Genomic DNA, 115,343 nt, shown 5'->3' on the forward strand with positions numbered 1-115,343 from the left:
GCATCCCCAAGGTGCGCCCGCTCGAGGACAAGGTCCTCGTCTCGTGCCACAACCCGGTTCGCGTCTACGACCACAAGGTCTGCGGCCCGGTCGGTTACAGCGCCCGCGTCGGCGATGTTCGGCACAACTTCATGTACTACTGGCCCTACGCTTCACGGGCGCCGTGGGGTGGTATCGCCAACTGGAACGCGGATCCGACCAGCGGCATGATCATCGGCGCTGCCGCCACGACGATGGGCCGCTCCGCGACCTACGCCGCGGCGATGGTGCGCGACATCATCATGGTCGCCAACGGCGAGCTGAGCTTCAAGGACATCACGGACGGCACGCCGGCCACGCTCTACGAGCGCCGGCTTCAGAATGGCTACCAGCCGTCCCAGGCCCTGAGCGCCGACGAGCTGAAACAACGCTTCGAGGCCATCGACGCCAAACACGCGGCCGAGATGATCGCCCCGAAGGACTTCGTCGGGAAGACCGTCAAGGACAAGCTCGGGACGATGATGAGCCTGATCCCGAAGACGGTCGCCGGCATCGGTCCGGCGTCGACCTCGGCGCTCCAGTACGAAGCCATCGCCCAGAAGGTGCGCGGCACGGAGTTCGAAGCGCAGCTGGTCGACCAGAACTGGCTCGTCGACGCGGCCGGCATGGGACCCAACACGACCATCAAGGACGTGATGGACTACGTGTCACCGCTGCGGGGCATGGATGAAGGTCGCATGGGCGGCATTCGCCAGATGATCGACCTGAAGATGCAGTCTCGAGGCATCTGTTTCCCTGACATCTTCGCGGGCAATGTCGGCAACCTCGACGTTCAGGGCGTCGCCAAGTTCTTCGCGAACAAGTACAACAACGAGCTCATCAAGCAGAACTACCAGGAGTACGCCAACGCGGACGAGGGCACGCTCTCGAAGAAGCGCGCCGAGCTCATCTACAACGAGCTCTGGAAGGAGACCTTCAAGGGCATCGCGCTCCATGAGGTCGGCCACTCCCTCGGCATGCTCCACCAGTTCGCGTCCTCGTTCGACTCGGCGAACTTCAACCCGCAGTACTGGCAGCTCCGCACCCAAGAGGGCAAAGCGACCGCCAACTGCAATGGCAAGGCGCGCACGGGTGACACCTGGGCCGCGGGCGCCGACAGCTGCATGGGTCCGCGCTACCTCGATCCCGAGACGGACGACGAGATGGGCCAGGCCGGCGAGTCCCGCCCGGGCATCGCGTACTACGGCCACACCTCCACGATGGAGTACCAGAACGAGCGTTTCTTCGAGACGGTCGGGCTGGGCCAGTACGATCTGCACACCATGGGCCTCTTGTACGGCCGCGTGCTGCAGACGTTCGACGCGGACGTGATTCCGCAGGCCGAGCAGGACGACTACTCGTTCCGTAACTGGACCCAGCTGACCGAGCAGAACTACGTCAACTGGGACAACCCCGATACCGCGAGCATCCTGGGCGGCAAGGCGCTCCAGCCAATGCACTACACGGAGCAAGCGCGCCGCTTCAAGGTGTTCGATCCCAACTCCTGCCGTGACGCGACCCAGGAAGAGCGTGACCATGCCCAGTGGCGCATCGTGCACGGCAAGGTGTGCGAGATCCCGCGCAAGGACTACGCCGCATGGGCCGACTTCGAGGATGGTCTCCCGAACGATCATCCGTCGTGGATGGCGCCGGAGACGGACTCGCTGCTCAAGTTCCGAGTCAACCCGAACTCCAAGTCCGCAGGCGGCAACGTCCGCTGGCCGTACCGCTGGGGTGTGGGCTCGAACTCGTACCCACACACCAACCCGAGCGACGCGGGCGCGGACATCTACGAGGTCGTGCAGGAGACGATCCGGAAGTTCAAGTACGGCTATCCGTTCTCGTACTTCCGTCGTCAGAACCGCGACTGGTACTACCGAACCCTGCCGTCGCGCGTGATCGGCAACTTCTACGAGCGTCTGCGCGCTTTCCACTGGAGTATGGCCAACAACAACGCCCGCTTCGTGACCTTCGGTTCGTCGGCCTTTGCGACGATCGCCGGCGCGGATGACTGGTGGAGGCCGTACGTGGTGGCCGAGAAGGACATGTTCGACAACATCGCCTTGGCGCTCCTGCAGCCGCAGATCGGCTCCTACAAGCTGGCAGTCAAGCCGGTCGACAGCGTCGAGACGCTGTACGATCCGGAAGGCAACAGCTCGATCCCGGCAGAGTTCGAGGTCGACGCATCCACCGGTCGCTTCATCGATCCGGACTTCGACTCCACGTCGAACGGCGGCGGCTCCTGGGCCTACCAGGAGTGGGTGAACCACACCGGCTTCACGGTCGAAAAATCCGAGGCGGCGCGCGCCCTGACCGACGGTCGCGCGGTGTTCTCCACCATCAGCCGCGAGAACTACCTCGATGGCCGCAACGTCAACATCAACTTCCGGAGTGACATGCCGGATCAGATGGACCGCCTCCTGGGCGGCATGTTGTCGGGCGACTTCGAGACCATCGCGCCGTACGTGCTCGCGAGCGACACGGACGACCCGGACAACAATGGCCTACCGAACCCCGAGGTTCGAGCCTTCGACCTCGGCGGTGCTTCACCGAAGCGGCCAGCGGGTGCGAAGCTCTTGTTCCCGAACGTCGGGTACAAACAGACCCTCGGCACGCTGGTGAACGCCCACATCTTCGCTCGTCTGAACGGAGACCTTCAGCTCTCCAACAAGATGCGCGTGTGGGTGGACGGCCTGGCCGGCGAGCTCAAGATCGCCGACAGCTTGCAAATTCGCTTCACCAACCCGGAGAGCGGCTACACCTACGTTGCCAAGAAGTACGGTCCTCAGACCATCGACGGCAAGACCGTGGACAAGGGCATCGGCTCGCGCATGATCGCGCGAGGCAACGCCCTGCTCATGCAGGCGTTCGAGACCTCGGGCGTGGACTCCTTCGGGTCCCCGATCGTCGTCGTCGATGCCAACGGCGAGCCCGTCAAGAAGATCGGCGCGTCCGAGGCCGCGATCATCGAGTTCCGTGAGTGGGTCGGTACGCTGGACGCCACGGTGCAGATCGCGAACATGGTCGGGTACGGTCCGTTCTACGGCTGGTACGGCCTGGACTACGAGTGAGCTCTGGTCCTGAACACGGTGGGCGTTGACTGACGCCCACCCACGAGGCCCGGCGCGTGATGCGTCGGGCCTTCGTGTTTTGTCAGTGTGCCGCGGCAGCGCACAACCCGAGCTGAACGCGGGCTCGATGAAGGGAGCACGTGTGCGTTCGCCTCGCCGAAAGTCTACGGGATGTCGGCGAGGTAGCCGCGTTTGATCAGCGACTTCAGGACCTCAGCGGTCTCGAGATCCGTCACCGACGTACGGTCGAAGAGCGCGGCGATCGAGGAAGAATTCAGAGCCAGCTGCAAGACGTCCAAGTGAGTGGGCTCGAGCTCGTGAAGGGGTGCTTCGAGCGGAGTACGCAGCTGGAGCCGGTGCTCGAGCGGCGGCAGATCGTCGAGCAGACGATTGAGATCGTCTTGCTGCCGGAAGCCCTCCATCAACAAGCTCTGCACGCTGACGTTCCAGGGATTCTCGGGTTCCTCGGCGGCCGGCGGGTCGAGCTCGAACACACCGCTCTGCCACGCGAGCATGCGATACGCCGCCTTCGCCGCGGAGAGCTGGGGCATGCCCTCGATCATCGCGTGCGAGACGAGTCCCGTGCTCAGGAAGATGCGCCCGGTGAGCGTCTCGGTCCGAATGACGAGCACACCGTTCTTCTTCGAGGTTCCGAACAGCTGCAACAGGTCGGGCAGCGGGATCTCCTCGATATTGCCGGTCATGCGCGGCGCCTCACCCACCATGGTGCGCTGCTGCATCGTGGGAGCGGGTCGGCGGGCGGCGCCGGAACCCTCGCTCCGTACATCCTCGAGCGGGACGGACACGACCTTCAGAATGCTGGTTCCGACCAGCACGCGATCCCCTTCACGCAGTGTGGCTCGCTGGATCTTTTCACCGTTGACGAAGGTTCCGTTCGTCGAGCCCAGATCCTCGATGCTGATCACGCCGCCGTTCATGTTGATCTGCGCGTGCCTGCGCGAGACCATCTCTTCGACCAGGACCATGTCGAGATCACTCGAACGACCGATCACGATCTGACGGCCCTCTTCGAGCGGATATTCCCCTCCCTGGTACTTGCCAGAAATGAACCGTAGCGCGAGGCGGGTTTGGCCACCGGCGGGGGGATTCGCGAGTCTGTCGGGCATCACGGTTAGGGGCCCTCGGACACGACACCCGAACGGGAGTCGCGCCCGTGATGAGCGTAGCGGTCACAAAAAGATAGGGCCTGGCTGAAGATAGGGTCAAGCAAGACGCTAAGAATCCTAGCGGTTTGCGGTCTTCTTGGGGGGAGCGGCCTGGGCGCCGGCCGGGGCTGGTCACGGCCGGGCCCCATCCGAGGTCAGGCAGGCTCGGCTTCCGGGCCCGCGCTGGGCAGCCGCTCCTCGGCGCCCGAGGGCCGCGGGGTGGGGCTGAGCTCAATTCCGGCTGGGAGTACTACTGAAAAAGTCGAGCCCGACCCAGGCTGGGACTGCACCTCGATGCGCCCGCCCCACTCTTCGACCAGGCGCTGGCTGATGGCGAGGCCGAGGCCTGTTCCCTTTTCCTTGGTCGTGAAGAAGGGAACAAACAGGCTCTTGAGCACCTGGGGCGAGATCCCGGTGCCGTGGTCTCGCACGGAGATCTCGACGGACTCGGTCTTCGCCCGACCCGCGGGCCTCAAACGGGTCGACACGGTAACCCCGCTGCCCTTGCCCCCCGTGGCGTAGAGCGCGTTCTGAACCAGGTTCATCAGCACCTGCCTCAGTTGCTCGGCGTCGGCGCGCACCAGGGGAAGCTCCGCGGCGAGCTCCGTCGAGACCGCCTCGTCCCCGGACTGCCCGGATGAGAGCACCTGCAGCGTCCGACGAATGACCGCGTTCACGTCGACCGCGCCGGGGTTGCCCTTGGATGGCCGGGCGTAGTCGAGCACCGACCCCACCACCCGGTCGAGCCGATCGACCTCCTCCAAGATGATACCCAGGAACTCACGCGCATTGGGATCCGCATCACCACCACCTTCGGGCTCGTTGAGCAGCTGGGCGGCACCTTTGATCGCGCCCAGCGGGTTCTTTACTTCGTGCGCCAAGCCGGCCGCCATCTGTCCGAGTGCTGCCAGGCGATCACGCTCCTGCATACGCCGATATTGTTGCGAGTTCTCGATCACGACGGCCATCTGCACACACAGAGTCTCCAGCAGGGCGACGTCCTCGCTGCTGAACGCGTCGGAGACTCGATCATCGGCGATCAGCATGATGGCCACGATCGCCTGACCCTCGCCCCGCACGGCCAGACAAACCCCGTCCTTGTAGGGTCCAAGCACCTCCGCAGTGGCCAGCAGACGCTCGTCCGCCTCGAGCGCGGGCGTGCGGTCGCCGCGGCGCCGTTCGACCACGTCGTGGCGCAAGAGCTCGAGCGGGACCGACGGCGCCGCCGCCAGTCGGTCGAGCAGCGGGCGGGCGGTCGCGGAATCGATACGCGGGGGCGGAAGTGGGCCGAAGGCCTGCCCCAGCTCGAAGTCGGGACCCGTGGGATCTCGGAGGTAGAGTGCGGCGGCGGTGACCCGTCGCGAGGCCTCCAGCGCCGAGAGGACCACCTGCATCATCTCGCGACCTTCGAGCACGTGCGCCAGTTTCTGCCGTGCCTTCAGCAGCGCTCGGTCCAGGTCGACACGCTCGCGGAAGAAGGCGAAGTGGATGTAATGCTCGACCTTGTCGCGCAACGGATCGAACAGCACCAGGATCACGATGGCCGCGAGGATCGCGTTCAAATACATGGTGGAGAAACCGCCCACCAAAACCACGAACACGTAGAAGATCCCGGCCAGCGTGAAGGCCAGCGCCGTCGACACCACCAAGCGCCCGAGGATGTCGTAGAGATCGACGAGGCGCTCGCGGATCATCGATTCCGCCAGAATGAACAAGAAGACGATGCTGAGGACCGCACCCACTGGCGGCAAAGGCGCCCCGATGAACCAGAGAAAGTCCGCCAGGGTAAAGGCTGCGGCGAGCGCCCCGACGACCACCAGAAATCTCACACGCTGCTGAGTGGCGCGCGAACGGCTGCGTTCACCCCGCAGCGCCAGCGACCAGAGTCCGGCGGCGATCAGCCCGAAGACGTAGAGCATCACCGCGCCGCGCACCAAGCCGTGTTTGTGCAACGGTGACAGGACGAGCACCATCATCGGGACCATCAGCACGCCGGCTACCCGAACCAGAGTCGAACGGCGGTCGCGCCGAGGAACCAGCACCTCGAACAAGTGAACGGCGAACTGCGGCAGGAGCACGGCCAAGATGGCGGTGAAACGCACCCACACCTCGGAGTGAACGAAGTGGTAAAGCCACTGCGCGATGTACCAGAGGCCGATATCGGCGGCGAACGCCGCAAAGAACAGGTGAGCCCTGCCCCGCCTGCCGCGCAGCAGGATCGACACGGCGATCGCCAGCGCCAACGCGCCGCAGAACAGAGAGGTGCGCGTGCGAAGATCCACTTCGACTCGAGCGTACACCGAACTCTGCGCAAACGGCCGGTCTGCGCCCCGAGGCTCGCCGCGCTGTCGGGCCCAATTCGCGTGCTCGAGCCCTGTTATGCCGCTATCTTGTCGATCGCATGGCTGCCGGGCGGATCAAAGGCAACGCGTTCCGCGAGTTTCTCGTCTGGTACGCCGAGCACTCCGGCACGGAGGCGTTGCGGGCGGCCTTCGACGCCCTGCCGGAGCGGCTGCAAAGCGAAGTCGATCCGAGACGCCCGGGGTTGGGGGTGCTGCCATCGGTCTGGTACCCCATCGAGCTGGTGCACGCGCTGCTGGATACCGCGTGTGCAGGACTCTCCGACGAAGAGCTGGACGACTTCGCTCGGCAAGCGGCCAGGGCCACCATTTCGCGCATGATGAAGGGCCTGCAGCGGGCCGTGTTCTCATTGCTAGTTTCACCCCGCCGCTACCCGAAGGTGATCAACTCCCTGTGGGGGCTGAGCTACGACACCGGCAGGGTGCAGGTCATCGAGCTGTCGTCCACGTCGCACGAGGGCGTCATCACGGAGTGGCTCGGTCACCATCCGATGATTTGCAGGATGAACCACCTCTCGAAACTGCACATCTACGCCGCGATGGGCTGTCGTGACGTCAGCGTGGAGCTCACCCGCTGTGTGTCTCGAGGCGACCCCGATTGCCGCTCGGTCGTGCGCTGGGCTTGAAGCACGACCGACGCCGCTAGGACGAGCTCTTCTGCGCAGCGCCCGTCTGCCCGTGCGGCTGGGTTCCACCGCTGGGCTGGGTTCCGCCGCCCGGCTGGGCGTTGTCCTCTTGGTCCGGGTCATCACCCCAGGGATATGGCGTCGGCCCTCCGCTCGGGTCGTCGTCGGTATTCCAAGGGTATGGGGTTGGCCCGCTCGGGTCGTCCGATCCGGACACGATGAGGCCCCGAGGATTGCCGAGCTCGCCCACTCCAGGCTCCGGGCTCGGGTCTTCGCTTCCGAGCTCGGAGGCCACCTCGCCGGCGCCCTCCGACGACGGATCGTCCGCGCTCACTGCGCATCCCCCAAGGCCCAAGGCCAGGCCCACCAAACAGAAACCCACTAGCTGTTTCATGACGGATCCTCCGTCCCGTTGACCAGGAAGCCATACTGTTTGACTAGCTGGCTGAGCCGCGGACGCTTCATTCCCAGAAGCGTCGCCGCCCGTGTGATGTTCCCACCCGCGTCTTCCAGCGCGCGTTCGATGCACTCGCGCTCGATGTTGCGTTTCAAGTCGGACAGGCTCGTCGAGCCTTGCCGGATCTCTCGATAAGCGACCTCGGTCACCGGCACTCCGGCGCTGCTGGATGAGCCGCCGGGCGCAGCGGCCCTCAGAGCGGTCGAGTCGCGGCGAACCGACTGCGGCTCGAGCGCCAGTTTCCGCAGGGCTTCGACGTGCTCGACGAAGTCCTGAACATCGAGCACTTCACGCTCGGAAAGCACCGACACGGCGCGCAGCGCGTTCTCGAGCTCCCGCACGTTGCCGGGCCAACGGTGGCGCCCCAAGAGCTCGATGGCCTCTCGCGTCAGGCTCTTCGCGGCCTCGCCGCGCTCCCGCGCGATGCGCTCGAGAATCGCGTCGCACAAGAGTGGAAGGTCCGAGAGCCGCTCGCGCAGCGACGGCACTTCGAGATTGATTCCGCTCAGACGGTAGTAGAGATCCTCCCGGAACTGGCCACGCTCCACCAGGGTCCGAAGATCACGATGGGTCGCGCAGACGATCCTGACGTCCACGGCGATCGGGGCGCTCCCGCCCACTCGCTCGATGCGACGCTCCTCCAAGACACGCAGGAGCGCGACCTGGGTGCGCGGCGAAATGTCCCCGATCTCGTCGAGGAACAGCGTTCCACCGTTGGCCCGCTCGAAACGGCCGCGGCGCCTGGAGCTTGCCCCGGTGAAGGCTCCCTTCTCGTGCCCGAACAGTTCGCTGAGCAGCAAGGACTCGACGAGGGCCGCACAGTTCACGCGCACGAGGGGCCCCCGAGCACGCTGGCTGTGGCCATGAATGAGCTCGGAGATCAGCTCTTTGCCGGTCCCGCTCTCACCGTGGATCAAGACAGTCGCATCACTCGGTCCGACCCTTCCAAGAGAGTCGAGCAACGCGCGCACGCTGGGGTGTTTGCCGACGTAGACTATTTCGCCCGCTGCCTGGCGGGGCGCCTGACTCGGCAACCGCAGGGACACCGGCTCGCTCTCCGACTCCGGCGCATCGACCACGGCCCGTTCCAGCCGCGCGAGATGCATCAGCGCCGGACGGGCGAGATACGCCTCGCGTACGTGACCCGAGAGCGATCGCAGCACGTCGTCGACGAGCGCTCGCGCCGCCGCGAGGTGGGTCTGCGCCGCCAGGTCGTCCGCCTCGGAGAGAGCGATTTCGGCGCTGAGCACGTGGGCCTGCCGGGCCAGCTCCTCGTCGCCGGCCTCGTGGGTCGCGGCAACCGCGTGCTCCGCGGCGGCTCGGGCCGGTCGACCCTGGGCCCGGAGTGACAGGGCCTCGAGCAGAGCAACCTCCGCGTGATCGTAGGGTGTGGCGGCCAGGGCCCGCGCACGTCCGATCTCGACCTCGGCTCGCCCGACCGCCCCGTCGTCCAGAGCGACTCGGGCTGCAACACGGTGGCACTCACCCAACTTGTCACCGTCGCTGGACATCGCCGCCGAGCGGAGCGCACTGCGCACGTCGCGTTCGGCTTCCGGCGTCCGCCGGAGCGCCAGGTGAACCTGCGCCGAAGCCAGGGCAATTTCAGCGGCGCGGGAGCCGGGCGCGCCCGGCCCGAGGGCGTGCCGACCGAAGCGCAGCGCCTGCTCCGCCTGCTCCAGCAAGCCCAGGCGTAGGCGCAGCTCGACGATGTTGGAGATGTCTCGGGCGAAGTTCAGACGGTCACCGACCCGACGGTGCGCGGCAATCGTACGTTCGAGGAGCTCGAGTGCGTGTCCGTAGTCGTGACGCTCGATGGCGAGCACCGCGAGGTTGCTGAGCGCGAAGCCGACCGCGCGCCGCTCACCACGGGCCTGGGCATCGCTGAGCACCTGCGCGAGCATGGCGCGAGCGGGCTCGGATGCTCCGCGTGACAGCAGCGCAATCGCGCGATTCACCCGCGCCCGCAGCTCGGCGGTGGAGTCGCCGTTCCCGATCGCTTCACACTCGTCGGCAGCAAAATGCGCGTCCGCCGTCGCCCATTCGCCGCGGGCGAGGAGCAGCTTGCCGAGCAAGTTCCGCGCGGCCAGGCGCACCGACGCGGTCTGCGCCGAGCTCTGGACACACTGGGCGATCTCCGCAGCCTCCGTCAGCTCACCGGCGGCGTAGCGTACCTCGCCGATCTGGACACTCGCGGCCCACTTGGCCTCGTCATCGTCGGACAGGTCGCGAGCCCGCTCGAGGGCGGCGAAGGCCGAGACCAGATCACCCCGCGCCAGGGCGGCGCGGCCGAGCACGAATGCCGCGCGGGCCGGCTGCTCCGCGCATCCAATCCGTTGAGCCCACGCCAGCCCGACGTCGGCATCCCCGAGCTCCAGCGCCAACTCGGCGCCGCGCAGGCGCGCGTCGCTCGCAGCCGTTTCCGGCGCTGTGTCCAGGAGCGCGCCAAACCTGGCCCAGAGGCTGGCGCGGAACGCGCCATCGTCAACCGAGTTGAGCGCCGAATGCATGGCGCTCTCGGCAGGGCCGAGTTGACCCAATCCCGCCCAGAGCTCGGCGCTCCTGGCGAATCCCAGCGCGTCGCGGGGAAGCAGGCGCGCCATCGCCGCGGCGACCCGCTCAGCGAGCTCGCGCGGGGCGGCGGACGGGTTCGGGATGCGAGCGACGGAGATCAATTCGTCCCGCACCGAGACGAGTCCGCGTCGTATGAGGAGCTCGAGATCTGCTGCTGCTCCGAGCTCGGCAACTCCCGACACGGGCCAGGCCCGATGCGCGAGCGAGAGGCACGCAAACAACTCCCGCGCGGAAGCCGGGAGCTCCGCGAGCAACTCTTCGGGCTGGCGGCCTTCACCTCGCTCTGCGCCGTCCATCCAAGCGTTGAGGTCGGAGAGTTTCGAGTGCGCGGCCCGACTGCGCGCGGCCGCCACTGCTTCCCACCAACGAGCGAGGGCTGCGCCGTCGAGCTCCGCGGGGATGTCGAGCACGTCGAGTGTCGAACCCGGGAGAGCGCGCGGCATCAGGATGATGAACAGCGCACCCCCGCGTCGATCGGCTACGGCACTCGCGATTGCGTCGTCCCATGCACTCTCGCTGCCGAGCGCGACGAGCAAGACGGCGCTCACGCCGCTCGCGGCGCTGACCAAGAGATCAGCCGCGGCATCGACGTCGTGTGGCAAGTTCGCGAGACCCAGCCGCAGCGCTGCATCGCGCCACGGACTCTCCGCGTGCAGGTCGGCACGCACCACGCGCCGGCCGATTGCCTCGGCGCGGCGCTCGACGTGAGCCGAAATCGCCTCGAAGCCGGCCTCGGCGCTCGTGACTCGCAGCACGCCGTGGGCGTCCCGGGTTTGCACACGCTCGTCGAGCAGCATGAAGCCGGAGCAGGCCGCATTCGGCTGCGCCGACAGGCCCCCGTCCAGTCGTTCCGCAAGAAGTGCCAAGACCACCCAAACCTACCCGCGAACCGGCCGGTCGGCAACGCGAAGACAGCCGATTATTTCGGTAATTTTCAGGGATTTTCAGGCAACAGAGGAATCCGCTCGGGTCATACGCGGCGGCGGCCCGGAGCGGGCGGAGAGAGGGCCTGGCGGATGGCACGTTGCGCCGCGGGGGTGGCCTCGCCGATGGCCGCGGCCAGAGGCAGCTGAGCCAAGCCAAGGGCTCGGTATAATCCAGTTATTTCGCTACCTTGGCGCTCAAGCTGGCGCAGGTGTTTGGCCACCGTAGCGGCGTCGCCGCGGCGGATGGGCCCGGTGAGCGCGGTCGGAAGCCCGAGTTTGAGCAGATTCTCCGCCACCGTCCGCAGCAACACCCCAAGTGCCGGGGTCACCTCGCCCGCGGGAGCGCCCGCGGCGACCAGCTCGTGCGCAGCGGTGGCAGCGAGGGCGACCGCGCCGTTGGAGACCAGCGCCGCGAGGGCATGATAACGCTCCGCCGAAACGCTTGGCCAGCTCCTGGGCACACAGCCCAGCGCCCGCCCGAGGCGCCGCGCGCGGCTGACCGCCACGCGGTCGCCGGCGACCAGCAGCAGCGCGCCGTCGAAGTCGGGGAAGCGCTTCGTCGACGCAAAACTCACCAGCGGATGAGCGGATCCCACACCCGCCGAACGACCGCGAAGCGGCGCGAGCACGTCGGGACCGAGTGCTCCCGCGACGTGGACCACGGCAGCAGCCAGCGCTGGCTTCGCGTGCCGAGCCAGGCGCCGCGCGACGTTTGGCAAGGCGTCGTCGCGCACCGCCAGCACGATCAGCTCGACGTCACTGGCGACGCGCGGCCACTTACCCCGGGCAGCGTGCAGTCGTACGGTGTGCTGCCTGTGTTTCAGCTTGGCAAACAGCGCGCGACCGACCTTGCCGCGTCCAATGATGACGACGTTCATCGATACAGCCCACGCTCGTCGATGTACGCGAGCACGTCGCGCGGCACCAGCGCGCGCAGGCGGATGTCTCGAGCGGCGTTCGCGGTAGCTCCGAGCAGTCCGCGCACTTCGGTGGAAGAGACCTCGGGCAACAACGCCAGTGGCGCGGACGGGTGGGGAAACCCCGCGCGCCCGAGCACCAACGGTGGCGCGAGGCGCTCGATACGCTCGAACGCACGCCACTTGTCGCGTTCGTGGAGCACGTCCGATCCAATCACCAGTCTGAGCGCCCACTCGGGGTGCTCCTCGGCCAGTCGCTCGAGCGTCTGGAGCGTGAAGCTGGGCGTCGGAAGCTCCGCTTCGACCGCAGAGACCCGCACGCGGGGCAACCAGCCGAAGGCCAGGCGGCAGAGCTCCACGCGTTCGACGAAAGGCGCGAGATCCTTGCTGAATGCGTGCTCGAACACCGGCACCACGAGCAGCTCCTGAATGCCCCCGAACGCCAGCGTGTAGGTGACGGCGAGCACGTGCGCGACGTGCGGGGGATTGAAGCTGCCGCCGAAGATCGCGACCGGCGTGCGCGCCGTCATGGCTGGACCTTGAGCTTGCCGGACACACTCGCGACCAGGCGCTCGCTGCGGACCTCACGGCACTCTCCGTCATAAAGCGAGAGCTCCACTCCGTTCGGTCCGTCTTCGAGCAGCATGACCCCGAAATCTCCGAGCGGACCCGGCGAGAGAAACCAGCGGCTGCCGATCGACTTGATCATCGGCTCGGGGCTCTTGCCGAAGATCAGGTACGTCGCCGAGGCAATGTCGTCCTCGTCGAGCAACGCCTTGTCGTGGATCATCACCGCGACCTTGCCGTTCAGGAGCTCGACGAGGCGCGTGTCAGCGCCGGGCAATGCACCAAACACCATCAGCGCGAGCCGCTCGCGCTCGGCCTCGAGAAAGGCGTCAATCTCGGGGGGGCTAGCCGCCTCGCAGCGGGCCGCAGCCCGCTGCCAGAGTGCGCCGACACCCGGGTCGTCCCCCACCGCCTTCGACGCCAGCTCACCAACGACACGTTCGAGCGCCGAGTCGAAGCCGAGGTACACCGCCCGGTGCACCGCGCGCTCCTTGGACAAGAAGCGAACCGCTCGCTCGAGGAGGTCGTCCTGTTCGTCGGCAGGGCCAATCAGGCCAAGGCGCATGATCTTCGAACACGGTAGTTCAAGACGCGTCGAGTGAGACGGACATTCCTCGCTCGCAGCATCTCGGCTAGGCTCTCTGGTCGATGCCATCGCGGCTGAAATCCCTCGAAAACCCGGTGGAAATTAGCCACGACGGCGCCGTGGTTCCGGCCGAGCGCGGTGAGCCGCTGGCCGTCGCGTTGATCGCGGCCGATCGCCTGCCGCTGGCCCGCAGTCCCAAACTTCACCGACCCCGTGGGCCGTACTGTCTCCGAGGCGGCTGTGACGGTTGCCTGGCGCGTGTCGACGGAGTGCCGAACGTGATGACGTGTCTGCGTGCCACTCGCGGCGGCGAGGTGATCGAGACCCAGAACGTACTCGGCACACGGGAGCTCGATGCGCTGCGGGCCGCAGACTTCCTGTTCCCGAAGGGAATCGACCACCACCGCTTGTTCGCCGGCATCCGCGGCGTATCCGCGGTCGTGCAGAGCTTCGCGCGCCGGGTCGCGGGGCTCGGCACTCTTCCCGCCAACGTCGAACCCAGCCGACCGGCGACACGACGCGAGCTCGAAGTCTTGGTCATCGGCGGAGGCCTCGCGGGACTGTCGGCGCTCGCGGCGCTCGATGCCCGGGCCTGGCTCGTCGACGACGGACCCAGCATCGGCGGAGCTGCCCGCGCGCTCTCACCCGAGCGCCTGGGCGAGCTTTCGGCCCGAGCCACGGCCAATGGCGGAACGCTGGCAGCGCGTACCACGGCCATCGCACTCTACCGCGAGCCGGAGCGCCCGGACGGGCGGATGCACGTCATCGCGTTGGGCCCCGAAGGGGCCACGCTGTTCGTGCCGCGGGTCGTCATCCTGGCGACTGGCCGCCACGAGCCGGTGCCGGCGTTCGGTGAGAACGAGCTCCCCGGCGTATACTCTGCGCACGCGGCGCTCGCGCTGTGGCGGGCAGGCGTCACGCTCGGCAAACGCGTCGCCGTCGTCGGCGGCGGCGCGGCCGCAGACCGCTACGCCGAGTTGGTTGCGGAGCAGACTGCGATCGTGCGCTTCGAAGAAACCGAGGTGGTTCGCGCGCGAGGACGCTCGAAGGTGTCTGGGCTCGTGCTCACCGGGGAGAAGAGCGAACGGAACGAGCGGGTCGAGGCCATCGTGCTCGGGGGCCGTGGCTCACCGGCCCTGGAGCTGGCGATCCAGGCAGGCGCCTCGGCCGAATTCGACGCCCTCGAAGCATATCGGCTGCGCGTCGACGCCGACGGACTGGTCGCGCCTGGGGTGCTCGCAGCGGGCAGCTTGGTCGGAGACGACGATGCGGCCGTTGCCGGCGCCCGCGCTGCTTCCCGAGCAAAACAGCTGCTCGGAGCCGGCTGAGGGTCAGCCTTCGATCAGCGTCCCGAACAGCGCGAGCCCACCGCTCACGAACACGACGTCGAACACACCCATCAGTTTGAAATAGTCTCCGAGCTCCGAAATCGGCGCGCCGCCGAGCAGCTCTCGCGTGGCGGCCACCGACGCGAGCAGGGTCGGGGCGAGCAGCGGCAAGAGCACGATGGCGAGCAGCAGGTCCCGGGCGCGAGTCCGCACCGTCATCGAGCCGAACAGGGTCCCCGTGGCCGCGAGGCCCGGGGTCGAGAGCAAGCAGATGAGCAAGAGCCCCGGACCGACGACCGTCAGATCGATGGAGAAGAGCAGCGCGCTCAGCGGCAGCACGACCAGCTCGACCACACCCAAGAAAGCGACGAGCCCCATGGCCTTGCCGAGGAAGAGCGCGGCCCGCGACAGCGGCGCCACCAGCAGCCCCGCCAGCGCACCCTCCTCCCGTTCGCGTTGCCAGGCCCGCCCCAACGCCAGCACGGCGGCAAACGCGATCGACAGCCACATGGTGCCCGCGGCGACGAGGCGCTTGGAAGCGGGTCCGCCGTAGAACGAAAACGACGCGATGATCACGACGAGCAAGGCGAAGAACGCGCTCGTGGTCACGACCTCGCCGCTCTGAAGCTCGATCAGCAAGTCCTTCTTCAGGATCAAGAATGCCTGCGAGAAAAAACCCGGAGGCCGCGGTGGCGCCTGGGATCGCGTGGACGAGGCGGCGGCTACCGACATGTTCGGGCATCGTATAACCCTCCGCAGGGCGGGCTGGCCAGCCGTGGGTCGTCGTGACCCGACCGGCAGAAAACTCGCAGTAATGTCCGAGACATAGCGATCTCGCCGGGTCCTGGGCGGTCTCGTGACGCGAAAGCTCGAGCTCGTCACGAGCGGCGAAAACCGACCTGAACCACCGGCGAGGCCAGCGGATGCCGCCTGGCGCGGGAACGAGACGCGAAATTTCTGGCGGTCGCGCGTCACCGGGTGACCTCGAAGAAACCCTCTCGCATCGGTTTTTTCGCTGCGCGAAAGCGCACGAGTCGAGTCTAGGATGCGCGCATGGCCGACGTTCGTATCGAGCACGTTTACAACTGCAGCGAAGACACCTTCTGGGACAAGCTGTTCTTCGACGACGCCTACAACGACGATCTGTTCAAGAAAGCGTTGGAGTTCCCCGTCTACGAGAAGCTCAAGCAAGAAGACGACGACAAGGAGATCCGACGCAGTCTCAACGTCGTTCCGAAGCTCGCCCCCATGCCCGGACCGCTGAAGGCCGTCGTGGGCGAGGGACTGGGTTATCGAGAGGACGGCACGTTCGACAAGAAGTCCCGTCGTTATTCGATCGTCATCACGCCCAACAAACTCGCGGACAAGGTGACCATCAAGGGCTCGCTCTACACCAAGCCGCAGGGCGACAAGTGCGTCCGGGTGTTCGACTGCACGGTCATCGCGAAGATCTTCGGAGTCGGCGGGATGCTCGAGAAGCGCATCATCGGTGACATGGAAGAAAGCTACAAAAAAGGCGCCGACTTCAGCAACAAGTGGATCGCCGACAAGGGGCTCTGATTCGGGTTCGTCCGAAAGAGCGAAACACGACTCTCCGGCTGTTCCCGCTCCTCACACGAGCTCCGCGGAGGCTCCGCGGTGTCTTGCGTAGATGTCCTCGACCCAGTCGAAACCGGACCGGTCGGAGAGGCTCTGTTTCATGGCCACCAGCTCCTTCGGCCAGGGCTCGGGCAACGGATACGAGAACTGCTTGGGCCGAATGATGGCGGTCATCACGGCAGCGGCGGTCAGATCCGCGACACTGAACGAGTCGCCCACCAGGTAGCCGCTCTTGCCGATCTCGCTCTCGAGCCGGTCGAAGTGCGAGCTCAGGCGCCCGCGCGCTCTCTCCACGCCATCGGGATCGCCGCCCATGTTCTTGACGAACAGCGGGCGAATGACGGGAAAGATGCCGCGCCAGAACCAGCGCATCGACGCACTGAAACCGTCCGTCGCGAGGCGCGCACAGTCCGCCGGGTGGTCGAAGTAACAGGACCAGAAGAGCTTGCGCAGGTCCGGCGCCACCTCGTCGTCGAAGTGAGCCTGGAGCGCCAGCGCCCGCTCGCGCTCGGCGGGATCTGCGGGATAGAGCGGAGGCTCCGGGTAACGCCGCTCGAGCTCATCGATGATGGCGGCTGAACCCGGGAGCGCCTCGCCGTCGAGCACCAGCACCGGCACCTTGCTCTGGCCGGTCAGAAAGCGCACACGCGGGATGTGCAGCCCCGGCACCAGCGCCTCGCGCGTGTGGGCGACGCCTTTCAGATCGAGGGCCCAGCGCACCTTCTCGTTGTAATGAGAGACCCGGAAGTGGAGCAGGTGAGCGGGTGCCGACGGGCTCATGGAGCGGGGATGATACCCGACCAGCGTCGGCCGCGCCGTGCATCGCGTCGAGGTGAGCTCGGCGGCTCAGGCCCCGTAAGCTGGGACAGTTTGGGTAGGACGAGCTCAGGCCGATGCGGCCGCGGCCTTGGCCTTCTTGGCCGCCGGCTTCTTTTTGGCCGCCGCCGGAGCTGCCTTGGCCTTCGCCTCCGCACGCCGGGCTCGCCGAGCCGCGGCCGCGTGCAGATCGACCAGCTGCGGGAGCGGGTGCTGCTCGAGGCGCGACTTGTAGCCAGCGTCCTTGCTGCGCTTCTCGAGCGTGACGATCGCGTCGATGAGCTTGCCGCGGGAGCCGAAGTCCTTCTTCACACTCGTGAGAATGTCGTGCAAGCGGACCAGCTTGGCGTTCGAGACGCGGGCCAGGCCCTTGCCGCCGTTGACTCGGTCGATCCACAGGTCGCCGGTCGCGAGTTTCTGCACGGCCTCGACGAGCTTTTCTTTGCTCGTGAACCGGTCCTTCGCCACCTTCAAGGGAGTCTTATTCATGGGTCGTCTCCGAACGGCCTTCGGTCAGCCGTGAGGGCGGGCCTTTTAGCAGTGGGCCCCGGCCTAGGCAATGCCTGCCGTCCCTCCCCTCGCCCAGCGGCCGAAAACCATGCTAACGCGCCGAACCCATGGGACCCCGCGTTCGCTTCGCCCCGTCGCCGAGTGGCTACCTCCACATCGGCGGAGCCCGGACTGCCCTCTTCAACTGGCTCTGGGCCAAGAGCCAGGGCGGTGCGCTGATCTTGCGCATCGAGGACACCGACCAGGAGCGCAGCAGCCTGGACAGCGTGCGGGCGATCCTGGACGCGATGACCTGGCTCGGGCTCGACTGGCAGGAAGGTCCAGAGGTCGGAGGTCCCCACGGCTCGTACTTCCAGAGTGAGAGGAAGGCGCTGTATCGCGACGCGGTCGAGCAGCTGATCCGTGAACGCAAGGCCTACCGTTGCTACTGCACCAAGGAGATCCTCGACGCCCAGCGCGCAGCCTTGAAGGAGCGCGACCCCAAGGCGCAGTTCGTCTACCCCGGCACGTGTCGCGAGCGCAAAGACGAGCCGGCGCTCCCCCACGTCGTGCGCTTCAGCTCACCCAAACACGGCACGACCGATTTCATCGACAAGGTGTTCGGTGAGATCCGCACGCCGAACGAGGCGCAACAGGACTTCGTGATCGTCCGCACCGACGGCTTCCCTTTGTACAACCTGGCAGCGGTGGTCGACGACCACGCCATGGGCATCACCCTGGTGGCCCGCGGACGCGACCACATCGGCAACACGCCGCAACAGGTCCTGCTCTACCAGGCCTTTGGTTGGGAGGCGCCGGAGTTCGCCCATTTGCCGATGATGATGTCGGCCAAGGGTGAAAAGCTGAGCAAACGCCACGCATCGGTGGGAGTGCAGGACTACAAGGACCGCGGCTTCTCGCCGATGGGGGTCCTGAACTACCTCGTGCGCTTCGGCTGGTCGTCCGGCGATCAGGAGATCTTCACGCGCGACGAGCTGATCCGGCTCTTCGATTGGGCTCGCGTGAACAAGAGCGACGGCAAGTTCGACGAGAAGAAGTTCGCCGACGTCGCCTTCGAGCAGCTCAAACGCCCGGACCTGACCCCGCTCGACGAATACGCCGCGGGCGTGCGACCCTTTCTCGCGGCGCGCGGCCTGCCGGAAGTCCCGGCTGACACGCTCGGCGCCGCCATTAGCAGCATTCGCGAGCGGGCCCGAACCTGGGTCGAGGCCGCCCACGCCCTCGACTACTTCTTCCGCGAGCCGCCGGAGATGGACGCGGACGCCAGCGCCAAACACCTGGGCGCAGGCGCCGTGAACGTCCTCACCACGCTTCGGGAGATCTGCGCCGGCATCGAAACGTTCAGCGTGCCCGCCCTCGAGGAGGCCGTTCGAGTCTGGACCGAGCGCGAGCAGATCAAGATGAAGGACGTGGCCCAGCCAGCACGGGTCGCCCTCACGGGCCGCACGGCGAGCCCCGGCCTGTTCGACGTGATGGTCGTGCTCGGTCGAGAGCGCACCGTTCGACGCCTCGAGGCAGCGGCAAACCTGGCGAGCGAGCGCAGCTAGGCTGCCAAAGACCCATGATCGACGGCCTCGCCAATCTGGGACCCGAGCTGCCCGAGGGCTTCACCCTGCCGCTGGCTCACTTGCGCGAGCTCTCCTGGTGGGACGCGATCCTCGGATATCCGCCGCTCAAGGCGCTGCTCCCGATCCCGATCATGTGCCTGATGGCGCCGCTCATCTGGCGCTTCTTCCGCGACACCTGGCGTGCGCTCGACGCCGAGGCCGCCGAGTTCCGCGCCGAACAGGTCCGCGCCGGCAACCACGACCTCCGACCTGCTGTGTGTCTGGCCATCACGGCCATCGTGCTGACGCTGCAGGAATACTACGGCGGCCGTCAGGTCTACGATCAGATGATCCGGCCGTTCTTGTCCGAGCTCGAGCGAAACGGCAGCGCGTGGGTGAAGCTCGGCAAGTACGACGAGCTCTACGGTTACGCCTGGTGGGTCACGAGCCGCGTGGTTGGCTACGTGCTGATTCCGCTCCCGCTGTGGAAGCTGATGTTCCCCAAGGACAGCCTGCTGGACATGGGGTTTCGGGTGAAGGGTTTCTTCTCCCACGCCTGGATCTACGCCGCGTGTCTGGGCTTCGTACTGCCCGCGATGTTGCTGGTGGCTTCGCAGCCGGATTTTGGCGGGTACTACCCATTTTACAAACAGAGCTCGCGCAGCTGGTTCGATTTTCTCACCTGTGAGGCCATCTACTTCGTGCAGTTCCTCTCGCTCGAATCGTTCTTCCGCGGCTGGATCGTCGGCGCGCTCCGCAAGAGCATGGGCGCGGGAGCCATCTTTGCCATGGCCGTCCCCTACTGCATGATCCACTACGGGAAGCCGTACCTCGAAGCCAACGGCGCCATCGTTGCGGGCGTCGTGCTCGGCAGTCTCGCCATGCGCACGCGCAGCATCTACTCCGGGTTCCTGGTGCACATCACCGTCGCCTTCCTGATGGACTTCCTCGCGCTGTGGAAGCGCGGCGGGTTGCCGACGACGCTCTGGGCGCCGGGCTGAGCCAGGATTCCGCCGTGGATTTCGAGGTGCTCCGGCCCCGGCGGGGTCGGCCCGGGGGGCGCCGTCGGGGGGGCCGCGCCCCAGAGCAGAGCGTTTCGCTTGCGACGCCGGCCGTTTGGACGTTTGCTTCCGCCCGCCCGCTCGGCCCGACGTCGCCCCGTCTCCGCGCGCGCTCGAGCGCCGAGCTCGATTCGGCACGAGTGTATCGAAGACAGCGACCGATGGAGTCGCGACCCAGCCAACGCGCGAGACAACCAGACCTTCCCGCCCCGAGGAGTCCAAGTTGAACGAGATGGTCGAAAATACCGAGCTGTGGACCGCGCAGAAGAGCGCGCAGATCTACCAGATCCAGGGCTGGGGCATGCCCTACTTCACGGTGACCGATCAAGGTCACGTGCAGGTGGCGCCCGATCCCACTCGTGATCGCCAGATCAACATGTACGAGCTGGTGCAGCACCTCGAGGCGCGCGGGCTCGATCTGCCGCTGTTGATCCGTTTCAGCGACATCGTCGAACACCGCATCAAACACATCAACGAGGCGTTCGAGCGCGCGATCCTCGAGTACGAGTACGCGGGAATTTACCGCGGCGTGTTCCCCGTCAAGGTGAACCAGCAGCGCCATTTGATCGAGGACGTGGTCGAGTACGGGCGTCGCTGGCAGTTCGGTCTGGAGGCCGGCAGCAAACCCGAGTTGCTCATCGCCCTGGCTGCCATGCAGGACGTCGGCGGTCTGATCATCTGCAACGGCTACAAGGATCTGCACTACATCGAGACGGCGCTGGTCGCTCAGAAGTTCGACAAGACCGTGATCGTGGTGCTCGAGCGCATAGAAGAGCTCGACCACGTGTTCCGCGCCACGGAGAAGCTGGGCATTCGCCCGCTGCTCGGTGTGCGCAGCAAGCTCACGACCAAGGGCGTGGGACGCTGGGCGAACTCGGCGGGAGATCGGGCCAAATTCGGCCTCACGATGACGGAGATCGTGGATCTGGTCGATCGCCTCTCGGCCAAGGACATGCTCGACTGCCTGCAGCTCCTGCACTTCCACATCGGCAGCCAGATCTCGAGCATCATTCCGATCAAGAACGCGATCCAGGAAGCCGCCAACATCTACACCGAGCTGGCGAAGATGGGCTGCAAGATGGGCTTCTTGGACGTGGGCGGCGGGCTCGCCATCGACTACGACGGCTCCAAGACCGACTTTCACGCCTCGAAGAACTATACCCTCGAGGAGTACGCGGCGGACGTCGTTGCGCACGTGCAGGCCGCTTGCCACAAATCCAACGTGCCCTGTCCGACTCTGGTCAGCGAGAGCGGACGTGCGGTGGCGGCGCACCACTCGGTGCTCGTGTTCGAGGTCGTCGGTGTCAACGAGGTCCGGTTCGGCGCACCGGTCGAGCCGAAACCGGAGGCTCACCGGTTGATCAAGGATCTGTACGAGACCTACAAAGGCATCAGCGCGAAGAACGTGCAGGAGTCGTGGCACGACGCCACGCAGGCCAAAGAAGAGGCACAGAACCTGTTCAAGTACGGCTACCTGGGTCTGCGCGAGCGCGCCCAAGCGGAGCGCCTGTTCTGGAACTGCTGCGAGAAGATCATGGAGCGCGTGAAGCGCCTGAAGTTCGTGCCGGAAGAGCTCTGGGATCTCGAGCGCACGATGAGCAGCATCTACTACTGCAACTTCAGCATCTTCCAATCGGCGCCGGACATCTGGGCCATCGATCAGCTATTTCCCATCATGCCGATTCACCGGCTCGACGAGCAGCCGGAGGTGACGGCGCGCCTGGCAGATCTCACCTGCGACAGCGATGGCATGATCGACCGATTCATCGACGTCGAGGAAGACAAACAAGTGCTCGAAGTCCACGACTTTCGGCCCAATGAGCCCTACTTCATGGGCATGTTCCTCAACGGCGCCTACCAGGAGATCCTCGGCGACCTGCACAACCTGTTCGGGGACACCAACGCGGTGCACGTGCGGCTGACAGACGAGGGGTACGAGGTCCGCAACGTGGTCAAAGGCGACAGCATCGCGGACGTGCTCCGATACGTGGAGTACCAACCCGAAGGCATGGTCGAGGCCGTGCGGAAACAAGCCGAGCGCGCGGTGCAGAGCGGGCGCCTGACCAACGAGCAGATGCGCACGCTGATGCAGCACTACGAGCAGGCGCTCCGGAGCTACACATACCTGACCGACAGCGAGTGAGCAGCTGGCGACCGTGGGCTGTCGCTCGGCGAATGCCGCCGCCGTCAGCCGAGCGCCTCGAGCGCCCGCACGAGCCCGACACAGTCCTCGGCACGACGCAGCCGCTCGGCGATCGCGTCCGGCACCAGCAAACGCTCGACGCGCCCGAGCACGTCCAGACAGAGTTCCCGCGCAAGCTCGGTGTTTGCGGGTCGGGCATCGTCAGCACGCTCGGCGTCCATCAGATCGCGCAGCCAGAGCCGCCCCTGCTCGTCGACGGCGAAGCGCCGAAATCGCGCGTCGGGCAGCCGCACCCCGGCCAGAGCAAGCGCGCCCAAGATACAGGCCGCCTCGATGCAGAGGCCGAGGCCGGTCGGCGCCGAGAGTCCGCCCTTGCCCAGGATGAGCTCGTTGGCCGCGCGGCCGTGGCGTGCCATCGCCAGGTACGGCTCTCCGCCTTGGCCAAGGCCGTGGGCAACGACGGACGCGACCCCGGGCAAGGCCAAGGAAGCCGTGAGCTCGACCGCCCGCTGGTAGCGCTCGACGTCCGCCGGCGTGCCGATGCGCACCCAGACCGACTGCTGTCGCTTGAGGAGCACACCCATCGAGAAGCGTTCGCGCGCCGGGCGTGTGTCGTCCCTGGCTGGCGCGCGTTCGGACAGGCCGATGCCCCCGATGCGCGGGCCGTCGAGGGCCGTGATCAAATGCCGCGGCACCTCGACCCGAGGCGCGTCCTTGGCGAGGGAGCTGATCAACGCGCGGGTCTCGCGGTCCAGGCCGCGGGAGAGCAGCCAGCCGAGCAGTGACCGCGCCGCGTCGCCGAACACGCGGTCCTCTTTGGGAAAGCTCTCGAGCAGGGTACGGAGACCGGTCGCACACTTGGCGGCCGGTTCCTCCGCGAGCTCGATGCCGACCGTGAACAGGCGGCGGGCGACCGCGGGGGTCTGTGCACGCAGCACACTTTCGTGCAGACCCAGGAGCATGCTGGCGCCGCGGGCCAGCGCCGCGCCGTCGAATGGGTTCGGGGCACCGCGGACGATCACCGCGTGGGCAGAGCGCAGCGGCACCACGATGTTCGCCAGCGCCTCCGGGAGTTTCTCGGCGGAGGCGTCGAAGGCCTGCTGGAACGTCGAGCTCGAGAGCAGGCTGAAGAGCAGATCCGGCCGTGCGCGCTCGTCGGTGAGCTCGACGATCAGATCGAGCACTCGGCGCATCTGCGCCGCACTGACGGCGCTGAAGTCGATGCGCCTCAAGGCCTCCGATAGGGCCGCCACCGCGTCGGGGCGCGCCGCGTCCTTGAGTGATTCGAGATACAAAAGAAGGTAGGCGATGTCCGGCGAGAAACGGATGATGCCTTCGAGTAGGCGTGTACGGCTGGCAGGGTCGAGTCGCTGTGCTGCCAGCTCGACCCGACTGCGTTCGACCTTGTCCAGCAGGTGCTGGCAAACACCGCGGTGCGTCGGCTCACGCGCACCGTTCAAGAGCAGGTCCTCGGCGGCGTTGACCTTGAGCGCGAGGACCTTGCGGTGCTCGCGCAGGAAGCGCAGATGGATGCGCATCTGGGCCGCCTCGGCTGCGGTCAGCGGCAAGTCTGCCGACTTGTTCTGGTCGACCGCCGGTTTTGCGGTCTGAATCAGCTTGACCGCTGACTCGGTCGGATGCCGCGCCGGGCCACGCCGCCGCCGCTTACGATCGCTGCGGGAATCACGTTCTTGCATGGGAAACTTCAGTCGAGCGCCGAGGGGGGAGTCTAGCTGTTCCTCGCTTATCGAAGCGGGAATACTTGGACGACTGCCTGGCGTTGTCGCTACGATTTGTCTCGAGCCTTGTCCAACCTTGCCGTTCCCCTCCGCCTGGCGTCTTTGATATGCGGCGCAGCCTTGCTCACCCTGAGCAGCGATGGCCACGCCGACATCTACAAAACCGTCGACTCGAGCGGCGTGGTCTCGTTCACCAACAAGCCGACCGGCAAGTCGAGCGAGCTGTTCGCCAAGGACAAGCCGAAGATCCCCGTGTTCATGCCGAGTGACACGTCGCCCGAGCGCTTCTCGCGCTACGACACGTACATTCGCCAGGCCGCGACGCTGTATCAGATCCCCGAAGAGCTCGTGCGCGCGGTGATCAAGGTCGAGAGCGACTTCGATCCGCGCGCCGTGTCGCGGGCCAACGCCCGAGGGCTGATGCAGCTCATTCCGGAGACGGCGGGCCGTATGCTGGTCACGGACCACTTCGACCCGCGTCAGAACATCTTCGGTGGAACGCGCTACCTGCGGGTGCTCGCCAATCTGTTCAACGGAGATCTCGAGCTGACGATTGCCGCCTACAATGCCGGTGAGAACGCCGTCATCCGCAATGGCGGGATCCCACCCTACGAAGAGACTCAGGCCTACGTCGGCAAGGTGCTGGCCTACTATCGCTACTTCCGCAGCCAGCCCAAGTGAGAGCGCTCAGCTCTTGGGCGACTTGCGCCGCTTCGGTACGCCGTACAGGCGAGCGGCCTGCTCGAGCTCACCACGCACACGTTCGACGAGCTCGGGCGGCTCGATCACCTTGGCGCGGGGTCCCCACTCGAGCACCCAGCTCACGACCGGATTGAGACTGCCGACGGTCATCGAGAGGCGCACCCCTCCGTTGGCGATCGACTGGAGTTTTTGTGAGCCGTGCACCTTCCGCATGCGCACGTACTCTGCACCCTGGGCGTCGAAGTCGATCACGACCTTGTGCCGAGTCTCGCTGCGCCAGACCCCGAGCTCACCCTGGAAATAGTCGTCAATTTTGAAGCTGTCGGGCAGGACGAACCGCTGCGAGACGGCGCACTCCGTGTTGCGCATGCGGTCGAGGACGAAGGTTCGGATCTCGTCCTTTTCCACGTGGTGCGCCACGCAGTAGATGCTGTCTCGGTGGAGGACGAGTGCGTAGGGGTGGATGACGATGCGTTCGTCCTCTTTCTTGGCCGCACTCTTGTAGGCGAGGCTGAGGGGCCGGAGATCCGAGACCGCCTGGAACAAGTCGTCGAGCTCCTCGGTCTTCTCGGCGTAGTTCTTGGGCGCGAACGGCAGATACAGGAAGCGATCCTCGAGCCGAGCGTCTGCGAGCCCAGCATTGGGCCCTCGCCCAGGTCGTTGGGCAAACGTGAGGAGTTTGTTGATCGCGAGATCGATCTCCTCGAACAACGCCGAGCCGCGCATGGGTTCGAACAGGCGACGAGCGGCCAAGAGGGCGTACGCTTGGGTGCGCCGGAGCTCGACCTTGCGCGGGGCCTCCGAGTGTCGGATGCGCCAGAGCAGAGCGCCTCCGCCCTTGAGCTCGTGGCTCTCGAGATCGAACTCGCGCTCCATCTCTTTCAGGTAGCGCCGCATGGTGCGGGCGCTGACGTCGAGCGCATCGGCCATCTCGTAGAGCGAGAGCCCGCGCGGGTGGCGCGCCAGCAGATCGCGCATCAAATCGAGGCGCCGATGCTGAGTGAAGCGGCCTTTGGGGCGTCCGAGCGGCTTGGGCACGGATTGTTGTCTCCGAGAAGGCGAGCGAATGCACGCTTAGCTTCCCTGTGCCCGCGCGTCACGGGCGCTCCACAGATGCCTGGAAATGGGTGGATTCTCCCCCGGTATCGGCTAGGGCCAATGTAGGCATGGGTAGGCAAGATCGTCCCGCCCAGCCTTGAGGCTCGGAGGTCGAGCGTGTAGCTTGAGCGTTGGCTCGGAATTCTTCCGTCGGGCGCGTGGCAGGCGCTCGACGATGGGGATCTCTGACGGACCCCCCAAGCACAAACAGCGGACCTCGAGGGCGTGCCCATGACGGACGAAAAAGCGCGAACCGTGCGGCTATTGACCCGAACCTGCGGCCTGGCGTTGGTGGGACTGGCGACCCTTGCCGTCTGGCCTGCCCCGGCGAGGGCGCAGGAGCCTGCATCCTGCTTGAGCGCGGATCCCTCGGTGTGGCCAAAGCCCCAGCGCCCGTACTTCCTCGTGGTCGTGGACACGTCGGGGAGCATGGCGGCGTGTACGAATCCGGCGACGGCCTGGCCGCAGACGTGCGCCGACGTTGGAGGGGGCATCAACAACTCGTGCGGCTGGCAGCCGCTCCGCGTCAATGACGCGAAGTGTGCGCTCAAGAACACTCTGCTCGCGTTCTCCGGTGAGGCCAATTTCGGCCTGGCGAGCTTCTCGCGTACGATCTCGGGCTGTCCTGCGGCGTGCAACTGGGGCGAGACTTGGACAGGGACGTTTTGGTATCGCTACGCGTATAGCGGCTGCTCGTTCGGGGGTAGCGCGTGCGGCGGCGCGAACTTGCTCGCGGGCGTGGTTCCGGACCAGGTCCCCCCGTTGCCGAACAACGTCGCTTCCATGCTGCAGTACATGGACCACAACTGCGGCGACAACAAAGAGCTGTTCGCTTACGACGCAACGCCCATCGGTGCGTCGCTCCAGAATGCGTTGACGTATTATCAGAATGGTCTGCCCGGATTCGCATCCCCACTGACGGCGGCGGATCGCGCCTGCCGGTCCCTCAACGTCATCTTGATGACCGATGGTGGCGAGACTTGCGGCGGAGATCCGGTCACCGCGGCCCAGCAGCTCTACAACGGGTTCACGAAGGACGGCGTCCCGCGGCGCATCTACACCCACGTCATCGCGTTCAACGTGGACCAGCCTGCGGACCAGACGCTGCTCAACAATGTCCACAAAATGGGCCAGTGTGGCACGACGTCGGGCGCGTGCGCCGCGGCGGTCAATGCACTGCCTGCCAACAACGAGGTGACGCTGTCGCAGGCCTTTGCGAAGATCATCTCCGGCGCGATCAAACCCGAGGTGTGCAACAACTCGGACGACAACTGCAACGGCTGCACGGACGAGGGTTACAACCACTATTGCAACCAGCGCACGGACTGCTGCCAGCTGGCCCGGGCGACGTGTCTTTCGCAGTACACGGCGTCGATCACTCCTGGTAATCCCCAGGGCGACTTGACCAAGCTGCCCTGCGTCAATCAGGCGCAGTCATCCCAGCCGCCGAACTGGCTCTGTTACAACCCGACCGAGCAGTGCAACGCCGCGGACGACAACTGCAACGGGCAGATCGACGAAGGCGTGCTGCGTTGCGGCAATCCGCTGCACTGCCCGACGGCCGAGATCTGCAACAGCGAGGACGACAACTGCGACGGCGTCATCGACAACGCCGCCGGCAGCGGTGTGCCCTTCAGCGCTTGCCCCAACAACTGCCAGCCAAGCGCGGAGATCTGCGACGGCTGTGACAACAACTGCGACGGCATCGCGGACAACGGCATCCCGTCGATCCCCTGCGGGTTCACGCCGCCGGCCAACTGCGCGGGCACCCAGAGTTGTCTGAGCGCGGGTCAGGCCGTGCCCGTCGGCGGCTGTGTCGGCGCGGGTGTGCCCAAGGGCTTCGGCGCGTGTGTGAACACACCGCAGACCGAGATCTGCGACGGCATCGACAACAACTGCAACGGCACCGTCGACGAGGGCATCCCGCCGACCGCGTGTACCATTCCGGGCAAACCGGGCCTCGTCTACAACGACACCTTCGCCCAGAGCCAGTGTGTGAAGGGCCTCTTGCCGTGCAACGGTACCTGCAGCGGCTTCATCGGCCCGACCCCCGAGGTCTGCGACGGCATCGACAACGACTGCAACGGTAGCGTCGACGACGCCATCCCGGGCCTCGGTCAGCCCTGCGGCATTCAGGGTGGCATCTGTACCAAGGGCACCACCGCGTGTGTGGGCGGCGCCCTGGTCTGCCAGGGCGGCAACCCGCCGCAGCCCGAGAAGTGCAACGGGGTAGACGACGACTGCGACGGCAGCGTCGACGACGCGCCGCTGAGCGATCAGCCGACGACCCCGGGCTGTTGGAACTTGCCGGCGACCGGCTGCAATCCCGTCTGCAGTCACGCCAATGCGCAGTGGTGCCCGCCTCCAGGCGGAACTTGCAGCGGCAAGGGCACGTTGAGTGATCCCTGTCAGGCGGGCAGCCTGGTCTGCAACGGCACCCAGGGCTGGAAGTGCCAGGGTGGCAAGACCCCGAGCGGCGAGGTCTGCGACGGCGTCGACAACGACTGCAACGGCTCGACCGACGACAACCTCACCGGTGTCGGCCAGGACTGCGGGCTGACGACTCCGCCCTGCGCACCGGGCAAGACCGCCTGTGTCAACGGCGCCATCGAGTGCCAGGGCGGCGTGAAACCCACCGCCGAGGTCTGCAACGGCAAGGACGACAACTGCAACGGCATCGTCGACGATGGCCTCGGCCTCGGCGGACCGTGCAGCCCCACTTACGACACCAACCTCTACCCGGGGGACCGCACCAAGGGCGTCTGCACCCCGGGCGTCAGCGCCTGTGACTCCGGCGGCAGCGGCAAGACCATCTGCCAGGGTGGCGTCGGACCCAGCCCCGAGATCTGCGACGGCATCGACAACGACTGCGACGGTAAGGTCGATGAGCCGGGCCCGGCCCCCGACGGCATCGACGGCACGACCAACCCCAGCGACCCGAACCAGAAGATCGGCGACGCCTGCGGCACCGACGAGGGTGAGTGCAAGAAGGGTCAGCTGATCTGCGACTCTGGCAAGTTCGTGTGCGCCAACGCAGTGGGTCCGCAGCCGGAGCAGTGTGACTGCAAGGACAACGACTGCGACGGCAAGATCGACAACACCAACGGCGGCGGCAACGACGCCGGCGGTCTGCCCATCTGCAGCCCGGGCAAGACCTGTGTCGAGGTGACGGCAGGGGTCTGCCAGTGTGCGCTGCCGTGCAAGGGAGAAATCTGCCCCGGCGGTGCCACCTGCGAGAACGTGACCAAGAGCGGCACGACCGAGACCGGACCGTTCTGCGTCAACAACCCGTGCGGCGATTGCAAGACCAAGACCGTCAAGAATCCGACCACCGGCGAGGTCGTGTGTGGACCGAAGGGCACCACTGCCGGCGGCTTACCCGAGTGTGTGTGCAAAGGCGACCTCGGCTGTCAGAGCCCCTGTTTCGGCGTGCAGTGCCCGAGTGGGCAGGCGTGTGCACCAAGCGGGCCCGCCGTCGGCTCCTGCCAGCCCGACAACAACTGCAACTTCTTCGGCTGCAAGACCGGCGAGGCGTGCAGCAACGGCAACTGCGTCGACGACCCGTGCGAGCCGAATCCCTGTCAGGCGGACGAGGTCTGCAAACCCAACGAGAGCTTCACGGAGCCGCGCTGTGTGAAGAGCTGCGCCGCGGTGACGTGCCAGGCGGGCGAGCTGTGCGTCGAGGGCACCTGCACCCCGACCGGTTGTGGCGTCGATTGCCCGACGGGTCAGGTCTGCGCTGGTGACGGCGACGCGGGTTTCGCCTGCGCTCCGAACAAGTGCACCTCGGACGCCGGCCTGGCCTGCTCCAACGGCGCCTATTGCGATCCCGCCACCGGCTCCTGTGGCAACGACCCGTGCACGGCCGTGAAGTGCCCGGCGGGTCAGACCTGCGAGTCCGGTGACTGCCAGTGGGCACCGGAGGCGGGAACCGGCGGCAGCGGCGGAACGAGCGGTGCAGGCGGCGCAGGTGGCGCGGCCGGCAAGGACGGCGGCGGCGCAGGCGGCACCAGCGGCGCCGCAGGTAGCGCGGGCAGCACGGCGCCCAAGGGGGTCTGGGGCCTCGCGACCGGCGGCGGGGGCTGCGCGTGTCGCGCGGGAGGCTCCGATCCGCGACAGAGCGCGCTCGCGTTCATCATGGCGGGACTTCTCATGGGGGCGGCAGGCCTCCGGCGTCGGGGTAATCGGGAGATGGAAAAGTGACGACATCGATGCGGCTTGGACTGTCGCTGTTGGCCTGCTTGGCCAGCGCAACCTTCGCGGGACCGCTGGCGGCCCAGGAAGACCCCAAATGCCTGAGCCAGAACCCGGCGGATTGGCCCGCGGCGGCGCGGCCCTACTTCATGATCGCGTTCGACTCCTCCGGGTCGATGACGACCAGTGTCGCGACCAACAACTCGTGCGGGTATCCGAACAATCGACTCGGCCACGGCCGCTGCGCCGTCAAGAACACGACACAAGCGTTCGCCGGCGAAGCGCGCTTCGGGCTCTCTTCGTTCGCGCGCACGATGACCGGTTGCTCGGCCACTTGTTACAACAACTGCAACTACGCGAATCTCCCCGGAGACGCCAACGGCAACGGCTGCAATGGCGGATGTGGGCCCGAGCCGAATACCGGTGCTGCGAACTCGTCGTCGCGCGCGGGCGCCAACATCTTGGTCCCGATCGCGCCGGACAGTCAGCCCACCAACGCCGCCCAGATCTTGGGCTGGGTGGACAACAACTGCACCGGCAACCAGGAGCTCTTCGCGAGCGGGTGCACGCCGCTGAACGGCATCCTCCGCGACATGTATCGCTACTACTCCGCGAGCTGGACGCGGCCCGGCGGCGGCGCGACCTACAACTCTCCGCTCACCTCGGTCGCCAACGGTGAACGCGGATGCCGCAGCGTCAACGTGATCTTGGTCACCGATGGCGGTGAGACCTGTGACAACTCGGCCGATTCAGTCGTGGCCGCGACGGCGCTCTACAACGGCTTCGTCAAAGACGGCATCACCTGGCACATCAAGACCTCGGTCATCGATTTCGGCAACGCCGGTGCGACCGCCGATCAGATCGCCGACCGCGGCGACGATGGTCTCGCGAACAGCAGCGTGGGCGCCTACACGGCGAGCGACGAAGTCCAGCTGAGCCAGGCGTTGGCGAAGATCATCTCCGCCGGCATCAAGCCCGAGGTGTGCAACAACTCGGACGACAACTGCAACAGCTGCACGGACGAGGGTTACAACCACTACTGCAACCAGCGCACGGACTGCTGCCAGCTGGCTCGGGCGACGTGTCTGTCGCAGTACACGGCGTCGATCACACCCGGTAATCCCCAGGGCGACTTGACCAAGCTGCCCTGCGTCAATCAGGCGCAGTCGTCCCAGCCGCCGACCTGGCTCTGTTACAACCCGAGCGAGCAGTGCAACGGAGCGGACGACAACTGCAATGCTCAGATCGACGAGGGCGTGCTGCGCTGCGGTAATCCGCTGCACTGCCCGACGCCCGAGATCTGCAACAACGACGACGACAACTGCGACGGCGTCATCGACAACGCGAGCGGCAGTGGTGTGCCCTACAGCGCCTGCCCCAATAACTGCCAGCCGAGCACCGAGATCTGCGACGGCTGTGACAACGACTGCGACGGCGTGGCGGACGACGGCGTGGCAGCCATTCCGTGTGGTTTTTCGCCCCCGGGCAACTGCGCGGGCACCCAGAGCTGCCTGAGCACGGGTCAGGCCGTGCCCGTCGGCGGCTGTGTCGCTGCGGGAGTGCCCAAGGGCTTTGGCACCTGCAACAACACGCCGCAGACCGAGATCTGCGACGGCCTCGACAACAACTGCAACGGCACCGTCGACGAAGGCATCCCGCCGACCGCGTGTACCATCCCGGGCCAGCCGGGCCTCGTCTACAACGACACCTTCCCCCAGAGCCAGTGTGTGAAGGGCCAGCTGCCGTGCAACGGCACCTGCACCGGCTTCATTGGCCCGAGCGCGGAGGTCTGCGACGGCATCGACAACGACTGCAACGGTAGCGTCGATGACGCCATCCCGGGCCTCGGTCAGCCCTGCGGCGTTTCGGGCGGCATTTGCACCAAGGGCACCACCGCGTGTGTGGGCGGCGCCTTGGTCTGCCAGGGCGGCAACCCGCCGCAGCCCGAGAAGTGCAACGGCGTCGATGACGACTGCGACGGCAGCGTCGACGACGCACCGCTGAGCGATCAGCCGACGACCCCGGGTTGCTGGAACCTTCCGGCGACCGGCTGCAATCCCGTCTGCAGTCACGCCAACGCACAATGGTGCCCGCCTCCCGGCGGCACCTGCAGCGGCAAGGGCACACTCAGCGATCCGTGCCAGGCGGGCAGCCTGGTCTGCAACGGCACCCAGGGTTGGAAGTGCCAGGGTGGCAAGACCCCGAGCGGCGAGGTCTGCGACGGCGTCGACAACGACTGCAACGGCTCGACCGACGACAACCTCACCGGTGTGGGCCAGGATTGCGGGCTCACGACTCCGCCCTGTGCACCGGGCAAGACCGCGTGTGTCAACGGCGCCATCGAGTGCCAGGGCGGCGTGAAACCCACCGCCGAGGTCTGCAACGGCAAGGACGACAACTGCAACGGCATCGTCGACGATGGCCTCGGTTTGGGCGGCCCCTGCGCCCCCACCTACGACACCAATCTCTATCCGGGGGACCGCACCAAGGGCGTCTGCACCCCGGGCGTCAGCACCTGTGACTCCGGCGGCAGCGGCAAGACCATCTGCCAGGGTGGCGTCGGGCCCAGCCCCGAGATCTGCGACGGCATCGACAACGACTGCGACGGCAAGGTCGACGAGCCGGGACCGGCCCCCGACGGCATCGACGGCACGACCAACCCCAGCGACCCGAATCAGAAGATCGGCGACGCCTGCGGCACCGATCAGGGTGAGTGCAAGAAGGGTCAGCTGATCTGCGACTCGGGCAAGTTCGTGTGCGCGAATGCGGTTGGCCCGCAGCCGGAGCAGTGTGACTGCAAGGACAACGATTGCGACGGCAAGATCGACAACACCAACGGCGGCGGCAACGACGCCGGCGGTCTGCCCATCTGCAGCCCGGGCAAGACCTGCGTCGAGGTGACGGCCGGCGTCTGCCAGTGTGCGGTCCCGTGCAAGGGAGAAATCTGCCCCGGCGGCGCCACCTGCGAGAACGTGACCAAGAGCGGCACGACCGAGACCGGCTCGTTCTGTGTCAACGACCCGTGCGGTGATTGCAGCAAGAAGACCGCGAAGAGCCCCACTACCGGTGAGGTGACCTGTGGTCCCAAGGGGTCGACGGCCACCGGCTTGCCGCAGTGTGTGTGCAAGGGAGATCTGGGCTGCCAGAGCCCGTGTTTCGGCGTCCAGTGCCCGAGCGGCCAGGCGTGTGTGCCGAGCGGCCCGGCTACCGGCTCGTGTCAGCCCGACAACAACTGCAACTTCTTCGGCTGCAACGACGGCAAGACCTGCAGCAACGGCAACTGCGTCGACGATCCCTGTGAGCCGAACCCGTGCCAGGCCGATGAGGTCTGCAAACCCAACGAGAGCTTCACGGAGCCGCGTTGTGTGAAGAGTTGCGCAGGCGTGACCTGTCAGGCCGGGGAGAAGTGCGCGGAAGGCACCTGCACGCCGACCGGCTGCGGCGTCGATTGCGCGCCAGGCCAGGTCTGCGCGGGCGACGGGGACGCCGGCTTCGCCTGCGCTCCGAACAAGTGCACCTCGGACGCCGGGCTCGCCTGCTCCAACGGCAGCTACTGCGATCCGGCCACCGGCTCCTGCGGCAACGACCCGTGCACGGCCGTGAAGTGCCCGGCGGGCCAAACCTGCGAGTCCGGCGACTGCCAGTGGGCACCAGAGGCAGGCACCGGCGGAACCGGTGGCACCAGCGGTACGGGCGGTGCCAGTGGCACGGCCGGCAAGGACAGCGGCGGCGCGGGCGCCGGCGGCACCAGCGGGTCATCCGGCAGTGCGGGCAGCTCGGAGCAAAAGGGTGTCTGGGGACTCGCGACGGGCGGCGGTGGCTGCGCGTGCAGCAGCGTCGGCGAACGTGGGGATCGGGCCTGGGCGCTGGCGCTCGGCGGGCTGGCACTGGCGGTCGGAGTGTCCCGCCGTCGAAAAGGTCGGAAGACCAGGAGTCCACGCGGATTTTTCGGGGTGTAGCGAGAGGATTGGGGTAGGTAGAAGAGTCAAATGATCAGCCGATTACACCGATCTACTGCGGTTCTTGGACTGGCTGCGCTCGCAGTCAGCGCCGTGCTGAGCGCGCCTCGCGCATCGGCGCAAGAACCGGCGTCCTGCCTGAACCCCGATCCCTCGAAGTGGCCCGCGGCATCGCGGCCCTACTTCATGCTGGTCGTGGACACGTCGGGCAGCATGATCGGTTGTACCAACCCGTCGACCTCGACCTATCAGTTCCCGAGCTCGTGTCCTTCCACGGCGCCGAAGAACTCCTGCAACATGGAGCCGACCCGCATCAACGATGCGAAGTGCGCGCTCCGCAACACGGTCCAGGCCTTCAGCGGAGAGGTGAACTTCGGGCTCGCCACCTTCCCCGTGCGCATGGCCGGCTGCGGGAACGGTGCCTGCGTCGACACCTGCACTGCGGCCAACGGGAGCTGCACCCTGACTGCAGGCGTCGGCACCAGCGGCGAATACTACTCGGGCAACGGCTGCACCGTGAGCGGATTCCCCAATGCCTCGGGCGGCACCTCTTGCGGTAATCTTCCCAGCTGTCCGGGCACCGGCCCGGCTGCTCCCAATTTCGCCAAGGGCACCTGGCGCAACGGCGGAAATCTCGTGGTGGACATGCTCCAGGATCCAACCTGGGGCCCGAATCCGCCGCCGACGAACGTGCCCGAGCTCTTGAAGTGGTTCGACGGGAACTGCAACGAGAGCAAGGAGCTCTTTGCCATCGGCGGGACGCCGATCGCGGGCTCTCTGCGGACCACGGCAGAATACATGCGCGCTGGCTGGAACCTGGGCTGGACGAACGCCAACTACTGCCAGAACCCGACCTTCACGAGCTCGACCCCCGTCACCACGAGTGATCGTGCCTGCCGTAATCTGAACGTCATCCTCGTCACCGACGGCGACGAAGGCTGTGACACCGACGCGGACGGCGTGGCCGCCGCCCAGGATCTCTTCCAGAACGGGGTGACCCTCGGAACCCAGAACTGGAAGGTGAAGACCCACGTGATCGGATTCGCCGGCGCCAGCCAGGCCAAGGTGGACGCGATCGCCGCCGCGGGCGGCACGGTCGCTGCGCTGTCCGCTAACAGCGAGGTTCAGCTGAGCCAGGCCCTCGCCAAGATCATCTCCAGCGGTATCAAACCCGAGGTGTGCAACAACACGGACGACAACTGCAACGGCTGCACGGACGAGGGCTACAACCACTATTGCAACCAGCGCACGGACTGCTGCACGCTGGCCCGGGCGACGTGTCTGTCGCAGTACACGGCGTCGATCACCCCCGCCAATCCCCAGGGAGATCTGACCAAGCTGCCCTGCGTCAATCAGGCGCAGTCGTCCCAGCCGCCGACCTGGCTCTGTTACAACCCGACCGAGCAGTGCAACGGGGCCGACGACAACTGCAATGCTCAGATCGACGAGGGCGTGCTGCGCTGCGGTAATCCGCTGCACTGCCCGACGCCCGAGATCTGCAACAACGACGACGACAACTGCGACGGCGTCATCGACAACGCGAGCGGCAGCGGTGTGCCCTACAGCGCCTGCCCCAACAACTGCCAGCCGAGCGCGGAGATCTGCGACGGCTGTGACAACGACTGCGACGGCGTGGCGGACGACGGCGTGGCAGCCATTCCGTGTGGTTTTTCGCCCCCGGGCAACTGCGCGGGCACCCAGAGTTGCCTGAGCACGGGCCAGGCCGTGCCGGTGGGCGGCTGTGTCGCCGCGGGTGTGCCCAAAGGCTTCGGCAGCTGCAACAACACGCCGCAGACCGAGATCTGCGACGGGCTCGACAACAACTGCAACGGCACCGTCGACGAAGGCATCTCGCCGGTGGCCTGCACCATTCCGGGCAAACCCGGCCTCGTCTACAACGACACCTTCCCCCAGAGCCAGTGTGTGAAGGGCCTCTTGCCGTGCAACGGCACCTGCACCGGCTTCATTGGCCCGACCGCGGAGGTCTGCGATGGCATCGACAACGACTGCAACGGCAGCGTCGACGACGCCATCCCCGGCCTCGGTCAGCCCTGCGGCATTCAGGGTGGCATCTGCACCAAGGGCGCCACCGCGTGTGTGGGCGGCGCCTTGGTCTGCCAGGGCGGCAACCCGCCGCAGCCCGAGAAGTGCAACGGGGTAGACGATGACTGCGACGGCAGCGTCGACGACGCGCCGCTGAGCGATCAGCCGACGACCCCGGGTTGCTGGAACCTTCCGGCGACCGGCTGCAATCCCGTCTGCAGTCACGCCAACGCACAATGGTGCCCGCCTCCCGGCGGCACCTGCAGCGGCAAGGGCACACTCAGCGATCCGTGCCAGGCGGGCAGCCTGGTCTGCAACGGCACCCAGGGTTGGAAGTGCCAGGGTGGCAAGACACCGAGCGGCGAGGTCTGCGACGGCGTCGACAACGACTGCAACGGCTCGACCGACGACAACCTCACCGGTGTGGGTCAGGACTGCGGGCTGACGACTCCGCCCTGCGCACCGGGCAAGACCGCGTGTGTCAACGGCGCCATCGAGTGTCAGGGCGGCGTGAAACCCACCGCCGAGGTCTGCAACGGCAAGGACGACAACTGCAACGGCATCGTCGACGATGGCCTCGGCCTCGGCGGACCTTGCAGCCCCACCTACGACACCAACCTCTACCCGGGTGATCGCACCAAGGGCGTCTGCACGCCGGGGGTCAGCGCCTGTGATTCCGGGGGCACCGGCAAGACCATCTGCCAGGGCGGCGTCGGACCCAGCCCCGAGATCTGCGACGGCATCGACAACGACTGCGACGGCAAGGTCGACGAGCCGGGACCGGCCCCCGACGGCATCGACGGCACGACCAACCCCAGCGACCCGAATCAGAAGATCGGCGACGCCTGTGGCACCGATCAGGGTGAGTGCAAGAAGGGTCAGCTGATCTGCGACTCCGGCAAGTTCGTGTGCGCGAATGCGGTTGGCCCGCAGCCGGAGCAGTGTGACTGCCAGGACAACGACTGCGACGGCAAGATCGACAACACCAACGGCGCGGGCAACGACGCCGGCGGGTTGCCCATCTGCAGCCCGGGCAAGACCTGCGTCGAGGTGACGGCCGGCGTCTGCCAGTGTGCTGTCCCGTGCAAGGGTGAAATCTGCCCCGGCGGCGCCACCTGCGAGAACGTGACCAAGAGCGGCACGACCGAGACCGGACCGTTCTGTGTCAACGACCCGTGCGGCGACTGCAAGGCCAAGACGGTCAAGAACCCGACCACTGGCGAGGTCGTGTGCGGGCCGAAGGCCACCACTGCCGGCGGCTTGCCGGAGTGTGTGTGCAAGGGAGATCTGGGCTGCCAGAGCCCGTGCTTCGGCGTGCAGTGCCCAAGCGGCCAGGCGTGTGCACCGAGCGGCCCCGCCGTCGGCTCCTGCCAGCCCGACAACAACTGCAACTTCTTCGGCTGCAAGACCGGCGAGGCCTGCAGCAACGGCAACTGCGTCGACGATCCCTGCGACCCCAACACCTGCGCTGCCGACGAGGTCTGCAAACCCAACGAGAGCTTCACGGAGCCGCGCTGCGTGAAGAGCTGCGCCGCTGTGACGTGCCAGGCGGGTGAGCTGTGCGTCGAAGGCACCTGCACCCCGACCGGTTGTGGCGTCGATTGCCCGACCGGTCAGGTCTGCGCAGGCGACGGCGACGCGGGTTTCGCCTGCGCTCCGAACAAGTGCAGCTCGGACGCCGGCCTGGCCTGCTCCAATGGCGCCTATTGCGATCCCGCCACCGGCTCCTGTGGCAACGACCCGTGCACGGCCGTGAAGTGCCCGGCAGGTCAGAGCTGTGAGCTCGGCGAGTGCCAGAAGGAACCGGAGCCGGACGGGGGCGGTACGGGCGGCACCAGCGGTACGGGCGGCGCCAGTGGCGCGGCAGGCAAGGACGGCGGCGGCGGCGCTGGTGGCACCAGCGGCGCGGCGGGCAGTGCTGGCAGCAGCGCACCGAAGGGTGTCTGGGGGCTCGCGACCGGCGGCGGGGGCTGCGCGTGCACGAGCGCGGGCGAGCGCGGGCGCGCCACGCCGTTTGCGCTGGCGCTCTTTGCGCTGGGCGCACTCACATTCACAACAAGACGTCGGCGGCTCGGGCGGGCCGCTGGATTGAGCGAAGTCAGTTCGCGCGCGGGCGAATCGGAGAAAAAGGGAGATTGGTCATGAAACGCTTCGGGTTGGCGGTAGCCTTCATCTCGAGCGCTGTAGTCGGTTTGTGGGGAACGACCGGCTGCACCACTGCGGGCTTTTGTTTCGATGACTGCGGGACCGGAGGTTCGGCAGCCAGCGGAACTGGCGGCGACGGCGGCCCTGGCGGGGGCGGCACTGGAGGCCTCGTGATCGATGGCGGAGGTGGCTCCGGCGGCGGGATCATCTTCCCCGACGCCAGCGACACTTGTGTCAAGACGGGCGACGAGATCTGCAACGGCATCGACGACGACTGCAACGGTAAGATCGACGACGGACTGGACTGGACCACGCCCCAGCATTGCGGCACCTGCGATCTGAACTGCACGCAGATCCCCCACAGCGTCGAACAGACCTGCGAACCGCCCACCACGCTCGATGGTACGACGCCCGGTACCTGCAAGTTCAAGTGTGAACCCGACTTCTACGACGACACTACCAAACCCGGCACGGACTGCGACTACCAGTGCACGTGGAATCCGAACGGGACCAACACCACGGATCCGGGCGGCGCTTTCGGCTGCGGGAAGGACGACGACTGCGACGGCACCATCGACGAGGACGTCGACACCTGCAAGGACCTCGACAACTGCGGAACTTGCGGCAAGAAGTGCAACGTCGCCAACGCAACCGCCAAGTGTGTGACGACGGCGACGGGCGGCGCGGCCTGCACGGACAAGAACACCGGCTGCGAGATCGAGAACTGCACGGGCGGCTACGCCGACGTCAACAAGAGCCCGGACGACGGCTGCGAGTACAAGTGCCCCGTTTCCCCCACCGGGCCCGAGGTCTGTGATGGGCTCGACAACGACTGCGACGGACTCATCGACAACGCCGACCCGAGCCTACAGACGGACGAGCCGGGCCTCGGCACCGCCTGTTTTGGCGGAACGGACGGCATCTGCGCCGACACCACCCACCAAGGCATCAAGAAATGCATGGGCGGCAAGCTCGACTGCTGTGATCCGGACTCCAACACCGTGGCCGGCACGAACCCCAAGTTCCCGGTCAACGGACTGCGCAACGGTGTGTGTGACGCGCCGACCGGTAATCAGGTGGTGACGCCGGGCGAGAAGGTCGAAGTCTGCAACGGCCTCGACGACGACTGCGACGGGCAGAAGGACGACAATCCCACCGATCAGGGTGGAAAATGCGGTCTCAGCAACGTCGGCAACTGCGTCAAGGGCACGGACCAATGCCAGAACGGCGCCCTGGTTTGTGTGGGCAAGATCGACCCGACCCCTGAGCTCTGCAACGGGCAGGATAACGACTGCGACGGAGTGATCGACGGCACCATCCCTGCCGGCGCACCCAAGGTCTGCACGACCAACGCCAACTGCGCTTCCGACGAGTGGTGCGCTCAGGTAGGCGCAGCCAAGCAGTGCGTGAAGTCGCCGACCGAGGCCGCAGGTGACTGCGCCCCGCCCGGCCTTCAGCTCCCGGTTCCAGCACCCTGTTTGAAGGGCAACCTCGCCTGTGTCGGTGGCGTGAAGCAGTGTGTCGGCTACGTGGGCCCGGCATCGGCCACGGACACCTGCGGCGTCGACGCAAACTGCGACGGCCAGCTGACGGGCCAGCCCAACACGCAAACGGACGTCAAGAACTGCGGCAGCTGCGGCAACGATTGCGCGAAGCTCTTCCCTGGCGGCCACGGCGTGTGGTCGTGCCAGGCCGGCGCTTGTGTGCGCACGGGCTGTGACAGCGGCTTCATCAACTGCGACGGCAACAACAACGACTGCGAGAAGGCTTGCACGTTCATCAGCGCAAACGAGCAGTGCAATGGCATCGACGATAACTGCAACTGCCAGGTCGACGAGAGCATTTCGAACGCGCCGCTTCCTCCGCAGGTCTGTGGGGTTGCCCCGTCCGCCACGGACAACGGCTGCAAGTCCACGACCCAGGGAGGACAGGTCACCGTGGCCTGCACCGCCGGCGCCTGGAAGTGCACCTTCCCGGCGGGATATTGCACCGGCACGGCGCCCAACTACTGCTCCGCCACGGCCGATATCTGTGACGCCAAGGACAACAACTGCAACGGAGCCGTGGACGAGAACTTCAAACAACCAGTGCTGAATCAGGGGTACCTCGGACAACCCTGCGCCAGCGATGACGGCAAGGCTCCGCCAGGAGACGGTGCCTGCAAGGGCGTCGGTCAGTTCGTGTGCAGCGGCACAGCGGCCACCGTGTGCAACGCGACGAAGAACCTCGCGGCCGCCGGCCCCGAGCTCTGCGACACCATCGACAACGATTGCGACGGGCTGGTGGACGAGAACTTCACGGCCAAGGGCACCAACACCACCCACTGGGTGAAACCCGCGGTCACCAAGGTCGCCGCCTCACTCTGGATGACCCAGTACGAGGTCAGCCGTCCCGGCGCGACCAACGTCAACCCGGGCAGCGGCAACGGCTACCAGACCGCGGCTCCGGTCGGGTCGACCATCGACAAGACCCAGGCCTGCTCCGTCAGCGGTGTGGTGCCCTGGTTCAACATCACCCCGGTCGAAGCGGCACAGACCTGCTCCGCCCGCGGCGGACGGCTCTGCAGCACCGCAGAGTGGACCAGCACGTGTCAGGCCACCGCGACCTGCAAGTGGGGCTACAACCCGCGCGGCGCCGCCTGCACCAGCATTGGGACCGGCTCCAAGTTCTGCAACATCGGCGCCTTCGACTTCGACGGCAACCCGGGCAACGGCAATCAGGACGGCCTCTTGCCCACGTCCTCCGGCTCGCTGCAGAACTGCTGGGCCGACTGGTCGGCGCTGCAGGGCAACGTCGCGGCCAACAACAACATCCGGGACGTCACGGGCAACCTCCGGGAAATCACCTTCAACTCGACGGCGAGCCCGGGCGGTTGCAGCCAGACGGCCACGAACAGCACCTGCCTCTTCACGCTGATGGGTGGAGCGTTCAACAGTGACTCTGAAGACGGCGCCCAGTGCAACTTCAGCTTCTTCACGGTGGACGCGCAGTACAAACTGTTCGACGTCGGTTTCCGCTGCTGTTTCTCGGCGGACCCCAACCTGTAATCAGCCGAAAAGGTGAAGCGGCAGCCGCGCCCCGGTGACAACCACCGGGGCGCAGTGCTTTGTCTCATCCATGAGAAAAAGCCCGGTCGAGCTCATCATCGAAAAGCGGGACGGCGGCAGCCACACCCCCGAAGAAGTGCGGGGTCTGGTGGCAGATTTCGTCGGCGGCGGGGTCGCCGACTACCAGATGAGCGCCTGGCTGATGGCCGCCTTCTTGCGTGGACTCGACGACGCGGAGACCGTGGCATTGACCGAGGCCATGTTGCACTCCGGTGACGTGCTGCGCCTGCCGAGCGTGAAACGTCCGAAGGTCGACAAACACTCGACCGGAGGCGTCGGGGACAAGATCAGCATCTGTCTCGCGCCGCTGGTCGCCGCGTGCGGAGTCGCCGTCCCGATGATCTCGGGGCGCGGACTTGGGCATACCGGCGGAACGCTGGACAAACTCGAGGCCATCCCGGGCTACTCGGTCGACATCGATCAGAAGAAGTTCGAGCGCATCGTGCGTGAGGTCGGCGTGGCGATGATCGGGCAGACCGCACGTTTGGCGCCCGCGGACAAACGCATCTACGCCCTCCGGGACGTGACCGGCACGGTGGAAAGCATCCCGTTGATCGTGGCCAGCATCTTGTCGAAGAAGCTCGCCGAGGGCATCGACGGCCTGGTGCTCGATGTGAAGGTTGGACGCGGCGCGTTCATGAAGGACCTGGCCTCGGCCCGGGCGCTCGCGCGGGCACTGGTGCGGGTCGGCACCCGCGCCGGGAAGCGGGTTGTTGCACTCTTGACCGACATGAACGTGCCCATCGGCACCACCATCGGCAATGCGCTCGAGACCCGCGAGGCCATCGAGATCCTGATGGGCAAGGGTCCAGCCGACACCCGGGAGCTCACGCTGGCGCTGGGCGCGGAGATGCTGCTGCTGGGCGGCGTCACGAAAAAGCCCGCCGACGCCAGAAAACGCCTCGAGAGGGCGATCCAGGACGGCAGCGCCCTCGACGTGCTCGTGCGCATGGTCAAGGCGCAGGGCGGCGATCCCCGCGTGGTCCTCGATCCATCACGATTGCCGCGCGCCAAGCTGAAGCTCGAGGTGCCCGCCCCCACGACCGGCTTCGTGGTCGCGACGGACGCCCTCGAGCTAGGGCTCACGGCAGTGGCGTTGGGAGCGGGGCGTACCCGCGCCGATCAGAAGGTCGACCCCGCAGTGGGCATCGAGCTCTGCGCCAAGCCTGGAGACCGCGTCGAGAAGGGCACGCCGCTCGCGCTCTTGCATCTCGCAAACAAGAAGAACGCTCCAGCCTTGATCGAACGCACCGCCCGCGCCTTCACGCTCGGGAGAAGAGCCCCGACGCCGCGCCCTCTGGTGCTCGAACGAATTTCTTAGTCTGCCAATGGCGACTGACGGGTGTCGAGGCTTCTCCCTCCGGCCTCGGTCCACCCAGCGTCACTTCAGTGAACGCGTTGTCCGGGCTTCGCGCCGGGGTCGGGAGAGAGCAGGAACACGTCCTTGTCGCCAGGGCCAGCCGCTACGACCATGCCCTCGCTCACCCCGAACTTCATCTTGCGGGGGGCCAGATTCGCCACCATCACCACCAGGCGGCCCACCAGTTTCTCCGGCTCATAGGCGGCCTTGATCCCGGCGAAGACAGTGCGCGTCGTTCCCCCACCGAGGCTCAGCGTCAGCTTCAGCAGCTTCTTTGCTTCGGGTACTTGTTCGGCCGCAACGACCCGCGCAACACGCAGATCCAGCTTCGCGAAATCGTCGATGCTGCACTCGGCGGCCAGCGGCTCGGCTTCCAGCGCCGCGCCGTCGTCCGGGTCGACCTTCGAGGCCTTGCCGCGTGCGACGTCCGCCTCGGCATCCATGCTGGCCGCGACGAGGGCCTCGATCTTCTTGGGATCCACGCGCTGCATCAGGTGTTTGAACTCGGCGACCGCGCTGCCGACGAGCGGCGTCTTGGCATCGTCCCACGACCGAACGGGCGCCCCGAGCAGCTCCGCCGTCTGCTCCGCCAGCCGCGGCAGCACCGGCGTCAGGTAGACGACCAGCTGGCGATACAGGTTGAGAATGATGGTGCACACGGCCTGAAGCTCCGCCGCCTTCTCCGGGTCCTTCTTCAGGTTCCAGGGCTGGATGCGGTCAACGTACTCGTTGGCGCGGTCAGCGAGCGCCATGATGGCGCGCATGGCCCGCGCGTAGTCCGCCGCCTCGTAGGCTGCCGCGATCTCGTCACCTGCCGCGACGCCGCGCTCGAACAAACCTTCGTCGGCCGGGTAACTCGGGCTGAGGCCCGACTCCCGCACGAAGCGCGCAGAGCGGCTGGCGAGGTTGACGACCTTGCCCACCAGATCCGAGTTCACCTTGGCCACGAGCTCGTCGAGGTTCAAATCGAGATCGGCAGGCCCCGCGCCGAGCTTGGCCGCGTAGAAGTAGCGGAGGTAGGAGGGGTCCAGGTGCTCGAGGTAGGTCGACGCGAGCACGAAGGTGCCCTTGGACTTGCTCATCTTCTCGCCGTTGACGGTCAAGAATCCGTGCACGTGGACCCGCGCTGGCAGAGACAGGCCCGCGGTCTTCAGCATGGCCGGCCAGAACAGCGTGTGGAAATAGGTGATGTCCTTGCCGATGAAGTGGCGGATCTCGGTGTCAGCGCTGCGCCACCAGTCGTCAAAGCGCTCCCCACGCTTCTCACACCACTCCCGGGTGGACGCCACGTAGCCAATGGGTGCGTCGAACCACACGTACCAGTAGTTGCCGGGGGCGTCGGGGATCTCGAAACCGAAGTAAGGTGCGGGTCGGGACACATCCCAGTCGCGCAGCGGCTCCGCGAGAAAATGTCCCGCCAGGTAGTTGGCGATCTCGGGCTGCAGGTGTCCCTCGGCCGAGGTCCATTCGCCCAGGAAGTCGTGCAGTGTCTCGATCTTCACGAACAGGTGGTTGGCGCTCCGAAGCTCCGGGCGGGTGCCGGACAGCGTGCTCACCGGATCGACCAGCTCGTGCGCCGAGTAGGTCGCGTTGCACTTTTCGCAGGCGTCCCCGTATTGGTCCGGCGCTCCGCAGCGTGGGCACTTGCCCTTCACGAAGCGGTCCGCGAGAAAAGTCCCCTCTTTGGCGTCGAAGAGCTGCGTCACTTCTCGCTCGACGACGAGCTCCGCGCGCCGGAGGGCTGCCCAGATCTCGTGGCAGAGCTCGCGATTCGCTTTCGAGTGGGTGCTGCCGTAGTGGTCGAAGGAGACCTGGAAGCCGGCGAAGTCGCGCTGGTGCGCCAGGCTCATGTCCGCGATGACGTCTTCGGGGGTTCGCCCCTCCTGCCGCGCGCGCATCATGATGGCGGTTCCGTGGGTGTCGTCAGCGCAGATGTAGATGGCGCGGTGCCCGCGCAGGCGCTGGAATCGCACCCAGATGTCGGTCTGGATGTACTCGACCAGGTGCCCCAGGTGAATGTGGCCGTTGGCGTAGGGCAGCGCGGCCGTGACGAGGATGCGGCGGCTCATGGGGCGCGGAGCCTAACATCGCTCCGCGCGCTTCGCACAAAGCCGAAAGCCAGCAGCGGCCTCATCGACCACTGCCTACCTTCCGCTTGGCGCCCGACGCCGGGTCTCGTCAGCTCGGGTTCGGCGTGCAGCAGCCGGTGACGCAGTACTCACCCGTCGGGCAGGGCCCTTGGCCCGGAAGCCCACACTCCTGTTTGCCGGTCGGACAGGTCTGCTCGGTGCACTGGGGCGGCAACGTGGGCTTGCCGACGCAGATCTCGCAGACGTCGCAGTTGTTCGCGCAGGAAGGTACCTGAGCGCACTTGTGACACGCGGGGGACGTACCGGGGTTTCCGGCGTTGACCACGGCCATGGTGCAAGTCCCTGCCGACTGCTTCGTCGGAGAGGACCCCAAGTAGACGCCCGTCTTCATCGCCACGCCCTGGATGATCGTGTCCGGGTACGGCAGCTGCGGGAACACGCAGCAACCGAAGCAGTCGCAGCCGTTCGGGACCAGCGGACCGCAGTAGCCGGTCGCTGCCGTCGACTGGTTCATGTTCCCTGCGCACTGGGCGGATTGCGTGGTTCTGTAGTCGGCGCAGCTCTTGTTGCCAGGGAACTTGAAGGTCGGATCGTAGGTGCAGCCGTCGCCCAGCTGAGGCTGGTTCGTGTCGCAGCGGTGGTCCCAGTTGCAGTCGTCGTTCCCTCCGCCCGAGTCGGCGTCGAAGTAACAATCCATCTTGCAGGCCGCGTTGTTCTGCCCCGGGATTTCACCCTTGAAGCCGCCCTCGTTGTCCGAACAGGTGCCGAGGCAGCTCTCGTCCTGCGAGTCGACCTTGCAGTCTCCATCGTTGTCGATGCAGTCACCGCAGGCGTAGGTCTTGCCCTGACAGGTACCGGGCTTGCACCAGGTGTTGCTGCATTGGCCGGTGGCGGCGTCGCACTTGTAACCGCACTGGGGTGGATTGTGTTGCTGGTTGCACAGGTCGTCATTGCCCACTGACTGACAACCGATGCCCTCGACACACGCCTTGGTCGCGCAACCGACCGGTGCCCCGCACGACAAGGGGCCAGGGCTCGGCACACATCCGGTGGTCGCATTGGCGTTACCCGCGCTCGGGTTGCACGCTTCTGCTCCGTTACACTGGCTCGCGTCCTGACAAGCGGCGTCATTCGGCTGGTAGAAGCAGCCAATCGACGCCAGACAGCTGTCGATGGTGCAGCTCTTGTTGTCGTTGCACGCGAGCGGCGTGCCAGCCTGACAGCCAGTGGTCACGTTGCACGTCTCGATGCCGTTGCAGAGGTTCCCGTCACTGCAGAAGGCGTTGAACGGCGTATGCGTGCAGGCTCCCGTGCCGGTGTTGCACTCGTCCAGCGTACAAGCCACGCCGTCGTTGCAGTTCACCGGGGTTCCCGGCTTGCACTGGCCGCCCGGGACGCTGGTGTCGCAGGTCTCGAGACCGTTGCAGGCGTTGCCATCGGTACAATCGGCGGCCGTCGTGCAGGCCTGCGTGACACATCCGGTCGGAGGAATACAGACCTGGCCACCGGTGCATTTGGTGTTGTCGATGGCGGTGTCGCAGGTGTCCGTCGCCTCGTTGCAAGTCTCGACGGTACAGGCCAGCCCGTCCACGTTCGGGCAGTTGATCGGGGCGCCGGCCTTGCAGCCAGTGTTCACATCGCAGCTCTCGGCGCCGTTGCAGTAGAGCCCGTCTTGGCACTTGCTGTCGTCGCCGACGTGTTGGCAGGTGTCGTTGACCTCGTCGCAGCTGTCGGTGGTGCAGGCGAGCCCGTCCTCGCAATTCGGCGCGGTGCCGGCCACGCAGCCCGTCGTGGGGTTGGCACCGGAGGTTCCGGGCGCGCAGGTCTCGGCGCCGTCGCAGTACAGGCCGTTGCTGCAGGCGTTGTTGCTGGCAGTGTGAACGCAGGCTTTGGAGCCTTCGTTGCAGCTGTCCACGGTGCAGCTGAAGCTGTCATCGCACGCGACGGGTGTTCCCGCGGTGCAACCGGTGGTGGAATTCGATTGCGCATTGGTTGGGTCGCAAGCCTCGATGCCGTTGCAGTAGAGACCGTCATCGCAGGCCCCATCGCTCTTGAACACCTTGCAGCTCGTGCTGGTTTCGTCACAGACCGCGGACGTGCACGATTTGCCGTCGTCCGGACAGACGATCGCCGTCCCCGGCGTGCATTTGTTTGCGACGCACTTCTCGACACCATCGCAATACGCCCCGTTGTCACAGTCGCCGTCGCTCACGCACTCGGGCGCGCCGCCGTCGCCGGCGGTCCCGCCTGTTCCCGCGGCCCCGCCCGTGCCGGTGCCGCCGGTTCCGCCCGTTGCGCCGCCGGTTCCGCCCGTCGAGCCTCCGGTTCCGCCCGTTGCGCCGCCGGTCCCGCCCGTCGCGCCCCCCGCGCCCGCGGCCCCGCCCGTCGAGCCTCCGGTTCCGCCCGTCGCGCCGCCCGCGCCGGCAGCTCCGCCCGTTGCGCCGCCAGCACCCGCAGCACCGCCGGTTGCGCCGCCAGCACCCGCTGCACCGCCGGAGCCCGCTGCGCCCCCGGTGCTCCCACCCGATCCAGACGCGCCACCACCACCTGCTGCGCCCCCGATGGACGTTCCACCACTCCCACCCGTGGAGCCCCCGCCGGTCCCGCCCGTCGAGCCGTCCTTGCCAGCGTCTTTCTTTCCGCCGCCGCCGCCTTCGTCTCCGCCGCCACAAGCGACGGTTCCCAGCAGCGCGCAGAACCCGAGCAACGCAAATCGTTGAAGCTTCATGATGGCCTGCCCTCTATCACCCGGAAACGTGGCTGACAGCAAACCTGCTGCTCTTTGCAGCCGGTCTGCGCGGTCACCTCGCAGGGCTCGTTCTTGTTCTTGGTGTTTCCGTCGTCGTCACTGCCGCAGGCAGACAGCAATGGCGCGGCGAAGAGGCACAATCGGCCCACCAGTCGAAGCAAACGTCCGTATAGCATTTCGCCCTCAGCTCGGAACGGGTTGGCAGCAGCCGGTGATGCAGTAGTAGCCGTTGGCACACGCCGCTTGACCCGGCAGTCCACAGGGTTGTTTCCCGACCGGACACTGCAGGTCGACGCCGCCGTCGTAGCCAGCGTCGTACCCGGCGTCGTACCCGCCATCCGGTGGGTAACACTCGGCAGGCAGCGTCGGTTTGCCGATGCACAGCTCACACTTGCCGCAGCCGTTGAAGCACGCGGCCACGGGTGTGCAGGGTTTGCACTTCGCCGGGTCCGCGAGGCTCGCGATGTCACAGCTGCCAACGCCGTTCACTTCGGACCCGAGGTAGACGAACTTGCCGCCGCCTGCGGGGAGCTCGCAACAGCCGAAACAGTCACAGCCGTTCGGCGTGAGCGGACCGCAGTAGTCCCCGCAGGCTTTGCTCTGCGTCTTGTCGAGCTCCGCACACGACAGGCTAGTGCCAGGCGTCTTGGCGGCCGCGTTGTACTTGCAGCCCGCGCCCTCTGGCGGGTAGTCCGGCGCCACCGAGAGTGGATCACACTCGTGGTTCCAGTAACAGTCGTCGTTGCCGGGGCCGGTGTCCTGGTCGAAGTAACAGTCGGCCTTGCAGGGCGCCTTGTTCTGACCGGGAATGCCGCCGTAGTAGGAACCTTCGGTGTTGTCGCAGGGCCCGAGGCAGTCGGGATCCCGTTCGTCCGTCAGGCCGTCGCCGTCGTTGTCGAGGGTGTCCCCGCAATCGTATATGTGGCCCTGACAGGTCGAGATCCCACCGTCGGGGTTGAAGCCTCCGGTGCCCCCAGCGCCGGAGCTGTTACCCGTACCGGCCGCGCCGTCGCTGTTCGTGCCGCTGGTGCCGCCCGAACCGCCGCCCGCAGCGCCGCCGTTCCCGGTGCCTCCCTTGCCGCCAGAACCTCCGTCATCGGAGTCACTCCCGCAGGCGACCGCCACGCCCAACGCCAAAAGAAGCGCCAATCCCAGCGTATTCCGCGTCGACATCTGCACCACTCTTTTGCCCGATCACTTGGAGGCCAGAGCCAGACGAACAGCCAATTTTTTTTCGGGTGACGGCCCAAGGTATGCTCCTTTCACCGGCAATGCTGCACTCCCGCGCACTCGCGGCTTTCGCCGTCGCCTTCCTTTGTGGCTCCGCTGCGCGGGCCGCAGATCCGGATCCCTGGTGGGGACCCGACAAGGCGTTGCACTTCAGTGTGTCCGCCGGCCTCGCGGCCGGTGGATACGCGACGTCGTCGATCTTTCTGGACCGACGCTGGCAACGCGCCGCGACCGGGGCGACCTTCGCGCTGACGCTAGGTGTCGGCAAAGAGGTGTACGACGCGACCGGGCACGGCACGGCCAGCGGTAAGGATCTCGCTTGGGACGTGGTGGGCACAGCCGTCGGGACCGCGCTCGCGCTCTTGGTCGACGTGCTCGTCGCACCGAAGGCATCCGAGCCCGCCGGTCCCAGCGCCGGCTCCGCTTCTCGCGCTCTCGCGCGGTGACGAGCCAGCCCGAGCGGGCTATGTTTCGGCCCCCGTCGGCGCGCGACCCACGACGGGGCGCACCAACGCGCACGTGCGGCCAAAGGATCGCTGGAGTCACGCAAGCATGGGCCTCTTGAACGGAAAAGTCGCCATCATCACCGGAGCCGGCGGCGGCATCGGCCGCGCCACGGCGCTCCTGTTCGCCCGCGAAGGCGCGCGAGTGGTGGTCAACGACGCCGGTGGCGCCCGGGATGGCACGGGTCAGAGCGGCACACCGGCCAGGACCGTGGTCGACGAAATTCGGGCCGCGGGCGCTGAGGCCGTCGAGAGCGGAGACAGCGTGGCAACCCGCGCGGGGGCCGAGCGCATCGTCGCGACTGCGGTCGAACACTTCGGTCGGCTCGACGTCTTGATCAACAACGCCGGCATCCTGCGAGACAAGACGCTGCTCAAGATGGACGATTCGATGTGGGATGCGGTGATCGCCGTCCACCTCACCGGCACGTTCCTGTGCACGCAGGCAGCCGCCAGCCAGATGCGCGCGCAGGGCTCGACCGGCAGCATCGTCAACACCACCAGCGTGTCCGGCATGCTGGGCAACTTCGGGCAAGCCAACTACGCCGCCGCCAAGGCCGGCATCTACGGCTTGACGAGGACCGCGTCGATCGAGCTCCAACGCCACGGGATCCGGGTCAATGCCGTGGCGCCGATCGCAAAGACGCGAATGACCGAGGACCTTCCGATGTTCGAGAAGGTCGCGAGCATGACGCCGGAGCACGTCGCTCCCGCGCATTTGTTCCTGGCCAGCGAGCTCTCGCAGGACATTTCCGGCGCTGTCCTGTCCGTCGCGGGCGGCAAGCTCAGCATCTACAAGGTCGTCGAGAGCGCCGGAAAGTTCAAAGACTCCGACAGCGGCGTGTGGACCGCCGGCGAGATCGCCGAGCACTGGGACGTGATCTCGAAGGTTTAGCGCCCCAGCGCACGTCATTCTCCCGCCGCCCGTCGATTGCTGGTCCCCTGGTCGGATGTTACGTTAGGCGGACCCACGGCGTCTGATGACTCGCGACTCCAACATCCCCATTTTCCTCTGGGTCGCCACGGCGTTGCTGGCGCACCTGGTCTGGGGTGGAGGTGCGTCGAAGATGTCGCGGCTGTTCGAGGAGACCCTCGACATCAAACGCTTCGCTCAGAGTGTTCAACGTCAGGTGCGCGGCAGCGGGACCGTCGAGATCAGCCTGCTCGACGAGTCGGCGCCCGACCCTGCCGAGCCCAAGGAGTTGCCCGAGCAGGTCGACCCCAACAAGCCCAGCGAGCAGGCCAGCGATCCGAACGACGAACCAGGCCCGACGGATGACTCGAAACAGGCGAAGGAAGAGCAGCCGAAGAAAGAGGACGAGCCCAAGGTCGAGCCCAACAAACCCGAGCCTCCGAAGCTAGAGCTGAAGAGCGAAGCCAAGAAGGAAGAGGCGAAGCCGGACCCGCTCAAAGAGCTGCCCAAGATGCAGGCGAAAAAGCGCGTCGCCGTGGTGCAAAACGTCGAGGACAAGAACCAAAAAGACAACCCGAACGCGGCCCAGATTGCCGATCAGGCGAACCGCGTAAAACAGGAGACCCAAGCTCGCATCACGGCTACCGACCAGAACGACAAGAAACCCACGCCGGGCGGAGCCCACTCGGGACCGACCAAGAACCCGGGCAACTCCGACGAGTCGCGCGTGGCGCAGTCGGACGAACACGAGGGTGAGCCCAACAAGGCGCCCACCAGCCAGGACGATCCCGACAAGCCGGAGAAGACCGCGTCCTCCCAGGCGCCACCGCCGTCACCCGGCCGCGAGCAGAAGGCACCGGGCCCGGAAAACGGCAGCGCGGCGTCGAAACGCCCGGGTACCGCAGCGGCGCAGCGTGGGCAGACCGAACGCGCAGCCAAGGAAGAGGTAGCACCCGATCCCGAGCCCACGAGCGCCGACAACGGCAACTGGGCCGTGGCCGAAGCGCGCGCCGCGCGCGCTGCGCAAAAAGCGCGCAAAGCCCGCAAGAAGCGCCTGCCACCGATGAAGGGTTCGGGCGGCGCAAGCGACATGTTGGGGCTCGGCGCGCTGGGCACCACGTCGAGTGGGGTGAATCTGAACCTGTCTCCGCAGCAGGCGTTCGCGGCCATCGGGCGTGATCGTCTGGTCAAGGAAAAGAAGCGCGACGCCGAGCGCCGTAAGAGCGCTCATCGCGGCTCGTGGAAGGCGCTCGGCATCGAGCGCTGGCGTGCCTCGATCGAGAACTACGTCGCGAGCGTCAAGCCGGGCAACCAGACCGCGCTCAACACGGCACGCGTACCGTTCGCCACCTACCTGAACACGGTGCACAACCGGCTCCATCCGATCTTCGCGGACTCGTTCCTGGCCTCGCTCGAAGCTCTGCCCGCAGGGCATCCGATGAACCGACCGGAGATCAAGACGGACCTCGAGATCGTGCTCGACAAAGACGAGGGCAAGTTGGTGCGTATGGGGGTCACCCACACGAGCGGAGTCACGGCCTTCGATATCGCAGCCCTCGAGAGCGTGAAACGGGCCAGCCCGTTCGGAGCGCCGCCGGGGGAAATCGTCTCGCCGGATGGCCGGGTCTACTTTCACTGGGAGTTTTATCGGAACCCGTTTTACGCCTGCTCCACCTACTTCGCGCACCCGTTCATCCTCAAGGGCGCGCCCAAATCCGCACCGCCGAAGGTCGATCCGGCGCCCTGGCGACCCCTCGACCCCAAAGAGGCGCCGCCCGGTGATCAGCGCCACGGGGCAGTGTGGCCATTCCTCGGGCTGGAAAAGCGCGCATCGCTCAGGTAAGAGCGAGACGCGACGGAGCCCAAGGTAGACCTTCGTCGCAAGGCCGTGAGTGACCAGCATCGACGGCGAACGAGCACCCACGAGCGAAGCGGCAGGGGCTCCGGAGGCCCCAGCGAACCCGCCTGAGCCGGCGGAAGCCGAACCGCGACTCGACGCCGCAGCGCCGAGCCGTGCGGCATCCAGCGTGCGTTCGCCACGGCTCTCCGCCCGCGCGCAGCGGTCACTCCTGGGCGCTCTGGTGCTGCTGTTCTTCTTTGCGTTCCTGTCTGGGCGAGTCGCCGTGCCGGCACTCCTGGGCTGGCGCTCGGGTCTCGAGGCTTGGATCTCGCGCTCGGACGACGCCGCAGCCCTGCTGGGTCAGCTGACGGTCGTCGCGGGTTGTCTGGTCGCCATCCAGCTGCTCATCGCAATCCTGGTCGAGAGCGACCTCAGCGTCGGCTATCGCTTGATCGCAGCACCGACCACCGCCGGCATCGTGACGCTGGTCATGGCAGCGTCGACGCGCGAGTTGCCGCTGCTGTTGGTCATCGGCCTGGCGACGCTGGCGTCCTTCGCGGCGCTCGCGGCCAGCGTGCCGACCGTGATCGAAAAACACACCCGTGCAACCGGGATGGTCATCGGAATCGCCGGGTTGAACTCGCTCTTGTCGGTGTCGGCGCGTTCCCTCGCCGTCTGGGCGAGCCACGAGGCGCTGACTCGTCTGTTTCGCGTTGCGCAGGTCCTCGCCACGGTTGCGTGGGTACTGGACCTGGTAACTCTCGGCATCGCGATCGTGTGGCTGACGGAGCGTCGCTGGAAGCGGGCGCTGCTCGTGTGGGGACCCGTAGTCGCGCTCGCCATCGGGCTTGCCATCGTCAGCCTGTACATGACCCCCAGGCCAGACAGCGTGCTGGGTCTACTGGACAAAGCGGTCCCGGTCTTCCTGCGGCACCCGTGGCCGGTGGTGCCGACCCTGCTGCATTTTGCCCTGTGTCTCTTGCTATTTTTTGCCGTTCCGGCGGCGCTCTTTGGGCGCCGACAACACCCCTACGCACAGAGCGCCGTTGCACTTGCGCTGCTCGCGCGCTCGGGGACGGACATCCCGGTCCTCGGGCTCGCGCTCTTGCTCGCCTCGCTGCTCGCAGCGCTGGCTGCGGTCCGAGAGCGCCCGGACGCTGCGGCTCCCCTGCCTCAGCGCCCGAGCCAGTAGCCGACGAGCGGGATGGCCAGACACACCACTGCAAACGCTCCCCACGCCCACCAACGCATCCGAGGCGGCTCGGTCATTGCGCGGTGAATGCCAGGCAGCCGTAGACCACGAGCAGATAGGGCAGCGTCGCCAAGAACAGCCGTTTGGCCCAGAGCTGAAGATCGGGCGCCCGGAATCCGCGCACTGCAACCACGACCTGAGTCAGGCCGAGCACACTGGCAACGACCACGTACGGCGCACCGCCGAGTCCCATCCACGCCGGAACCAGGCTGACGGCGAGCAGCAAGATGGAGTAGCGCACCACCGCCTTCTTTGCGGCGGGAATGCCCCGCACGGACGGGTACACGAGCAGCCCTGCTCCCTCGTACTCTTTCGCCCGAAACATGGCGATGGCCAGGAAATGCGGGATCTGCCAGACCAGCAAGATCGCGAACACCGAGAAGGCCGGCAGCGACAGACTGCGGGTCATGCTCGCCCAGCCAATCAGCGGGGGAATCGCGCCTGGAATTGCTCCGATGTGTAGAGCCAGGGGCGTCACGCGCTTGAGCGGCGTGTAGACGAGCACGTAGCTCAGGAAGGCCACCGCGCACAAAAGTCCCGAGAGGGCGTTGACCAGGAACGTCAACCCCACGAGCCCGGCCAGCGCGAGCGTCACACCGAACCAGAGCGCCACCTCGGGCGCGATCCGCCCCGAAGGAATCGGCCGCTCTCGGGTGCGCGTCATGAGCGCGTCGACGTCCCGCTCGAGATACATGTTGAGCGCGTTGGCAGCACCGACCACCGCGGCGGTGGCAACGACCGCGATCACCAGCTTCGAGAGCACGACCGGACCCGGCGCGAGGATCGCCCCGATGGCGGTGGTCACCAGCACCATGCGCGTCACGCCGGGTTTGGTCAGCTCGGTGAGGCCGACGAGCGTACGGCGGACGTCGCGGGTTCTCGTTGCTGCTTCCACGGCCGGCATCATGTTAGACCAATTCTCGGGGCTCACCGCTGCGCGCGTGCCACGGCCGCGGCGAGCACGGAGAGCGCCTCGTCGATCACGGACTCGGCGGCGGCGTACGAGTACCGCACGTGCCCAGGGGCTCCGAAGGGCTCCCCGGCGACGGCCGCGATGCCACACACGTCGAGTTGCCACAGCGAGACGTCGCTGGCGCTTTCGAGCTTCTTGTCTCCCCAGCGGATCCCGTACAGCCCTGTCACGTCCGGGAACGCGTAGAACGCGCCGCGGGGCCAGTCACAACGGATGCCCGGGATCTGATTGAGGCCCTCGACCATGCGCCGGCGACGCTCGGCGAAGACCTTCGCCATGGCGATCATCGGCTCCCGAGGCCCGAGCAGAGCAGCCTCGGCTGCCACCTGCGCGACGGCCGTCGGATTGGTGGTCGACTGGCCCTGGACCTTGAGCAGCGCTTTGGCCAGTGCCGGCGGCGTGATGGCCCAGCCGATGCGCCAGCCGGTCATCGCATAGGTCTTGCTCACACCGTCGACGACGATGAGGCGATCGGCCAACTCCGGCGCCAGCTTGGCCAGCGACACGTGCTCGAAGCCGTCGTAGGTCAGATCGGCGTAGATCTCGTCGACGATCACCCAGACGTCGTGTTTCGCCAGGACGGCCGCCAGAGCGCGAAGCTCGCTGGCGTCGTAGGCGGCGCCGCTGGGGTTGGAAGGTGTACACAAGATGACGGCCTTGGTGTTCGGCCCAATCGCCGCATCGAGTGCCTCCGGCGTGACACGGAAGCCGTTCTCGACCGAGGTCTCGACGATCTTCGCTTCGGCGCCGAAGAGCCGGACCTGCTCGGGATAACTCACCCAGTACGGAGCAGGGATCACGACCTCGTCACCGGGCTCACAGAGCACCATCGCCAAGTTGAACAGCGCGTGCTTCGCGCCCACACACACGGTCACCTGGTCGGGGGTGGGGCGCCAGCCGCGGTCGCGTGCCGTGGCCTCGCAGATTGCCTGGCGCAAGCTGAGCGTTCCTTGCACCGCGGTGTAGTGTGAGCTCGTCGCGATGCCGCGCTCTGCGGCTTGGCGAATGTGCTCCGGCGTCTCGAAGTCGGGCTCACCGACACCGAAGGCGTAGATCTTCCGTCCGGCCGCCTTGAGCTCCGCCGCCTTTGCGGTCATGGCCAGCGTTGCACTCGGTGCCACGCGGTCCAGTCGCTTTGCGAATTGCCTCGGCAAGTTCAGTTCCTCTCGTCGTCGTTGTCGTCGTTGTCGTCCGGCTCGGCTCTGCGCCGCGCCCTGACGTGTCTCTTGTTCAATACCGTGTCCGGAGCCTGTGCCACACGCTTCTTGCGCTTGGGGAGCTGCCGCTCGCCGGGGTCGTCATCGTCATCGTCTGCGTCGTCCGCCTTGCCCCGCGCCCGCCGACGCCCAGCATCGTTCATGCTGTTCTTGAAAGCCCGGACCGCCTCTCCGAGACCGCGACCGATTCCTCCCAGTCGACCAGCACCGAACAGGAGCAGCAGAAACAGGACGATGACAGCCAGCTGCCAGGGGCCGACACCCATGAGAGCGGCGGTTGATATCACCGGCCGAGGTCGCCAGCAACGCGTCGGCGAACCGGCCGAGGCCGAGGCCGGGGAAACCCAGGATTTGCGCCCGCTTCAGGGCCCAATAGGTCGTGCACGCTGCCGCAGCCGAGCGCGAGCGAACGCCGCGAACGCGCTGACCGAAACGAGCGTGACCACACCAACGACGGGCACGAGCAGGTAGCTTTTCGCCGACCCGCCGCCGGCGTCCAGCCGGGACTGCAGCGCGATCGACGCCAGCACCGGGACTCCGGCGACGGCGATGGCCGTCACGCGCCGGGTCGTGCCGAGCCGAAGCGCCGACAGCACGCCGCCGAGCGCGAGCAGAACCGCGGTGGCAGCCGACAGCGCGCTCCGCACCGACAGGGGCAGCTTTGCGCTGCGACCCCAGCCGGGCAACCCGCGCACCGTGCCGTTCTGCACGCTGAGATCGAGGTAGTGTTTTTCGTCGAGGCGCCGGCTCACGACTCTCATGTCGACCAGACGCAACTCCCGCAAGTCGTCGCTCGGTTCCAGCTCGCGCGCGCTGAACCACGCGCGTCCCCCCAGGCCCGGCAGGGCGCCCGTGATGCGCGGGGGCTGGCCGGGAAAACACAACCAGGTCACGCCGAGCAGCGGGACCGACGCGCTTTTTGCTTGCTCCACGCCGGCGCAGCTCGAGCGACCTTCGTGGATCAACTGTCGGGCGAAGCGACCGGGCACATCGGCACCGGAGCCCCAGGCGAGGCTGGCCGAAAAGGCAGCGAGTCCCACCAGCGCCAAGTGCGGGAAGGTCGAGAGTGTCAGCCGGAGCGGTGACGCACCGACCGCCATGAGCGAGCGGGCCTCGCCCCGCTCGATGAAGCTCACGACGACCAGCGCCGCCCCGATGGGTGCGCCCACCAAGAACGCGATTTCGGTCGCCGACGCGCCGAGCGCGCGGGCGAAGGGCAGCGCGACGCGCAGCGGCACTTCGGGCGCCAGGAGCCACGGCAGGAGTCGGACCGTGCCCGCCGCGAGGCCAACGGCCAGAACCAGAGCGACCGCCAGCGTGGCACCCCGAATCACACGCCAGCCGAGTCTGCCCACGTCCCGAGGAAATCTACGTGACTGCAGCGCCAGGCGCGAGCCGCCGAGCACGCGGCCCGTGCGGCGAAGCCCCCTCCGTCCAGCCCGACAAACCCCTGCACAGACGCGCCGGTGCCTGAACCCTTGGTGGCCGGACTCGACCGGGGTAGTCTGCGCGAACATTTCGTCGCCTAGGGACACCGAACCCTCGGAAACCTACGGAGCGGAGGATCGATGCGTATTCTTCAGTCGCTTTCCTGTGTCGCCTTGTCGGCGTCGTTGCTGCTCGCTGCTCAGCCGTCACGGGCCGCAGAGGATGCAGAAGAGGCCAGCGCGACCGGCAAAGGCATCACGGGCGGCGTGCTGCTCGGCGCCGAGGTCGTGATGCTGGTCGAAGCGGCGGTGAAGGTGAAAAAACCCTGGGCGTATGCCGTCGGCGGCATCGCAGGCGGCATCGCCGGCGGCGTCGGCGGGTATTTCGTGGAGACTGGCAGCAGTGACGCGAAGATCAGCATCTACATGCTCGCCGGCGGAATGGCGCTTGCCATTCCAACCACGGTGGCAGTCCTCAGCGGCGCTGCCTACGAACCCCCCGCAAACGCCACCGAGGACCGGCGGCCGAGTGATGAACCGGTGGCAGAACCGCCGCAGCCCGGCTCCGCACCCGCCGCGACCAGCAAGGCGCCGGCCCGGAAGAAGAGGGTGGCAAAACGCCTGTCCCAACCGGCAGTGCTTCTCGCGGCGCCCCCTCCTCCGGCGCTGGTCGGATGGACTCCTCGCGCTCTGTCCTTGAGCGTGCCCGCGGTCGAGGTGAAGAACGCCTATTCGCGCGCCGAGCTGATGCAGTTTGGGGTGAAACAGGCGACCGAGGTCCGCGTACCGGTCGTGAGCTTCGTGTTTTGAGCCTCAGCGGCGCGGAACGCCGCTTGGAGGACGACCGGACTATCCGCTAGAGTTCGAGGTCGACTTGCTCCCTTCGTGAAGGACGGACCAAAAGCACATGGCACAAGCAGCGCCGCAACGTTCGGCCTCCCGTGGACGAGGTGAGGATCCCGCGATTGGCAAGGTGATTGCGGGGCGCTACCGCCTCGAGGCGCGCATCGGCGAAGGTGGCATGGGCATCGTGTACCGGGCCCGGCACGTCCTCATCGACCGAGTCGTCGCTGTGAAGCTGATTCGGCCCGATCTGCGCGGCGAGACCCACCTTCGCGCATGGATGCTACGGGAAGCGCGCGCCGCCAACCGGGTCGACCACGCACACATCATCGACATCCACGACATCGGGGAGACCGACGAGAGCGAGCTCTACCTGGTCATGGAGTACCTGATCGGCATCCCGCTCTCGACCGAACTCGCGCGTGGTCCGATGCCGCTCACCCGCGGCGTGGACATCCTCGAGCAGATGGGCGCGGCCCTCGCTCGCGCGCACGACCTGGGCGTCGTGCACCGCGATCTCAAGAGCGACAACATCCTCTTGACCCAGCGGGGCGGCCGTAAAGATTTCGTGAAGATTCTGGATTTCGGCTTGGCGGCCCTCGCTCACGATCCGCGCTTGGCGCCCAAGGGCGCCGTATTCGGCACGCCGGAGTACATGTCGCCGGAGCAGGCCCGCGGCGAACAAGCCGGACCGCAGTCGGATCTCTACGCCCTCGGCGTGCTGTTCTACGAAATGCTCGTTGGCCAGCTCCCGTTCCGCGCAGCAGACCGCGACACCTTGCTGGAGATGCAGCGCACGGCACCGGCGCCACGCCCGACCGCCATCAAGAAGGACGTCAACCCGGTCGCCGAGAAGATCATTCTCAAGTTACTCGAGAAGGACAACCGCAAGCGTTATCGCGACGGCCATCACCTGCTCGAGGAGCTGAAAGCGCTGCAGCGCTCGCTGCCGAGCACCTCGTGGGACAAAGAGAGCGCGGGCGAGGCGCCGCCTCAGGCTGCGCCGCCGCCACCACCTCCGCCCACCACCACGCCGGTGACGGAGTGGGGCGGCCGCGCCGGACTGTTCGCTCGCATGCTCGCGCGCGCTTTCCCATCGGGCAACGCAACACCCGAGCTGACCACGTCCATGGCCACGATCTGGGATGTCACCGCCAAAGCCAATGGGCTGGAAGGCGAGATCGCCAGTCACACACGGAAACTCGAAGCGCTCGAGCGGCGTGGTCGTGCGCTGCGCGCGGAGATCGGCCGCAAGGTCGAGGAGCTGGCACAAGAAGAGAGCCGCGCTCTGCGTGACGCTGCGGCCTACGGCGAAGAAGAAGAGGTCGCTCGGCGAGAGCTGGCGGCAGCGCAACAGCTCGCCAAGGACAAGGTCGCTCAGGCGGACGCTGCCGAGCGCGCGGGTCAAGGCAATCGGGCCATCTACGAGGGCGCCGGAGCCGCACGCGCGATGGTCGAGGCAAAACGCCAGTGGTTGAGCACGCGCGAGACACGTCGCCTGGGACGCGAAGGAACGGCCCGGGACCTACGGCGTCAGATCGAGGACCTGCGCGCCCAGCTCGCCCGTTACGCCGAGGCGTTGGAAGAAGATCTGGCGAGCGGTCGTGAGAAGGTCGCGGGCCGCACGCGAGAAGGCATTCGCATCGAGCAGGCGTTCACCGATGCCAGCAAGGTCCTGGTCGAAGGCCTGAAGGACCGACCCGAGTGCCGCGACTTGATGACTCAGCTCAAGAGCAACGACTCGGCGCAGCAGCCCCCCGAACAGCCGTGGGCCAACGTCAGCGCTCGCGTGTCGGGCTGACTCACTTCGGCAGCTTGGCGGCGAGGAAACTCTTCAGCTTGACCAGGTTCTTCGCGTCCCGGTGAAAACCCGGCTCGGAGTATCCGTCGGCCCAGCTCTTCACCTCGCGAACGAAGTCGGCACGTACCGCCGCGTCGCCGAAGATGTCATCGACCGTGCGGCCACGGGCGGCAGCGCCACCGAGGCTCGCGACGTAGGCCTCGAGGCGCGGGAAATCGTCCGCCAAGAACTCGCTGATCAGCTCGGTGTCGGCGGCAAGACGGGCAACGATCGCATGACCCCCGTCGGCCTGACCCCGCGAGGCGGCGACCCGGAACACGAAGGCATCGTCGATGAACCCCAGGTCCTCGATACCGTCGGGGATGAGGTCCAGCGACTTGAACAAGTAGTTCAGGGCGACCGCAGCATTGCGGCGCAGCTCGGCTGGCGCGGCGTCGTTCTCGACGAGGATCGCTAGCTCACGGGCGTCTTCGCCCAGGGTGCGCAGCCAGGTAGGGAACGCTTCGAGACAGCGGCTATCGAGCTCGGTCATGGGCACGGTTTACCCGAGCCCGGCCCCTGCGTCACCACTTGCCGACCACGAGGCCCGCGGCGAAGCCGAGCATCAGCGCCATGACCGCGACGAGCAGCGCGAGCGGGAGTGGGACCGCAATTGTCCGCCGTGGCACGCTGACCACCTCGACCGACGGAGCCGCGTGACCCGACGTCGCCCCGGGGAGTCCGGCCGAAACCGCCGTGTCACCGCCGAACCGCCGTCCTACCGCCGGTGCATCCCCGGCGCCCGGGGCGGGGGGTGGCCTCGAGCCGTAGTGGCCGGGCGGCGGAGCCGATGGATGATGGGGCGGCGGAGCCGATGGGTAGTGCCCACCGGGGGGCAAGGGACCGGACGGGATCGCGACCGCGTCACGGGTGTCCGGCGCCGCGACCACCGACGCCGGCATCTGCCCGGAGCGCGCCACACTCTCGACCGCCTGCGCCATGTCGTAGGCGGTCTGGAATCGCGCTTCCGGCTTCCGCGCCAGAGCGCGCTGAAAAAACGGTGCCCAGTGTGCGTACTGGGGCGCGACGGTCTGGATCGGCGTCGGCTCACTCGTCAGCACCTTGGTCACCCGAACGAAGTCGTTCTCCGCCTCGAATGCCGGGACCCCAGTGAGGAGCTCGTAGAACAAGATCCCACACGACCAGAGGTCGGCCCTCGCGTCCGTGTGTTTGATGTCCTTGATCTGCTCCGGACTCATGTAGCCGGGAGTCCCGAGCAGCATCCCGGTCCGGGTCTTGCGGTGCATTCCGCCAGCAGCATCGAGCACGAGCGAGATACCGAAGTCGAGAACCCTGATGTCGCTGCCGTGATTGGAATCGCCCACCAAGAACACGTTGCCGGGCTTGAGATCGCGGTGGATCACACCCGCGGCGTGTGCAGCGGACAGAGCACGAAGGATGTTCTGAACGATGGCGGAGGCCTGCTCCACCGGCACCCGACCGCGGTTCATGCGATCGGCGAGCGGTTCGCCCTCGAGCAGCTCCATCACCAGGTACGGCGTCCCGTCCGCGGCTCGCACGGCTTCGTACACCCGCGCGATGCCGGGATGATCGACACGAGCGCTCGCCTGGACCTCGTTGAGAAAACGCGCAACGACGTCCTGATTTTCGCCGAACTCGGCCCGCAGCACCTTGATCGCGGCCCGCGCCGTGCCGTCGACGCCCACCCCCTCGAACACGACGGCCAGGCCTCCCTGACCGAGGACCCGGCTGAGCCTCCAGCGGCCGTCCAGGACGGCACCGATCAACTCGTTGGGGTCTTCGAACTCCAGCATGTCAGGGTCCAAACAGCGATAGCTGACGTGCCTCGCGGCGCGGCGTCGCCTTGCGCGGGCGCGACGGCTCTCTTGCTCCCTTCGGCGGCGGGCGAGTCTTCGCGGGCTCCGAGAGTTGCCTCATCAGGCTGGACTCACGCTGGAAGAACCCAGCGTTGTGGAAGGTGTCCTTGAGCCCGAAGTACTTGAAGTCGAGGTGGTGACACACCTCGTGCAAGAGCGTGCGCAAGAACGTGCGCGGCGCCACCGTGCGCGAGTGTTCCGCCGTGCGCATCCAGACTTCGAGGTGTGCACGCCCGTCCGCCTCCAGCGTATACAGACCATGCAGCTCGCCGTCGTGATCCTTGGGGCGCCGGGCCAAGACCCGAACGGTCACGTTGACGACACCGAGGGATAGCGTCAGGTCCGTCACCAGCGCCTGCGCGGCGGTCTGCACCGCGCGCCGGGAGCCGCCCTCGAGTGCCTGGCGTAGCACGACGGCCCGCTCCCGGTGCTCCGCCACACGCGGCAAGCTGACGCTCCTTATCGCATCACTCTTGTCATAGGTGCGCTTGCCGGAAGCGGAGAGCGAGCGGTAGTAAGGGAAACGCTTCACGGCGGCGGCATTCTACCCGAATCCGGAGCGTCACTTGGCATTCCGGCAGCACACCGTCAGCGCCGTGTTCGGGTCGCCGACAATTTTGCCAACCGGGGTGCCTCCCCCGGGGATGCAGCCTCCGACGAGCGTCGGGCTCTTGGTTCGCTCCAGCCCCCACGCCGGCCAGAACGAGTTGATGGTCCCTGAAACGTCGGTGCAGTTCGTACTCGAGAGTTTCTGGTTGTCGAACAGGCAAGTCGCGTCGTCCCAGAACTTGTATTCCGCCGTGCAATCCATGACTCCCGGTGCGCAGCTGCAGGGTGCGCACGAGCGTGTATCGAGGTACTTCTGGAATACGGGCTTGCGCTGGGGCCAGTCACTTGGGCAGAGCTGGTCGCCCGGTAGGTAGATACAGATCGACGCCGCGTACGTGCCCGTGCCTTGCGGCAAACACTCGGACGCCGGACCGCACGCCGTCGCTGGTTTCCCCGGGCACACGTCCGCGCGGTTCTTCCAAGGATCACCCTGGATCGGCGCCACAGCGCTCGGCTCGCAGCTGCCCGGCGTCGTCACATTCGGGTTACCGAGCCTGCAATGCAGCGATGGGCTTCCGCTCTTGCCTTTGCAGCCCCCGCTGGTCTCCGTGTAGTCCGTGCTGACGCTGCACGTCGCGTCGCCGCTGCAGAGCAGCGACACGCTGCACGCGCCGCCAGTCATTGCGCCGCAGGTGCAGGCCGAACAGCTGCCTTGCCCGGCGGGGTTGCTGAAGAACTTCTGCGGCTCGGAGCCATCCGGGCAGATCGGACCAGCCGGTTCGCTGGCAACGTAGGTACCCTCGGAAAGAAAGGCATAGCCCCAACCTGCGGGCGCCTTCGGCACGCATTGAAAACCGGTGCTGCACGCGGTCGGTGGTGCACCCGCAGCGCCAGCGCTCCCACCGGCACCCGCCAGACCTCCAACCCCGCCGTCACCCCCGAAACCGCCGAGCGGCGCGCCACCGGTCGCACCGGCGCCACTACCGCCGCCCGCGTCGGGCGCGGCGCCGCCCTTCAGCTCGATGCTGCATCCGAGGACCGACAGCGCGCCAAGCGCGCAGGCGAAGAGGAGATTTCCCGTCACGCGAGCCGCGGAATGGTATCACGCGGGTCGGACCGGCGCTTTTCCCGGTGCAAGCTCCGACCGCTCAGAAACGCCCGCCAAAGCTGAATCCACCGCCGTGCCGCTGCACGTATGCCTGCGCCGCCGGCGGACTCGTCGTTGGTGCGCGCCCGCGGCCCAAGAGCATCACAACCCCGGTTCCAACACCAACCACACCGAGCCCGAGCGTGACTCCCGTGAGGGTCGAGTAGGTCTGGCCTCGCTTCTGTGTGCTCTCGAGTGTGTCGGGACAGGTGCGACCGATGCAACCCTTGTCGAGGTCGTCGACGGCCTTGGCACGGAGTGAATAGAACACCGCCGACGCGGCCAAGCTGGCCACGCCCAGCCCGCCGATGATCCACGGCGCAGACGAGCCCGACGCTTCCACGCGCGGGGCCTCGGGCGGCACCGCGTCGTCGCGCGCTGCGACCGGCGCCGCCTCGTTCGTCCCCTCGGAGCTCGGCGCAGCCGGCGTCTCGGTCGCCGGTGCCACCAGGTCGTCGGGCACGTCGAGCACCACATTCACTTGCTCTGCCTCGGCCAGAGTCAACGTCCGCTTGAACGACTTGCCCTGGGCCACGATTCCTCGCACGACATGCGGACCAGGATCCAGGGTGATCGGTTGACCGATCTGCGTGTCGCCGAGCGCAACACCGTCGAGCTCAATCTTGATTGCTTCGGCGCCCTTGCCGCGCGTGATGGTGACCTTCGGGATCTTTCCTTCGAGCGCCTCGCGGGCCTTCTTCACCTCGTCGACGAGGCTCTGCTCCTTCTTCCCACCCTGCTCGGCTTCGTACTCCGCCATCCGGTATCCACCGAGCGCCTCGTTGAAGCGGCCGAGGTTCTCTTTGCAGCGTGCGAGATGAAAGCGCACCTGCGGCGTGGCCTTGATGCGGGCTACATCCTCGAAGGTTCCAAGCGCGCCCGCCCAGTCCCCCGCGGCCTCCTGGGTCAGGCCCTGGGCGTAGAGCTTCCGCGCGCGGATGAGCTCGGCGTCGGACTGGGCAAATGCCGGCGTGGCCAGCCAGAGGGAGGCGGACAGCCCAATCCAGCGAGCAACGGTCAGAAATCGCGGGCCAGGCACATTCGGCATGGAACCGCGCCAAGCGGCTGCCGGCAAGGGCGTTTCGTCAGGAGTTTCACCCACCCGCCTGTCCGCGCTAGCCTACCCGGGTCGCATGAGCCAACGGGTCACCACCGCCTTCGAACCGCTCCTGACTGCGTTGCAGGATTTTCGCACTCAATGGCCGAAGCGCGGTTGGAGCTGGGATGGGCGCTTCTCGTGCGTAGCGTCAGCGTTCTCGGCCGAGCTGGTGGAAGAGGCGAACACGGCACTGGCGCCGACCTTCCCTGGACGCTGGAACCACAAGACCTTGGGCGCGGCGCCGCCGCTCGTGCAGCAGATTGCAGAGCGCACCGGTGGCGTTCGGTCGGACCAGTGGATCTTCTCGACCAACACGAGTGGTGGTGCGATCATCTACGCGCTGTGGTGGCCTTGGGGCGACGACACGACCATTACGCTTCGGGTCGGGCTGCCGAGCCCGAACCCAGCGGTCGAAGATCGACTTCGGGACGTGTTCGGCGCGAGCCCGTACTGAGGGGCGAGTCCGCCGCGTTCGCGGCTTGCATGCTTGTGGCCTGCGCCGGCGTGAGCGTGGCATGCGGCGCATCGCCTGCGACAAAAGCGGCGAGCGCTCCGACGCTGATCGTCGCGCGCGCCGACGAGGTCGACGAACCCGCAGAGCCTCCGGTGCAGCCGCGAACCGAGCCCCCTCCCCCGAATCCATTCCCGCTCGGGCGCTGGGCGGGCACCGGTGTGCAGGGTGATGGTCAGAGCTGGCCCCTCGAGGTCGACCTCTGGACCACGCGGAGCGGCGCCTGTGCTTCCGTCAGGTACCCGTCGATCCCGTGCGCCGCCACCTGGATCTGCGTCGCACAGAGCAGCGACGGTGTCCTCGAAGCGAGGGAGGAGCTGACGGAGGGCCACGACCGCTGCATCGACGGCGGCACCATGACGATGCGACCCGTCGACGACCACCTCGAGTGGCAGTGGCAGGGCAGCGGGCAGACGGCGCGCGCCGACCTCACCCGCGTGAAGTGAGCGCGCCACGACTGCATCAGCGACTTCGCACCTCCCGTGTGGCATGCGCATTGCTGAGCACGAGGGAGAATGCGAAGATCCAGCGAGGGAACGAGAATGGGCGTCGACGAAGCTGACGCATTCGACACCACACTCCTGGCCGAGAGTGGCCCACGAAGCACATCCAAGCCCCCGAGCTCGGACGCCACTCGCTGGGTGGGTCAGCGACTCGACCACTTCGACGTCCAGCGACCGCTCGGCAGCGGCGGGATGGGGGCGGTGTACGTGGGGCACGACCGCTCCCTCGACCGGCGAGTGGCCATCAAGGTCCTGCCCGAGGGCCTCGCGGAGAGCGGGGAGCTGCAGGAGCGTTTCCTGCGCGAAGCTCGCGCGCAGGCGCGCCTCAACTCGGCCCACGTTGCTCACATCTATTACATCGGACGAACCCCGGCGAACGACCACGGTAAGACCTCTCTCTTCTTCGCCATGGAGCTGGTCGATGGCGGCGACCTGGAAGACTTCATCGACAAACGCGAGCCCGTCGATCCGGAGCTTGCCCGGCGGCTGATGCTGGAGGTCGCCCAGGGGCTGCGCGACGCACAACGCGCGGGCATCATCCATCGCGACATCAAGCCGAGCAATCTGCTGCTCGACAAGAAGGGCAACCTGAAGATCGCCGACTTTGGCGTCGCAAAACCCGTGGGCGGAACGGACTCGAAGATCACCCGCGACGGCGCGGTGGTGGGCAGCCCGCTCTACATGGCGCCGGAGCAGGCGAAGGGCGAGGACATCGACCATCGCGCCGACATGTACTCGGTGGGCTGCACCTTCTACCATCTGCTCTCGGGCGCTCCGCCATTCAACGCAAAGACGCCGGTGGCGGTGATCGCCAAACACCTGACCGAGGCCCCACCGAGGCTCGCGCTCGCGGTGCCAATCGTTCCCAAACGCCTCGCGGCGATCGTCGAGCGCCTGATGTCGAAGGAACCGGCGGGGCGCTTCGACAGCTACGACGATCTGATCGCAGCGCTCGAAGCCGCCGCCCCCGAGACGGTCCGGCACGCAGGCTTCTGGGTGCGCGGCGCCGCGGTGGGGGTCGACGTCGGCCTCGCCAGCCTGGTGATCGGGCTTCTGGGTCTGCCGGGGCTCTTCCTCCACCTCATCTATGTGAGTGTGGCCCACGCCACCCGCGGGCAGAGTCTTGGGAAGCTGCTGATGAACCTGCAGGTGCGGCGCCCCGATGGCGGGCGCCTCGGGCTGGGCCGCTCGGCAGTGCGAACCGTGGCCAGCATGTGGATGCCGTTCTTCGCGGGCCTCGTGATCCTGCTGACCCAGGGGCGCGGCGGGCTTCAGCTCGCAATTCGACAGATCCAGATCACCGACATGGACGCCTTCCGCGGGCTGGTCCTGGCGGTGGTCCTCGGCAACGCGCTGCTGAGTCTGCTGTACGGTGCTGGCCTCGCCCTCGCCGCATTCCACCCGGAAAAACGTGCGGCCCACGACCTGATTGTCGGGTCCGAGGTGGTCTACCGGCTGAAGTGAGGGGAGCCGGGCGCAGACGGACCCACATGCGCTCCAGAACCGGGTTGCCCGAGTCTCGGGCCGGGTGTAGACCCCCGGCGGTTTTCCTTTCTGGGCAGGGTTAGCTATCCTGTCCTTTGGGCTTTTTATCTGGAGGAGACGGCAGTGTCTTTCGCTGATCGCCTTAAGGGCTTGTTCGTTGCGGCTTGTGCGGTGGCCATTCCCCTGACTTTCGCGCCGGCTTGCGGCAGTGACAGCGGCGGAGACGGCGGCGGAGGCTCGGGTAACACCGGCGCCGTGGGCGGAGCTGGCGGAAGCGTCGGCGGCTCGGGTGGCAGCGGCAACACGTCCGGCGTGTGCCTGCTGAACAACTGCAACTCGGACCAAGAGTGCGACGGCTGCTCCTTCGGCCGAAACAAGTGCAAGCTCTCCGAGCATCGCTGCGTCGCGTGCGACCCGGCTACCGGTCAGGGCTGCCCTGCAGGTCAAGAGTGCACGTCGTTCGGCACCTGCGCGCCGTCCGGGCAAACCTGCGCCACCAACGCCAACGGCGATCCGACCATCACCTGCCAGTCCAACGCCGACTGCGCAGCCTGTGATCCCCTGCACCAGATCTGCGAGCCCACCAGCAGCAAGTGTGTGGCTTGCACGGACACCAACACCAGCCAGTGTTCGGCGTCGGACATCTGCGTCGACAACAAATGCGCCCACAAGTGCCCGGACAGCTGCACCGTCGACAACGACTGCGCGCGCTGTGAGTACGCCGCGGGCAAGAAGGCCAAGGCGTGCTTCAACCACACCTGCGCCGAGTGCTCGGACACCTACGCTTGCCCCGCAGGCCTCGTTTGTCAGAAGGGCCAGTGCATCAAGCCGTGCGGCATCCCGGGCCTGTCGGCGGGAACCTGCAACACGAAGGTGGACTGTGAGGGCTGCGGCGACCCGACCAACACCACTGCACCGAAGTGGGACTGCAAGTTGCCGATCAACGGCGGACTCCACGGCGTCTGCGCGGCACCCGCGACCGGTTGCTCGGACCTCGGCCAAGGCGCCGTGCTCCCTGCGCCCTACGACAAGGTGACCAACCTGTGTTCGAAGGACACCGACTGCGCTGGCGTTGGGATTCAGTACAACGTCGGCCAGCTGATCCGCGACCTGGTCGGCGGACCCGAGATCGACATCGGGATCAAGAAGATCAAGATCCAGGACGCCAACGTCCAGTACGGCATGAACAAGTGCGCCAGCATCGAGCTGGTCAACAACGTCAAATGCGGCGTATGTGTGCCGTGCAAGGCCGACTCGGATTGCCAGAAGATCGACATCAGCAAGCTGATCTTCGACCTGTTCAAGGGTGATCCGTTGGCCCAGATCGCCGGCGCGTTCATCATCGACCTCCTGTACGGTCAGAACAAAGACCACAGCCTGCACTTCCAGTGCCTCAACATCGCCGCGGGTTACGGCGTGTGTGCGCCTTGCTCCAACCCGACCAAGGCCTGCGGGCAGACCACCGGCGGCGGTGGCACCGGCGCCTGTGACCACGAGGTGTGCAAGACCGGCGGCGCCCTCAAGGAGAGCTGCGGCAGCTGTGCGGCCGAGGTCTGCAAGAACGACTCGTACTGCTGCACGACCGCCTGGGACGACGTGTGCGTGAAGGCCGTGGACAAGTACTGCCCGAACGGCTGCGGCGGCGGGGGCACGACGACCTGCGACCACAACCCCTGCACCGAGGGTGGAGCGCTCAGCACGACCTGCAGCGCCTGCACCAAGGCCGTGTGCGCCAACGACGCCTTCTGCTGCGGCACCAAGTGGGATGCGCAGTGTGTGACCGAGGCCAAGGCCGAGGCCGCGTGTGCCTCGGCCTGCGGAGCCGGCTGTGCGCACAGCGAGTGCACGTCGGGCGGACCGCTGACCACGGGTTGCTCCACCTGCGCCACCAACGTCTGTGCCGCCGACTCGTTCTGCTGCGCAACGTCGTGGGACAGCCTGTGTGTCACCAAGGCCAAGACCACGACGGGCTGCACCTGCCCCTGAGTCTCGGCTAGAGAACCGGCGCCCGAACCATCGGGCGCCTTGCGAGCGTACGCATCCACTGCGCGGGTCCACGGCCGCTCGCCGGTCCTTCCGGGTGGCTGTCCTCGCACGGTGTTCGGCCGCGCTTTGAGCCACGGCTGCAGGTGAGCGTGGCCTCCGCCCAGCGTGCCGCTCGCAGCTTGGCGCCCACTCCGCCCGAAGCCTGAAGCGGGGGCTCCGGTGACCTGCTATCCTTCGGCGGTTGGAGGCGAATACGATGACCTGGTCCGTCAGGAGCTTGCTTGCCACGATTTTTGGGAGCGCCCTCGTGCTCACGCTGGCCCTGCCGGGCTGCAGCGCCGGGAAGGGCGGCGGCGGCGGTCCCCCCGGAGTCGGCGGTAACGGTGGCAGCGGTGGCTCGAGCGGCGACAGCGGCGTGGGAGGCAACTCCGGAGACGGCGGCTCGAGCGGTACCGCATCCGGGCTCTGCCTGCTCAACAACTGTCACTCGAACCAGGAGTGTGAGGGTTGTTCCTACGGTCGTCACACCTGTGACATCGCGAACACCCGGTGCATTGCCTGCACGAGCGAGAAGGACTGCAAGACCGGAGAGCAGTGCACCTCGTTCGGGACCTGTGCGCCGAAGGATCTGACTTGCCCGACGGACGCGACGGGCACACCGACCATCACGTGCTCCAAAGACGTGGACTGCTCGGTCTGCGACCCGTTGCACCAGGTCTGCGACACCGCGTCCAGCAAGTGTGTGGCCTGTGTGACGGGCAACACCGCCGCGTGCACCGGCAACCAAGCCTGCGGAACCACTGGACTGTGCGAGAACAAATGCCCGAGCAACTGCACCACCGACGGCGAGTGCGGCAAATGCGAGGCCGGCGGCGTCCAGGCCAAGGCGTGCAACAACCATGTCTGCGCGGAGTGCTCGGCGACCAAACCCTGCGTTCAAGGCTTCGACTGCGAGGGTGGCAAATGCGTGAAGCCGTGCGGCACGAGCGGCGGGGAGGGCGCCGACTGCAAGCAGGACGCCGAGTGTTACGGCTGCGGCAACACCAGCTCGACCGAGACCTGGAAGTGTAAGTTCCCGGTCAACGGCGGCACCCACGGCACTTGCACCCACCCCGCCACAGGCTGCACTGATCTGCTCTCGAGCGGAGCGGTGCTGCCCCCGCCCTTCGACGGCGTGACCAACACCTGTTCCAGCGACGCCAACTGCGCCGGCGTGAGCATGGACGTCAACGTGGGCAAGATCATCCGGGACCTGGTGGGCGGTGGTGAAATCAACCTGGGTTTCAAGAAGATCAAGATTCAGGATTCCATCCTCAAATTCCCGATGAAGGCCTGCGCCAGCGTCGAGCTGTTCGACGGGAAGAAGTGCGGCGTTTGTGTGCCGTGCAACGACGACGCCGACTGCACGCCGATCGAGCTCGACCCGCTGGTGAAGGACCTATTCAAGGGGGATCCGCTGCTGCAGATCGCCGCCGCGTTCTTGATGGACCTCTTGTTCGGCAAGGACAAGAAGCACCAGATCCACCAGCAGTGCCAGGAGGTTGCCGCCGGCTACGGCGTCTGCCTTCCCTGCGCCAACCCGCTGGACGGCTGCGGCGCTGGTAGCGGCACCGGGAGTACCAGCGGACAGTGCGGCCACGACAAATGCACGGTCGGCGCGGCCCTCGATCCGACCTGTGGCCTGTGTGAAGCCGCCGTCTGCGTGAACGACATCTTCTGCTGCACCGCGGGTTGGGATGAGCTCTGTGTGCAAGCAGTCGGCGAGTACTGCGGCACCGCGTGCGCGATTGACCCGACCTGCACCGCACATACGCCGTGCGTAGCCGGCGCGGCGATGAACGAAAAATGCAGCAACTGCACGCTGGCGGTCTGCGCAGCCGACCCAACTTGCTGCGACACCAAGAACGGCCAGTGGACACAGAAGTGCGCCGACATGGTCTTGAAGGACATCACCATCAAGCCCGAGTGCGGCGGTGCCTGCGGCAAGGCGCCGTGCGGCTCACACAGTGAGTGCACGCTCGGGACGGCGTTGACGGAGACCTGCACGGAATGCACCAAGGTGATCTGCGCCAAGGACAAATACTGCTGTGATACCCAGGTCGGAAAGTGGGACCTGATTTGCCAGGACGAGGCGAGCAAAGAGCCCATGTGTCCGGCCTGTCCGAAGAAGTGACGCAACCGATGGAGGAGCAGGCCAGCTCGGGGGTGAAGGCCCGCTTCTTCCGTGGGCTTCTCCCGGCTCTGATGACAGCAGCGCTCAGCTTCGCTTGCGGGGGCTCCACTCAAAAAGATGGCGCGGGCAGCGGCGGACAATCCGGCGGCGGGAGCTCCGGATCCGGCGGCGGCAGCGGAGGCATTGGCGGTTCGTCCGCCGGAGGCAGCGGAGGGAGCGGTTACTGCGAGTCGTTCGTGCCCTGCTGCGACGCGCAGGGCAATCCGGTCGACCCCGTGTGCCCAACGCCCGGAAACCCCGAGTGCCCAGCCGGCTCGAGCTGGGCGAAAGCGGGGCTCTGTGAGGCCAGTGCCGCTTGCAAGCCCGACCAACCCTGCGCCGCCGATGAGTACTGCGACTATCCGGACAACCACTGCGGCGCCGGCAGCGCCGGCCAATGCGTGAAACGTCCAGCTGGTTGTGACCTCATCTACGCACCCGTGTGCACCTGCGCCGGCGCGGAGGCGGGCAACGAGTGTTCGGCGTACAGCGACGGCTCGGACCTGAACGGCAACGGTGGCTGCAAACCCCCCGTCGGCATGTTCGAGTGCGGGCAGCAGTTCTGCGCCACGGGCAACCAGTATTGCGAGGTCATCGGCTCCGATCTGGGCGGGTACCCGGATACCTACACCTGCAAGCAGCTCCCAGCAGGCTGTGCGGCGGGCGTGAGCTGCGATTGTCTGAAGGCCGAGCAGTGCGGGTCGGTGTGTAAGGCCGACGCTTCGGGAAACTACCAACTCACGTGTCTGGGCGGCTGACTCGGCCCGCTCAGAACCTACCGAGCACACTGCCCCCGGCGAATCCCGGTGCGAAGATCGGCGCCGCGGAGATCTCCATGCTCGCGGGCGTCGTTTTGCTGGGCGCCTGTCCCGGGAGAGCGTCCTCCGCGGGCGGCAGCGGCGCTCGGGCTGGATCGAAGATGTGCAACATCAATCCCAGTGTGCCGACGCCGGCTCCTGCGCTCGCGCTGATGATCGCCGCGAGCCTGAAATCATCCCGGCTCTGTCGAAGCTGCTCGTATCGGCCGAGCTCGCTCTCGGGCTGACTGCCCTGGTCGCGCGTGGCAGCTCGGATGTCCTCCGCCTTGTTTTGTTTGTCGAGAGCAAGGTAGCCGAGCACGCCCCCCGCGATCACACCGCCGGCGCCCACACCCATCAGTACCCACGATGCGGTCCGCTGTGACGTGCTCTCGAGGTTTGCGGAGAGCTCCTTCTTCTGGCCGCGAGCGAGGGTCACCTGCTGGGAAAACGCCTGCTTTCCGTTCTTGGTCACACTCACGAAGTGTTTGCCCGAGGGCACCGCGAGCGGTGGCAAGGGCATGACACCCTGCAAGCGTCCGTCGATGGCGACCTCGGCCCCATCAGGCGCCCGGATCACCAGCAACGCGGGGCGCTCCTTCAGTGGAACATCCAGAGGCGGGGCGCCGGTCTTGGCGTCGACGACGATGTCCCGGGCGTAGTCCTCGTGACCCGGCGCGCTCAAGACGACCTTGTGTTTGCCTGGCTCGACCTCCTGGATGAACGGGTGACTCACCAGGCGACCGTCGAACGTCACCTTCACGTCCTGAGTCGGGGACGAGATCATCACGCGCGGTTTTTGGGGGGCCACGGGGGTGACGGGACCGTCGGACTTGTCCATGGCACCAGCCGCAGCTAGCGGCTTCAGCTTGGACAAGGCGTCTGTCGCGTCGGCTGCTCGTTTGCCCTGTGGTTCCTTGACCAGGTACTCCTCGTAGAAGCGGATCGCATCGCGCAGGCGCGCAGGGTCGTTGCGCGCAAAGAACTCCATGCGGTGAGCTTGACCGAGAGAAAACAGCAGGCCGGCTCGGTTCGAGATTCGGTAGGCCTCCGCGAAAGCTTGAGCCGCGTCGGTGTAGCGCGCGGCCTGGTAGGCCTTGGCGCCGATGTCGAAGTACGTTCGCGCGTCGTCCGCCGCGATCGCGGGAGCCGCGGCGAGCAACAGCGCGAGCCCGAGAATGCCGCAGTGTTTCACTGTTTCACCGGCTTTCCGTAGTACACAACCAGGTGGTCCGGCCGGGCGACGGCAAAATCAGGCAGGCGGTCCCCATTGAAATCGCCAGTGACGACGCCAGCGATGGTCCGAGAGAGCACGTCGTAGGGCGCGAGCGGTCCGGCGAAGACTGGCCCTGGCACAGGGCCGAAGCCAGAGTCGGCGACCAGCTTCTTGTCTTTCAGCTCCCCAGTCTGGAAGTCGACCTCGTACTGGTATTCCCCAAACTCCGTCGCAACGATCAGCTCCAGCTCGGGATCGGTGTCCACATTCACCAGCACGGCTCCCTGGATGAAACTGTCCGAGGGCAAGCTCAGCATGAGCGGCGCGTCGAAGGCTCCGTCCTTGAACAGCGCCAAGCTGAACTTCACCTCTCCGAGCTCCAGGGCCGAGGTGAAATTGCTCGAGACGGAGAAGGCCATCACGTCCGGGACGCCGCTTGCATCCGCATCGGCGACCTGCACGGTGCCGTCGTCGAGGAAGTCTGCAATCCCGGGTTTCCCAACGCCACCCAGCTCGATGTAACGGCACGTCGTCCGCGCAATGCGCTCGTTCGTGAAGCGCGCGCCGTCGACCTTGACCAGCGGGTCGAATTTCCAAGCACCGTTCTCGGCGCGGGCGACCTGCACGCGTCCCCCCTTGCCACCTGCCTGGCGTGGGCGCCCGAGCAACACGAGCTCGTCGCTACCGTTGGCGTCGAGATCGAGCTGGGCCAGCTGGGTGGTGCACGGGTCGATGTCGATGCCGGCGAGTGGCGTCGCCTGGTTGGTTGCGGCACTCAGCTCCGCCATGCCGGTCGAGGGCGCCAGCCAGAGCCGCGCCGGCAGCGGGCCGCTCGCGGCTGCCGCAGCCGAGTACGTGATGGAGAGGGCTGCCAGATCCGGGTGGTCCTCGCCCGCAAAGCGGCCGATCTGCAGGGCGAAAGTCAGGTCTGGCTGGGAGTCCAGCCCATCCGTCAGCTCGAAGGGCGACTGCAGCTGGCGATCAGTAGCGCCACCAAAGAGCGCGACGCTCAGGCTGAAATCCGAGCCGAGCGCCAGCACCCCGACGTCTGCTGCCGTATCGAGCCCTTTGAAGAGCAGGTGTCCCGAGGCAAGCCCGAGGACCTGGCCGATCTTGCCCATGCTCACCGGCGCCTCGGGCGCGCCTTGCAGCTTGCCGAACAGAATGCTGAGTTTGTCCTTCGGTAAGGACAAGACTTCGGACGACTTGACCCCGGAGCCGCGAGCCCCGAACTGCTCGGTCTCGATGACGGCGACGTCCAGCACCAGATCGCCGTCGTAGTCACCCACGTTGATGAACGTCGGGAACCCGAGCGTCGGGATCCGAGAGAGGTTGTAGAGGCCGAGCCCGGTTCCGTTGAGAAACGCCACCTCGCGGGTGTTCTCGGAGATCGCTACGACGTCGTTCAAGTCATCCTTGTTGACGTCGGCGACGATGGCCCGGAAATACTCGCCGTTCTCGTTGCCAAGGCTGGCGAAACAGCCCGGATCGGGTGCACAGCTCTCACTCAACGCGATGCCGCCCGGAAATACGAAATCTGCCCGCCCGTCGGAGTTCAGGTCCCCCGCGGCGAGTGGCACGGCCGGAAAGAACGGTTTGCCCTTGTCGACCGACAACCTCACGGCCTTGTTGGCGGTGCCGCCTGCGCCCATGTCGTCCTTGAACGTCCCGTCGCCGTTGCCGAAGGCCGCGAAGATCTCGTGGCGCTCCGCGCCGAGCGGGTTCACCTCGAGATTCGCGCTGCCAATGACGATGTCCAGGTGCCCGTCGCCGTTCAGGTCGGCAGCCAGCGCGGTCTCGAGGCCTTTGACCGGCAGTGACGGCAGCTCGATGGGTGGGTAACTCTTGGTCAGCCCGTTGTTCCAACCGTCGCCATTGCACGGACTGATCAGGTACAACTTGGCGGATTGAGCGCCGACGAGGACGAACTGGTCACAGCGCGTCGCTCCTTCGTCGAATCTTCCGATCGGCGGATCGCCACGTTCGACGCTGGGAACGATGTCCAGTACGCTGATCGGCAGAGAGGCCGTGAGCACGGTCTTGTCGACGATGCTCCGGAGTGAGGTCCCGGTGATTTGCAGGATCTCGCTCCCGCCGAAGAACCGATCGTCCTCATCCTGCTTGATGTCGCTCGGGGGCCGTGCGTCGAAAATCAAGAACCGTGAGTCCGTCTCGCTGACTGGGATCGGTGCGTAGGCCACCGGCGCGAAGTCACGCTTGGTCGACGTCTCGAGCACGCCGACCGAAAACCCTCCGAGGTGGGCAATGTCATCGGTGGAGTCGAGCTTGCCGTCGGAGTCCGCCGTGAGCTTACCAACGGCCGGAGAGAACGGCTCGGATTGGAACGCCTTGGTCGCGACCTGCCCGCCCTGTTCGAAGTAGTGCACCTCGAGCCTCCCGCTTTGCCCGACACTCAGAACATCGTCGAAGCCGTCCCCGTCGAAATCACCCACCTTCACCCGGATCTGCGAGTCGGCGGAAATCAACGCGGGGCTGCGCTCGAAACCGCCCGACGGTTCGCGGCAGATGGCGTCTTTTCCGCAGTGCCAGCCTGTTTTGCACTCGTCGTCGCTCTCACACACAAAACGGCAGGCGCCGTCCTTGCCAGCAGGCCCGCAGCCCTGGCTTCCGTCGCAGTCCTCGGACCCTTCGACCACGCCGTTCCCGCAGACTCCTGCGCTGATGTCCCCGAGCTCAGTGCAGCCGGCAAGACAGACGCCAAACAAAAACAACGACCACTCGGGTATCCGCATCTCAGTACTCCAACGCCGGGTTCCCAGGTTTTGGTTTGCCGCCCCCGCCCGTCTTCCTTCGGAGCTTCACCGACAGCGACACGTCGGCGACGGGTTTCACCTTGACGACCTCCGGCAGGTAGCCGTCTGCCTTGATCGTGAGCGACAACTCTGCCTCGCCCCGCGGTAGCCGAAGCTCGTCGTCGGGTGTCGTACCGAGCTTCTCATCGCCGTGGAACACCTCGACCTGCTTCGGCACGCTGGTGAGCGTGAGCTTGACCGGCCCGGCCGGCTCCGGCGTCACACTCGCGGCTGGCGGTGCCGTCGGCTCCGCGCTGGCCGACGGCACGGCCGCGCTCGGCTCCGGCGTCACAGCCGAGGTCTGACTGGCCACGCTCGCGGGCTCGGATTTTTTCGAGGTCGCCACGGCGATGCCCCCACCGACGAGGGCGACCACTACCAACACACCGAGCGCGACCAGCGGTGCGCGGCCCTTGCTCGGCGGCCCCGCCAGAGTCTCCGACGCTGACAACGTCGACGACCCGCTTGCTCCGAGTACGGCGGTTCGCGCGTGAGCAAAACCATCACTGTGCGCGGGCCCCGCGCCCAGCAGGTTCGCCGGCGTCCCCGCGGGCAGCGTCCCGACGGCGTGACCCGCCGAGCGCGCTGCAGCCGCCAGCGCCTCGATCGCCGCGCCGGGGGAATCGGGGCGTTCGGCCGGGCTTTTCGCCAACATCTGCCCGATGACCGCATCGAGCGCCGGTCCCAGGCTCGGGAACACCTGCGAGGGCACAGGAGGCGGGGTGCTGACGTGCGCGAACATGATCTGCATGAACGACTCACCCGCGAACGGCAGCTGCCCCGTCAGCACCTGGAACACGAGGACTCCGAACGAATACACGTCGGTCTTGTGGTCGATCTTGTCGCCACGACACTGCTCCGGAGACATGTAGTACGGCGTACCCATCGGCACACCAGTGCGCGTCTTGTGCCCACCGGTCGAACCTCCCATCAGCTTGGCGATGCCGAAGTCGAGCAGCTTTGGTGTGAGACCGGACTCTCGATCGTTCACCAGGAAGACGTTCTCGGGTTTCAGATCCCGGTGCACGATCTCCGAGGCGTGGGCTGCGTCGAGCGCCCGCGCAATGCCCCGGAAGATGGGGATCGCATCCTCGATGGACAGTCGCCCTCTCTGGCGCACGTAGTCCTCCAGCGTCGCGCCGGTCATCAGCTCCATCACGAAGTACTGGCGACCGTCCGGCAGCGCGCCAAAACCGAAGATGTCGACGATGTTCTTGCTCTGGATCTGATTGACGGCGCGCGCTTCTGCCACGAAACGCGAGACCATCTCGGGGTCGCCGCTCAGCTTGCGCGACAAGATCTTGATCGCGACCTGTTTGCCGATCAGCGGCTGAACTGCGCGGTAGACCGCGCCAAAGCCGCCTTCGCCGAGCTTCTCCTCGACGCGGTACTCCCCCACCATTTCTCCCGGCCCGACCTCGCGGTCCATCGCGGCGATTGCGCTGTCAGGTACCAGAGGGGCTCCGTCGGCCTCACACGCGAGCGTCTCGTCCGGATATCGCAGGTAACATTTGGGGCAAGTCGCCATCCCTGAAGAGCCCTCTCCTTCGTCGCAAGCCTACCCCGCCCTCACTGCCCTTGCCATGGCCTCAGCCTGCGATTTTGGCCTGAATTGCGGCGCGCCAGACGGAGCGAGTCCGCGGGTCGGGTCAATCCAAGCGCAGCGGGAGCGCCATCGCTTCGGCCGCTCGTTCCTTCTCGTACAGATAGGCGTAGGCCGCGCGGCTCGCGAGCACACGTTTGGTGTAGCGGCGTGTCTCCGTGATCGGGATCAGCTCGACCCACAGATCGAAGTCGGTGCGCGGTCGCTCGCGCAGCCAGCGGCGCGGGCGGTTGGGGCCGGCGTTGTAACCAGGGATCGCGAGCAGGGGGTTCTGCTTGAACGTCTTCTCGAGCTCGGCGAGGCCCCGGGTGCCGAGGGCAATGTTCACGCTCGGCTGTTTGAGGCTAGCCGCGTCGTAGGGCAGACCGACGGGTTTTGCGAACAGCTTCGCCGTTGGCACGATCAGCTGCATCAGCCCGTAGGCGTCCGCTGGGCTCACGGCACCGGGATCGAAGGCGCTCTCCTCGCGCATGACCGCGTAGACCAGCGCCTGCGTCACCGGGTTCTTTTTCACCTCGCGCTCCACGATGGCGCGGTACGGGCGCGGGAACGCCAGCTGCCAGGCCTTGACCCAGTCGCCGGAGGGCCAGCGACCAAGCCAGTCGGTGAGCATGCCGCGCGCAATGATGTGGGCGTCGCGCGCCGAGCCGGCCCGTGCATAGAGTAGAGAGAGCCCCCAGAGCAGTCGCGGCGTCGCGCCGCGCTTGGCGATGCCCAGGCCCTCGACCTCGCGCCGCGCCAGATCGAGCTCACCCTGACGGAGCAGCTCCATCGCCCGCTGAAAACCCTCGGAGTCGAACTCGGGTTGGTGTTCGAAGCTGAAGGGCTGAGTCGCCGCCTTTTTCTCGGCCTCCTCCAGGACACGCTTGGCACGAAACGGGTCTTTTTCGACCAGACGAGCCCAGGCGTGCAGCATGTAATACGAGAGCGGCAGCTCCCGCACGATCGCCTCCAGCTCGGCGTAGCCACGCTCCGTATCACCGCTCTCGAGCCAGGCCCGAGCCAGGAAATACCGTTCACGGCCGCTCGTCTCGGTGCCGCGCGCGCTGTCGTTCTTGGCCACAGCCGCGACGACCTTCTCGAGCACGGTGGCGGCGCCGGGCCAGTCGCTCTTTTCCATGCGACGCAGGGCCAGACGGAAGACGGCGTCGAGTACGACGTCGCCGTCTGGGAAATCTTCCACCATCGTGGACAGGAGCTCAGTGAAGCGCGCCTCGATGCCGAGCTCGAAATACCCGAGCGCCTGGCCCATGCGCGCGTCGTCGGCGAGGCGATGTTTGGGCAGGAGTCTTTCGAGCTCTGCGTAGCGCTGGATGGCCTGCATCTGGCGCCCGTCGGCGGCCGCCTGTTTGCCCGCCAAGAACAACGAGCGGGCCAGCAGGTCGTCATCACTCTTGCAGTGTTTGACGACCTCGTCGAAGGCCTCGCTCGCCCGCGACGCATCCCGCTTGAGCGCGATGGCCTTGCCGCGCCAGAACGAAGTCTCACACCCGAGCTTGCTCCAGCGGTCCGCCTTGTCGAGAGACGCGAGGAGTTTGTCGGCCGCCTTCTCCGCCTCGGCTTCGAGCTTGGCTTCCGCGAGCGCGCGGACTCGGATCAGCTCGTCCTCCCGCGTGGGCAGGCTCGAGCGGTGGCGCTCCGGCTGAGGTAGCGCCTCGAGCGCGCGCTTCTCGAGCTTGTGTGCCCGATTGAGCACCGATGCGTTGGCGGCGTTCTCCGCTGCTGCGCGCCGAGCGAGACTCAAAGCCTCGGTCTGGTCTTTGACGGCCGCCGCGTCGGTCTTGCCGCGGGCCCGAGCCAAGAGCGCGGTCGCCAGCCGCAGGGAGAAGTCGGTGGCGTCCCCTGGCTTGGTATCGAGGTGAGCGCGCCAGGCTTCGATGGCGATGTCCGGCTTGCCTGCCTTGAGCGCGGCCTCTGCCTTGAGCAACCGCGCGTCCGTCGAGAGCGGTTGACCATTGGGCGTGCGCTCCAGCCAGCGGATGGCCTCCTCCGTCTTGCCCGCGCGCAGGAGCACACGCCCGGTGGCGAGCGTTGCGTAGCCGGCGAGGGGCCAACGTTCTGCCGCAGCGAGCTGATACGAAGCAGTCGCCCCGGGCAGGTCGCCCGCGAGCTCCCGCAGGCGACCGAGCAACATCTGGAAGCGTGCAACACTTCGTGGCGACGCCTCCGCCTTGCCCATCTGAGCCTCGACCTCACGCGCGGCAAGGCCATACGCCCCAGCGTCGACGTGCTTGGCTGCGCGGGCGAAGAGCGACTCGGCCAGGAGCGGCTGGAACTCCTCGATCGAGATCTCGTCCTTGATGGCCGGTGCCGGCTTCTGCTTCGCGAGCGCTCCCGAGTCTGCCCCGAGCGGCGTCTCGACACCGTGCGAGCCGACCGGCGTCTGCTGAGCGGAGCACGCCGCCAGCGCGAACACGATCACGGAGCCACCGAACTTCACGCGCGCCTCCGAGGATCGGTCCGCCGAGCTGCCAGGCCATCCTGAGCCGCCTCGTCCTCTTCGAGCTCGCGCGCACGCTCGCCCTCTTCTACCCAGCGCTCCCGGTGTCGCTCGAGGGCCTTTGCCTCCGCCTCGGCCAGCGCCAGTGCGTCGCGTGCCTGGGCTTGCGCGCGCTCCGCGGCCTCGACCTCACTGCGACGGTCCACCTCGAGCTCTGCGAGGCGCTCCAACCGAGCGCGCTCGGCTCGCTCCCACGCGGCTTGGGCTGCCAGATCCGCGGCGCGGGCCGCGCCCTGATCCACCCGATTGCGCTCTGCGTCGGTCTGGCTCTCGACGCGCGCCTGCTCGTCCTCGTGAAGGCGCGCGGCGCGCTCGAGCTCGCGCATAGCCGCGGCCGTGCGCGCCACCTGCTCGGCGACCTCGCGGACCTGCCCCTCGACGCCGGCCTGACGGACGTCCCTCAACGCTTCCAAGGGGTAACGACGCTTCACGGGAGAGGAGTGGTTCCGGGGGTGCGGTGGCGCACCCAGCGCGGGCGCACGAGTCTTCCTTGAAGGAGTACCCCATCGTGGGCGTCGGGGCGACTTTCCGCCCCGGGCGGATCCCCCCGCCGAAAATCGCCTGAACTCAGCCTGGTGCGGCGCGGCGCGAACGCTGATGCCACTCCTGCAGACTCCGCACGGAGCTCACATTTCGACCCGCCACGAAGCGCACCTCCATCGCGTCCACCGCGGCGCGGGCTGCGCTCAGGGTCGTGAAGTAGGGGATGTTCTCCAGCAGGGTGGTGCGTCGAATCGAATAACTGTCACGGATCGCCTTGGCACCCTGCGTGGTGTTGACCACCACCTGAATCGTCCCGGCGACGAGCGCGTCGACGACGTGCGGGGAACCGTCGAGCACTTTGTTGATGCGTTCGACCGGAATGCGGGCGCTCTCGAGCGCGTCGGCAGTTCCGCCGGTGGCAACGATGCTGAAACCCAGGTTGCGCAAACGCCGAGCCACGTCGCAGGCCGCAGGTTTGTCGTCATCTTGAACGCTGATGAATGCACGGCCTGTCTCGGGCAGGGCGTAGCCGCTCGCGGCCATCGATTTGCCGAACGCGAGCGCGAGGCTCACGGAGATCCCCATCACCTCACCGGTCGAGCGCATCTCCGGACCCAAGATCGTGTCCACACCCGGGAACTTCGCGAACGGGAAGACGCTCTCCTTGACCGCGATGTGGGTCGGGATGGGTTCGTCGCGGATCCCGAGCTCGTCGAGGGTCTTGCCCACCATGACCTTCGCGGCGATCTTCGCCAGCGGGCGACCGATGGACTTGGAGACGAACGGGACCGTGCGCGACGCCCGCGGATTCACCTCCAGCACGAACACCTGGTCGTCCTTGACGGCGAACTGCACGTTCATCAAGCCGATGACACCGAGCTCGAGCGCCAGGGCGCGGGTGCAGCGCTCGATCTCGGCGATGACCGCCGGCTTCAGGCTGTAGGGCGGCAAGACGCTGGTCGAGTCCCCCGAGTGGACCCCGGCTTCCTCGATGTGCTGCATCACGCCGCCGATCACCACGCGTTTGCCGTCGCTCACCGAGTCCACGTCGACCTCGATGGCATTCTTCAAGAACTGATCGATGAGCAGGGTCTGCGACCCACCCTCCTCTCGGGCGGCGTCGAGCGCGAGCTCGACGTAGGCATCGAGCTCCGTCTCACTCCAGCAGATCATCATCGCGCGGCCGCCGAGCACGTAGGAAGGGCGAACCAGCACCGGAAAGCCGATGTCGCTTGCGATCCGTTTGGCCTCGGCGGCGCCCTTGGCAATGCCGGCCTTGGGCCGCTCGAGTCCGAGCTTGGTGAGCAAGGTGTCGAAACGCTCGCGATCTTCCGCGCGATCGATGGCGTCGGCCCCCGTACCGAGCAAGCGCACTCCGGCCTTTTCAAGGGGCACGGCCAGCTTGAGCGGCGTCTGTCCGCCGAACTGCACGATCACCCCGAGCAGCTCCCCGCGCTGGGACTCCTCGCGGCAGATCGAGAGCACGTCCTCCAGCGTCAAGGGCTCGAAGTAGAGGCGGTCGCTGGTGTCGTAGTCGGTGGAGACGGTCTCGGGATTGCAGTTGACCATCACCGTCTCGATGCCGAGCTCTCTGAGCGCGAAGACCGCGTGGCAGCAGCAGTAATCGAACTCGATCCCCTGCCCGATGCGGTTCGGGCCGCCACCCAGGATCAGCACCTTCTTCTTGTCGCTGACCTCCGCTTCGCTCTCGGTCTCCCAGGTCGAGTACAGATACGGCGTGCGCGCGACGAACTCGGCGGAGCAGGTGTCCACTCGCCCATAAACGGCGTGCAGCCCGGCGCGCTGGCGGGTCTCGCGCACCAGGGACTCGTCGACACGCCGGAGCCGCGCGATCTGTGCGTCCGAGAAGCCAAGGCGTTTGCTCTCGAGCAGCAACTCGGTGGACAGCTCCGGCGCCGAGGTGAGCGTGCGCTCCTGCAGGACGATGCGCTCAATCTGCCGCAAAAACCAGGGATCGATCGCGCAGACTTCGTGCAGGCGTTCGAGTGAGATGCCGTGGCGCACGGCGTCGGCGACGTGAAATAAACGATCCGCCGTTGGCTGCGCCACGATCTTCTCGAGCAGGCCTCTGAGTTCGTCCTTCGGCGGGGGTTCACTGGTCTTCGGACGTGCCATCGGCGGCGCCTCGTGCACCAGGTCACGAGCCGTGATCGGCTCCTCGAGCAGCGCCCTGTAGTCGACGCGCCCGACCAGGCTGGTCAACCCGTCTTTGCCGGTCTCGAGGGAGCGCGCCGCCTTCTGCAGCGCCTCGGGGAAGGTGCGACCGATGCTCATCACCTCACCGACGCTCTTCATCTGCGTGCCGAGCCGATTGTCCGAGCCCGGGAACTTCTCGAAGGCAAAGCGCGGCCACTTCACCACGACGTAGTCGATGGTCGGCTCGAACGCCGCGCTCGTCCCGGTGATGTCGTTCTCGATTTCGTCGAGGGTGAACCCGACCGCGAGCTTGGCTGCGACCTTCGCGATTGGATAACCCGTTGCCTTGGAGGCGAGGGCGCTCGAGCGGGAGACACGCGGGTTCATCTCGATGACCAACACCCGCCCGGTCCTCGGGTCCACGGCGAACTGCACGTTCGAACCGCCGGTCTCGACGCCGATCTCGTGCATCACGGCTCGGGCCGCGTCACGCAGGCGCTGGTACTCGCGGTCCGTCAGCGTCATGGCCGGCGCGACCGTGATCGAGTCCCCGGTGTGCACCCCCATGGGATCGAGGTTTTCGATCGAACAGATCACGATGAAATTGTCGTTTTTGTCCCGGATGACCTCGAGCTCGTATTCCTTCCAGCCGAGCAGGCTCTCCTCGACGAGCACCTGATGGGTCGGTGATTGAGCGAGCGCCCACTCGATCTTGGCCTCGAGCTCGCCTGCGTTTTCGACGATGGCGCCGCCGGACCCACCCATGGTGAAACTCGGGCGCAAGATCACCGGATAACCCGTCACCGCCGCCAGCTCCAGCGCCTCGGCCACACTGCTCACGTGCGCGGAGCGCGGCGACTCCAGGCCAGCGCGCTCCATTGCCTCCTTGAAGAGCTGGCGATCTTCGGCCTTGCGAATGGCGTCGATCTGCGCGCCCAACAGCTTCACGCCGTTGCGGGACAGCACTCCGTCTTCGTGCAGCGTCAGCGCCAGGTTGAGGGCCGTCTGACCGCCGAGGGTCGGCAAGAGCGCGTCCGGGCGTTCGCGCTCGATGATCGCAGTGAGGGTGTCGAGATCGAGGGGTTCGACGTACGTGCGGCGCACCAGCTCGGGATCCGTCATGATGGTCGCCGGATTCGAGTTGACCAGGACGACATCGTAACCGAGCTCGGTCAGCGCCTTGGCACCCTGAGTGCCCGAGTAGTCGAACTCACAGGCCTGCCCGATGACGATGGGGCCGGAGCCGATCAGCAGGATCTTCTGGATGTCTTCTCGTTTCGGCATCGCGCTCCCTGCGGCGTGGCGTTCGCCGCCGCGTCTATCGCAGCCCTGGGCGGGGGAGAAGCGCGGTCGGACCTCGGGCGACCCGGGCCGGCAGATCGCCGCGGTTTGTCGGCGCCCAGACCCGAGCTAAGCTCCGGCCATGCAGCGAACGAACCGGGGACGCGGGCGCTTCTGGCCCTCAGTCGTCGCAGTGGGCATTCTGCTCCAGAGCGCACCGGCCTTCGGGCAAGACAGCCCGGACGATCTTGCGCGGCGACACTTCGAGTCGGGCGTCGCGTATCTGCAAGAGGCGGACTACGAGAGCGCGCTGAAGGCGTTTCAGAAGTCCTACGAGCTCAGCAAGCGACCCGATCTGCTCCTGAACATCGCGACGGTTCACGAGCGCAAGGGAGACTTCACGGCCGCCATCGACTCACTCAAGAAGTTCCTGGAAGTAGCGCCCGACGCCGAACAGCGGGCGACCGTCGAGGCGCGCATCACGAACCTCGAGAAGCGTCAGGCAGAGGGCGCGACGGGCGAGCCGAAGACCGGACCGGGCCAGACACCACCGGTCGGGACCACGCCGGGAACGCCACCGCCCGGGGTCAAGCCGGACAAGGCGAAGCCGGCGGAGAAGAACAACGTGCCCGCGTTCGTATTGCTCGGCCTCGGTGGCGTGGCGGCGGCGGGTGCCGTCCTGACCGGCGTGCTGGCGAACGGCGAGTACAACGACGCGAAGGACCACTGCTCACCGGGCTGCACCGACGACGATGTCTCGGCGGGCAAGACGCTGGCTCTGACCAGCACGATCTTGACTGGGGTCGCGGTGGTGAGCGCCAGCATCGGTGCGGTGCTCTACTTCTCGGGGGGCCCTGCGTCGAAGGAAGCCGCGCGACCCGCGCAGCGCTTCAACTTCGGCGTGGCTGCAGCACCAGGCGGCGCGGCGGCAGCTGCGAGCTGGCGGTTCTGACCCCCGCTTCGCCCTTTCGGGCGAAGCACGACGGGGAGGGTGAAACCTCAGCTCTCAGTTGCTGAGCTCGAAGCCAACACCAGAGGTTACCGTGTTGATCGCCACCGGCGTGCGACCCGTCAAGAACAGCTTGTCGGCGTTGTTGAGCCCCAGCTTGCAACTCGTCTTGGTCGCCGTGACGTAGACGAACTCGGGGTTTGCCGCGGTCCCAGTCGTGACGATCGTGATGCTGGCCTTGGCGTCCCCGCCGCTGCCGGTGGCAGAACCGTTGTTGGGGTACTTGATCACGGCCTCTGAATGCCCGGTCACCGCAAACGTGACGCCGGCCTTGTCGACGCAAGGCGCGGTCGAGCCGCCCGCCGTGGCGTTGATCAACACGTTGATCACGGCCTTCTTCGTTGCATCCCAGGCCGGGTCGATGGTCGCCGGATACGTCGATGGGAAGACGGAAAGGAGCGCCGGGAGCTTCGAGAACGCGTTGATCGTGACGTTGTACTCGATGCTGAAGGCATCGAGGCTGCCGGTCTGGGTTCCGATGAAGAAGAACGGCGTGTTCTTCTGAACCTGAAGCGCCGCTTGCCCTTGATACGGGACCTGCACGCTCACACTCGAGCAGATGTTCGTCGTGACCGTCGTCGCAGTCTGTGGGTTTCCGTAGACGATCAGCGCGGCCATTGGATCAAAACATTGGTAGGGCGAGGTTCCGCAGGTCGGGCCGCAGGTCGGAGCGCCGCCAGTGCCACCGGTTCCGCCCGTTGCGCCACCGGTCCCACCCGTTGCGCCACCGGTTCCGCCCGTTGCGCCACCGGTTCCGCCCGTTGCGCCACCGGTCCCGCCCGTTGCGCCGCCGGTTCCACCCGTTGCGCCGCCCGTGCCCGCCGCGCCGCCGGTCGCTCCTGCGCTGCCGCCGGTCCCGGCCGCTCCGCCGCTTCCCGCCGCGCCGCCGGTCGCTCCTGCGCTGCCGCCGGTTCCGCCGCTCCCGCCGCCGGTTCCGCCAGTCGCGCCGCCGCTGCCTCCGGTCGCGCCGCCCGCACCCCCGGTTGCGCCACCGGTGCCTCCGCTGGACGCGCCGCCCGATCCCGAGCCGCTGTCGTCACCCCCGCATCCCCCGACCACCCCCAACACCCCGAGCAACCCCATCAACACTCGACTGCTGTTCATAAAAATAGACTCTCCCAGTTGAGCGCAGGGTGCTCTCGTTCGCATTGACCTGTCCAGCTCTCGTTTTTGGAGGCCCGGTTTGGCTCGCCGACGTGACCGGGATCCGGCGTAGCCTGTAGGACGTGGGTGACATCGACGCTGGCATTGGCCCTCGGCGACGGCTCCTCCGAGCGCTGTTCGGCGCGCTCGCGCTCTCTGCCTGCGCCGCTCCAGCTCCTCGATACGACAATTCGCCCAGCTTGCTCGTCACCGCGCTCGCAGCGCCCGCACTGCCCAGGTCACCGGCCAAGGATCCCTTCGCGTTACGCGATCCACTCCCCGACTCACCGATCGTTCTCGAGCCGGATACCTTCGACGCGACGCTGCTCACCGCGCCGCTGCTCGCGGGTTCGCTCAAAGTCGCAAGTGTGCCGCCACCACCCGCGTCGTGTGCGGCGTGGACGCGCCGCAAGCCGTCCACTCCCCCCGCCTGCTCGAGCGCCGAGGAGGGTCGGTCTGCTCTCGACTGGGCGCTCGAGCCCCGAGCGAACACGGACACGTCGGACGAGCGTCTCGCCTCGCTCGAAACCTGCAAGGGGCTCGAGCCCGGCTTGATCCGCGCGCTCAGGACCGATCTTGCAGCCGCCGAGTGCGGCGACGAGCTCGCGCTTCCTCTGCTCCACAAACGTCCTTCCGGTCTGCGTGCCCCCATCTTCCACGCACTGCTCGGGCTCAGCATCGCGGCACGTGTGGTGCGACTGGCAAGCTCGACAGCACCGCGCGCTTCGCTCGACGAGCTGGCGAACTTGGCGCTGGCCATGCCGCGCTCTTATGGGCGGGCACTGGCGCTCGCCGGAGTCGCTGCGGCGCGGATCCGCGCGGAGGTGGACCCGGACAAGCTCGCGACCGCCGCCAGTCTCGCCGCAGTGGTAGCGATGGGCGCCGAAGGCATTGGTGAATCGCCACGGGTCGAGCCCGCACTCTTCCGGCTCTCCGTGCAATCGGGCTGGCTGTCGGAGATCGACGCCCTCCGCCTACCCCCGTCGCCGGCTTCCCCGCGCGGTCCATCACCCAAGCGGCCGGTCGTAGCCGGTGTCCCGGTCTGCCCCCATTGTTACGACGACCGACGACGCGCGCTCACCCTGACCGAGCGCTTCGCCGAGGAGCTGCCGCCATTTTTCGCAGCGTACCTGCTCACGCCGGAAGAAGCGGCTTCGCCCGTGGCGCTGCGCCCGTGGGCTCGCAAGCACAGCCTACCAACCCGCGCTCGGGCGGCGCTCGCCCGAGCGAGACTCTCCGCCGAAGCCGTACGCCTGGTCGCACACGCACGCCTCGGGCTCGGCATCCGCTTCCTCGATCGCCGGGACGTGGACGCCGCGGCTTCCTTGCTCGCCGCGGAACCCGCCGCGCAGCAAAGCGAAGAGTCGCGGCTGCTCTTGGCTCTGGCTCTTGCGCTGCACGGCGGGCCCGTCAACGCTTCCGCCTGGACCGAGCAGGCCCCCCGCGACGACAGCTTCGACCATTCGGCGCTCGACGTGGTTGCCAAGTCGGCAAACGCCGACCTGGCCGCGCTGGCGGCATACGACCGTGAGATCCTGAGCGGCCTGGAGTCGGGGCCTCGAGCCGGCGATCTCCGAGCGCTCGACGCTCGACTCGCCGACCTCACGACGGCGCTCCGCGGCGGCAAACACCCCACGTTCTTGTGGGAGCGCCAGCGCGCGCTCAACTTGCTCCGCGAACAGCAGAGGCGCCAGAGCGGTTACCAAGCGGACGCGATGGTGCGTCTGACCCGCTGGCCCGAAGTGCAACCCTCGGGGGGCGAATGGCACAGCTCGTCCGGCGTTATTTTCATCGCGATCCGCGCCGGCAACGTCAATCGAACGCTCCGACGTCTGGGCTACCGTTTCGAACCTTGTTTCAAGAAAGCGGCCACCGCGACCGAGCCGCCCGAATCGCTCCTGCTCGAGTTCATCATCGCCCGCGACGGAACCAGCACACAGGCAGTGGCCAAGAGTGAACCCGCCGGCGCCACCGAGCTCGAGGCCTGTGTGGCCCGCGAGGCCGAGGGGCTACTCTTTCCTCAGCCTGACGGCGGTTCGTGGAGCGTGCGCGCGCGCCTCCGCGCCCGCTGACGACCGCAGCCCCGGCAATTCGACCCGGGTCGGAGTCAGCCTGGAACCCGGGCGGCTTGCTCCGGCTGGGCTGCCTCTGACCGGTGGCCTGCCCCGCTTCTCAGGGCGCTCCGGACTGGTCACCCGCTCAGGCCCTCCCCGAGCTTGACGGGCGCGGCCCCTTCCGTCATAAGACCGCGCTCTTGGCGGACCCGGTGGCCACCGAAGCCTGAGTCTTGCCGGAGAACGATAGAGGCGGTTTTCCGCTTCTCACGTAGGAGTCGATTTCTCATGCCGAAAATGAAGACCAACCGCGCCGCCGCCAAGCGCTTCAAGGTCACGGGCAAAGGGCGCGTCCGGCGCTCGAAGTGCGGCGCGCAGCACAACATGATCGGCAAGTCGCGCAAGCGCCGTCGCCGCCTTCGTGATCAAGACATGGTGTCGCCGGCCATGGAGCGGCGAGTGAAGATTCTGCTGCCCTACGGCTGATCGGCAAAGAGGAGATTAGAGATGTCCCGCGTCAAACGAGGTGTCACCGCCCATCGCCGCCACAAGCGCGTCTTCAAGCAGGTCGAGGGCTTCGAGGCCGGCCGCAAGAACCGCTTCCGCCAAGCGCTGCACGTGCTCTGGCACAGCTGGCTCTACGCTTACGAGGGTCGCAAGCTCAAGAAGCGCGACTTCCGCAGCCTGTGGATCACCCGCATCAACGCCGCCTGTCGTCTCAACGGCACCACCTACTCGAAGCTCATGCACACGCTCAAAGAGAGCGAGATCGAGCTCGACCGCAAGGTGCTCGCCGAGATGGCGCTGAACGATCCGGCCGCATTCAAGCAGCTCACCGAGCTCGCCGTCGCAGCCGTCAAGTAGACCGTCCGTGTCCGACGCGGCGGCGGAGATCGAAGCAGGGCTCCGAGCGCTGGGTGAGCGCTTTCGGGAGGCCTTCGCCCAGGCGGCGAGCGAACAAGATCTGCGCAACGCCAAGGCCGAGGTGCTTGGCAAGAATGGCGACCTGACCAAGCTCCTGAAGCTCATGGGCAAGGTGCCCGCCGAGCAGAAGAAGCACATCGGCGAGCAGGTCAATGCCGTCAAACTCGACGTAGAGAGTGCCTTCGAGGCTCGCCTCACGGCGCTGTCCTCGGCCGCGCGCGACGCCGATCTCGCCGCCCCTCCCCACGACCTGACCCTGCCGGGTCGCGTCCCCGGGCCGCGCGGGCACCTGCACCCGATCACCCGCGTCAAGCACGAGATCCTCGACATCTTCCGCTCCCTTGGCTTCGAGGTGGCGTGGGGACCGGAGGTCGATCTCGAGGTCAACAACTTCGAGAAGCTCGCCTTCCCGCCGGATCACCCGGCGACGGACATGCAGGACAGCTTCTGGGTCAACGTCGAGGGCGGACGCCCGGACGCGCGCGTGCTGCTGCGCACCCACACCAGCACGGTGCAGGTGCGCGAGATGAGCCGGCACAAACCCCCGATGGCCATCGTCAGCGGCGGGGCCGTGTATCGACGCGACGACGACGTCACGCACTCGCCGATGTTTCACCAGATCGAGGGCTTCCTGGTGGCCGAGCGGGTGAGCTTTGCAGAGCTGAAAGGCGTGCTCACCGCCTTCGCCGAGCGGCTCTACGGCCCCGGCACTCCGGTGCGCTTCCGGCCGAGCTATTTCCCCTTCGTCGAGCCCGGTGCCGAGGTGGACGTGGGCTGTGTGTTCTGCCATCCCGACGGGGAGGCTGAAGCCGACGCTGACGGACGCGGCCCGCGCTCGAGCTGCCGAGTGTGCAAGGCCACCGGCTGGCTCGAGATCCTGGGCTGCGGCATGGTGCACCCGGCGGTGTTCGAGCACTGCGGCATCGATCCCGAAAAGTACACCGGCTTTGCCTTCGGCCTCGGTGTCGAGCGGGTTGCCATGCTGCGCTACGGCATCCCGGACATTCGCCTGCTGTTCGAGAACGATCCGCGCTTCTTGTCGCAGTTCTGAAGGCGCACATGGCAGACGCGCCGACGCTGACCGTGCAAGGGCACTCCGTGCCCGCGTTCATGTACGGGACGGCCTGGAAAGAGGCAGAGACCTCCCGCCTGACGAGCCTGGCGCTCGACGCGGGCTTTCGCGCCATCGATACCGCAAACCAGCGCCGGCACTACTTCGAGGCCGGTGTCGGTGAAGCGGTGAAGGCTGCCATCGACGCGGGCAAGACCACGCGTGAACAGCTGTTCTTGCAGACCAAGTTCACCTACGCGCGCGGCCAAGACCACCGCCTGCCGTACGACCCGCGCGCGGACTTCACGACTCAGGTCGAGCAGTCCTTCGCGAGCTCACTCGAGCACCTGGGGACGACGTACGTGGACTCGTTCGTGCTGCACGGGCCGGAGAGTGGCCGTGGACTCACTCCCGCGGATCGCGAGACCTGGAGGGCAATGGAGGCCCTGATCAAAGCGGGCAAGGTCCGCTTGCTCGGCGTGAGCAACGTGTCCTCCGAGCAGCTCGCGGCGTTCTACGAGCTATCCAGCGTGCCCATCGCCTTCGTCCAGAATCGCTGTTTTGCGCGCAGCGGCTGGGACCGTGAGGTACGGGCGCTGTGCCGAGCGAACGGCAGTATCTATCAAGGTTTTTCCCTGCTCACCGCCAACGATCGGGAGCTCCGCACGCCGCGCGTTCGCGCGATCGTCGAACGCCTCGGCGTCGACGTTCCCCAGCTGGTGTTCGCGTTCGCGCGAACGCTGGGCATGCTGCCCCTGACGGGCACCTCTGACCCGGACCACATGCGGCAAGATCTCGAGAGTCAATCGCTCGAGCTGTCCGCAGCTGACGTGGACGCAATCGAGACTCTCTGACTCGCAGCCTGCAGCCTGCAGCCTGCAGCCTGGCTCAGTGCTCGCGCGCCACGCGCGTGTAGCCCCGGAGCTCCCGCGGCAGATCCGCCGCCTGCATGCGCCCAGTCGAGACGCGGCGTGCGTCGAAGGTCAGCCAGAAGAGCACGCTCTCGGAGGCGTGAGTCTTGGCGCTCGCCGCGAGCGCAGCCATGGTTTTGGCGCTGTAGGTCGTGTCGAGCTCGAGCGCCGCGTGTTCTCTTGCGAGCGCGAGCGCCCGCCGCCCCGACGCGGTCGGCTCGGCATAACCACGACCGACAAACCCCTCGCGCACCTCGAGCGCAGCACTCTTGTCGGTCAGTGGAAAGCTGGGCTCGAGCTCGTGGACCAGACGGCTCGTCGCGCCAAGCGCTCTCCGCAAGCCAGCCGGCGTGCCGAAGCGCTGACTCGCCGTGCGCACGGCGACGAGCTTCGAACGCAGCCGAGCTCGCGCTAGCCCCAGCGCCAGACCCACCGCGCTACCGCCGGTGCCGAGCGGGAGGTAGATCACCGCTGGCTCCGGCAGCATGCCGGCCCTCACCTGCGCCGCGAGCTCGAGCCCCGCCTCGACGAAGCCGACGTTGCCGAGCGGAGAGCTGCCACCGAGCGCGATGACGTAGGGCGCATCCTTCGCCCGACGAACGGCGCGCTCGACCTGAGCGTCCGAGCCAACCAGGTGCTGCTCGGCACCCAGCTCCGCCTGCGCCAGCAGGTGCTCGCGCGCCGCCGCGCTCGGTCGCTCCGGCAAGAGGTAGAGCCGCGCACTCAAGCCGCGCAGCCGCGCGTAGAAGGCGGTGGAGAGCGTCTGGTTCGAGCCGACGCCGCCCGACGCAACGAGCGTGGTGTGACCCGCTGCCTCCGCTGCGCCGATCAATAGCTCCAGCTTGCGGACCTTGCTGCCGCCGTAGACTGCGCCCGCGCGGTCATCGCGCTTCACGAACAGCCGGCCAACCCCCAGGGCTCGGGCGAGCGCCGGCAACTCCTGCACGGGCGTGGGAAATTGCGCGAGCTCTACCCAAGGCAGTGCGGCACCCAGCCTCGAGCTCTGCCGGAGCAGCTCACGCGGCAGGGGCGCGGCGCTCGCGCTTTGGGGAGCGAGCACCCAGCCGCCGGTCGCGAGGCCCAGCTTCAGCAGCGCGCGGCGCTCCATGGACCAGGGGAACGCCGGAGCCTCGCCGAGCCATTCCCGCACTGCCTACTCGGCAGCGAGCGCCTGCGGCACGCACGCGTCGAGTGTGATGACCCGGGTCGCGAGCGCTGCGACCTCGGCGTGGTGGGTCACCAAGATGATACAACGCGTTCCTGCGAGCTTGGCGACGGCGCCAAGCACGTGCGCTCTCGACACAGCGTCGAGCCCTTCGGTCGGTTCGTCGAGCAACAGCACCGGTAGCTCCGTTGCGATGGCACGGGCCAAAGCCACCAGGCGACGTTCACCCCCGGAGAGCGGCGTGCCCCCTGGACCCACACGCTCGTCCGCCCGTGCGAGCAGGTCGACCGCACCGAGCTCGGTCAGCGCACGCCGCGCGCGAAGCTCGTCGCCGCAGGCCAGGCTGACGTTTTCGAGCAAGCTGCCGGTGACGAGCGGCGCGTCTTGCGGAACCCAGGCGAAGGGTCGCGCGTCGGGGCCCACGGCTGCGTCGGTCAGGTCCAGGTCGCCGTAGCGCAGCTTGCCCACGGTGCGCTCCAGGCCGAGCAGACCGCGGAGCAGCGTGGTCTTTCCGACACCACTGGGCCCGAGCACGGCCAGGGTCTCGGACGGGGCGAGCGAGACACTGGTGCGCGGCCCACGCTCCGTCGCGCCAAACTCCCAAAGCTCGAGCCTCCCCGCGTGTGCATGCCAGCTCGTTCGTGACTCGGCACTGGTGTCGACCTCACGCGGCTCGACGACGTTGGTCTCGAGCGCGCTGCGCGCGGACGCGCCCCGCTCCATCCAGGAACGCGCGTCCCCGAGATCCCTCAATGGCCGGTAGGCCATGAAACACACCGCCGCAAAGGCCACCAACCTGCCATCACCGAACGACATGCCAACGCGCTCCGCAAGCGCGACACAGCCAACCAGTGCGAGCGCACCGAGCGCCTCGTTCGCCCCCGACAACGCAGCTCTTGATGCTTCGACCCGCGCAACCGCGCGCACCGCGTGCGAGCCCGTCTCTTCGAGCACCTGCGCCACGCGACCGGTGGCGCCAAATGTGCGCCAGAGGTCGATGTGACTGACGAGCTCGTCCACACCCTCGTGTAACTGCACGGCCCGAGCTTGCGCGAGCTCGCTCGCGCGCCGAAACCGGCTGCGGAGTTTGGCGAGCAACACTGCGAAGGGGATCAGCACGAGGGTGCCAACGAATGCGAGCAGGGGTGACACCAAGATCAGACCCACCACGATCGGCAGGAGCTGTGCCAACGCCCTTGCGCCGGACATCGCACCCTGTGCGACAGCGGCCTCGAGCTCCGCCAAGCGCACCGCAACCGTTGCGAGAACTCGCGGTCCTTTGTCCGGGAGACCGTCTTTGCCCCAACGCGTCACGAATCGTCGCCGCGCGACCAGCGCAACTTCCCCCGCAGTTCTTGCCTGGAAATATCCGAGCAGTGTAGACCCCGCGCCCTTGACACAGGCGGCACCGAGCCCGACATAACAAATCTTCAACAACCCGAATCCCTCGCCAGATCCCCGCGGTTGGGCCAGCGCCTGAGTCAACATCCCCGCCGCAAATGCCAGGGCGCCGTGTCCGGCGCCCGTTAGAGCGAGGCTCACCACGATCGCGACCAACGCGGTGCGGCGAGCGGGAAGATCCCGCCAGATCGAGCTGACGAAAGCCCAGGCTTTTCGCGAATTCGACTTTGCGCGGATCGAGTGCGGCATCTGGACCGTAGTTACGGAGAGAGAGCGGCACCTAACGCGTCGAGAACGCCACGTCACGCAAACCCGGCCCCGGCCTTGCATCGTAACAAGGGGTCGACCTCTTCAGACATGTCGAACAGTTCAAACCAGAACCTCCAGCAGCTCGGCCCGAATGCTCTCCGACCGGGCACGGACATTGCAGCCAATTATTCGCCAATCGCTTCGCTCAGTCGCCCGAAGACCTCGGACACGGCCAAGACCCCCCGCCCGGCCGCGTCTGACACTCCCCCGCCCCACCTCCCTCCGCCCGGGAATCACTCCCTCGGCAAGGGGGTTCACCGACGTTGGTCCGATACGACGTCCTCTCACCCCGCTTAGGACCGCCATGGCCCAGAATCGCGCCGCTACCGCCACTGCCGAAAAGACCCCCGAGGTCGACGAGTTCGACGAGACGACGGACGTGCGTACGCGTTCTTCCATCGTTGCCGAAGAGGCTCCCGAGAGCGAGATGCGCAGCTCGTCCACCCCTTCGGAGGCCCCCGCGACGTCGGAGGACTCCTCGACCGACTCGATGCTCTCGCGCTACTTCCGCGAGATGGCAACCCATCAGGTGATGGGCCCTGACGAAGAGCTGCAGACCGCCCAGATGGTGGAGCGTGCGGAGATCGAACACTGGGCCGCGCTCTTGGCCTATCCGCCCTGCGCCGAGCTGGTGATCGCACAGATCGACGCGGACATCGGCACGACTGCCGAAGAAGATCGACCGCTCGCGCCGCAGCGCGAGGAGCTGCGCAAGCTGCTCAAGCTCCACAAGAAACAGCGCTCGAAGTTCCTGGCTCCTCAGCAGAAACGCTGGACCGAGCTGTCGGAAGAGCTGGCGCGCGACATCCGTCTGCCGGACTCCGATCGTATCTGGATGGCAAACGCCAACCGGGTCGCCCGCGAGGTCGTGCTCGACCCAACCGACGACGCGGCCCGCCCGGTGCTGCCGGAGTCCGCCGCGTACAAACGCTTCATCGAGCGGGTAAAGGCGACCGACAACAGACAGCGCATGGCGAAGAACCGCTTCGTGAAGGCCAACCTGCGTCTGGTGGTCAGCATCGCGCGTCGTTACAACCGTGGTCGCCTGCCGCTGATCGATTTGATCCAGGAAGGCAACATCGGACTCATGAAGGCGGTCGAGCGCTTCGACCACTCGCGCGGTTATCGCTTCAGCACCTACGCTTCGTGGTGGATCCGCCACGCGATCAGCCGCGCGCTGGCCGACAAGGGACGCGCGGTCCGCATCCCGGTGCACATGCTCGACACCTACAACCGAGTGTCACGCGCCACGCAGACGATCATCGCCCGCACCGGCCGCGAGCCGACGGTCGAAGAGCTGGAGAAGGAGACCGGCATCCCGCGGGACAAGCTGGACAAGGTCCGCGACCTCTACGCCGATACGCCGTTTTCCCTGGATCGGCCGGTCGGGGACGAGGACGGACGCCGCTTCATCGACTTCCTGGTCGAGGAGAACAACCTCTCGCCCTACGACAACCTGGCCAACCAGAAATGGGCCACGGAGGTCCGGCGCCTGCTCGGCACCCTGACGCCGATCGAGAGCCGCATCATTCGCTGGCGCTTCGGCCTCGACAACGAGGACGAGCTCACGCTGAAGGAGATCGGCGACAAGTACAACCTGTCGCGAGAGCGCATCCGGCAGCTGCAGGAGCAGGCCATCGGTAAGATCCGCAAGCAGATGCGCGACAACTGGTGAGCCCCGCCTGTAACCACGGCGCCTGGCGTTTACACTGATCGCCAGGCGCCAGGCGCCAGCTCACTCCGACAGCACCGCGGGTAGCTCGAGCGGGAAGGTCTCGTCCAGGTACGCATCCACATTCATCATGCGTTGGGTGCGCCAGAGCACACCCGCGAGCGCCCAGGCCTCGCGCGGGCCGATGCCCCGGAACCAGCGCAACCAGCGGCGCGAGGCGTGGCCCGAGGCGAGCACGTTGCGCTTCCAGCTCTGGACCATCAGCTCGTAGAAGCGGCGCCGCCCGAGCTTCGGCTCCCACAGCACGTGGTGCATGTCGAAGCGTGCGAAGTCCTTCTCGGCCAGGCGCGCGCGGGTACGGTCATAGTAGTCGGTGCCGGGCAGCGGCGTCAGCACCGTGAACCCGACCCGGTCCAGCTGCAGGCGATCGAGCAATGACCACAGGCTCTCGAAGTCACTCTCGTCCCAGTCTGGGTCGACCACGAAATTACCGGTGACACCGAAGCCGAGGCTGCGCGACAGTCGCACCGCGTCCTCGGAGTCACTCACCGTTGCGTCCTTCTGCAGCGCCGACAGCGCCGCGTCGGTGGCGGCCTCGAAGCCGAAGAACAGGTCGAAGCGCTCGGCCAGCGGCCGCCAGGCTTCGAGCACGTCCGCGCTCCGGGCAACGGTGTCGGCCCGCGTCTGCACCAAGAGCCAGCGCTTCTTCTGGTTGCGCTTGGAGAGCGCCGCCGCAAGCTCTCGGCTGCGCTCGCGGGGGTAAAAGAACAGATCGTCGATCACGAACACGTCGCCGCCCACACTCTCGAAGTCACGGCACACCGCCTCGATGTCCCGCGGCCGGTAGCTGTCCGCGCGTCCCACCGCGCAGAACGAACACCGGAACGGGCAGCCGCGCCCGGTCTCGACGGCCCAGATCGGGGAGCGGTGTACACAACGGTAGCTCTTGCGATACCGGTCGACGAGATCCCTGGCTGGCGCGAGCGCCGGCTCGATCCCATCTTCGCCCTCGGCCGACGGCGCGCGGCTGAGATCCCGGCCGCGCAGCTTGAACCCCGAGATGCTCTCGGTGAGGGGTCCGCGCTCGAGGGCCGCAACGAGTCGAGGTAGCGTTCGTTCACCGGCGCCCAGGCACACCGCGTCCACATCGGGGCCAGCGAAGGCCGCTGGGTCGGAGGCCGCGGCGTGACCGCCGACCACCACGAAAGCTCCAGGCCAGCGGGCTTTGACCCGCCGGGACAGCGCGAGCGTCTCGGGGACGTCCAGCGTGTGGATGCAAGAAATGCCGACGACATCCGGGCGGTCGCGGCCGAACCCGCGGTCCAGGCGCAGATCTCGAAGCTCGACCGTGTGGCCCGCGCCCCGGAGCGCAGCCCCCAGGTACTCCAGGCCCAGTGGTTCCACGCGGAAAAAGGGCCCGAGGCCGAACCGCTCGTGGGCCCGAGGTCGGAGGAGCAGCACTCGCACGGCAAACCGCTAGCACGCGGCGTCCGATGCTCCTATTCGAGCGGCGCGTATCCCGGCTTGTTCGGCGGCGGAACGATGGTCTCGTCCTCCTCGACCCCAGCGTCTGCGTGGGCCACTGCCGGCGCCTCCGCCCGAGGCCGGTTCGGCGAATGCGGGCCCGCCGGCGAGCTCTGCCGGTCACACGCGCCGGCCAGCAAGAGGACCCAGTACAGGCGTCGCATGGCGCGAAGTATGCCCAAGTCGATCCGCTAGACATTGACCCCCGTCAATCGTGCGATAATCAGACACCTGGTGAGATGAGCACCTCTCTTCCGCTCCGTTGTCAGACCTGTGGGCTCGTGCTGCGAGCGGGCGCGTCCGAGTGTCCGTTCAGGGACACCCGCAAGTCCGCCGGCAGCATTTTGCTGCAAGAAGGCGTGAGACCGGAGTCGGTGGTGTACCTGCGCCGCGGCCAAGTGGTGCTGAGCTCCAGCGCCGCATCCGGCTCGGAGGTCTCTTGTGCCGTGCGGGGGCCCGACACGATGCTGGGGCTCGAGCTGCTCCTGGATCGCCCGATGCCCTACCAGGTGTGGGCGCTCAGCGACGTCGTCTACTGCTCGCTCGATCGAGTCGCTGCGGAAGCATGGATCGGTGAACGCAAATCACCGGCCGGCGCAGCGCTCACCTATTCACTCGAGGAGTCGGCGCGCCGCATCGGGGAGCGCCAGGCTTTGCAAGGGTCCGCACTCCGCCGCGCCGCACGTTTCCTGTTGCAGCAGTGCGAAGCCGCGGGCAGCGACGAACCCATCACCACACCTCACCGCGTGCTCGCCGGCATGTTGGGCATGCGACCGGAGACCCTGTCGCGTGCGCTGGCGCAGCTGCGCGCCTCGGGCATGCTCGTGCAGGGGCGGGCCATCCAGGTGGCCGACGTCGCCCGCCTACGAGCTCTCGCCGATTGACCTGTTCCGCGCCGACTCGGCGGGGCGGGCAGGACGGATCCGACCTCTGGAATGGCGCCGGGGCCCGCCCGATCTTCCCACTTTACATTTCCTGCGGACCGCCCCATAAACCGCGCGACAGCACCAAGGCCAAGACTGTTTCGTCGTGAACCCCGTCGCCCGAGGGCGCGGGTCGAGCTGGACGGATCAGGCGGTAGGTTGTTGCCTCGGCGTGGGGCCGAGCGGTCTCGCGTCTCGGTCCGCGCCGACAGCCGTCATTTCCGACGGCCCTGCCGAGCGAAGTTCGGTGTCTCTTCTGTCGCCTTCCATGCCCGCCTCGTGGTACCGGGGTGCGCCCGATCACCTCCCCGCCTGGGGCCACGCTGTGCGCGGCCTGGGCGAACCAGCTCAGGGTCGAAGCGATGAAGCCATTCACGTTCCCGCGATGGGCAAACAAAACCCGGCAAGTGGCCGGCGTCGTACTCGGTGTTGCCCCGGTCTATCTGATCTTCGCGGTGTGGTTCGGGTTTTCCCCGAAGACCACCGATATCGGATACCAGCCAAAACAGCCCGTTCCGTACAGCCACGCATTACATGCCGGCCAGCTCGGCATCGACTGCCGGTACTGCCACAACACGGTGGACCAGGCCGCGCACGCCGCGACGCCCCCGACCGAGACCTGCATGAACTGTCATGCACGGATCTGGGCCACCAGCCCCAAGCTCGAGGCCATCCGCGAGAGCTTCAAGACGAACAAGCCGGTCGAGTGGACCAAGGTCCACGATCTGCCCGACTACGTCTACTTCAACCACAGCGCGCACGTGACTCGGGGCGTGGGCTGCGTGAGCTGCCACGGCCGCGTCGACCAGATGGAAGTAGTGCACCAGGTGCAGACACTGGCCATGGGCTGGTGCCTCGAGTGTCACCGGGCGCCCGAAAAGAACCTCCGGCCACCGGAACAGGCGACGAACATGACGTGGACGCAACCCAGCCCAGCGTTCGGCGCGGAGTTCCGCAAGGCGAACAACATCAACCCCCCCGAGGACTGCTCCACATGTCACAGGTGAACGACAAGCCCGAGTACTGGCGCAGCGTTGCCGAGCTCGAGAACGACCCGGAGTTCTTGGCGACCGTCGAGCGCGAGTGGCGTGTGCCCCTCGATCAGGAGCCCGGCTCCCCCGAGCGCCGTCGTTTCATCCAGGTGATGGGCGCGTCTTTTGCGCTGGCCGGGCTCTCCGGCTGCCGCTGGAAAGAAGACAAACTCATCGATTTCGCGAAGCGCCCGGAAGGCCTGGTGCCGGGCGAAGCCCGCCGCTACGCGACCACGATGGAGATCGGCGGCCAGGCCGTCGGGCTCACCGCCACGAGCTACGACGGTCGACCGGTCAAGCTCGAAGGCAACTCCGCACACCCCGCCAGCCTGGGCGCGGCAACGGTGTGGCACCAAGCGAGCATCCTCGAACTCTACGATCCCGATCGCAGCCAGAGTGTCCAGAAGGGCGGTCAGAAGTCCGACTGGGCCGCGTTCTCGGCGGCGTTCAAGGAGCAGGTCAGCAAGCTGCGAGGGGCCGGCGGCAAGGGGCTCTACATCCTCACTGGTCCGAGCAGCTCCCCGACGCTCGCCGCCCTCGAGAAGCAGGTCGCGACTAAGTATCCGCAGGCCAAGTGGCTCGTATACGGCGCGGTTGCGAATGGCGACGAAGAGCGCGCTGGCACCAAGCTCGCGTTCGGCAAACCGCAGCGGGCGCACCTCGACTGCGCGAAGGCCAAGGTCATCGTCAGCCTCGACGCAGACTTCATTGGCCCGTCGTTCCCGATGGGCATCCCGAACGCACGCGCCGTGGCAGCCGGCCGCAACCCCGACGGCCCGATGAATCGGCTCTACGTCGTGGAGAGCGCCTACTCCCACGCCGGTAGCATGGCGGACCACCGCCTGGCGTTACGTTCAGAGCTGGTGAAGGCGTTCGCCGCTGCCCTCGATGCTGCGGTCAGCGCCGGCGCCAACGCTGCGGCAGAGTTCGGACCCGCGCAGCCCAAACCGAGCGCCGCCTTCCTCAACGACGCCAAGGTCGCCAAATACCTGGCGGCACTGGCCAAGGACCTGGTGGCTCACCGCGGCAGCTCCCTGATCATCGCAGGCCCCCACCAGCCGGCCGAGGTCCACGCCCTCGCGGCGCGCATGAACACCCTGCTCGGCAACGTCGGCACCACTGTTTCTTACACAGAGACGGCGGAGTCACCGAGCATGCTCGAGCAGCTCAAGACCTTGGTCGCCGACCTGAACTCGGGTCAGGTCGACACCCTGGTCGTGCTCGGGGAAAACCCCGTCTACACCGCGCCGGTCGATCTCGACTTCGGCGCTGCCTACGCCAAGGCGAAGACCAGCGTCGCGGTCACGAGCTACGTCGACGAGACCGCGAAGGTGTCCTCCTGGCACGTACCCCTCGCGCACTACCTCGAGACCTGGGGTGACACCCGGTCGTGGGACGGCACCCTCGCCATCGGGCAGCCGTTGATCGCTCCGCTCTTCGGCGGCAAGGCCGCGATCGAGATCGTCGGCATGTTGACGGAGGATGTCTTCTGGTCGGCCAAGGACCTGGTGCGGCGCACGCACAAAGAGACCCACACGGACGAGCGCAAGTGGAAGCGCCTCGTGCAGGTGGGTGTCGCGCCCGCCCGCACGGAAGTTACAGCTCCGAAGCTGGGCCCCATCGCGGCGGTCAAGCTCGAGGGCGGCGAGGCCGGCGGTCTCGAGGCCCAGAACGGTCAGCTCGAGCTCGTGCTCGTCGCGTGCTCCAAGGTGTACGACGGGCGCTGGGCCAACAGCTCCTGGCTGCAAGAGCTGCCCGAATCGTTCACCAAGCTGACCTGGGGCAATGCCGCGCTCTTCGCGCCGGCAACGGCCGCGGCGCTCAACATCACCGATGGCACTCCGGTGCGGCTCAGCGTCGGGGGGCAGAACATCGAGCTGCCCGCCATGATCGCGCCGGGCCAGGCGGCGGGCTCGGTGAAGGTCGCCCTCGGTTACGGGCGCCTGTCAGCCGGAATCGTCGGCGGTCAGGCCGGGGACATCGCCCCCACCACGCCGGTCGGCGCCAACGCGTACAAGCTGCGCAGCACCAAGCTCTACCGCTTTGGCTCCGGCCTCTCCGTGCAAGGCATCGGCTCCGCGGAGAAGCTGGCCACGACGCAGGACGTACACGCCATCGACACGACCGGTCGCGAGGGCACCGACAGCCGGGTGCACATGCTGGTGCGCGAGGGGACCCTCGAGGAATACAAGAAGGAGCCCGAGTTCGCGAAACACGTGGTCCACCACCCTCCGCTCCTGCAGCTCTGGGACGAACCCGTCAAATACGACGGCCACAAGTGGGGCATGGCCATCGATCTCGCCAAGTGCATCGGCTGCAGCTCCTGCATCACCGCTTGCCAGTCCGAGAACAACATCGCCGTCGTGGGCATAGACAACGTCAAGCGCGGACGTGAGCTGCTCTGGCTGCGCGTCGATCGTTATTACAGCGGCAAGGCGGACGACGCAGGCGTGGTGTGGCAGCCGCTGCCGTGCCAGCAGTGTGAGAATGCGCCGTGTGAGCAGGTCTGCCCCGTGGGCGCCACCATGCACAGCCGCGAAGGCCTGAACGACATGGTCTACAACCGCTGCATCGGCACGCGCTACTGCGCCAACAACTGCCCCTACAAGGTGCGGCGCTTCAACTACTTCAACTTCCACCTCGACAAGGTCGGCCCGACACCGTGGCACGGCATGGAGAACGACCGCCACCGAGTGAAGGCCATGATCTTCAACCCCGAGGTGACGGTGCGGTCCCGCGGTGTGATGGAGAAGTGCACGTTCTGCGTGCAGCGCATCCAGCACACGAAGATCAACGCCAAGAACGCCAAGCGCGCGATCAAGGACAACGAGATCCAGACGGCGTGTCAGCAGACGTGTCCCACCGGGGCCATCGCCTTCGGCGATCTGAACGACAAACAGAGCGCCGTCGCCAAGGACACCGACAAACCGCGGGCCTACCAGCTGCTCGACGAGCTGAACAATCGACCGCGGGTGAGTTACCTCGCCCGCATCAAGAACCCCAACCCGGAGCTGGTCTGAGCCATGGCCCAAGCCACCGCCATCAACCCGTTCGACGCCGCCCCCGAGGGCCCGAATGCGTTCGCTCAAATTACCGACAACGTCGCCAGGGTCGCGGAGCTCGAGAAGCCACCCCGCGGCTGGTACATCGCGTTCGGCATCGCGCTGACGCTGCTCAGCATCTTCGGCGTGAGCGTGGGTTGGCTGTTCTGGACCGGCATCGGCGTATTCGGAAACATGAACCCGGTCTTCTGGGCCATGCCGATCGTGAACTTCGTGTTCTGGGTCGGCATTGGTCACGCCGGCACGCTGATCAGCGCCATCTTGTATCTGCTGCGCCAGAACTGGCGCACGGCGATCAACCGCTTCGCCGAGGCCATGACCATCTTCGCCGTCATCTGCGCCGGCATCTTCCCGGGACTGCACGTCGGACGCCCGTGGCTGCCTTACTGGATGTTCCCACTGCCGAACCAGATGAGCATGTGGCCCCAGTTTCGCAGCCCGCTGGAGTGGGACGTGTTCGCGGTCGGCACCTACTTCACGGTCTCGACGCTGTTCTGGTACATGGGCATGATCCCCGATTTCGGGACCTTTCGTGACCGCGCCACGAGCAAGTATCGGCGGCTCGCCTACGGGGTACTCGCGATGGGCTGGCGAGGCTCGAGCCGCCAGTGGCACCGCTACGAGCGGGCCTACCTGATCCTCGCGGCGCTCGCGACTCCGCTCGTGCTCAGCGTGCACAGCGTCGTCTCCTTCGACTTCGCCACGGCGCAGATCCCCGGCTGGCACGCGACCATCTTCCCGCCGTACTTCGTCGCAGGCGCGATCTTCGGCGGGTTTGCCATGGTGGTCACCCTGGCCGTGCCGGCTCGCCAGTTCTTCGGGCTCAAGCGCATCATCACCATCGGGCACCTCGAGCTGATGGCCAAGATCATCATGGCGACGGGCATGATGGTTGGATACGCCTACTCGATGGAGTTCTTCATCGCCTGGTACAGCGGAAGTGAATACGAGATGTTCACCTTCGTGAACCGGGCGTTCGGGCCTTACGCCTGGTCGTACTGGTGCATGATCTTCTGCAACGTCGTCAGCCCCCAGGTGTTCTGGTCGAAGAAGATGCGCACCAACCCCTGGGTCATTCTGGTGGTCGGCATCATCGTCAACATCGGCATGTGGTTCGAGCGCTTCGTGATCGTGATCACCAGCCTCTCGCGGGACTTCCTGCCGTCCAGCTGGGGGTATTACACGCCGACGGTGTGGGACTTCAGCCTCCTGGCCGGCAGCTTCGGCCTGTTCTTCACCCTCTTCCTGCTGTTCTGCCGTTACCTGCCCATGGTTGCCATGTCCGAGGTGAAGGCATTCCACCCCTCCGCGCACGCGCACGGGGACGACCACTGAGGGCAAGGCCATGAGCGACGAAAACAAGGACACGACGCCTTCGGACGCCCCGGTCAGTCAGGGCCCGTTGCACGGCTTGCTCGCCGAGTACGAGCATCCCCACCAGCTGGTCGCGGCCTGCAAGAAGGTCCGCGACGCGGGCTACGAGAAGTGGGACACGTACACTCCGTTCCCGGTCCACGGCATCGACAAGGCCATGGGCATCAAGATGACCAGCCTGCCGTGGTTGGTGCTGATCGCCGCCCTGATCGGGCTGACGACGGCCATCACGCTGCAGTGGTGGACCAACGCCCTCGACTATCGCTTCATCTCCAGCGGCAAGCCGATGTGGAGCATCCCGGCCAACGTGCCGATCTACTTCGAGCTCACGGTGCTCTTCAGCGCGTTCGCGGCGTTGTTCGGCATGCTGGCGCTGAACAACCTGCCGGAGCCGTCGCACCCCCTCGACCACAAGCGCAAGTTCGACAAAGCGACGGACGACCGTTTTTTCCTCTACATCGAGTGTGCCGACGAGCTGTTCGACGCGACGGACACCCGCGCGCTGCTCGAGTCGTCGCACCCCGCATCGCTCGACGAAGTGAACGAGGATCACTCCACCTCGGACCGTATCCCTCCGGCCATCATCCGGACGCTGATCATCGCAGGCGCCGCCGCGCTGATTCCGCTAGCTGTGTTCGCCAAGATGCGCACGAGTAAGTCGACGGATACACGCATCCACGCCATGGGTGACATGGACTGGCAGGCCAAGTTCAAGGTGCAGCAGCCCAACCCGCTGTTCCCTGACAACATGGCGATGCGTGCACCGGAGCCCGGCACCGTGGCCATGGGCGACCCGGTCGACGACGAGCATTTCTCGACCGGCAAGCTCGATGGCCAGTTCACCCGAACGTTTCCCCAGAACTTCAAGCTGGACGACGCCGCGATGGCGCGCGGTAAACAGCGCTTCGAGATCTTCTGCGCACCGTGCCACGGCCAGAGCGGCAACGGCGACGGAATGGTCGCACAGCGTGCGAACACGCTGGCCGAGGGCACGTGGGTCCCGCCGACCAACCTCGGCCTCGAGTACCTGCGGCTGATGCCGGTCGGTCAGCTCTTCGACTCCATCACGCACGGCGTGCGGAACATGCCGCCGTACGCATCGCAGATCGCTCCGCAAGACCGCTGGGCCGTCATCCTCTACCTGCGGGCGCTGCAAAAGAGCAAAGGCGCCCCCGTCACCGAGCTCAACGACGCCGAGCGCGCCGCCCTGAAGTGAGAGAGAGCCCTCATATGGCCACAGCAAACAAGCAAGCCAAGGAAGAGAGCTTCGGCGACAACATCCGCATGGATGGGCTGGCGCAGAAGGTGATGCAGACCGCCGGCGGTGTGGGCGTGCTCGCGCTCGCGGTGAGCGCGGGTCTCGGATTCGCGGGCGGTCAGAAGACCGAGTTCATGCATGCGTATCTGGTGGCCTTCGCCTGGATCCTGAGCATCGGGCTCGGTGCGCTGTGGTGGGTCACCCTGCAGCACCTGGTCAACGCCAAGTGGAGCATCGTGCTCCGGCGGGTCGGAGAGCTGCTGGCGTCGAACATGCCGCTCTTGTTCGTGCTGTCACTCCCCATCGTGATCCCGATGCTGATGGGCGACACCACGCTCTACATCTGGGCGGACGCCCACAAGATGCATGCGGACCACATGCTGCACAAGAAGGCCGCCTACCTGAACATGGGCTTCTTCGGCGTGCGGCTGGTGATCTACTTCGGATTCTGGTCGCTGCTCTCGCGCTTCTTTTTCAAGAAGAGCCTGGAGCAAGACAAGACCGGCGCCCCGGAGATCCGCTCGAAGCTCCAGGGAGTGTCGGCCCCGAGCATGATCCTGCTCGCCCTCACGCTGACGTTTGCGTCAATCGACTTCCTGATGACGCTCGAGCCCAAGTGGTACTCGACCATCTTCGGGGTCTATTACTTCGCGGGCGCGGTGGTCAGCTTCCACTCGTTCTTGGCCCTGACGACCATGTGGCTCCAGAAGAACGGGCGCCTCGCCAAGAGCGTGACGACCGAGCACTTCCACGACATCGGCAAGATGATGTTCGCCTTCACGGTCTTCTGGGCCTACATCGCCTTCAGCCAGTTCATGCTGATCTGGTACGCGAACATGCCGGAAGAGACCGAGTGGTACCACATCCGGTCCCACGAACCGTGGGGCGCCGTCTCGTACGCGATGATCGGCCTGAACTTCGTGGTTCCGTTCTTCGGGCTGCTCTCACGACACGTGAAGCGCAACCGCAAAGCGCTGGGCTTCTGGGCGGTCTGGATCCTGGTCGTGCACTGGTTGGACATGTTCTGGTTGGTCAAGCCGCACATGCACACCGAGAGTCTTCCCTTCAGCATCCTGGACATCACCTGCACCGTGGGTGTGCTCGGCCTGTTCATCGCCGGCGCGGCCTTCAGCTCACAGAAGGTCAACCTGGTCCCCGTCAAGGATCCGCGACTGGAAAAGTCGCTGGCGTTCGAGAATTTCTGATTGGCGCTCGGGAGTAACAAACGCATGGCAACCGAGAAAACCAAGAAACAAGGCAGTCTGGTCGGTGCAGTCGTCGTGGCCGTCGGCCTCGTCGGCGTCGCCGGCTGGCTCACCGCCACCGCCTTGGCGGCGCACGCCGCCGACGTGAAGGCCGGCGAAGCAAGTGTGGATCTCGAGCGTCCGGCCAAGGACCTGAAGTTCCAGCAGCAAGGCGAGCTCGTGGCGCCCGTCGCCTGGGCCGACAAGGCCAAGGGCACCGCCACGGTCCCGGTCGCGCGAGCCATGGATATCGTCGTCAAGACGCTGCAAGAGAACCCGGCCGCCGCGACCCCCGCCCCGCCCCCACCGCCGGAGCCCGCGGCCGACGCCGATGCTGGCGCGGACGCAGCCGACGGCGAAGGAGCGCCAGACGCGGCTCCGACAACGACGGACGCGGCCACCTCCGACACGGACGCTGGTGCCCCCGAGCCGAAGAAGCTGCCGCTCTCGCCGCCCCCGACCCAGCCAGTCGTTCCGCCAACGCCACCCGCGCCTTGAAACGCCAGCGCTGCGCGGTATCCAGACACACACGTCCGCATCCGGACAAACCACGAGTTTGTCCCGCGGGGCCGCCTGGAGCTCTGGCCAAGTCGAACGCCAGATTTGTGCGTACGCAACGGGTTCCGTGGCCGGCGTTCGCGGCGTGAACGTCGTGCCCGATGCGCGACCGTGTGAAATGGGCACAGTCGCTTGCCCACATCGCCCCCAAGCAACCACGAAAGTGTGCCGTTTCGGGTGAATTTCATATTGAAGACCCCACTGCTTGCTGTAGCTTCTGGCCGAACAAGATGCGGAGTGCAGAGATGACGAGACGTCGCGGATCTCTAACGGCGATCCGAGCATTCGCCCTGGCCGCGGCCACGCTGTTTGCGGCGCTGCCGCTCGCGGGCTGTGACCAGGCGCCGGCCGGCGGAACGGCGTCGGGCGCAGAGATCTATCAGCTCTGCACCCAGTGCCACGGGCCGCACGGTCTTGGTAATCCGTCCGCCAATACGCCGGCCATCGGGGGGTTGCCTGCCTGGTACGTCGAGGCCCAGCTGCTCAAGTTCCGCAGTGGTCAGCGCGGCACGCATCCGGACGACCTGACCGGCATGCAGATGCGCCCCATCGCCAGGTCGCTCATGAACGACGTCGATGTAAAGACCATCGCCGAGTACGTAGCCACAATGCCGCGCTACCGGCCCGTGGCGCGACTCGAAGGTGCGGACCCGGCCCGTGGCGCCGCGCTGTTCAAGCCTTGTCAGGCGTGTCACGGGATGTCGGGTGAGGGCAACGAGGCGACCAAGGCGCCGCCGCTGCAAGCCCAGAGCGACTGGTACATTGCACGTCAGCTCATGCATTTCCGCGCTGGGATCCGCGGTACCCATCCAGAAGACGCCACCGGCGGAATGATGCGACCCCAGGCCGTCATGCTGCCGGACGATCAGGCGACCAAAGACATCGCGGCGTTCATCGCGCAGGCCAAGTGAGGAACCAGCATGGCAAAAGACATGAGCGTGGAGCAGCTCGCGAAGTGGACGTTCTGGCTCACGATAGGCGGCTGCGCGGCCTACATCCTCGCGGTGGCGCTGTTCATCCTGAACGCGGAGCCCAGCTCGACCCCCGAAACTCCGGAGAGCGGTCACCATGATTGAATGGCTCATCCCCCAGGCCTCGAGCTATGCGCCCGAGATCGACAACCTGATCACCTTGATCGCGGTCTTGGTCGGCTTCTGGTTCATCGTCGCCGAGGGAGTGCTCTTTTACTTCATCTTCAAGTTCCGGGAGAAACCAGGGCGGAAGTCGCTGTACATCACCGGCGAGAAGAAGGAGGAGATGAAGTGGGTGAGCTATCCCCACTACGCGATCCTCGTGTGCGACGTGTTGGTCATCGTCTTTGCCATCAAGGCCTGGGTCCTGGTCAAACAAACCATGCCGCCCGCCGACGAGAAGGTGAACATCATCTCGCAGCAGTGGGCGTGGTCCTTCGAGCACCCGGGGCCAGACGGCAAGCTCGGAAATGACGACGACATCCGGATGTCGGATGAGCTCCACGTCGAGGTCGGCAAGACCTATCACTTCAACCTGGTCAGCCGTGACGTGCTCCACAGCTTCAGCGTGCCGGTCTTCCGCCTGAAACAAGACGCAGTCCCGGGCCGCATCATCATGGGTTGGTTCAAGCCGACCAAGACCGGATCCTTCGACATCCAGTGCGCCGAGATCTGCGGCGTCGGACACGGGCTCATGCCAGCCAAGATCGTCGTCGAATCACCCGCGGCGCACGCCGCTTGGGTCACCGAGCAGTCCCAACGGCGGCTCGCCAGTGCCAAGGCCAACTGAGTCATGAGTCACGACCACGCGCACCACGAAGAAGGCTTCATCAAGAAGTACTTCTGGTCGACCGATCACAAGATGATCGGCTTCCAGTACATGTTCACCGGCATGGCCATGGCCGTCCTGGGCGGTTTTTTCGCCTACGCCTTCCGCATGCAGCTCGGTTTCCCGGGCAAAGCCGTGCCGGGTTTCGGCGTCGTCTCCCCGAACGAGTACAACGCCCTGGTCACGAACCACGGCACCATCATGATCTTCTGGGTGGCGATGCCGGTGCTGATCGCCGCCTTCGGGAACTTCCTGATCCCGCTGATGATCGGCTGCGACGACATGGTGTTCCCGCGGCTGAATCGCCTGAGCTACCAGATCTTCCTGATCAGCGCCCTGGTGCTCCTGGCATCGTTCATCGTTCCCGGCGGCGGTTTCGGAGGCGCCTGGACCGCGTACCCCCCGCTCTCGGCCAAGCACCAGTACAACCTCACGCCGGCCGGATCTTCGCTGTGGTTGATCGCCGTGGCGCTCGAGTTCGTCGCCTTCCTGATGGGCGGCATCAACTTCGTGACGACCGTGATGAACTCACGGGCTCCGGGCATGAAGTGGTCGGACATCCCGGTCGTGATCTGGATGATCGCCCTCGCAAGCATCATCTTCATGGCCTCGGTCGGACCGCTGGTCGCCGGCGCCGTCATGCTGCTCTTCGATCAGCAGCTCGGCACCGCCTTCTTCGACCCCAGCAAGGGCGGGGACCCGATCCTGTGGCAGCACCTGTTCTGGTTCTTCGGTCATCCCGAGGTGTACGTCGTGCTCTTGCCGGCGGTCGGCATCGTCATCGACGTGATTGCGGTCTTCTCCCGCAAGAAGGTGTTTGCCTACAAGACCGTGCTCTACACGGCCTTTGCCACCGGCATCCTGAGCTTCTTCGTGTGGGCGCATCACCAGTTCATCGCCGGCATCGACCCGCGCATGGCCAACGTGTTCACCGTCACGACCGTGCTCATCTCGGTGCCGATCGCCGAGATGATGTTCGTGATCATCGCCACGCTCTACGGCGGATCGATTCGGCTGACGACCCCGATGCTCTGGGCTCTGGCCTTCGTGGCAGAGTTCCTGATCGGCGGCGTGACGGGCATCTTCCTTGGCGCCAGCGGTTCGGACATCTACTTCCACGACACCTATTTCGTGCTCGCGCATTTCCACTACACGTTCGTCCCCATCGCCATCATCGGCACCTTCGCCGGCATCACCTTCTGGTTCCCGAAGATGTTCGGGAAGATGCTCGACGAAAGGCTCGGGAAACTGCATTTTTGGGTGACGATCATTGCGTTCAACTTCATCTTCATCCCGCTCTTCATCACCGGCTCGGCGGGTGACCACCGACGCATCTTCGACTACCGCCTGTTCCCGGAGCTCATGCGACCGGAGATGCAAAATCTCCGTACGCTCGCCACCGTTGCGACGGTGGCCATGTTCGCCGGACAGCTGATCTTCCTGTACAACTTCGCCAAGAGCATCAGGTCCGGCAAAAAGGCGGGCAAGAACCCGTGGAACTCCGCGACGCTCGAGTGGACGGCTGAGTCGCCGCCGCCGCACGGGAACTTCCCGGTCCTGCCCACGGTGTATCGCGGGCCGTACGAGTACGCGTACCCCGGGCGCGAGCAGGACTTCTGGCCACAGAACGAACCGCCGGAGGGCGAGGAAACGCCGGCCGAGGAGGCTGCCGAATGAACAAGCCCATCGCGACCACTCGCAGTGTCACGGGCATCCCGACGGGCCGACTTGCCGTCTGGTGGGTGATTGCCTCGGAAATCGTGATCTTCGGCGGGCTGCTGGCTTCGTACGTGATGCATCGCATCGGCCATCCCGAGTTCGGCAACTACGCCGCGAATACGAATACGTGGATCGGAGCCTTCAACACGCTCGTGCTGTTGTCTTCCAGCCTGTCGGCGGTGCTCGCGCACCAGGCCGCGGAGCGCAAGGACGGCCTGCGGGCGGCCAAACTGCTCGGGCTGACCATGCTGGGCGGCCTGACGTTCGCCGGCGTGAAGAGCGTGGAGTGGACCATCGAGATCTCCCACGGCTTCGTGCTCTACACGAACGCGTTCTGGTCTTTCTATTACACCGCCGCCGGGCTGCACGCGCTGCACGTCATTGGCGGTGTGGTGATCATGGGCATCGTGGCGAGGGACGCGGCCAAGGGCCGAGAGCTGCAGCGGGTGGAGCTCATCGGCAACTACTGGCACTTCGTGGACATCGTTTGGATCTTCCTGTTCCCGCTGCTCTACATCGCGAAGTGAGGCGAGGAAATGTCCGGCAAAGACGAGATCAAGAACGACGAACCTTCGACTGAAGAGCCGAAGGCTGCCGCAACCGAGGGCGACGACGACGCGGAGAAGAAGCCCGCGGCCGAAGCCGAGCCTGCGGCCAAAGCTGACCCGGCTCCAAGCGATGCCGAAGCCCAGCCTGCGGCCAAAGCTGACCCCGCTCCGAGCGATGCCGAGGCCGAGCCTGCGGCCAAAGCTGACGCCGCTCCGAGCGATGCCAAGGCCGAAACCCAGCCTGCTGCCAAAGCCGAGGCCGAGCCTGCGGCCAAGGCCAAGAGCGAGACCAACAACGAGACCGCGAGCGACGACGACGGCAAAGTCGAGGCCGCGCCGCCCAAGAAAAGCAGCGAGCCCCCGCCGAAGCCCAAAGCGAAGCAGCCCGCGAAGGCCCACAGCACGCCTCCGCCGGCGAAGCCGCACAAAGCCGCCCACGCTGGGCACGGCGGCCACGCCGAAGCCCACGGCGACATGCACTACGTGCAGATCTGGGCCATCTTGGTCGTGCTCCTGGTCGCCAGTGTGCTCGGCCCGATGCTCGGGCACCCCTTCCTCACCCTGATCACGGCCTTTGGCATCGCGCTGGTGAAGGCGTTCATGGTGGCTAAGAACTTCATGCACCTCAACATCGAGCGGCGTTACATCGTGTATCTGCTGGCGACGATGGTGGCGCTCATGGGCCTCTTCTTCGCCGGCGTGGCGCCCGACGTGATGAAACACAAGGGGCACAACTGGAAGAACGACGCCGCGGAGCGCGAGGTTCACCGGGCCCTCGAGGCCGCAAAACGCGGCGAGCACGGGCACTGAGCCGACTTGACGGAGCGCGCTGAGGAGCTACGAGATGACCACGTTGACCGCGCACCTGGACCGCCCGTCGGGAGTCACGCCACGACGCGCGGGCGTGGCACCCAACGCCGTCGTCGGCATGCTGATCTTCGTCGTCGCCGAGGTCATGTTCTTCGCGGCGTTGATCAGCGCCTACATGGTGAGCCGGGTCAGCGCGACGGGGCCTTGGCCACCCATCGGGCAGCCGCGGCTCCCCATCGAAGCGACGGCGGTGAACACGGGCGCGCTGCTCGCGAGCGGGGTGGCCATGTTCTTCGCGAGCCGCCAGTTTCGCATCGAGCCGCTGCGCGCGAAGACCTTGCTCAAGACGTCGGCACTGCTCGGCGCGTGCTTCGTATGTTTTCAAGGTTACGAGTGGGTGCAGCTGATCCGGCAGGGGTTGACTCTCAGCTCGAGCACCCACGGTGGGTTCTTCTACGTCATCGTCGGAGCCCACGCGCTGCACGCCATCGCCGGTCTCATCGTGCTGGCAATTGCGTACGCAAAACTCGCGCGAGACGAGCTCGAGAACGACTTCCTGACCGCCACCCGGATCTATTGGTACCTGGTGGTTGGCCTGTGGCCCTTCCTCTACTGGGCGATCTACCTGTGATGCGCCGAGCCGTTGCCGCGTGTGCGGCCCTCGCTGCTCTGCTCGTGTCGGTGGTCGCCAGTGCCTGTCCGGTGTGTGGCGTCGGCACGAACGAAGCCAACCGGCAGGCCTTCATCGGTTCCACCATCTTCTTGAGCCTGCTGCCCCTCGCCATGATGGGCGGGCTCATCGGTTGGGGGATCTGGCACGTGCGCCGACGCGAGCGAGAGCGCGAAACAGCTTTCACGAGCGCGGACCCCCTCGTACTCCAGGGACTCGATACCCCCGCCGAATAGGCCGCCAATCGCGCTCGCCCGACCGTCGTGTGTCAGTAGATGAAACGTCGGATGTCGTAGCGCGCGATCGGCGCGTTGACACCCAGCTCCCGGAGCCCGCTCTGGAACCGCTGCGACTGCGCCTCGAGCTCGGGCGCCGCGAGCACGCCGAGCCGCTCACCGGCCGCTTCGTAGACGGAGCCCGAGTGCACCGTCAAAGGTGACAGGTAGACTCTGTCCTGTCTCGTGAGCGCCATCCGAGCGACCGAGCTCAGAGTCTCGCGGATGTGCTCGGCTTCGAGCTCCGCTCCTCCGGCACCCACGAGTACGATGACACCGACGCGGATGCCCGCAGCGTGCAGCCGCTCGACGAGGTCCTCAGCGGCGGCCGCTTCGGCTGGTTTACCCAGTGCAGCGAGCACCGCAGGGCTCGCGCTCTCGAGGCCGAGCGCCACGCTCGCGAGGCCGCGCTGTCGAAGCTCGACCAGCTCGGGCAGCGATTTGAGCTTCGAAAACGCATCGATGAACGCCGACATCACCCCGAATGACGCCGGGGCCTCGCTGCGGGCCAGCTCGTCTCGCACGAGCTCGAGCAGCGGCAAGAGTTTGTCTCGGGAGACCACCAGCGCGTTGGCCTGACCCAGAAACACCCCTCTCCTCAGCGGAAGCGCACGCCCGACCAGTGCGAGCACCCGCGCCAGGTGTTCCTTCAGCGCCGCGGGTGTCTTCACCGAGAAGGTCGTGTCGCGATACAGGTGACAGAAGCTGCAGCGGTTCCAGGAGCAGCCCGACGTCAGCTGCACCACGAGCGCCCGGTTCTCTGCCGGCGGCAGGATGGGGATCGGCTCGTAGGTCTCGCGAAAACGCGCGGCGAGCTCGCGGTAGGCATCGGCGGTTGCGAAAGCGCCGGCGCGGGTCAACGGCTCGGCAAGCTCGGGATCGGCGTCGGCCGGCAAGACGTCGGCAGCTCGGCGCACGAGCTCAGCCACCCGCCCGAAGACGGAGCCGGCCTCCAGACCCGACAACACCCGGAGCCCGAAGGACCGGGAGCGGCCGTCGCGCGCGACGTCGACCTTTCGCACGCGACCATCCAAGCCACGCTGGTACGAGCTGCCCGCGAGCCAAGCACGGTGCAGACGCCCATCGAGATCGAGGTGAACCAGATCGTCGGCTCCGGCAAACAACGACAAGAGGTGAGCCTTGCGTGCCAGCGCGAGCTCGGGAGACAGCCGCAGCACCGAGCGATACGCCGAGCCAACCTCGTGCGAGGTGTCGAGCTCGGGGGTCTCGCTCATTTTTCCGAAGCCGCCTGCGCCACGACGCGATCGATGCCGCGGCGCTGTTCGTCCGCCTTGCCGGCAATGCCGTTGATCAAGACGGCGAAGGCGATGCGGGGTTTACCGCCGGAACCGAGGACAAAGCCCGCCAGCGCGTGGGCCCGGGCGAGCGTGCCGGTCTTCGCCCGGATATTTCCCCGGAGCCCCCGCGCGCGATAACGATTTCTCAGCGTTCCATCGACGCCGCCGACCGCGAGCTGATCGAGAAAAGCAGCACCGATCTTGCTGTCGCGCTGCGCGGCGTCGAGCGCTCGCACCAGGACGCCGGCGCTCACCCGGTTGGCGTCGAACAGCCCCGACCCGTTCGTGATCCGGGTATCGGACTCGAGAGCTCCGGCCGATTGCAGCCAGTCCCGCACGGCCTTGGCCCCGTCGGCGCTGCTGCCGGCGCCGTGAGTTGCCGCCGAACCGAGCGCCTTGAGCAGGGTCTCGGCGTAGAAATTGTCGCTGTTCTTGCCCAGCTCGCGCACGAGCACGGACAAGGGTTCGCTCTGCTTCTCGACCAGGATGCTCGTTTCGCCGCTCCCACCCGCGCTGACACCCCCGTCGACACTCACGCCACGTCGCTTGAGCTGCGCCCTGAGAACATAGCCGGCGTAGAGCTCCGGGTTGTCGATGCGCTTGGCAAAGCTGCCCTTCGTACCGAGCGCGATGCTCCCGGATACCCGGATCGTCAGCGCCTGCCCGCTCGGCCGCATGTCGACGTGCAGTTTGCGACCCGAGCCTTTTTTTCCGGTGACGATCTTGCCTTCGACCTCGACGTAACCGGCTGGGTCCACACTCACCTTGGCGGGCTCACCCAGGCTGGTGGGTTCGACGCGAACCACGAAGGCGTTCTGGTCCAGCGAGACGGCGCTCACGGGCGCGCGAAACGCGGCCCACTCGTTCGGTTGTTGTTCGAACGCGGGCGGGGTGAACTTGGCGTCGAAGGCAGCCTGATCGACCAGGATCGCCTTCACGCGCTTGAGGCCGAGGTCAGCGACGTCCTTCGCCATGCGCTCGAGATCCCGCGCGCGCAGCGAGGGGTCGCCGGTGGAGCGCAGCACCAATCGGTCGACCGTGCCGTCGCTGAGTTTTCCGTACAGGCCGGTGCGAAAACGATGAGCCGGCCCCAGCTCCATCAGCACCGCGGCGGCGGTCAGGACCTTGGCATTGGACGCGGGGTTCAACGCCAGGCCGGGATTTTTTGCCGCGATCACCCGCTGAGTCCCGAGCTCGACCACCAACGCGGAGAGCTCGCCCTTTTGCCGCCGAACCCAGCCATCGAGCTGATCCAGGCGGCGTGCGGTCGGCCCGGCCGAGGCAGCCGCCTCGACCGCCGGCGGCAGCGCGTCGGCCCACGCGGGCGCCACGCCCGCGAGGCCGAGGGCAGCGCCAAAGAGCAGGGGCCGGATCCGAACCATCGATCTTCCCAGATACCGTCGAATCGAACGGCGGTCGAGTTCTGGCCATTCCTGGCGAATGACCGAAGCTCGCCCCGACGATCGGGCTGATCTATTAGAGCGGTGTGCGGGTACTCGGCAGGATCGTCGGTTTTGCTGCGCTGCTGTCGAGCTGCGCGGGCCCCACCTCCGGCGGTGAGCGCGCGATCGAGATCGTGCTCCCTACCGAGATCGCGACCCTGGACCCGCGCTTCTCGACGCGCGGGCACGACGTGAAGACCACGCGCCTGATCCACGCCGGGCTGGTCGGACTCGATGCGGACACCCTCGAGCCGATCCCCCTCGCGGCCAAGGCCTGGACCTTCGTCTCGGAGCGAACGCTGGAGCTCGAGCTGCGTCCGGGAGTCCGGTTTCAGAGCGGCAAACCCCTCGAAGCGGCCGACGTGTGCGCGACCTTGAAGGCCATCGCGGATCCCGCGCTCGGCAGCCCGCACCGGGCGGTGGTCAAGGCCATCGGCAGCTGCACCCCGCTACCGAACGGGCGGCTTCGTCTCGAGCTCGAGCACGCGCGCGCGA

86 protein-coding genes (2 of these 86 only partly in view) are annotated in these 115,343 nt (G+C 66.7%); 48 read left to right on the forward strand and 38 right to left on the reverse strand.

The window, feature by feature from the left end:
* On the forward strand, positions 1–3,089 hold the 3' portion of the coding sequence (locus IPI67_02905) for a hypothetical protein (protein ID MBK7579131.1). 1,504 nt of this gene lie to the left of the window's left edge; the window shows 3,089 of its 4,593 coding nt (coding positions 1,505–4,593); its start codon lies off the left edge, out of view; it ends in the stop codon at positions 3,087–3,089.
* A gap of 164 nt (positions 3,090–3,253) precedes the next feature.
* Here IPI67_02905 and IPI67_02910 read toward each other — a convergent pair whose 3' ends face one another.
* Positions 3,254–4,216, reverse strand: coding sequence for a DUF4388 domain-containing protein (locus tag IPI67_02910; protein MBK7579132.1), 963 nt, complete (start codon positions 4,214–4,216; stop codon positions 3,254–3,256).
* A 194-nt stretch (positions 4,217–4,410) separates the two neighbouring features.
* Positions 4,411–6,555 (reverse strand): two-component system sensor protein, encoded by a 2,145-nt coding sequence (locus IPI67_02915; GenBank protein MBK7579133.1) that lies wholly within the window; start codon positions 6,553–6,555, stop codon positions 4,411–4,413.
* Between the two features lie 101 nt (positions 6,556–6,656).
* Here IPI67_02915 and IPI67_02920 point away from each other — a divergent pair, with 101 nt between their 5' ends.
* Positions 6,657–7,241, forward strand: coding sequence for a hypothetical protein (locus tag IPI67_02920; protein ID MBK7579134.1), 585 nt, complete (start codon positions 6,657–6,659; stop codon positions 7,239–7,241).
* A gap of 16 nt (positions 7,242–7,257) precedes the next feature.
* Here the strand turns inward: IPI67_02920 and IPI67_02925 are convergent, their stop codons facing one another.
* The 5 genes from IPI67_02925 to IPI67_02945 form a co-directional block, all read right to left on the reverse strand.
* Entirely contained in the window at positions 7,258–7,635 is a 378-nt protein-coding gene (locus IPI67_02925; protein ID MBK7579135.1) for a hypothetical protein, read from the reverse strand.
* A complete protein-coding gene (locus IPI67_02930; protein MBK7579136.1) occupies positions 7,632–11,135 on the reverse strand; it encodes a sigma-54-dependent Fis family transcriptional regulator in 3,504 nt (1,167 codons plus the stop codon). Before IPI67_02930 ends, IPI67_02925 begins: the two co-directional genes overlap by 4 nt.
* 104 nt (positions 11,136–11,239) lie before the next feature.
* The gene (locus IPI67_02935; GenBank protein ID MBK7579137.1) at positions 11,240–12,073 is read right to left on the reverse strand and encodes a DUF2520 domain-containing protein; all 834 of its coding nucleotides are present in this window, start codon (positions 12,071–12,073) and stop codon (positions 11,240–11,242) included.
* Complete coding sequence (locus IPI67_02940; GenBank protein ID MBK7579138.1) at positions 12,070–12,642, reverse strand: nicotinate-nicotinamide nucleotide adenylyltransferase; 573 nt, start codon at positions 12,640–12,642, stop codon at positions 12,070–12,072. Before IPI67_02940 ends, IPI67_02935 begins: the two co-directional genes overlap by 4 nt.
* Positions 12,639–13,244 carry a hypothetical protein gene (locus tag IPI67_02945; GenBank protein ID MBK7579139.1) on the reverse strand — a complete coding sequence of 202 codons (606 nt, stop codon included), beginning with the start codon at positions 13,242–13,244 and terminating at the stop codon, positions 12,639–12,641. Before IPI67_02945 ends, IPI67_02940 begins: the two co-directional genes overlap by 4 nt.
* 83 nt (positions 13,245–13,327) lie before the next feature.
* On the opposite strand from IPI67_02945, the gene IPI67_02950 reads away from it, so the two are divergent.
* Complete coding sequence (locus tag IPI67_02950) at positions 13,328–14,593, forward strand: (2Fe-2S)-binding protein (protein MBK7579140.1); 1,266 nt, start codon at positions 13,328–13,330, stop codon at positions 14,591–14,593.
* A 3-nt stretch (positions 14,594–14,596) separates the two neighbouring features.
* Here the strand turns inward: IPI67_02950 and IPI67_02955 are convergent, their stop codons facing one another.
* Positions 14,597–15,325, reverse strand: coding sequence for a heme exporter protein CcmB (locus tag IPI67_02955; protein ID MBK7579141.1), 729 nt, complete (start codon positions 15,323–15,325; stop codon positions 14,597–14,599).
* Positions 15,326–15,646: 321 nt separating this feature from the next.
* Here IPI67_02955 and IPI67_02960 point away from each other — a divergent pair, with 321 nt between their 5' ends.
* Positions 15,647–16,153, forward strand: coding sequence for a DUF2505 family protein (locus IPI67_02960; protein ID MBK7579142.1), 507 nt, complete (start codon positions 15,647–15,649; stop codon positions 16,151–16,153).
* Between the two features lie 51 nt (positions 16,154–16,204).
* Here IPI67_02960 and IPI67_02965 read toward each other — a convergent pair whose 3' ends face one another.
* Complete coding sequence (locus IPI67_02965) at positions 16,205–16,972, reverse strand: glutathione S-transferase (protein ID MBK7579143.1); 768 nt, start codon at positions 16,970–16,972, stop codon at positions 16,205–16,207.
* 105 nt (positions 16,973–17,077) lie between these two features.
* Positions 17,078–17,497: a hypothetical protein gene (locus IPI67_02970; GenBank protein MBK7579144.1), complete on the reverse strand. Its 420-nt coding sequence runs from the start codon at positions 17,495–17,497 to the stop codon at positions 17,078–17,080.
* Between the two features lie 128 nt (positions 17,498–17,625).
* Between IPI67_02970 and IPI67_02975 the strand changes: the two genes are divergently transcribed.
* From IPI67_02975 to speA, 3 genes are all read left to right on the forward strand, one after another.
* Positions 17,626–19,065 carry a glutamate--tRNA ligase gene (locus tag IPI67_02975; GenBank protein ID MBK7579145.1) on the forward strand — a complete coding sequence of 480 codons (1,440 nt, stop codon included), beginning with the start codon at positions 17,626–17,628 and terminating at the stop codon, positions 19,063–19,065.
* Between the two features lie 14 nt (positions 19,066–19,079).
* On the forward strand, positions 19,080–20,066 hold the full coding sequence (locus tag IPI67_02980; protein ID MBK7579146.1) for a CPBP family intramembrane metalloprotease: 987 nt from the start codon (positions 19,080–19,082) through the stop codon (positions 20,064–20,066).
* A 292-nt stretch (positions 20,067–20,358) separates the two neighbouring features.
* On the forward strand, positions 20,359–22,269 hold the full coding sequence (gene speA / locus IPI67_02985; GenBank protein ID MBK7579147.1) for a biosynthetic arginine decarboxylase: 1,911 nt from the start codon (positions 20,359–20,361) through the stop codon (positions 22,267–22,269).
* A gap of 44 nt (positions 22,270–22,313) precedes the next feature.
* On the opposite strand, the gene IPI67_02990 is transcribed toward speA, so the two are convergent.
* Positions 22,314–23,966, reverse strand: a complete 1,653-nt coding sequence (locus tag IPI67_02990) for a hypothetical protein (protein MBK7579148.1) — start codon at positions 23,964–23,966, stop codon at positions 22,314–22,316.
* A gap of 96 nt (positions 23,967–24,062) precedes the next feature.
* Between IPI67_02990 and IPI67_02995 the strand changes: the two genes are divergently transcribed.
* Entirely contained in the window at positions 24,063–24,689 is a 627-nt protein-coding gene (locus IPI67_02995) for a lytic transglycosylase domain-containing protein (GenBank protein MBK7579149.1), read from the forward strand.
* A gap of 6 nt (positions 24,690–24,695) precedes the next feature.
* Here IPI67_02995 and IPI67_03000 read toward each other — a convergent pair whose 3' ends face one another.
* Positions 24,696–25,688, reverse strand: a complete 993-nt coding sequence (locus tag IPI67_03000) for a WYL domain-containing transcriptional regulator (protein MBK7579150.1) — start codon at positions 25,686–25,688, stop codon at positions 24,696–24,698.
* 492 nt (positions 25,689–26,180) lie between these two features.
* Here IPI67_03000 and IPI67_03005 point away from each other — a divergent pair, with 492 nt between their 5' ends.
* The 5 genes from IPI67_03005 to IPI67_03025 all read left to right on the forward strand — a co-directional run bounded on the left by IPI67_03005 (position 26,181) and on the right by IPI67_03025 (position 42,577).
* Positions 26,181–30,011 (forward strand): hypothetical protein, encoded by a 3,831-nt coding sequence (locus tag IPI67_03005; protein MBK7579151.1) that lies wholly within the window; start codon positions 26,181–26,183, stop codon positions 30,009–30,011.
* Positions 30,008–33,961, forward strand: coding sequence for a hypothetical protein (locus IPI67_03010; protein MBK7579152.1), 3,954 nt, complete (start codon positions 30,008–30,010; stop codon positions 33,959–33,961). The genes IPI67_03005 and IPI67_03010 overlap by 4 nt, the downstream gene beginning before the upstream one ends.
* Positions 33,962–33,991: 30 nt before the next feature.
* Entirely contained in the window at positions 33,992–38,149 is a 4,158-nt protein-coding gene (locus IPI67_03015) for a hypothetical protein (protein ID MBK7579153.1), read from the forward strand.
* Positions 38,146–41,196: a hypothetical protein gene (locus IPI67_03020; protein MBK7579154.1), complete on the forward strand. Its 3,051-nt coding sequence runs from the start codon at positions 38,146–38,148 to the stop codon at positions 41,194–41,196. The genes IPI67_03015 and IPI67_03020 overlap by 4 nt, the downstream gene beginning before the upstream one ends.
* A gap of 70 nt (positions 41,197–41,266) precedes the next feature.
* A complete protein-coding gene (locus IPI67_03025) occupies positions 41,267–42,577 on the forward strand; it encodes a thymidine phosphorylase (protein MBK7579155.1) in 1,311 nt (436 codons plus the stop codon).
* Between the two features lie 65 nt (positions 42,578–42,642).
* On the opposite strand, the gene metG is transcribed toward IPI67_03025, so the two are convergent.
* The 4 genes from metG to IPI67_03045 form a co-directional block, all read right to left on the reverse strand.
* Positions 42,643–44,685: a methionine--tRNA ligase gene (gene metG / locus IPI67_03030; protein MBK7579156.1), complete on the reverse strand. Its 2,043-nt coding sequence runs from the start codon at positions 44,683–44,685 to the stop codon at positions 42,643–42,645.
* 109 nt (positions 44,686–44,794) lie between these two features.
* Positions 44,795–47,434 carry a hypothetical protein gene (locus tag IPI67_03035; protein ID MBK7579157.1) on the reverse strand — a complete coding sequence of 880 codons (2,640 nt, stop codon included), beginning with the start codon at positions 47,432–47,434 and terminating at the stop codon, positions 44,795–44,797.
* Entirely contained in the window at positions 47,431–47,604 is a 174-nt protein-coding gene (locus IPI67_03040; GenBank protein ID MBK7579158.1) for a hypothetical protein, read from the reverse strand. The genes IPI67_03035 and IPI67_03040 overlap by 4 nt, the downstream gene beginning before the upstream one ends.
* Positions 47,605–47,638: 34 nt before the next feature.
* Positions 47,639–48,628 (reverse strand): hypothetical protein, encoded by a 990-nt coding sequence (locus IPI67_03045; GenBank protein ID MBK7579159.1) that lies wholly within the window; start codon positions 48,626–48,628, stop codon positions 47,639–47,641.
* Between the two features lie 98 nt (positions 48,629–48,726).
* On the opposite strand from IPI67_03045, the gene IPI67_03050 reads away from it, so the two are divergent.
* The 4 genes from IPI67_03050 (at position 48,727) to IPI67_03065 (ending at position 53,133) form a co-directional block, all read left to right on the forward strand.
* On the forward strand, positions 48,727–49,131 hold the full coding sequence (locus IPI67_03050; protein MBK7579160.1) for a hypothetical protein: 405 nt from the start codon (positions 48,727–48,729) through the stop codon (positions 49,129–49,131).
* Positions 49,132–49,237: 106 nt separating this feature from the next.
* Positions 49,238–50,083, forward strand: a complete 846-nt coding sequence (locus IPI67_03055; GenBank protein ID MBK7579161.1) for an SDR family NAD(P)-dependent oxidoreductase — start codon at positions 49,238–49,240, stop codon at positions 50,081–50,083.
* Between the two features lie 85 nt (positions 50,084–50,168).
* Entirely contained in the window at positions 50,169–51,944 is a 1,776-nt protein-coding gene (locus tag IPI67_03060; GenBank protein ID MBK7579162.1) for a hypothetical protein, read from the forward strand.
* 184 nt (positions 51,945–52,128) lie between these two features.
* Positions 52,129–53,133 (forward strand): hypothetical protein, encoded by a 1,005-nt coding sequence (locus IPI67_03065; protein ID MBK7579163.1) that lies wholly within the window; start codon positions 52,129–52,131, stop codon positions 53,131–53,133.
* A 73-nt stretch (positions 53,134–53,206) separates the two neighbouring features.
* Here IPI67_03065 and cyoE read toward each other — a convergent pair whose 3' ends face one another.
* The 4 genes from cyoE to IPI67_03085 form a co-directional block, all read right to left on the reverse strand.
* Complete coding sequence (cyoE, locus tag IPI67_03070; GenBank protein ID MBK7579164.1) at positions 53,207–54,100, reverse strand: protoheme IX farnesyltransferase; 894 nt, start codon at positions 54,098–54,100, stop codon at positions 53,207–53,209.
* A 20-nt stretch (positions 54,101–54,120) separates the two neighbouring features.
* A complete protein-coding gene (locus IPI67_03075; protein ID MBK7579165.1) occupies positions 54,121–55,320 on the reverse strand; it encodes a pyridoxal phosphate-dependent aminotransferase in 1,200 nt (399 codons plus the stop codon).
* A gap of 2 nt (positions 55,321–55,322) precedes the next feature.
* Positions 55,323–55,649, reverse strand: a complete 327-nt coding sequence (locus tag IPI67_03080) for a twin-arginine translocase TatA/TatE family subunit (GenBank protein MBK7579166.1) — start codon at positions 55,647–55,649, stop codon at positions 55,323–55,325.
* Positions 55,650–55,745: 96 nt separating this feature from the next.
* Positions 55,746–56,738, reverse strand: a complete 993-nt coding sequence (locus tag IPI67_03085; protein MBK7579167.1) for a hypothetical protein — start codon at positions 56,736–56,738, stop codon at positions 55,746–55,748.
* 213 nt (positions 56,739–56,951) lie between these two features.
* Between IPI67_03085 and IPI67_03090 the strand changes: the two genes are divergently transcribed.
* Together IPI67_03090 and IPI67_03095 are read left to right on the forward strand one after the other, a co-directional pair.
* Positions 56,952–57,620, forward strand: coding sequence for a hypothetical protein (locus IPI67_03090; GenBank protein MBK7579168.1), 669 nt, complete (start codon positions 56,952–56,954; stop codon positions 57,618–57,620).
* Between the two features lie 97 nt (positions 57,621–57,717).
* Entirely contained in the window at positions 57,718–59,454 is a 1,737-nt protein-coding gene (locus tag IPI67_03095) for a protein kinase (protein MBK7579169.1), read from the forward strand.
* Between the two features lies 1 nt (position 59,455).
* Here IPI67_03095 and IPI67_03100 read toward each other — a convergent pair whose 3' ends face one another.
* The 5 genes from IPI67_03100 to IPI67_03120 all read right to left on the reverse strand — a co-directional run bounded on the left by IPI67_03100 (position 59,456) and on the right by IPI67_03120 (position 64,066).
* Positions 59,456–59,986 (reverse strand): DUF1232 domain-containing protein, encoded by a 531-nt coding sequence (locus IPI67_03100; protein MBK7579170.1) that lies wholly within the window; start codon positions 59,984–59,986, stop codon positions 59,456–59,458.
* Between the two features lie 31 nt (positions 59,987–60,017).
* A complete protein-coding gene (locus IPI67_03105; GenBank protein MBK7579171.1) occupies positions 60,018–61,268 on the reverse strand; it encodes a serine/threonine protein kinase in 1,251 nt (416 codons plus the stop codon).
* Position 61,269: 1 nt separating this feature from the next.
* Positions 61,270–61,863 (reverse strand): hypothetical protein, encoded by a 594-nt coding sequence (locus IPI67_03110; GenBank protein ID MBK7579172.1) that lies wholly within the window; start codon positions 61,861–61,863, stop codon positions 61,270–61,272.
* 30 nt (positions 61,864–61,893) lie between these two features.
* Positions 61,894–62,964: a hypothetical protein gene (locus IPI67_03115; GenBank protein ID MBK7579173.1), complete on the reverse strand. Its 1,071-nt coding sequence runs from the start codon at positions 62,962–62,964 to the stop codon at positions 61,894–61,896.
* 64 nt (positions 62,965–63,028) lie between these two features.
* Complete coding sequence (locus IPI67_03120) at positions 63,029–64,066, reverse strand: hypothetical protein (protein MBK7579174.1); 1,038 nt, start codon at positions 64,064–64,066, stop codon at positions 63,029–63,031.
* Positions 64,067–64,160: 94 nt separating this feature from the next.
* On the opposite strand from IPI67_03120, the gene IPI67_03125 reads away from it, so the two are divergent.
* From IPI67_03125 to IPI67_03150, 6 genes are all read left to right on the forward strand, one after another.
* Positions 64,161–64,580: a hypothetical protein gene (locus tag IPI67_03125; GenBank protein ID MBK7579175.1), complete on the forward strand. Its 420-nt coding sequence runs from the start codon at positions 64,161–64,163 to the stop codon at positions 64,578–64,580.
* Between the two features lie 50 nt (positions 64,581–64,630).
* Positions 64,631–65,083, forward strand: coding sequence for a hypothetical protein (locus IPI67_03130; GenBank protein ID MBK7579176.1), 453 nt, complete (start codon positions 64,631–64,633; stop codon positions 65,081–65,083).
* 96 nt (positions 65,084–65,179) lie between these two features.
* Positions 65,180–66,604, forward strand: coding sequence for a protein kinase (locus tag IPI67_03135; GenBank protein ID MBK7579177.1), 1,425 nt, complete (start codon positions 65,180–65,182; stop codon positions 66,602–66,604).
* A 144-nt stretch (positions 66,605–66,748) separates the two neighbouring features.
* The gene (locus IPI67_03140) at positions 66,749–68,611 is read left to right on the forward strand and encodes a hypothetical protein (protein ID MBK7579178.1); all 1,863 of its coding nucleotides are present in this window, start codon (positions 66,749–66,751) and stop codon (positions 68,609–68,611) included.
* A gap of 256 nt (positions 68,612–68,867) precedes the next feature.
* The gene (locus tag IPI67_03145) at positions 68,868–70,784 is read left to right on the forward strand and encodes a hypothetical protein (GenBank protein MBK7579179.1); all 1,917 of its coding nucleotides are present in this window, start codon (positions 68,868–68,870) and stop codon (positions 70,782–70,784) included.
* A gap of 71 nt (positions 70,785–70,855) precedes the next feature.
* Positions 70,856–71,581, forward strand: a complete 726-nt coding sequence (locus IPI67_03150; protein ID MBK7579180.1) for a hypothetical protein — start codon at positions 70,856–70,858, stop codon at positions 71,579–71,581.
* A gap of 10 nt (positions 71,582–71,591) precedes the next feature.
* Here the strand turns inward: IPI67_03150 and IPI67_03155 are convergent, their stop codons facing one another.
* The 6 genes from IPI67_03155 to carB form a co-directional block, all read right to left on the reverse strand.
* On the reverse strand, positions 71,592–72,815 hold the full coding sequence (locus IPI67_03155) for a PEGA domain-containing protein (protein ID MBK7579181.1): 1,224 nt from the start codon (positions 72,813–72,815) through the stop codon (positions 71,592–71,594).
* Positions 72,812–75,589 (reverse strand): VCBS repeat-containing protein, encoded by a 2,778-nt coding sequence (locus tag IPI67_03160; protein ID MBK7579182.1) that lies wholly within the window; start codon positions 75,587–75,589, stop codon positions 72,812–72,814. The genes IPI67_03155 and IPI67_03160 overlap by 4 nt, the downstream gene beginning before the upstream one ends.
* Position 75,590: 1 nt before the next feature.
* The gene (locus IPI67_03165; GenBank protein MBK7579183.1) at positions 75,591–77,177 is read right to left on the reverse strand and encodes a protein kinase; all 1,587 of its coding nucleotides are present in this window, start codon (positions 77,175–77,177) and stop codon (positions 75,591–75,593) included.
* Positions 77,178–77,298: 121 nt separating this feature from the next.
* Positions 77,299–79,692, reverse strand: a complete 2,394-nt coding sequence (locus IPI67_03170) for a transglycosylase SLT domain-containing protein (protein ID MBK7579184.1) — start codon at positions 79,690–79,692, stop codon at positions 77,299–77,301.
* Positions 79,689–80,156 (reverse strand): hypothetical protein, encoded by a 468-nt coding sequence (locus IPI67_03175; GenBank protein MBK7579185.1) that lies wholly within the window; start codon positions 80,154–80,156, stop codon positions 79,689–79,691. The genes IPI67_03170 and IPI67_03175 overlap by 4 nt, the downstream gene beginning before the upstream one ends.
* Positions 80,157–80,319: 163 nt before the next feature.
* Positions 80,320–83,676, reverse strand: a complete 3,357-nt coding sequence (gene carB / locus IPI67_03180) for a carbamoyl-phosphate synthase large subunit (GenBank protein MBK7579186.1) — start codon at positions 83,674–83,676, stop codon at positions 80,320–80,322.
* 139 nt (positions 83,677–83,815) lie between these two features.
* Here carB and IPI67_03185 point away from each other — a divergent pair, with 139 nt between their 5' ends.
* Complete coding sequence (locus tag IPI67_03185) at positions 83,816–84,625, forward strand: tetratricopeptide repeat protein (protein MBK7579187.1); 810 nt, start codon at positions 83,816–83,818, stop codon at positions 84,623–84,625.
* 54 nt (positions 84,626–84,679) lie between these two features.
* Here IPI67_03185 and IPI67_03190 read toward each other — a convergent pair whose 3' ends face one another.
* On the reverse strand, positions 84,680–85,786 hold the full coding sequence (locus IPI67_03190) for a hypothetical protein (GenBank protein ID MBK7579188.1): 1,107 nt from the start codon (positions 85,784–85,786) through the stop codon (positions 84,680–84,682).
* 122 nt (positions 85,787–85,908) lie between these two features.
* On the opposite strand from IPI67_03190, the gene IPI67_03195 reads away from it, so the two are divergent.
* From IPI67_03195 to IPI67_03215, 5 genes are all read left to right on the forward strand, one after another.
* Positions 85,909–87,897: a hypothetical protein gene (locus tag IPI67_03195; protein MBK7579189.1), complete on the forward strand. Its 1,989-nt coding sequence runs from the start codon at positions 85,909–85,911 to the stop codon at positions 87,895–87,897.
* Between the two features lie 270 nt (positions 87,898–88,167).
* Entirely contained in the window at positions 88,168–88,365 is a 198-nt protein-coding gene (gene rpmI / locus IPI67_03200) for a 50S ribosomal protein L35 (protein ID MBK7579190.1), read from the forward strand.
* 21 nt (positions 88,366–88,386) lie between these two features.
* Positions 88,387–88,743 (forward strand): 50S ribosomal protein L20, encoded by a 357-nt coding sequence (gene rplT, locus IPI67_03205; GenBank protein ID MBK7579191.1) that lies wholly within the window; start codon positions 88,387–88,389, stop codon positions 88,741–88,743.
* 28 nt (positions 88,744–88,771) lie between these two features.
* Positions 88,772–89,854: a phenylalanine--tRNA ligase subunit alpha gene (gene pheS / locus IPI67_03210; GenBank protein ID MBK7579192.1), complete on the forward strand. Its 1,083-nt coding sequence runs from the start codon at positions 88,772–88,774 to the stop codon at positions 89,852–89,854.
* Between the two features lie 8 nt (positions 89,855–89,862).
* Entirely contained in the window at positions 89,863–90,708 is an 846-nt protein-coding gene (locus tag IPI67_03215) for an aldo/keto reductase (GenBank protein MBK7579193.1), read from the forward strand.
* Positions 90,709–90,742: 34 nt separating this feature from the next.
* On the opposite strand, the gene IPI67_03220 is transcribed toward IPI67_03215, so the two are convergent.
* Positions 90,743–91,915, reverse strand: coding sequence for a pyridoxal-phosphate dependent enzyme (locus IPI67_03220; protein ID MBK7579194.1), 1,173 nt, complete (start codon positions 91,913–91,915; stop codon positions 90,743–90,745).
* 3 nt (positions 91,916–91,918) lie between these two features.
* Complete coding sequence (locus tag IPI67_03225; GenBank protein MBK7579195.1) at positions 91,919–93,472, reverse strand: ABC transporter ATP-binding protein; 1,554 nt, start codon at positions 93,470–93,472, stop codon at positions 91,919–91,921.
* 472 nt (positions 93,473–93,944) lie between these two features.
* Here IPI67_03225 and IPI67_03230 point away from each other — a divergent pair, with 472 nt between their 5' ends.
* Complete coding sequence (locus IPI67_03230; GenBank protein MBK7579196.1) at positions 93,945–95,315, forward strand: sigma-70 family RNA polymerase sigma factor; 1,371 nt, start codon at positions 93,945–93,947, stop codon at positions 95,313–95,315.
* Positions 95,316–95,375: 60 nt separating this feature from the next.
* On the opposite strand, the gene IPI67_03235 is transcribed toward IPI67_03230, so the two are convergent.
* Positions 95,376–96,779 carry a cobalamin-dependent protein gene (locus IPI67_03235; protein MBK7579197.1) on the reverse strand — a complete coding sequence of 468 codons (1,404 nt, stop codon included), beginning with the start codon at positions 96,777–96,779 and terminating at the stop codon, positions 95,376–95,378.
* A 32-nt stretch (positions 96,780–96,811) separates the two neighbouring features.
* The gene (locus tag IPI67_03240; protein ID MBK7579198.1) at positions 96,812–97,000 is read right to left on the reverse strand and encodes a hypothetical protein; all 189 of its coding nucleotides are present in this window, start codon (positions 96,998–97,000) and stop codon (positions 96,812–96,814) included.
* Between the two features lie 75 nt (positions 97,001–97,075).
* Here IPI67_03240 and IPI67_03245 point away from each other — a divergent pair, with 75 nt between their 5' ends.
* The 15 genes from IPI67_03245 (at position 97,076) to IPI67_03315 (ending at position 112,069) form a co-directional block, all read left to right on the forward strand.
* Positions 97,076–97,720: a Crp/Fnr family transcriptional regulator gene (locus IPI67_03245; protein ID MBK7579199.1), complete on the forward strand. Its 645-nt coding sequence runs from the start codon at positions 97,076–97,078 to the stop codon at positions 97,718–97,720.
* Positions 97,721–98,121: 401 nt separating this feature from the next.
* Complete coding sequence (locus IPI67_03250) at positions 98,122–98,766, forward strand: cytochrome c3 family protein (GenBank protein MBK7579200.1); 645 nt, start codon at positions 98,122–98,124, stop codon at positions 98,764–98,766.
* Positions 98,754–101,810 carry a TAT-variant-translocated molybdopterin oxidoreductase gene (locus tag IPI67_03255; protein MBK7579201.1) on the forward strand — a complete coding sequence of 1,019 codons (3,057 nt, stop codon included), beginning with the start codon at positions 98,754–98,756 and terminating at the stop codon, positions 101,808–101,810. Before IPI67_03250 ends, IPI67_03255 begins: the two co-directional genes overlap by 13 nt.
* 3 nt (positions 101,811–101,813) lie before the next feature.
* Positions 101,814–103,187, forward strand: a complete 1,374-nt coding sequence (gene nrfD / locus IPI67_03260; GenBank protein ID MBK7579202.1) for a polysulfide reductase NrfD — start codon at positions 101,814–101,816, stop codon at positions 103,185–103,187.
* Between the two features lie 10 nt (positions 103,188–103,197).
* A complete protein-coding gene (locus IPI67_03265; protein MBK7579203.1) occupies positions 103,198–104,442 on the forward strand; it encodes a DUF3341 domain-containing protein in 1,245 nt (414 codons plus the stop codon).
* 14 nt (positions 104,443–104,456) lie between these two features.
* Complete coding sequence (locus IPI67_03270) at positions 104,457–105,689, forward strand: quinol:cytochrome C oxidoreductase (GenBank protein MBK7579204.1); 1,233 nt, start codon at positions 104,457–104,459, stop codon at positions 105,687–105,689.
* 24 nt (positions 105,690–105,713) lie between these two features.
* Entirely contained in the window at positions 105,714–106,226 is a 513-nt protein-coding gene (locus IPI67_03275) for a hypothetical protein (protein MBK7579205.1), read from the forward strand.
* 305 nt (positions 106,227–106,531) lie between these two features.
* The gene (locus IPI67_03280; protein MBK7579206.1) at positions 106,532–107,197 is read left to right on the forward strand and encodes a c-type cytochrome; all 666 of its coding nucleotides are present in this window, start codon (positions 106,532–106,534) and stop codon (positions 107,195–107,197) included.
* A gap of 9 nt (positions 107,198–107,206) precedes the next feature.
* Entirely contained in the window at positions 107,207–107,362 is a 156-nt protein-coding gene (locus IPI67_03285) for a hypothetical protein (GenBank protein MBK7579207.1), read from the forward strand.
* Positions 107,355–108,047 (forward strand): cytochrome C oxidase subunit II, encoded by a 693-nt coding sequence (locus tag IPI67_03290; protein MBK7579208.1) that lies wholly within the window; start codon positions 107,355–107,357, stop codon positions 108,045–108,047. Before IPI67_03285 ends, IPI67_03290 begins: the two co-directional genes overlap by 8 nt.
* A gap of 3 nt (positions 108,048–108,050) precedes the next feature.
* Positions 108,051–109,763 carry a cbb3-type cytochrome c oxidase subunit I gene (locus tag IPI67_03295; GenBank protein ID MBK7579209.1) on the forward strand — a complete coding sequence of 571 codons (1,713 nt, stop codon included), beginning with the start codon at positions 108,051–108,053 and terminating at the stop codon, positions 109,761–109,763.
* Positions 109,760–110,332, forward strand: a complete 573-nt coding sequence (locus tag IPI67_03300) for a cytochrome c oxidase subunit 3 (GenBank protein ID MBK7579210.1) — start codon at positions 109,760–109,762, stop codon at positions 110,330–110,332. Before IPI67_03295 ends, IPI67_03300 begins: the two co-directional genes overlap by 4 nt.
* Before the next feature lie 9 nt (positions 110,333–110,341).
* Positions 110,342–111,163 (forward strand): cytochrome C oxidase subunit IV family protein, encoded by an 822-nt coding sequence (locus IPI67_03305; GenBank protein MBK7579211.1) that lies wholly within the window; start codon positions 110,342–110,344, stop codon positions 111,161–111,163.
* Positions 111,164–111,197: 34 nt separating this feature from the next.
* Positions 111,198–111,794 carry a heme-copper oxidase subunit III gene (locus IPI67_03310; GenBank protein ID MBK7579212.1) on the forward strand — a complete coding sequence of 199 codons (597 nt, stop codon included), beginning with the start codon at positions 111,198–111,200 and terminating at the stop codon, positions 111,792–111,794.
* On the forward strand, positions 111,794–112,069 hold the full coding sequence (locus tag IPI67_03315) for a hypothetical protein (GenBank protein MBK7579213.1): 276 nt from the start codon (positions 111,794–111,796) through the stop codon (positions 112,067–112,069). The genes IPI67_03310 and IPI67_03315 overlap by 1 nt, the downstream gene beginning before the upstream one ends.
* A 32-nt stretch (positions 112,070–112,101) precedes the next feature.
* Here IPI67_03315 and IPI67_03320 read toward each other — a convergent pair whose 3' ends face one another.
* Together IPI67_03320 and dacB are read right to left on the reverse strand one after the other, a co-directional pair.
* Entirely contained in the window at positions 112,102–113,343 is a 1,242-nt protein-coding gene (locus IPI67_03320; GenBank protein MBK7579214.1) for a radical SAM protein, read from the reverse strand.
* Positions 113,340–114,788, reverse strand: a complete 1,449-nt coding sequence (gene dacB, locus IPI67_03325; GenBank protein ID MBK7579215.1) for a D-alanyl-D-alanine carboxypeptidase/D-alanyl-D-alanine-endopeptidase — start codon at positions 114,786–114,788, stop codon at positions 113,340–113,342. Before dacB ends, IPI67_03320 begins: the two co-directional genes overlap by 4 nt.
* A 104-nt stretch (positions 114,789–114,892) precedes the next feature.
* On the opposite strand from dacB, the gene IPI67_03330 reads away from it, so the two are divergent.
* Positions 114,893–115,343, forward strand: partial view of an ABC transporter substrate-binding protein gene (locus IPI67_03330; protein ID MBK7579216.1) — the 5' end (the start) only. 1,034 nt of this gene lie beyond the right edge of the window; 451 of the gene's 1,485 nt are visible here — the first part of the coding sequence; the start codon lies at positions 114,893–114,895; the stop codon falls past the right edge of the window.

The organism is Myxococcales bacterium (assembly GCA_016706225.1).
In the GTDB taxonomy this organism is placed as follows: domain Bacteria; phylum Myxococcota_A; class Polyangia; order Polyangiales; family Polyangiaceae; genus JADJKB01.

Excerpts from the sequence above, each read along its gene's own strand:
- IPI67_02910 (MBK7579132.1), bottom strand. The coding sequence starts at position 4,216 with ATGCCCGACAGACTCGCGAATCCCCCCGCCGGTGGCCAAACCCGCCTC.
- IPI67_02920 (MBK7579134.1), top strand. The coding sequence starts at position 6,657 with ATGGCTGCCGGGCGGATCAAAGGCAACGCGTTCCGCGAGTTTCTCGTC.
- IPI67_02925 (MBK7579135.1), bottom strand. The coding sequence starts at position 7,635 with ATGAAACAGCTAGTGGGTTTCTGTTTGGTGGGCCTGGCCTTGGGCCTT.
- IPI67_02935 (MBK7579137.1), bottom strand. The coding sequence starts at position 12,073 with ATGAACGTCGTCATCATTGGACGCGGCAAGGTCGGTCGCGCGCTGTTT.
- IPI67_02940 (MBK7579138.1), bottom strand. The coding sequence starts at position 12,642 with ATGACGGCGCGCACGCCGGTCGCGATCTTCGGCGGCAGCTTCAATCCC.
- IPI67_02945 (MBK7579139.1), bottom strand. The coding sequence starts at position 13,244 with ATGCGCCTTGGCCTGATTGGCCCTGCCGACGAACAGGACGACCTCCTC.
- IPI67_02950 (MBK7579140.1), top strand. The coding sequence starts at position 13,328 with ATGCCATCGCGGCTGAAATCCCTCGAAAACCCGGTGGAAATTAGCCAC.
- IPI67_02955 (MBK7579141.1), bottom strand. The coding sequence starts at position 15,325 with ATGTCGGTAGCCGCCGCCTCGTCCACGCGATCCCAGGCGCCACCGCGG.
- IPI67_02960 (MBK7579142.1), top strand. The coding sequence starts at position 15,647 with ATGGCCGACGTTCGTATCGAGCACGTTTACAACTGCAGCGAAGACACC.
- IPI67_02965 (MBK7579143.1), bottom strand. The coding sequence starts at position 16,972 with ATGAGCCCGTCGGCACCCGCTCACCTGCTCCACTTCCGGGTCTCTCAT.
- IPI67_02970 (MBK7579144.1), bottom strand. The coding sequence starts at position 17,497 with ATGAATAAGACTCCCTTGAAGGTGGCGAAGGACCGGTTCACGAGCAAA.
- IPI67_02975 (MBK7579145.1), top strand. The coding sequence starts at position 17,626 with ATGGGACCCCGCGTTCGCTTCGCCCCGTCGCCGAGTGGCTACCTCCAC.
- IPI67_02980 (MBK7579146.1), top strand. The coding sequence starts at position 19,080 with ATGATCGACGGCCTCGCCAATCTGGGACCCGAGCTGCCCGAGGGCTTC.
- speA (MBK7579147.1), top strand. The coding sequence starts at position 20,359 with ATGGTCGAAAATACCGAGCTGTGGACCGCGCAGAAGAGCGCGCAGATC.
- IPI67_02990 (MBK7579148.1), bottom strand. The coding sequence starts at position 23,966 with ATGCAAGAACGTGATTCCCGCAGCGATCGTAAGCGGCGGCGGCGTGGC.
- IPI67_03000 (MBK7579150.1), bottom strand. The coding sequence starts at position 25,688 with ATGCGCGATCTGCTGGCGCGCCACCCGCGCGGGCTCTCGCTCTACGAG.
- IPI67_03015 (MBK7579153.1), top strand. The coding sequence starts at position 33,992 with ATGATCAGCCGATTACACCGATCTACTGCGGTTCTTGGACTGGCTGCG.
- IPI67_03020 (MBK7579154.1), top strand. The coding sequence starts at position 38,146 with ATGAAACGCTTCGGGTTGGCGGTAGCCTTCATCTCGAGCGCTGTAGTC.
- IPI67_03025 (MBK7579155.1), top strand. The coding sequence starts at position 41,267 with ATGAGAAAAAGCCCGGTCGAGCTCATCATCGAAAAGCGGGACGGCGGC.
- metG (MBK7579156.1), bottom strand. The coding sequence starts at position 44,685 with ATGAGCCGCCGCATCCTCGTCACGGCCGCGCTGCCCTACGCCAACGGC.
- IPI67_03035 (MBK7579157.1), bottom strand. The coding sequence starts at position 47,434 with ATGAAGCTTCAACGATTTGCGTTGCTCGGGTTCTGCGCGCTGCTGGGA.
- IPI67_03045 (MBK7579159.1), bottom strand. The coding sequence starts at position 48,628 with ATGTCGACGCGGAATACGCTGGGATTGGCGCTTCTTTTGGCGTTGGGC.
- IPI67_03050 (MBK7579160.1), top strand. The coding sequence starts at position 48,727 with ATGCTGCACTCCCGCGCACTCGCGGCTTTCGCCGTCGCCTTCCTTTGT.
- IPI67_03055 (MBK7579161.1), top strand. The coding sequence starts at position 49,238 with ATGGGCCTCTTGAACGGAAAAGTCGCCATCATCACCGGAGCCGGCGGC.
- IPI67_03060 (MBK7579162.1), top strand. The coding sequence starts at position 50,169 with ATGACTCGCGACTCCAACATCCCCATTTTCCTCTGGGTCGCCACGGCG.
- cyoE (MBK7579164.1), bottom strand. The coding sequence starts at position 54,100 with ATGATGCCGGCCGTGGAAGCAGCAACGAGAACCCGCGACGTCCGCCGT.
- IPI67_03080 (MBK7579166.1), bottom strand. The coding sequence starts at position 55,649 with ATGGGTGTCGGCCCCTGGCAGCTGGCTGTCATCGTCCTGTTTCTGCTG.
- IPI67_03090 (MBK7579168.1), top strand. The coding sequence starts at position 56,952 with ATGCGTATTCTTCAGTCGCTTTCCTGTGTCGCCTTGTCGGCGTCGTTG.
- IPI67_03095 (MBK7579169.1), top strand. The coding sequence starts at position 57,718 with ATGGCACAAGCAGCGCCGCAACGTTCGGCCTCCCGTGGACGAGGTGAG.
- IPI67_03100 (MBK7579170.1), bottom strand. The coding sequence starts at position 59,986 with ATGACCGAGCTCGATAGCCGCTGTCTCGAAGCGTTCCCTACCTGGCTG.
- IPI67_03105 (MBK7579171.1), bottom strand. The coding sequence starts at position 61,268 with ATGCTGGAGTTCGAAGACCCCAACGAGTTGATCGGTGCCGTCCTGGAC.
- IPI67_03125 (MBK7579175.1), top strand. The coding sequence starts at position 64,161 with ATGAGCCAACGGGTCACCACCGCCTTCGAACCGCTCCTGACTGCGTTG.
- IPI67_03135 (MBK7579177.1), top strand. The coding sequence starts at position 65,180 with ATGGGCGTCGACGAAGCTGACGCATTCGACACCACACTCCTGGCCGAG.
- IPI67_03145 (MBK7579179.1), top strand. The coding sequence starts at position 68,868 with ATGACCTGGTCCGTCAGGAGCTTGCTTGCCACGATTTTTGGGAGCGCC.
- IPI67_03150 (MBK7579180.1), top strand. The coding sequence starts at position 70,856 with ATGACAGCAGCGCTCAGCTTCGCTTGCGGGGGCTCCACTCAAAAAGAT.
- IPI67_03160 (MBK7579182.1), bottom strand. The coding sequence starts at position 75,589 with ATGCGGATACCCGAGTGGTCGTTGTTTTTGTTTGGCGTCTGTCTTGCC.
- IPI67_03165 (MBK7579183.1), bottom strand. The coding sequence starts at position 77,177 with ATGGCGACTTGCCCCAAATGTTACCTGCGATATCCGGACGAGACGCTC.
- carB (MBK7579186.1), bottom strand. The coding sequence starts at position 83,676 with ATGCCGAAACGAGAAGACATCCAGAAGATCCTGCTGATCGGCTCCGGC.
- IPI67_03185 (MBK7579187.1), top strand. The coding sequence starts at position 83,816 with ATGCAGCGAACGAACCGGGGACGCGGGCGCTTCTGGCCCTCAGTCGTC.
- IPI67_03190 (MBK7579188.1), bottom strand. The coding sequence starts at position 85,786 with ATGAACAGCAGTCGAGTGTTGATGGGGTTGCTCGGGGTGTTGGGGGTG.
- rpmI (MBK7579190.1), top strand. The coding sequence starts at position 88,168 with ATGCCGAAAATGAAGACCAACCGCGCCGCCGCCAAGCGCTTCAAGGTC.
- rplT (MBK7579191.1), top strand. The coding sequence starts at position 88,387 with ATGTCCCGCGTCAAACGAGGTGTCACCGCCCATCGCCGCCACAAGCGC.
- IPI67_03215 (MBK7579193.1), top strand. The coding sequence starts at position 89,863 with ATGGCAGACGCGCCGACGCTGACCGTGCAAGGGCACTCCGTGCCCGCG.
- IPI67_03230 (MBK7579196.1), top strand. The coding sequence starts at position 93,945 with ATGGCCCAGAATCGCGCCGCTACCGCCACTGCCGAAAAGACCCCCGAG.
- IPI67_03240 (MBK7579198.1), bottom strand. The coding sequence starts at position 97,000 with ATGCGACGCCTGTACTGGGTCCTCTTGCTGGCCGGCGCGTGTGACCGG.
- IPI67_03245 (MBK7579199.1), top strand. The coding sequence starts at position 97,076 with ATGAGCACCTCTCTTCCGCTCCGTTGTCAGACCTGTGGGCTCGTGCTG.
- IPI67_03250 (MBK7579200.1), top strand. The coding sequence starts at position 98,122 with ATGAAGCCATTCACGTTCCCGCGATGGGCAAACAAAACCCGGCAAGTG.
- IPI67_03255 (MBK7579201.1), top strand. The coding sequence starts at position 98,754 with ATGTCACAGGTGAACGACAAGCCCGAGTACTGGCGCAGCGTTGCCGAG.
- nrfD (MBK7579202.1), top strand. The coding sequence starts at position 101,814 with ATGGCCCAAGCCACCGCCATCAACCCGTTCGACGCCGCCCCCGAGGGC.
- IPI67_03265 (MBK7579203.1), top strand. The coding sequence starts at position 103,198 with ATGAGCGACGAAAACAAGGACACGACGCCTTCGGACGCCCCGGTCAGT.
- IPI67_03270 (MBK7579204.1), top strand. The coding sequence starts at position 104,457 with ATGGCCACAGCAAACAAGCAAGCCAAGGAAGAGAGCTTCGGCGACAAC.
- IPI67_03275 (MBK7579205.1), top strand. The coding sequence starts at position 105,714 with ATGGCAACCGAGAAAACCAAGAAACAAGGCAGTCTGGTCGGTGCAGTC.
- IPI67_03280 (MBK7579206.1), top strand. The coding sequence starts at position 106,532 with ATGACGAGACGTCGCGGATCTCTAACGGCGATCCGAGCATTCGCCCTG.
- IPI67_03285 (MBK7579207.1), top strand. The coding sequence starts at position 107,207 with ATGGCAAAAGACATGAGCGTGGAGCAGCTCGCGAAGTGGACGTTCTGG.
- IPI67_03290 (MBK7579208.1), top strand. The coding sequence starts at position 107,355 with ATGATTGAATGGCTCATCCCCCAGGCCTCGAGCTATGCGCCCGAGATC.
- IPI67_03295 (MBK7579209.1), top strand. The coding sequence starts at position 108,051 with ATGAGTCACGACCACGCGCACCACGAAGAAGGCTTCATCAAGAAGTAC.
- IPI67_03300 (MBK7579210.1), top strand. The coding sequence starts at position 109,760 with ATGAACAAGCCCATCGCGACCACTCGCAGTGTCACGGGCATCCCGACG.
- IPI67_03305 (MBK7579211.1), top strand. The coding sequence starts at position 110,342 with ATGTCCGGCAAAGACGAGATCAAGAACGACGAACCTTCGACTGAAGAG.
- IPI67_03310 (MBK7579212.1), top strand. The coding sequence starts at position 111,198 with ATGACCACGTTGACCGCGCACCTGGACCGCCCGTCGGGAGTCACGCCA.
- IPI67_03315 (MBK7579213.1), top strand. The coding sequence starts at position 111,794 with ATGCGCCGAGCCGTTGCCGCGTGTGCGGCCCTCGCTGCTCTGCTCGTG.
- IPI67_03320 (MBK7579214.1), bottom strand. The coding sequence starts at position 113,343 with ATGAGCGAGACCCCCGAGCTCGACACCTCGCACGAGGTTGGCTCGGCG.
- dacB (MBK7579215.1), bottom strand. The coding sequence starts at position 114,788 with ATGGTTCGGATCCGGCCCCTGCTCTTTGGCGCTGCCCTCGGCCTCGCG.